The 107,916-nt window shown below is 70.1% G+C and carries 109 protein-coding genes, 3 tRNA genes and 1 pseudogene (1 of these 113 only partly in view); 27 read left to right on the plus strand and 86 right to left on the minus strand.

What is annotated here, in order from left to right; translation table 11 throughout:
- The 10 genes from ACIBZJ_RS29425 to rplM form a co-directional block, all read right to left on the minus strand.
- Nucleotides 1–686, minus strand: partial view of a glycosyltransferase gene (locus ACIBZJ_RS29425; RefSeq protein WP_395935251.1) — the 5' portion only. Its footprint begins 565 nt before the window's first position; the window shows 686 of its 1,251 coding nt (coding positions 1–686); its start codon is at nucleotides 684–686; its stop codon lies off the left edge, out of view.
- Entirely contained in the window at nucleotides 683–1,564 is an 882-nt protein-coding gene (locus ACIBZJ_RS29430) for an ATP-grasp domain-containing protein (RefSeq protein ID WP_395935253.1), read from the minus strand. Before ACIBZJ_RS29430 ends, ACIBZJ_RS29425 begins: the two co-directional genes overlap by 4 nt.
- Complete coding sequence (locus tag ACIBZJ_RS29435) at nucleotides 1,561–2,397, minus strand: PIG-L deacetylase family protein (RefSeq protein ID WP_395935255.1); 837 nt, start codon at nucleotides 2,395–2,397, stop codon at nucleotides 1,561–1,563. The genes ACIBZJ_RS29430 and ACIBZJ_RS29435 overlap by 4 nt, the downstream gene beginning before the upstream one ends.
- A 242-nt stretch (nucleotides 2,398–2,639) precedes the next feature.
- The gene (locus tag ACIBZJ_RS29440; protein WP_395935584.1) at nucleotides 2,640–4,085 is read right to left on the minus strand and encodes an NAD(P)H-hydrate dehydratase; all 1,446 of its coding nucleotides are present in this window, start codon (nucleotides 4,083–4,085) and stop codon (nucleotides 2,640–2,642) included.
- Nucleotides 4,086–4,099: 14 nt separating this feature from the next.
- Entirely contained in the window at nucleotides 4,100–4,471 is a 372-nt protein-coding gene (locus tag ACIBZJ_RS29445) for a holo-ACP synthase (protein ID WP_395935257.1), read from the minus strand.
- Nucleotides 4,472–4,635: 164 nt separating this feature from the next.
- Nucleotides 4,636–6,537: a glutamine--fructose-6-phosphate transaminase (isomerizing) gene (gene glmS / locus ACIBZJ_RS29450; protein ID WP_395935259.1), complete on the minus strand. Its 1,902-nt coding sequence runs from the start codon at nucleotides 6,535–6,537 to the stop codon at nucleotides 4,636–4,638.
- A 55-nt stretch (nucleotides 6,538–6,592) separates the two neighbouring features.
- On the minus strand, nucleotides 6,593–7,957 hold the full coding sequence (locus ACIBZJ_RS29455) for a phosphatase PAP2 family protein (RefSeq protein WP_395935261.1): 1,365 nt from the start codon (nucleotides 7,955–7,957) through the stop codon (nucleotides 6,593–6,595).
- A 46-nt stretch (nucleotides 7,958–8,003) separates the two neighbouring features.
- Nucleotides 8,004–9,347: a phosphoglucosamine mutase gene (gene glmM, locus ACIBZJ_RS29460; RefSeq protein ID WP_395935263.1), complete on the minus strand. Its 1,344-nt coding sequence runs from the start codon at nucleotides 9,345–9,347 to the stop codon at nucleotides 8,004–8,006.
- Between the two features lie 121 nt (nucleotides 9,348–9,468).
- Nucleotides 9,469–9,876: a 30S ribosomal protein S9 gene (gene rpsI / locus ACIBZJ_RS29465; protein ID WP_395935265.1), complete on the minus strand. Its 408-nt coding sequence runs from the start codon at nucleotides 9,874–9,876 to the stop codon at nucleotides 9,469–9,471.
- A gap of 38 nt (nucleotides 9,877–9,914) precedes the next feature.
- On the minus strand, nucleotides 9,915–10,358 hold the full coding sequence (gene rplM, locus ACIBZJ_RS29470; RefSeq protein WP_395935267.1) for a 50S ribosomal protein L13: 444 nt from the start codon (nucleotides 10,356–10,358) through the stop codon (nucleotides 9,915–9,917).
- A 241-nt stretch (nucleotides 10,359–10,599) separates the two neighbouring features.
- Here rplM and ACIBZJ_RS29475 point away from each other — a divergent pair, with 241 nt between their 5' ends.
- Nucleotides 10,600–12,705 (plus strand): hypothetical protein, encoded by a 2,106-nt coding sequence (locus ACIBZJ_RS29475; protein ID WP_395935269.1) that lies wholly within the window; start codon nucleotides 10,600–10,602, stop codon nucleotides 12,703–12,705.
- Here the strand turns inward: ACIBZJ_RS29475 and ACIBZJ_RS29480 are convergent.
- Nucleotides 12,674–13,330 carry a response regulator gene (locus ACIBZJ_RS29480; RefSeq protein WP_395935586.1) on the minus strand — a complete coding sequence of 219 codons (657 nt, stop codon included), beginning with the start codon at nucleotides 13,328–13,330 and terminating at the stop codon, nucleotides 12,674–12,676. The genes ACIBZJ_RS29475 and ACIBZJ_RS29480 overlap by 32 nt on opposite strands.
- Before the next feature lie 5 nt (nucleotides 13,331–13,335).
- Nucleotides 13,336–14,538: a sensor histidine kinase gene (locus tag ACIBZJ_RS29485; RefSeq protein WP_395935271.1), complete on the minus strand. Its 1,203-nt coding sequence runs from the start codon at nucleotides 14,536–14,538 to the stop codon at nucleotides 13,336–13,338.
- A 101-nt stretch (nucleotides 14,539–14,639) separates the two neighbouring features.
- Here ACIBZJ_RS29485 and ACIBZJ_RS29490 point away from each other — a divergent pair, with 101 nt between their 5' ends.
- Nucleotides 14,640–15,332, plus strand: coding sequence for an ABC transporter ATP-binding protein (locus ACIBZJ_RS29490; protein WP_395935273.1), 693 nt, complete (start codon nucleotides 14,640–14,642; stop codon nucleotides 15,330–15,332).
- Complete coding sequence (locus ACIBZJ_RS29495; RefSeq protein WP_395935275.1) at nucleotides 15,329–16,060, plus strand: ABC transporter permease; 732 nt, start codon at nucleotides 15,329–15,331, stop codon at nucleotides 16,058–16,060. Before ACIBZJ_RS29490 ends, ACIBZJ_RS29495 begins: the two co-directional genes overlap by 4 nt.
- 14 nt (nucleotides 16,061–16,074) lie before the next feature.
- Here the strand turns inward: ACIBZJ_RS29495 and ACIBZJ_RS29500 are convergent, their stop codons facing one another.
- Nucleotides 16,075–17,694: an ABC-F family ATP-binding cassette domain-containing protein gene (locus ACIBZJ_RS29500; RefSeq protein WP_395935276.1), complete on the minus strand. Its 1,620-nt coding sequence runs from the start codon at nucleotides 17,692–17,694 to the stop codon at nucleotides 16,075–16,077.
- A 62-nt stretch (nucleotides 17,695–17,756) separates the two neighbouring features.
- Here ACIBZJ_RS29500 and pgm point away from each other — a divergent pair, with 62 nt between their 5' ends.
- Nucleotides 17,757–19,400, plus strand: coding sequence for a phosphoglucomutase (alpha-D-glucose-1,6-bisphosphate-dependent) (gene pgm / locus ACIBZJ_RS29505; protein ID WP_395935278.1), 1,644 nt, complete (start codon nucleotides 17,757–17,759; stop codon nucleotides 19,398–19,400).
- 9 nt (nucleotides 19,401–19,409) lie between these two features.
- Here pgm and ACIBZJ_RS29510 read toward each other — a convergent pair whose 3' ends face one another.
- From ACIBZJ_RS29510 to ACIBZJ_RS29715, 42 genes are all read right to left on the minus strand, one after another.
- Complete coding sequence (locus tag ACIBZJ_RS29510; protein ID WP_395935280.1) at nucleotides 19,410–20,744, minus strand: hypothetical protein; 1,335 nt, start codon at nucleotides 20,742–20,744, stop codon at nucleotides 19,410–19,412.
- The gene (gene truA / locus ACIBZJ_RS29515; protein WP_395935282.1) at nucleotides 20,741–21,610 is read right to left on the minus strand and encodes a tRNA pseudouridine(38-40) synthase TruA; all 870 of its coding nucleotides are present in this window, start codon (nucleotides 21,608–21,610) and stop codon (nucleotides 20,741–20,743) included. The genes ACIBZJ_RS29510 and truA overlap by 4 nt, the downstream gene beginning before the upstream one ends.
- 15 nt (nucleotides 21,611–21,625) lie before the next feature.
- Nucleotides 21,626–22,249: a 50S ribosomal protein L17 gene (gene rplQ / locus ACIBZJ_RS29520; protein ID WP_395935284.1), complete on the minus strand. Its 624-nt coding sequence runs from the start codon at nucleotides 22,247–22,249 to the stop codon at nucleotides 21,626–21,628.
- A 66-nt stretch (nucleotides 22,250–22,315) separates the two neighbouring features.
- Nucleotides 22,316–23,338, minus strand: coding sequence for a DNA-directed RNA polymerase subunit alpha (locus tag ACIBZJ_RS29525; RefSeq protein ID WP_395935286.1), 1,023 nt, complete (start codon nucleotides 23,336–23,338; stop codon nucleotides 22,316–22,318).
- A 113-nt stretch (nucleotides 23,339–23,451) separates the two neighbouring features.
- A complete protein-coding gene (gene rpsD / locus ACIBZJ_RS29530) occupies nucleotides 23,452–24,078 on the minus strand; it encodes a 30S ribosomal protein S4 (RefSeq protein ID WP_395935288.1) in 627 nt (208 codons plus the stop codon).
- A 32-nt stretch (nucleotides 24,079–24,110) separates the two neighbouring features.
- Nucleotides 24,111–24,515: a 30S ribosomal protein S11 gene (rpsK, locus tag ACIBZJ_RS29535; RefSeq protein ID WP_035857800.1), complete on the minus strand. Its 405-nt coding sequence runs from the start codon at nucleotides 24,513–24,515 to the stop codon at nucleotides 24,111–24,113.
- Nucleotides 24,516–24,566: 51 nt separating this feature from the next.
- Complete coding sequence (gene rpsM / locus ACIBZJ_RS29540) at nucleotides 24,567–24,947, minus strand: 30S ribosomal protein S13 (RefSeq protein ID WP_395935291.1); 381 nt, start codon at nucleotides 24,945–24,947, stop codon at nucleotides 24,567–24,569.
- A 172-nt stretch (nucleotides 24,948–25,119) separates the two neighbouring features.
- The gene (rpmJ, locus tag ACIBZJ_RS29545) at nucleotides 25,120–25,233 is read right to left on the minus strand and encodes a 50S ribosomal protein L36 (protein WP_035857802.1); all 114 of its coding nucleotides are present in this window, start codon (nucleotides 25,231–25,233) and stop codon (nucleotides 25,120–25,122) included.
- Between the two features lie 61 nt (nucleotides 25,234–25,294).
- Complete coding sequence (infA, locus tag ACIBZJ_RS29550; RefSeq protein ID WP_035857803.1) at nucleotides 25,295–25,516, minus strand: translation initiation factor IF-1; 222 nt, start codon at nucleotides 25,514–25,516, stop codon at nucleotides 25,295–25,297.
- 200 nt (nucleotides 25,517–25,716) lie between these two features.
- Nucleotides 25,717–26,178 (minus strand): DUF1707 domain-containing protein, encoded by a 462-nt coding sequence (locus tag ACIBZJ_RS29555; protein WP_395935293.1) that lies wholly within the window; start codon nucleotides 26,176–26,178, stop codon nucleotides 25,717–25,719.
- Between the two features lie 37 nt (nucleotides 26,179–26,215).
- A complete protein-coding gene (gene map, locus ACIBZJ_RS29560) occupies nucleotides 26,216–27,037 on the minus strand; it encodes a type I methionyl aminopeptidase (protein ID WP_395935295.1) in 822 nt (273 codons plus the stop codon).
- 119 nt (nucleotides 27,038–27,156) lie between these two features.
- Nucleotides 27,157–27,807, minus strand: a complete 651-nt coding sequence (locus ACIBZJ_RS29565) for an adenylate kinase (RefSeq protein WP_395935297.1) — start codon at nucleotides 27,805–27,807, stop codon at nucleotides 27,157–27,159.
- Nucleotides 27,807–29,138 (minus strand): preprotein translocase subunit SecY, encoded by a 1,332-nt coding sequence (gene secY / locus ACIBZJ_RS29570; protein ID WP_395935299.1) that lies wholly within the window; start codon nucleotides 29,136–29,138, stop codon nucleotides 27,807–27,809. The genes ACIBZJ_RS29565 and secY overlap by 1 nt, the downstream gene beginning before the upstream one ends.
- 288 nt (nucleotides 29,139–29,426) lie before the next feature.
- Nucleotides 29,427–29,897, minus strand: coding sequence for a 50S ribosomal protein L15 (gene rplO / locus ACIBZJ_RS29575; protein WP_395935301.1), 471 nt, complete (start codon nucleotides 29,895–29,897; stop codon nucleotides 29,427–29,429).
- A 4-nt stretch (nucleotides 29,898–29,901) separates the two neighbouring features.
- Complete coding sequence (gene rpmD, locus ACIBZJ_RS29580) at nucleotides 29,902–30,084, minus strand: 50S ribosomal protein L30 (RefSeq protein ID WP_395935303.1); 183 nt, start codon at nucleotides 30,082–30,084, stop codon at nucleotides 29,902–29,904.
- A 1-nt stretch (nucleotide 30,085) separates the two neighbouring features.
- Nucleotides 30,086–30,685, minus strand: coding sequence for a 30S ribosomal protein S5 (gene rpsE, locus ACIBZJ_RS29585; protein WP_395935305.1), 600 nt, complete (start codon nucleotides 30,683–30,685; stop codon nucleotides 30,086–30,088).
- 40 nt (nucleotides 30,686–30,725) lie between these two features.
- Nucleotides 30,726–31,121 carry a 50S ribosomal protein L18 gene (gene rplR, locus ACIBZJ_RS29590; protein WP_395935307.1) on the minus strand — a complete coding sequence of 132 codons (396 nt, stop codon included), beginning with the start codon at nucleotides 31,119–31,121 and terminating at the stop codon, nucleotides 30,726–30,728.
- Nucleotides 31,121–31,660 (minus strand): 50S ribosomal protein L6, encoded by a 540-nt coding sequence (gene rplF / locus ACIBZJ_RS29595; RefSeq protein WP_395935309.1) that lies wholly within the window; start codon nucleotides 31,658–31,660, stop codon nucleotides 31,121–31,123. The genes rplR and rplF overlap by 1 nt, the downstream gene beginning before the upstream one ends.
- 8 nt (nucleotides 31,661–31,668) lie before the next feature.
- Nucleotides 31,669–32,076, minus strand: a complete 408-nt coding sequence (rpsH, locus tag ACIBZJ_RS29600) for a 30S ribosomal protein S8 (protein WP_395935311.1) — start codon at nucleotides 32,074–32,076, stop codon at nucleotides 31,669–31,671.
- A gap of 91 nt (nucleotides 32,077–32,167) precedes the next feature.
- The gene (locus tag ACIBZJ_RS29605) at nucleotides 32,168–32,353 is read right to left on the minus strand and encodes a type Z 30S ribosomal protein S14 (RefSeq protein WP_073259052.1); all 186 of its coding nucleotides are present in this window, start codon (nucleotides 32,351–32,353) and stop codon (nucleotides 32,168–32,170) included.
- Between the two features lie 2 nt (nucleotides 32,354–32,355).
- Complete coding sequence (gene rplE / locus ACIBZJ_RS29610; protein ID WP_395935313.1) at nucleotides 32,356–32,925, minus strand: 50S ribosomal protein L5; 570 nt, start codon at nucleotides 32,923–32,925, stop codon at nucleotides 32,356–32,358.
- Entirely contained in the window at nucleotides 32,925–33,272 is a 348-nt protein-coding gene (rplX, locus tag ACIBZJ_RS29615; RefSeq protein ID WP_395935315.1) for a 50S ribosomal protein L24, read from the minus strand. Before rplX ends, rplE begins: the two co-directional genes overlap by 1 nt.
- 1 nt (nucleotide 33,273) lies before the next feature.
- Nucleotides 33,274–33,642 carry a 50S ribosomal protein L14 gene (rplN, locus tag ACIBZJ_RS29620; RefSeq protein WP_035857817.1) on the minus strand — a complete coding sequence of 123 codons (369 nt, stop codon included), beginning with the start codon at nucleotides 33,640–33,642 and terminating at the stop codon, nucleotides 33,274–33,276.
- A 104-nt stretch (nucleotides 33,643–33,746) separates the two neighbouring features.
- On the minus strand, nucleotides 33,747–34,037 hold the full coding sequence (gene rpsQ, locus ACIBZJ_RS29625; RefSeq protein ID WP_395935318.1) for a 30S ribosomal protein S17: 291 nt from the start codon (nucleotides 34,035–34,037) through the stop codon (nucleotides 33,747–33,749).
- Nucleotides 34,038–34,103: 66 nt separating this feature from the next.
- The gene (gene rpmC / locus ACIBZJ_RS29630; protein WP_073259056.1) at nucleotides 34,104–34,343 is read right to left on the minus strand and encodes a 50S ribosomal protein L29; all 240 of its coding nucleotides are present in this window, start codon (nucleotides 34,341–34,343) and stop codon (nucleotides 34,104–34,106) included.
- On the minus strand, nucleotides 34,340–34,762 hold the full coding sequence (rplP, locus tag ACIBZJ_RS29635; protein ID WP_395935320.1) for a 50S ribosomal protein L16: 423 nt from the start codon (nucleotides 34,760–34,762) through the stop codon (nucleotides 34,340–34,342). The genes rpmC and rplP overlap by 4 nt, the downstream gene beginning before the upstream one ends.
- A 3-nt stretch (nucleotides 34,763–34,765) precedes the next feature.
- Complete coding sequence (rpsC, locus tag ACIBZJ_RS29640; protein ID WP_395935322.1) at nucleotides 34,766–35,707, minus strand: 30S ribosomal protein S3; 942 nt, start codon at nucleotides 35,705–35,707, stop codon at nucleotides 34,766–34,768.
- On the minus strand, nucleotides 35,707–36,177 hold the full coding sequence (rplV, locus tag ACIBZJ_RS29645; protein ID WP_395935324.1) for a 50S ribosomal protein L22: 471 nt from the start codon (nucleotides 36,175–36,177) through the stop codon (nucleotides 35,707–35,709). The genes rpsC and rplV overlap by 1 nt, the downstream gene beginning before the upstream one ends.
- Before the next feature lie 69 nt (nucleotides 36,178–36,246).
- Complete coding sequence (gene rpsS, locus ACIBZJ_RS29650) at nucleotides 36,247–36,528, minus strand: 30S ribosomal protein S19 (protein ID WP_035857823.1); 282 nt, start codon at nucleotides 36,526–36,528, stop codon at nucleotides 36,247–36,249.
- A gap of 12 nt (nucleotides 36,529–36,540) precedes the next feature.
- On the minus strand, nucleotides 36,541–37,377 hold the full coding sequence (gene rplB, locus ACIBZJ_RS29655; protein WP_395935327.1) for a 50S ribosomal protein L2: 837 nt from the start codon (nucleotides 37,375–37,377) through the stop codon (nucleotides 36,541–36,543).
- Nucleotides 37,378–37,420: 43 nt separating this feature from the next.
- Nucleotides 37,421–37,717, minus strand: a complete 297-nt coding sequence (gene rplW, locus ACIBZJ_RS29660) for a 50S ribosomal protein L23 (protein ID WP_395935329.1) — start codon at nucleotides 37,715–37,717, stop codon at nucleotides 37,421–37,423.
- A complete protein-coding gene (gene rplD, locus ACIBZJ_RS29665) occupies nucleotides 37,714–38,400 on the minus strand; it encodes a 50S ribosomal protein L4 (protein WP_395935331.1) in 687 nt (228 codons plus the stop codon). Before rplD ends, rplW begins: the two co-directional genes overlap by 4 nt.
- Entirely contained in the window at nucleotides 38,397–39,065 is a 669-nt protein-coding gene (gene rplC / locus ACIBZJ_RS29670; RefSeq protein WP_395935333.1) for a 50S ribosomal protein L3, read from the minus strand. Before rplC ends, rplD begins: the two co-directional genes overlap by 4 nt.
- 126 nt (nucleotides 39,066–39,191) lie before the next feature.
- Entirely contained in the window at nucleotides 39,192–39,500 is a 309-nt protein-coding gene (gene rpsJ / locus ACIBZJ_RS29675; protein ID WP_035857828.1) for a 30S ribosomal protein S10, read from the minus strand.
- A 130-nt stretch (nucleotides 39,501–39,630) separates the two neighbouring features.
- Complete coding sequence (gene tuf, locus ACIBZJ_RS29680) at nucleotides 39,631–40,824, minus strand: elongation factor Tu (protein WP_395935335.1); 1,194 nt, start codon at nucleotides 40,822–40,824, stop codon at nucleotides 39,631–39,633.
- Between the two features lie 82 nt (nucleotides 40,825–40,906).
- Nucleotides 40,907–43,006, minus strand: a complete 2,100-nt coding sequence (gene fusA / locus ACIBZJ_RS29685; protein ID WP_395935337.1) for an elongation factor G — start codon at nucleotides 43,004–43,006, stop codon at nucleotides 40,907–40,909.
- 36 nt (nucleotides 43,007–43,042) lie between these two features.
- Nucleotides 43,043–43,513 (minus strand): 30S ribosomal protein S7, encoded by a 471-nt coding sequence (gene rpsG, locus ACIBZJ_RS29690; RefSeq protein WP_395935339.1) that lies wholly within the window; start codon nucleotides 43,511–43,513, stop codon nucleotides 43,043–43,045.
- A 1-nt stretch (nucleotide 43,514) separates the two neighbouring features.
- Nucleotides 43,515–43,889 (minus strand): 30S ribosomal protein S12, encoded by a 375-nt coding sequence (gene rpsL, locus ACIBZJ_RS29695; protein ID WP_035857832.1) that lies wholly within the window; start codon nucleotides 43,887–43,889, stop codon nucleotides 43,515–43,517.
- Nucleotides 43,890–44,341: 452 nt separating this feature from the next.
- Nucleotides 44,342–45,502 (minus strand): hypothetical protein, encoded by a 1,161-nt coding sequence (locus ACIBZJ_RS29700; protein WP_395935342.1) that lies wholly within the window; start codon nucleotides 45,500–45,502, stop codon nucleotides 44,342–44,344.
- Nucleotides 45,503–45,578: 76 nt separating this feature from the next.
- Nucleotides 45,579–46,076 carry a hypothetical protein gene (locus tag ACIBZJ_RS29705; protein ID WP_395935344.1) on the minus strand — a complete coding sequence of 166 codons (498 nt, stop codon included), beginning with the start codon at nucleotides 46,074–46,076 and terminating at the stop codon, nucleotides 45,579–45,581.
- Between the two features lie 112 nt (nucleotides 46,077–46,188).
- Nucleotides 46,189–50,085 (minus strand): DNA-directed RNA polymerase subunit beta', encoded by a 3,897-nt coding sequence (locus tag ACIBZJ_RS29710; RefSeq protein ID WP_395935346.1) that lies wholly within the window; start codon nucleotides 50,083–50,085, stop codon nucleotides 46,189–46,191.
- A gap of 99 nt (nucleotides 50,086–50,184) precedes the next feature.
- Nucleotides 50,185–53,616 carry a DNA-directed RNA polymerase subunit beta gene (locus tag ACIBZJ_RS29715; RefSeq protein ID WP_395935348.1) on the minus strand — a complete coding sequence of 1,144 codons (3,432 nt, stop codon included), beginning with the start codon at nucleotides 53,614–53,616 and terminating at the stop codon, nucleotides 50,185–50,187.
- Between the two features lie 785 nt (nucleotides 53,617–54,401).
- Here ACIBZJ_RS29715 and ACIBZJ_RS29720 point away from each other — a divergent pair.
- The 5 genes from ACIBZJ_RS29720 to gmd all read left to right on the plus strand — a co-directional run bounded on the left by ACIBZJ_RS29720 (nucleotide 54,402) and on the right by gmd (nucleotide 61,852).
- Nucleotides 54,402–57,545: a PRC-barrel domain-containing protein gene (locus tag ACIBZJ_RS29720; RefSeq protein WP_395935588.1), complete on the plus strand. Its 3,144-nt coding sequence runs from the start codon at nucleotides 54,402–54,404 to the stop codon at nucleotides 57,543–57,545.
- Nucleotides 57,546–57,934: 389 nt separating this feature from the next.
- Nucleotides 57,935–58,642 (plus strand): NTP transferase domain-containing protein, encoded by a 708-nt coding sequence (locus ACIBZJ_RS29725; protein ID WP_395935350.1) that lies wholly within the window; start codon nucleotides 57,935–57,937, stop codon nucleotides 58,640–58,642.
- Complete coding sequence (locus ACIBZJ_RS29730; RefSeq protein WP_395935352.1) at nucleotides 58,639–59,409, plus strand: CDP-alcohol phosphatidyltransferase family protein; 771 nt, start codon at nucleotides 58,639–58,641, stop codon at nucleotides 59,407–59,409. The genes ACIBZJ_RS29725 and ACIBZJ_RS29730 overlap by 4 nt, the downstream gene beginning before the upstream one ends.
- A gap of 1 nt (nucleotide 59,410) precedes the next feature.
- A complete protein-coding gene (locus tag ACIBZJ_RS29735) occupies nucleotides 59,411–60,775 on the plus strand; it encodes a hypothetical protein (protein WP_395935354.1) in 1,365 nt (454 codons plus the stop codon).
- A gap of 33 nt (nucleotides 60,776–60,808) precedes the next feature.
- A complete protein-coding gene (gmd, locus tag ACIBZJ_RS29740; RefSeq protein ID WP_395935356.1) occupies nucleotides 60,809–61,852 on the plus strand; it encodes a GDP-mannose 4,6-dehydratase in 1,044 nt (347 codons plus the stop codon).
- A gap of 39 nt (nucleotides 61,853–61,891) precedes the next feature.
- On the opposite strand, the gene ACIBZJ_RS29745 is transcribed toward gmd, so the two are convergent.
- Together ACIBZJ_RS29745 and ACIBZJ_RS29750 are read right to left on the minus strand one after the other, a co-directional pair.
- A complete protein-coding gene (locus ACIBZJ_RS29745) occupies nucleotides 61,892–63,553 on the minus strand; it encodes an O-antigen ligase family protein (protein ID WP_395935358.1) in 1,662 nt (553 codons plus the stop codon).
- Nucleotides 63,554–63,655: 102 nt separating this feature from the next.
- Complete coding sequence (locus ACIBZJ_RS29750; RefSeq protein ID WP_395935360.1) at nucleotides 63,656–64,876, minus strand: glycosyltransferase family 4 protein; 1,221 nt, start codon at nucleotides 64,874–64,876, stop codon at nucleotides 63,656–63,658.
- 63 nt (nucleotides 64,877–64,939) lie between these two features.
- Between ACIBZJ_RS29750 and ACIBZJ_RS29755 the strand changes: the two genes are divergently transcribed.
- Together ACIBZJ_RS29755 and ACIBZJ_RS29760 are read left to right on the plus strand one after the other, a co-directional pair.
- Nucleotides 64,940–65,896: a GDP-L-fucose synthase family protein gene (locus ACIBZJ_RS29755; RefSeq protein ID WP_395935362.1), complete on the plus strand. Its 957-nt coding sequence runs from the start codon at nucleotides 64,940–64,942 to the stop codon at nucleotides 65,894–65,896.
- Between the two features lie 62 nt (nucleotides 65,897–65,958).
- Nucleotides 65,959–66,723, plus strand: a complete 765-nt coding sequence (locus tag ACIBZJ_RS29760; protein ID WP_395935364.1) for a WecB/TagA/CpsF family glycosyltransferase — start codon at nucleotides 65,959–65,961, stop codon at nucleotides 66,721–66,723.
- 168 nt (nucleotides 66,724–66,891) lie between these two features.
- On the opposite strand, the gene rplL is transcribed toward ACIBZJ_RS29760, so the two are convergent.
- The 7 genes from rplL to ACIBZJ_RS29795 form a co-directional block, all read right to left on the minus strand.
- Nucleotides 66,892–67,281, minus strand: a complete 390-nt coding sequence (rplL, locus tag ACIBZJ_RS29765; protein ID WP_395935366.1) for a 50S ribosomal protein L7/L12 — start codon at nucleotides 67,279–67,281, stop codon at nucleotides 66,892–66,894.
- A gap of 90 nt (nucleotides 67,282–67,371) precedes the next feature.
- Nucleotides 67,372–67,995, minus strand: coding sequence for a 50S ribosomal protein L10 (gene rplJ, locus ACIBZJ_RS29770; RefSeq protein ID WP_395935368.1), 624 nt, complete (start codon nucleotides 67,993–67,995; stop codon nucleotides 67,372–67,374).
- A 436-nt stretch (nucleotides 67,996–68,431) separates the two neighbouring features.
- Nucleotides 68,432–69,148 carry a 50S ribosomal protein L1 gene (gene rplA / locus ACIBZJ_RS29775; protein WP_395935370.1) on the minus strand — a complete coding sequence of 239 codons (717 nt, stop codon included), beginning with the start codon at nucleotides 69,146–69,148 and terminating at the stop codon, nucleotides 68,432–68,434.
- Nucleotides 69,149–69,283: 135 nt separating this feature from the next.
- Entirely contained in the window at nucleotides 69,284–69,718 is a 435-nt protein-coding gene (gene rplK, locus ACIBZJ_RS29780) for a 50S ribosomal protein L11 (protein ID WP_035857847.1), read from the minus strand.
- 87 nt (nucleotides 69,719–69,805) lie between these two features.
- Nucleotides 69,806–70,525: a transcription termination/antitermination protein NusG gene (gene nusG / locus ACIBZJ_RS29785; RefSeq protein WP_395935372.1), complete on the minus strand. Its 720-nt coding sequence runs from the start codon at nucleotides 70,523–70,525 to the stop codon at nucleotides 69,806–69,808.
- 94 nt (nucleotides 70,526–70,619) lie between these two features.
- Entirely contained in the window at nucleotides 70,620–70,967 is a 348-nt protein-coding gene (gene secE, locus ACIBZJ_RS29790; RefSeq protein WP_395935374.1) for a preprotein translocase subunit SecE, read from the minus strand.
- 99 nt (nucleotides 70,968–71,066) lie between these two features.
- Nucleotides 71,067–71,139 (minus strand) — tRNA-Trp (locus tag ACIBZJ_RS29795).
- 187 nt (nucleotides 71,140–71,326) lie between these two features.
- Between ACIBZJ_RS29795 and ACIBZJ_RS29800 the strand changes: the two genes are divergently transcribed.
- Nucleotides 71,327–72,550, plus strand: a complete 1,224-nt coding sequence (locus ACIBZJ_RS29800) for a pyridoxal phosphate-dependent aminotransferase (RefSeq protein ID WP_395935376.1) — start codon at nucleotides 71,327–71,329, stop codon at nucleotides 72,548–72,550.
- Between the two features lie 107 nt (nucleotides 72,551–72,657).
- Here ACIBZJ_RS29800 and ACIBZJ_RS29805 read toward each other — a convergent pair whose 3' ends face one another.
- Together ACIBZJ_RS29805 and ACIBZJ_RS29810 are read right to left on the minus strand one after the other, a co-directional pair.
- Nucleotides 72,658–74,115 carry a DHA2 family efflux MFS transporter permease subunit gene (locus tag ACIBZJ_RS29805; protein ID WP_395935378.1) on the minus strand — a complete coding sequence of 486 codons (1,458 nt, stop codon included), beginning with the start codon at nucleotides 74,113–74,115 and terminating at the stop codon, nucleotides 72,658–72,660.
- Nucleotides 74,116–74,191: 76 nt separating this feature from the next.
- The gene (locus tag ACIBZJ_RS29810; RefSeq protein ID WP_395935380.1) at nucleotides 74,192–74,755 is read right to left on the minus strand and encodes a TetR/AcrR family transcriptional regulator; all 564 of its coding nucleotides are present in this window, start codon (nucleotides 74,753–74,755) and stop codon (nucleotides 74,192–74,194) included.
- 102 nt (nucleotides 74,756–74,857) lie between these two features.
- On the opposite strand from ACIBZJ_RS29810, the gene ACIBZJ_RS29815 reads away from it, so the two are divergent.
- Nucleotides 74,858–75,397, plus strand: coding sequence for a hypothetical protein (locus ACIBZJ_RS29815; RefSeq protein WP_395935382.1), 540 nt, complete (start codon nucleotides 74,858–74,860; stop codon nucleotides 75,395–75,397).
- Between the two features lie 79 nt (nucleotides 75,398–75,476).
- On the opposite strand, the gene ACIBZJ_RS29820 is transcribed toward ACIBZJ_RS29815, so the two are convergent.
- The 7 genes from ACIBZJ_RS29820 to ACIBZJ_RS29850 form a co-directional block, all read right to left on the minus strand.
- Nucleotides 75,477–75,905, minus strand: coding sequence for a MaoC family dehydratase (locus ACIBZJ_RS29820; RefSeq protein WP_395935384.1), 429 nt, complete (start codon nucleotides 75,903–75,905; stop codon nucleotides 75,477–75,479).
- A complete protein-coding gene (locus ACIBZJ_RS29825; protein ID WP_395935386.1) occupies nucleotides 75,905–76,360 on the minus strand; it encodes a MaoC family dehydratase N-terminal domain-containing protein in 456 nt (151 codons plus the stop codon). Before ACIBZJ_RS29825 ends, ACIBZJ_RS29820 begins: the two co-directional genes overlap by 1 nt.
- 236 nt (nucleotides 76,361–76,596) lie before the next feature.
- Nucleotides 76,597–76,761, minus strand: coding sequence for a 50S ribosomal protein L33 (rpmG, locus tag ACIBZJ_RS29830; protein WP_035857853.1), 165 nt, complete (start codon nucleotides 76,759–76,761; stop codon nucleotides 76,597–76,599).
- 61 nt (nucleotides 76,762–76,822) lie between these two features.
- Nucleotides 76,823–76,895: transfer RNA gene (locus ACIBZJ_RS29835), tRNA-Met, on the minus strand.
- Nucleotides 76,896–76,921: 26 nt separating this feature from the next.
- Nucleotides 76,922–76,994 (minus strand) — tRNA-Thr (locus ACIBZJ_RS29840).
- Between the two features lie 89 nt (nucleotides 76,995–77,083).
- Complete coding sequence (locus ACIBZJ_RS29845; RefSeq protein WP_395935388.1) at nucleotides 77,084–79,645, minus strand: putative bifunctional diguanylate cyclase/phosphodiesterase; 2,562 nt, start codon at nucleotides 79,643–79,645, stop codon at nucleotides 77,084–77,086.
- Nucleotides 79,646–79,774: 129 nt separating this feature from the next.
- Nucleotides 79,775–80,131 carry a hypothetical protein gene (locus ACIBZJ_RS29850; RefSeq protein ID WP_395935390.1) on the minus strand — a complete coding sequence of 119 codons (357 nt, stop codon included), beginning with the start codon at nucleotides 80,129–80,131 and terminating at the stop codon, nucleotides 79,775–79,777.
- Between the two features lie 172 nt (nucleotides 80,132–80,303).
- Between ACIBZJ_RS29850 and ACIBZJ_RS29855 the strand changes: the two genes are divergently transcribed.
- Together ACIBZJ_RS29855 and ACIBZJ_RS29860 are read left to right on the plus strand one after the other, a co-directional pair.
- Nucleotides 80,304–81,014, plus strand: coding sequence for a M50 family metallopeptidase (locus ACIBZJ_RS29855; protein ID WP_395935392.1), 711 nt, complete (start codon nucleotides 80,304–80,306; stop codon nucleotides 81,012–81,014).
- Between the two features lie 180 nt (nucleotides 81,015–81,194).
- Nucleotides 81,195–81,818, plus strand: a complete 624-nt coding sequence (locus ACIBZJ_RS29860) for an ANTAR domain-containing protein (protein WP_395935394.1) — start codon at nucleotides 81,195–81,197, stop codon at nucleotides 81,816–81,818.
- On the opposite strand, the gene ACIBZJ_RS29865 is transcribed toward ACIBZJ_RS29860, so the two are convergent.
- Nucleotides 81,815–84,097 (minus strand): putative bifunctional diguanylate cyclase/phosphodiesterase, encoded by a 2,283-nt coding sequence (locus ACIBZJ_RS29865; protein WP_395935396.1) that lies wholly within the window; start codon nucleotides 84,095–84,097, stop codon nucleotides 81,815–81,817. The genes ACIBZJ_RS29860 and ACIBZJ_RS29865 overlap by 4 nt on opposite strands.
- 309 nt (nucleotides 84,098–84,406) lie before the next feature.
- On the opposite strand from ACIBZJ_RS29865, the gene ACIBZJ_RS29870 reads away from it, so the two are divergent.
- From ACIBZJ_RS29870 to ACIBZJ_RS29885, 4 genes are read left to right on the plus strand one after another with little or no spacing between them, the layout of a single operon-like run.
- Complete coding sequence (locus tag ACIBZJ_RS29870) at nucleotides 84,407–84,751, plus strand: hypothetical protein (RefSeq protein WP_395935398.1); 345 nt, start codon at nucleotides 84,407–84,409, stop codon at nucleotides 84,749–84,751.
- Entirely contained in the window at nucleotides 84,751–85,872 is a 1,122-nt protein-coding gene (locus tag ACIBZJ_RS29875) for a DUF4388 domain-containing protein (protein ID WP_395935400.1), read from the plus strand. Before ACIBZJ_RS29870 ends, ACIBZJ_RS29875 begins: the two co-directional genes overlap by 1 nt.
- Nucleotides 85,869–86,408, plus strand: coding sequence for a roadblock/LC7 domain-containing protein (locus tag ACIBZJ_RS29880; protein WP_395935402.1), 540 nt, complete (start codon nucleotides 85,869–85,871; stop codon nucleotides 86,406–86,408). The genes ACIBZJ_RS29875 and ACIBZJ_RS29880 overlap by 4 nt, the downstream gene beginning before the upstream one ends.
- A 14-nt stretch (nucleotides 86,409–86,422) precedes the next feature.
- On the plus strand, nucleotides 86,423–86,794 hold the full coding sequence (locus ACIBZJ_RS29885) for a hypothetical protein (RefSeq protein WP_395935404.1): 372 nt from the start codon (nucleotides 86,423–86,425) through the stop codon (nucleotides 86,792–86,794).
- A 35-nt stretch (nucleotides 86,795–86,829) separates the two neighbouring features.
- On the opposite strand, the gene ACIBZJ_RS29890 is transcribed toward ACIBZJ_RS29885, so the two are convergent.
- Complete coding sequence (locus ACIBZJ_RS29890) at nucleotides 86,830–87,375, minus strand: TetR/AcrR family transcriptional regulator (RefSeq protein ID WP_395935406.1); 546 nt, start codon at nucleotides 87,373–87,375, stop codon at nucleotides 86,830–86,832.
- 188 nt (nucleotides 87,376–87,563) lie between these two features.
- On the opposite strand from ACIBZJ_RS29890, the gene ACIBZJ_RS29895 reads away from it, so the two are divergent.
- Nucleotides 87,564–88,442, plus strand: a complete 879-nt coding sequence (locus tag ACIBZJ_RS29895) for an SDR family oxidoreductase (protein WP_395935408.1) — start codon at nucleotides 87,564–87,566, stop codon at nucleotides 88,440–88,442.
- Nucleotides 88,443–88,456: 14 nt separating this feature from the next.
- Nucleotides 88,457–89,416 (plus strand): alpha/beta hydrolase, encoded by a 960-nt coding sequence (locus ACIBZJ_RS29900; RefSeq protein ID WP_395935410.1) that lies wholly within the window; start codon nucleotides 88,457–88,459, stop codon nucleotides 89,414–89,416.
- Here the strand turns inward: ACIBZJ_RS29900 and ACIBZJ_RS29905 are convergent.
- Both ACIBZJ_RS29905 and ACIBZJ_RS29910 read right to left on the minus strand, forming a co-directional pair.
- Nucleotides 89,376–90,155 (minus strand): carbon-nitrogen hydrolase family protein, encoded by a 780-nt coding sequence (locus ACIBZJ_RS29905; protein ID WP_395935412.1) that lies wholly within the window; start codon nucleotides 90,153–90,155, stop codon nucleotides 89,376–89,378. The two genes, ACIBZJ_RS29900 and ACIBZJ_RS29905, sit on opposite strands and share 41 nt — an antisense overlap.
- A 44-nt stretch (nucleotides 90,156–90,199) precedes the next feature.
- On the minus strand, nucleotides 90,200–90,784 hold the full coding sequence (locus ACIBZJ_RS29910) for a hypothetical protein (protein WP_395935414.1): 585 nt from the start codon (nucleotides 90,782–90,784) through the stop codon (nucleotides 90,200–90,202).
- Between the two features lie 392 nt (nucleotides 90,785–91,176).
- Here ACIBZJ_RS29910 and ACIBZJ_RS29915 point away from each other — a divergent pair, with 392 nt between their 5' ends.
- Nucleotides 91,177–91,797 (plus strand): TetR/AcrR family transcriptional regulator, encoded by a 621-nt coding sequence (locus ACIBZJ_RS29915; protein ID WP_395935416.1) that lies wholly within the window; start codon nucleotides 91,177–91,179, stop codon nucleotides 91,795–91,797.
- A 2-nt stretch (nucleotides 91,798–91,799) separates the two neighbouring features.
- Here the strand turns inward: ACIBZJ_RS29915 and ACIBZJ_RS29920 are convergent, their stop codons facing one another.
- From ACIBZJ_RS29920 to ACIBZJ_RS29960, 9 genes and pseudogenes are all read right to left on the minus strand, one after another.
- The gene (locus ACIBZJ_RS29920) at nucleotides 91,800–92,333 is read right to left on the minus strand and encodes a PaaI family thioesterase (RefSeq protein WP_395935418.1); all 534 of its coding nucleotides are present in this window, start codon (nucleotides 92,331–92,333) and stop codon (nucleotides 91,800–91,802) included.
- Nucleotides 92,330–93,613, minus strand: coding sequence for a PucR family transcriptional regulator (locus ACIBZJ_RS29925; RefSeq protein ID WP_395935420.1), 1,284 nt, complete (start codon nucleotides 93,611–93,613; stop codon nucleotides 92,330–92,332). The genes ACIBZJ_RS29920 and ACIBZJ_RS29925 overlap by 4 nt, the downstream gene beginning before the upstream one ends.
- Before the next feature lie 11 nt (nucleotides 93,614–93,624).
- Nucleotides 93,625–94,062: a hypothetical protein gene (locus ACIBZJ_RS29930; protein ID WP_395935422.1), complete on the minus strand. Its 438-nt coding sequence runs from the start codon at nucleotides 94,060–94,062 to the stop codon at nucleotides 93,625–93,627.
- A gap of 112 nt (nucleotides 94,063–94,174) precedes the next feature.
- Nucleotides 94,175–94,480 (minus strand): antibiotic biosynthesis monooxygenase family protein, encoded by a 306-nt coding sequence (locus ACIBZJ_RS29935; RefSeq protein ID WP_395935590.1) that lies wholly within the window; start codon nucleotides 94,478–94,480, stop codon nucleotides 94,175–94,177.
- Between the two features lie 24 nt (nucleotides 94,481–94,504).
- Nucleotides 94,505–94,861, minus strand: a pseudogene (locus tag ACIBZJ_RS29940) (AtzH-like domain-containing protein); the annotation flags it as partial.
- On the minus strand, nucleotides 94,861–96,549 hold the full coding sequence (locus tag ACIBZJ_RS29945; RefSeq protein WP_395935424.1) for a regulator: 1,689 nt from the start codon (nucleotides 96,547–96,549) through the stop codon (nucleotides 94,861–94,863). The gene ACIBZJ_RS29945 and the pseudogene ACIBZJ_RS29940, both read right to left, overlap by 1 nt.
- 3 nt (nucleotides 96,550–96,552) lie before the next feature.
- On the minus strand, nucleotides 96,553–97,224 hold the full coding sequence (locus ACIBZJ_RS29950; RefSeq protein WP_395935426.1) for a cysteine hydrolase family protein: 672 nt from the start codon (nucleotides 97,222–97,224) through the stop codon (nucleotides 96,553–96,555).
- Between the two features lie 15 nt (nucleotides 97,225–97,239).
- Nucleotides 97,240–97,974 carry a cysteine hydrolase family protein gene (locus ACIBZJ_RS29955; protein WP_395935428.1) on the minus strand — a complete coding sequence of 245 codons (735 nt, stop codon included), beginning with the start codon at nucleotides 97,972–97,974 and terminating at the stop codon, nucleotides 97,240–97,242.
- A 67-nt stretch (nucleotides 97,975–98,041) separates the two neighbouring features.
- On the minus strand, nucleotides 98,042–98,707 hold the full coding sequence (locus ACIBZJ_RS29960; RefSeq protein ID WP_395935430.1) for a GntR family transcriptional regulator: 666 nt from the start codon (nucleotides 98,705–98,707) through the stop codon (nucleotides 98,042–98,044).
- A 571-nt stretch (nucleotides 98,708–99,278) separates the two neighbouring features.
- Between ACIBZJ_RS29960 and ACIBZJ_RS29965 the strand changes: the two genes are divergently transcribed.
- The 5 genes from ACIBZJ_RS29965 to ACIBZJ_RS29985 all read left to right on the plus strand — a co-directional run.
- Entirely contained in the window at nucleotides 99,279–101,054 is a 1,776-nt protein-coding gene (locus ACIBZJ_RS29965; RefSeq protein ID WP_395935432.1) for a hypothetical protein, read from the plus strand.
- Nucleotides 101,055–101,082: 28 nt separating this feature from the next.
- Complete coding sequence (locus tag ACIBZJ_RS29970) at nucleotides 101,083–103,152, plus strand: protein kinase (RefSeq protein ID WP_395935434.1); 2,070 nt, start codon at nucleotides 101,083–101,085, stop codon at nucleotides 103,150–103,152.
- Nucleotides 103,153–103,168: 16 nt separating this feature from the next.
- The gene (locus ACIBZJ_RS29975) at nucleotides 103,169–103,834 is read left to right on the plus strand and encodes a Crp/Fnr family transcriptional regulator (protein WP_395935436.1); all 666 of its coding nucleotides are present in this window, start codon (nucleotides 103,169–103,171) and stop codon (nucleotides 103,832–103,834) included.
- A gap of 119 nt (nucleotides 103,835–103,953) precedes the next feature.
- Complete coding sequence (locus ACIBZJ_RS29980) at nucleotides 103,954–107,205, plus strand: AAA family ATPase (RefSeq protein WP_395935438.1); 3,252 nt, start codon at nucleotides 103,954–103,956, stop codon at nucleotides 107,203–107,205.
- A 4-nt stretch (nucleotides 107,206–107,209) separates the two neighbouring features.
- Nucleotides 107,210–107,916: FHA domain-containing protein (locus ACIBZJ_RS29985; RefSeq protein ID WP_395935441.1), on the plus strand; the 707-nt coding region annotated here is incomplete at its 3' end.

A 107,916-nucleotide genomic window follows, 5' to 3' on the forward strand; every position in this document is an offset into this window, starting at 1 on the left:
GTGAGCTCGAGGTCCTCACCGATGCAGTCCTCCCGGAACCCGCCGACCCGCTCGATGACGTACCGGCGGAATGCGCCGAGGTTCCCCGAGACGATCGGCAGGCAGTTCATCAGCGCCAGCCCGCGACGGCAGAACCCGGTGCCGACGTGTGTCATCAGCGCGCCCATGCGGGGCAGCAGCCGGTCGAGGTTCACCGGCTCGTCGTTACCGCAGACGCCCCCGACGCTGGCCCGGTCGAAACCGGTGAGCATCTGCTGGATCGTCCGTGGGGTGAACACGCCGTCGGCGTCGACGAAGAACAGGATTTCCCCGCTCGACCGGGCGATACCGGCATTCAACGCCGACGCTTTCCCGCCGTTTTCCTTGGCGACGATGATCACGGACGGGTCGTCCGCATACCTCTGCATTATCTGTAAAGTCTCGTCGGTGGATCCGTCGTCCACCAGAATGATCTCTTTCGCCGGATAATCGTCGGCGAGGATCGAATCGACACAATTGGTCAGCACCACCCCCTCGTTGTAGGCCGGAACGATGATCGAGACGAACGGCTCGGAGTGCGTGAAGATCGGTTCGGCCTTGCGTCGCATTTCGAATAGCAGCGCGGCCGGGTAGTAGACGATCTTGAACGAACCCAGGACGAAAATCGGCAGGCTCAGCGCGGCGAACAGTGCGGTCAGCACGATCACACCGGCACCGCCACGGCCGCGAGGTACTCGGCCAGCAACGCCCGGACGATCTCCGGAGCCGCGGCGCTGTGCGCACCGAATCGGGCGTTGACTTCCAGCACCACCGGCGTCCCGTCGGCACGGCGCCGCACGTCGACGTCGGCCGGGCCGTAGAGCTGCAGTGCCCTGGCGGCGCACAGGGCGACCTCGGCGACGTCCTGCTCGTCCGCCCGCTCGACCGTGACCGCGTTGCCGACCTCGCCGTGCGTCCGGCTCGTCTTGCGCAGTACGACCACCGGATCGGCGCCGGCCGCGTCCCGGGAGCGGTAGAGGTCCACCGCGTACTCCTCGCCGGGCGCGAACTCCTGGGCGATCATCCGCGGCACGTCGGGCAGCGGACGGTCCCAGTTCGCGCCCGGGCGGTGCACGGTGACGCCGCGTCCACCCCGCCCGGCCCGCGGCTTCGTGACGAACGGGGCTCCGAGCAGGTCGACCAGCTTGGCCGGGGTGCAGCCGCCCTCGACGACGAGACAGTGCGGCACCGGTACCCCGGCGGCGTCCAGGGCCCGGGCGGTCCACCACTTGTCGTGCGCGAGCGCGGTGGCGGTCACCGAACCGACGACGATCGGCGTGGGCGTGTCCGCGTAGGGCGCCAGCGCCGGCAGTTCCTCGCTGACGGTCGGGATGATCAGCGCGGCGCCGTGCCGCGCGGCCAGTTCGGTCAGCACCGAGGGCAGCGCCGGATCGCCGGCCGCCGGCACGGCCAGCACGTCCGGGTCGTCGGGCGGCGGCACCAGGTCGACTCCGAGCGCCCGGACGCCGTAGGCCCGTAACTGGGTGCACAGGCTCCGCCCGGCGGGCCCGGCGGCCCCGGTCACCACCACCAGCGGCGCCGTCACAGGTCACCGACCGAGGAGCAGAGCAGCCGCACCGGCTCGAAGCCCTCGGCGTGCGCGATCTTCGCCTGCGAGCCGCGGAAGCTGGCGATGCCCCGGATCCGGTCGCCGGTCATGTAAGGCTTGCCCGCCTGGTCCCGGTGCGCGCTGACCGCACTGACCTTGACGTCCACGTAGTCGCCGATGTCGACGAAGACCTGCGGGCTGAAGTCCGAGGTCACCGACGGGCTCTCGTAGCAGAGGATCGCCGGGTGCTGGCGCCCGGCGCGCAGCGTCGCCAGGTGCACGGCGTGGTGGTCCTGGTGCTGGTCGTTCCCGGAGTGGGTCAGCACGATGTCCGCGTTGTACCGGCGGATCGCCGCCTCGATGACCTGCGTCATCTCCAGTTCGACGTCGCGCAGCCGGGTGTCCGGGAAGTCGTGGACGGTGACGCTCGTGGTGCCCAGCAGCTTCCCGCCCGACACCGCCTCGCCGGGGCGCCGGCTCGCGTCACCGCCGACCTCGCCTCCGGACATCACGAGCGCGTGCACCTCGTGGCCGGAGTCGTGGAGCTTCGCGATCGTGCCGCCACAGGCCAGCTCGAGGTCGTCCGGGTGCGCTCCGATCGCGACGATCCGCCGCGGCTGACCGGCCGGTCGCGGGTCGATCCAGCGCTGGTGGACGACCAGCAGGAGCAGCCCGACCGCGAGGGCGTCCACCGAGAACAGCCCGATCGCACACACCCGGTCGGTGGTCAGCGGCCAGTCACCGTGGAACAGCGCCACCGCGAAATTCGCCGGTACGAGTGACCCGGAAAGTAAATAGGTGAGGAGGCGAACCTTCTCGGGCTCGCGCAAACGCCGGTCGATCCGATTGCCCGGCCACGTCGAAACAATTGGCGGGATACAGAGAACCAGGGTCAGGAAAGTGAACAGAGAAATCGACACGGCCCCTCCGGGTGCGGAATTCCGATCAAGCGCCGCGAGCATCATCTTTACTCGCGGCAAAAGATTATCGGATCGCCGAAACCCGCTCCTCCGCTGAATTCCCGACCGATATTCATACGGTCGAAAGCGTTACTCGCCCGGTCGGTCAGCGTTTAATCGCGCAATACGCGGCGCACCGCGTCGGGGAGTCGGGCCAGCACCCTTGACGCGACGACCGGCCCGGCTTCCGCGGCCAGCCGGCCCGCCGTGCCGTGAACGAAGGCACCGGCCGCGGCCGCCTCGGCCGGGGGCAGCCCACCCGCCAGCAACGACCCGATGACGCCGGACAGCACGTCGCCGGTGCCCGCGGTGGCCAGTTCCGGCACTCCGGCCGCCACCACGAACGCCGGAGCGTCGTCCGGACCGGCGATGACCGTGCGGTTGCCCTTGAGCAGGACGGTCGCGCCGAGATCGCGGGCGGCCCGGCGGGCGGCGGCCAGCCGGTCGGGACCGACCTCACCGGCCAGCCGGGCGAACTCGCGGTCGTGCGGGGTGACGACGGTCGGCCCCTCGCGCTCACGCAGCCAATCCATGCGCTGCGAGACGATCGTGAGCCCGTCGGCGTCCAGCACCACGGGCAGGTCGGTGGCGAGGATGCGACGCACGGCCTCGACCGCGTCGTCGTCCGTACCGAGACCGGAACCCACGACCCAGGCCTGCACCCGGCCGGCGTCGGCCACCGTCGGCGAGCAGACGACCTCCGGATGGGCGAACCGGACCGCCTCGCGGGCCGCCCCGGCGTAGCGGACGTAGCCGGCCGGGCCGGAGAGCGCACCACCGGTGGACAGGATCGCCGCGCCCGGGTACTGCTCCGACCCGGACGCGAGACCGACCACGCCGCGGGTGTACTTGTCGTCGTTCGGCCCCGGATGGGGCCACCAGCCGCGTACCGCCTCGGCGGTGACCAGCCGCAGCGCAGGCGGCTCGGCGAAGTTCAGCCCGATGTCGACGAGCTCGACCAGCCCGGCGCGCTGAGCACCCTCACCGACCAGCAGGCCGACCTTGTAGCTGCCGAACGCGACGGTCAGGTCGGCGGTGACGGCCACACCGGTGACCTCACCGGTGTCGGACTCGACGCCGCTGGGCAGGTCGACGGCGACGACCAGGCTGCCCTCGGCACGCCAGGATTCGGCGGCGTCGGCCAGCCGGGCGCCGTCCGGACGGAGACCGCCGCGCCCGCCGATGCCGAGCAGCCCGTCGACGATCAGCGCGGGCCGGGTGCGGACGTCGCAGAGCTCCACCAGGCGGCCACCAGCCGCGGTCAGCGCGGCGAGCCCGGCGCGGTGCACCCGTTCGTCCTGCACCCCGGCCACCGCGCGGACGACCGCACCGCGGCGGGCCAGCGTCGCGCCCGCGTAGAGCGCGTCGCCACCGTTGTCACCGCCACCGACCAGGAGGACGACCGGCGCACCGTAAACGCCACCGGAGCCGGCCAGCAGCGACGCGCACCGCCGGGCCAGCCCGGCCGCGGCCCGGCGCATCAGCCCGCCCGGCGGCAACCCGGCCATCGCCTCGTGCTCGGTGGCCCGGATCGTCTTCACCGGCCAGGCGCCCGTCATTGCGTCCTCAGCACTCATGCGGCCTCCGCCACCACCATTGCCGATGCGATCCCGCCGTCGTGGGAGAGCGAGAGGTGCCAGCGGGTGATGCCGAGTTTCGCCGCGGCCTCGGCCACCGTGCCGCTCACCGTGAGCCACGGCCGGCCGGCCTCGTCCGCGACGATCTCGCAGTCGTGCCACAACAGACCGCCGGGCGCGCCCAGCGCCTTCGCCACGGCCTCCTTCGCGGCGAACCGCGCGGCCAGCGAATCCGCTGGCCGGGGGTGGCCGGCGGAGGTGAGCCGCTCCTCCACCGTGAACAGCCGCTCGGCGAAGTGCGGGGTACGGGCCACCGCCGCCGCGAACCGTTCGACGAGCACCACGTCGATGCCGACACTGACGATCACGCCCACCACCCTGGCACGCCGGACCGGCCGGGTGGCACGGTGGGTTCCGTGACCACTCGAGTTGCTCTCTGATCGCCTGGCTGGCCGGGCCCGAGGGGGCCTGGGTGACCGGCCAGGTGATCAGCTCCGACGGCGGCCGGGGTCGGCGAGGCTGACTCAGCCTGCTACTCGACCGTGACCGACTTGGCCAGGTTCCGCGGCTGGTCGACGTCGTTGCCGCGGGCGGCGGCGATCTCGCAGGCCAGCACCTGCAGCGGCACGACCGTGGTGAGCGGCGCGAGCAGCGTCGTCGTCTTCGGCACCCGGATGATGTGGTCGGCGTACGGCTCGACCGCGGTGTCGCCCTCTTCCGCGATCACGACCGTCCGTGCGCCCCGGGCCCGCACTTCCTGGATGTTCGACACGATCTTGTCGTGCAGGATGCTGCGCCCGCGCGGGGACGGCACCGTGATGATCACCGGCACCCCGTCGTCGATCAGCGAGATCGGGCCGTGCTTGAGCTCACCGGCGGCGAAGCCCTCGGCGTGCATGTACGCGAGCTCCTTGAGCTTCAGCGCACCTTCCAGCGCGACCGGGAAGCCGACGTGCCGGCCCAGGAACAGCACCTGCTGCGACCCGGACAGGTCCCGGGCCAGCTTGCGCACCGGCTCCATCGTCCGGAGCACCTCGGCGACCGCGTCCGGCGTCGCCTTGAGCTGGTCGACGATCGCCGCGACCTCGTCCGCGTACTTGATGCCGCGGATCTGGGCGAGGTGCAGGCCGACCAGGTACACCGCGATGATCTGGGTGACGAACGCCTTGGTCGACGCGACCGCGATCTCCGGGCCGGCGTGCGTGTAGAGCACCCCGTCGGACTCGCGCGGAATCGTCGAACCGTTCGTGTTGCAGACCGCCAGGACGCGCGCCTTCTGCTCCTTGGCGTGGCGCAGCGCCATGATCGTGTCCATCGTCTCGCCGGACTGGCTGATCGCGATGACCAGCGTCGACCGGTCGAGCACCGGGTCGCGGTAGCGGAACTCGCTGGCCAGCTCGACCTCGACCGGGATACGGGTCCAGTGTTCGATCGCGTACTTGCCGACCAGACCGGCGTTGTAGCTGGTGCCGCAGCCGATCACGAAGATCTTGTCGATGTCGCGGAGGTCCTGGTCGGTGAGGCGGACCTCGTCCAGCGTGATCTCGCCGTGCTCGGTCAGGCGGCCGCGCAGCGTGTCGGCGATCGCCTGGGGCTGCTCGGCGATCTCCTTGAGCATGAAGTAGTCGTAGCCGCCCTTCTCGGCGGCCGACACGTCCCAGTCGACGTGGTAGTCGCGTACCTGGGCGGCCCCGCCGGCGAAGTCGGTGACGACGATGCCGTCCGCGGTGACCTCGACGACCTGGTCCTGGCCGAGCTCGACGGCCTCGCGGGTGTACTCGATGAACGCCGACACGTCGGACGCCAGGAAGTTCTCGCCCTGACCGCGGCCGGCGACCATCGGCGAGTTCCGGCGCGCACCGACGACGACGCCCGGCACGTCCCGGTGCACGACGAGCAGCGTGAACGCGCCCTCCAGCCGGCGGCAGACGATGCGCATCGCCTCGGCCAACCGGCCCGAGCCGGCGTCGGTGCTGGTGTGGCCGTAGTTCTGGCCGTCGAGCGACCAGTAGGCCTCGGCGATCAGGTGCGCGGCGACCTCGGTGTCGGTGTCGGAGCGGAACTCCACGCCCCGGTCTTCGAGCTCGTTGCGCAGGGCCGCGAAGTTCTCGATGATGCCGTTGTGGATCACGGCGATGCTGCCGTCGGCCGACAGGTGCGGGTGCGCGTTGCGGTCGGTCGGGCCACCGTGCGTCGCCCAGCGGGTGTGGCCGATCGCCGTCGACGCGTCCGTGTTGCCGACCGGGCTGTGGGCATCGGCCAGCGCGTTCGTCAGGTTGGCCAGCTTGCCGGCCTTCTTCTCCAAACCGATCCGGCCGTTGTCGATCACGGCGACACCGGCGGAGTCGTATCCCCGGTACTCGAGCCGGCGGAGACCTTCCACCACGATGTCGACCGCCCGACGCGGGCCGGTGTACCCAACGATTCCACACATGGAGCCGAGGTTACCCAAGTGACTACCCGGCTCCCTACGCCGGGATGACAGAGAGCTACTTTCGGCGAGGACTCCTGACCTTTCGGACAGCAAATCGATCGGGTCCCGGTGATCTGTGCAACAGGATCACCACCACGATCGTGAGCCACACCGCTCCGTAGGCGGCTCCGGCCAGCACGTCCGACGGGTGGTGCATCCCGCGGTAGACCCGCGAGAGGCCGACGACCGCGGCGAGCACAGCGACCCCACCGAGATACCAGGCCCGCCGCCCGCCCCCGACCAGCACCGCCAGCGCCCCGTAGCAGCACACCGTCGCCGCGGTGTGCCCGGACGGGAAACTGCTGGTCGGAGGCGCGAGATCAAGATGGGGCACCGGCGGCCGGGGACGATCGACCAGCGCGGTCACCAGCACGAATCCCCAGACCTCGCCGAGCACCGCGAACAGCAGCACGGTCGGCTCCAGCCAGCGCCGGTACATCAGCCGGGCGGCGAGCCAGCTCGCGACCGTGATCACGGTGATCGTGCCGGTCTCGCCGATCAGCGAGCCGAACGCGGTGAGGTCGTCGAACAGCGGGGCGCGGTGGTCGGCGAACCAGCGGTTCAGGCCGGTGTCGTCCGGAACGAACCGGACCAGCAGCTCGCCGATACCGGCAGTGACGGCCACGAGACCGATCCAGAACGGCACGATCCTCGGCAGCAGCCGGCCGGCTTCGGTGAGACTCCCCCACCACTGCGGCAAAGGGCGCGGGTCGTCGTCCGGCTCGGCGCGCTCGGGTTCGAGGCCGGTGCTGACCACGTCGACGGGCGCCAGCCCGGCGTCGCGTCGCCAGAGTTGGAACACGATCGTCGTGGCCGCGGTCCAGCCCAGGCCGACCAGGCATCCGCCGACGACGTCGCTCAGGTAGTGGACGCCGAGGCCGATCCGCGAGAAGCACACGATCGCGGTGACGAGACCGGCCGCCGCCCAGCCGAACGCCTTCCGATCCGGCCGGGCCAGGTCGAGCCAGAGCAACAGCAGCACCGCGCTGCCCACGCACGCACCGAGCGCATGGCCGGAGGGAAACGAGTATCCGTCCGCGTGTGCCACCGCGTCCGGCAGCACCGGTCTGGCGCGGGTGACCACCACTTTGAGAACGACGCCGAGCAGCGCGCCGCCCCAGGTGGTGACGAGGGTCCAGAGCGCGAGCCGTGGACGGTCGACCGCGAGCAGCCAGAGCGCGGCCACGGTGGCCCCGAGCCGGAACGTCGCCGGGTGGCCGACGGTGGAGATCACGTCGAGCGCGTCGACGAACCCTCGGTGGTCGACCGCGAACCGGTTGAGACCGTCGGCGACCGCGAGATCGAGCCGGGCCACCGGGCCGTCGACGTGTTTGACCACGATCGCCAGCAGCGCGACCGGCACGGCGGCGGCACAGGCCACCGCCAGCGCCAGTGCGAAGCGCCGGACGAGTCCCTGGTCGGCCGTTCTAGCCGACGTCAGCTACTACCTTCGCGATGCGCTGAGCGACGGCCTCGGCGTACTCCTGGCTCTTCGCCTCCACCATCACGCGGATCAGCCGCTCGGTGCCCGAGGGGCGGAGCAGCACCCGTCCGGTGCCGCCCAGCTCGCGCTCGGCCTCGGCGACCGCGGTCGCGACCGACTCGGCCTCGGCGACGGCCGCCTTGTCGGCCACCCGGACGTTGATCAGCACCTGCGGGAGGCGGGTCACGGCTCCGGCGAGCTCGGCGATCGTCTTGCCGGTGGACGCCATCCGGGCCATCAGGTGCAGCGCGGTCAGCAGGCCGTCGCCGGTGGTGGCGTGCGCGGGCATCACCACGTGCCCGCTCTGCTCGCCGCCCAGCGCCAGGTTCTGCGCCCGCAGCGCCTCGAGCACGTACCGGTCGCCGACACCGGTCGTGACCAGCGAGATGCCGGCGTCCTTCATCGCGATCGTCAGGCCCAGGTTGCTCATCACGGTGACCACGAGCGTGTCGTCGATCAGCGTTCCGGCGTCCCTCATCGCGAGCGCGAGGACCGCCATGATCTGGTCGCCGTCGATCGTGTTGCCGTCGGCGTCCACCGCGAGGCACCGGTCGGCGTCGCCGTCGTGCGCGACGCCGATGTCGGCGCCGTGTTCGAGCACCGCGGCCCGCACGACGTCGAGGTGCGTCGAACCGACGCCCTCGTTGATGTTGAGCCCGTCGGGCTCCGCGGCGATCGCGATGACCGTCGCCCCGGCCCGCCGGTACAGCTCGGGCGCCACGGCGGACGCCGCGCCGTTCGCGCAGTCGACGACGACCGTGATGCCCTCGAGCCGGTGCGGCAGCGTGGTGAGCAGGTGCTCGACGTAACGCTCGCCGCCGTCGGTGAGGTCACCGATGCGTCCGACCCCGGCACCGGCCGGGCGCGTCCACTCGCGGGCCGCGTTGTGCCGGATCGCTTCCTCGATCGCGTCCTCGATCTCGTCGGGCAGTTTGTGCCCGCCGCGCGCGAAGAGCTTGATGCCGTTGTCGGGCATCGGGTTGTGGCTCGCCGAGAGCATGACCCCGAGGTCGGCGCTGAGTTCGGCGGTGAGGTGGGCGACGGCGGGGGTCGGCAGCGAGCCGACTCTGGTCACGTCCGCGCCCGCGCTGGCGAGGCCGGCGCAGACCGCCGCCTCGAGCATTTCGCCGCTGACGCGCGGGTCACGACCCACGACTGCCCTCGGACGCGGCCCTTCGACTCCGGCAAGCACGTGCGCCGCAGCGACGGCAACCGCCATCGCGAGTTCCGGCGTGAGGTCGCCGTTGGCGAGGCCTCGTACTCCGTCGGTACCGAACAGACGACCCATCAGATCCGTCACTCCGCCGGGTTGGGAAACACACCGGCCGGTGGCAAGACAGCCACCGGCCGGGACAACATACCGAGCTGAAAAATCAGCGCTTCGAGTACTAGCGCTTGCTGTACTGGTACTAGCGCTTGCTGTACTGGGGCGCCTTGCGGGCCTTCTTGAGGCCGTACTTCTTCCGCTCCTTGACCCGGGGGTCACGAGTGAGGAAGCCGGCCTTCTTCAGCGCCGGACGGTCGTCGGGCTCGAGGATGATCAGCGCACGCGCGATCGCCAGCCGGAGCGCACCGGCCTGGCCGGTGATGCCACCGCCGCGCAGGCTCGCGACGATGTCGAACTGCTCGTTCTTCTCGAGGGTGACGAACGGCTCACGGATGAGCTGCTGGTGCACCTTGTTCGGGAAGTACTCCTCGAGGGTGCGGCCGTTGAGCTTGAACTGGCCGGAGCCCGGGATGATGCGAACCCGGACGATGGCCTCCTTGCGGCGGCCGACCGTCTGGACCGGCTTCTCCGCGACGACAGGGATGGTCACGCTAAAAATCTCCTACAGCTGGTCAGCGATGTCGCGGATTACTGGGCGACCTGGTTGATCTCGAACGGCGTCGGCTTCTGGGCGCTGTGCGGGTGCTCGGGGCCGGCGTAGACCTTGAGCTTGCTCAGCATCTGGCGACCGAGCTTGTTCTTCGGGAGCATGCCCCGGACGGCGAGCTCGATGGCCCGCTCCGGACGCGTCTCCAACAGCTCGGCGTAGCCGACTCGCTTCAGGCCGCCCGGGTAGCCGGAGTGGCGGTAGGCGACCTTCGTCTCGCGCTTGTTACCGGTCAGGGCGACCTTGGACGCGTTCACGACGACGACGAAGTCACCGGTGTCGACGTGGGGCGCGAAGATCGGCTTGTGCTTACCGCGCAGCAGCTGGGCTACGTGGGTAGCGAGCCGTCCGAGGACGACATCGTTCGCGTCGATGACGTGCCACTGACGCTGGACGTCTCCGGCCTTCGGGCTAAACGTACGCACGGGTCTACCTTGTCTCGTCAGTACTCTCGGATCCGCTGGCCGCTCACCGGCGGTGGAGCGCGCCGCAACCGGGTGGTTCACCCACGGAACGCGCAACAGCAGCCAAGGATACCCGGCAGATTCGAGCATGGTCAAAATCGGCGTGCCGAGGCGGGCCCGGGCACGACGTAGCTTCTTAAGAGTAGTCCGGTGCCCGTGGATGCGACGCACAGTTGCTGCGCAGGGTAGCTAGGCTCGCGTCATGAGCACGCCGCCGCCTCCGAGCCAACCGGGTTGGGACAGCCCCCCAGCGCGTCGGCCCGGTGCCGACGAGCGCAACGCCGACGAGCCCGGGCCCGACGGTACCTCCCAGCCTCCGTACCCGGGCTACCCGCAACCGGGGGGCTACCCCCAGCAGGGGTACCCCGACCAGCACGCTTACGGCGCGGACTCCGAGCAGAGCTGGTTCGAACCGTCGCGCACGCAGCAGTCCCAGCAGGGGTACCAGGAGACGCCGTCGGGCCAGCACGCGGCGCCGGGCGGGCCTGCGGGCCGCCCGGCTGACCAGCAGGGCTACCAGGGGCAGCCGGGCTATCCCGACCAGGGGTACGGCGGCGACCAGCAGGGGTACGGCAACCAGCAGGGTTACAGCGAGCAACCGCCGTACGCCGGTCAGCAGGGGCCGCAGGGGTACGCCGATCAGGGTTACGGCACACCGCAGGGCTACCAGGCCGACCCGCAGGGCTATCCGGCCGAACAGGGCTATGCGCCCGAGTCCCAGGGCTACCCGGCCGGGCCGCAGGGGTACCCGGCCGAATCCCAGGGCTACCCGGCCGGGCCGCAGGGCTACCCAGCCGGGTCGCAGGGCTATCCGGCCGAGCAGGGTTACGGCGGCCAGCAGCCGGGCTACCCGGGCGAACAGCAGGGCTACCCGGGCGCGCAGCAGGGTTACTCCGGCGCGCAGCAGCAGGACTACGCCGACCAGCAGGGGTACCAAGGCGGTCAGCCGGGCTACGGCGATCAGCCGGGATACCCCCAGGGGTACGGCAACCAGCCGGGTTACCCCGCCGACCAGCAGGGATATGCCGCCGACCCGCAGCAGCAGGGATACCCCGACCAGGGCCACGGCTCCCAGCCGGGCTACCCGGGCGGCTACCCGACCGGCCCGGCCGGGTACCGCGAGACCCCGTCGGGCAGCTACCCGACCGGCTACCAGGAGGCCCCGTCCGGCGGCTACCCGGAGGCCGGCTACCCCGGCACCGGATACCAGGACGCCGGGCGCCAGGACGGCGGGCGCCAGGACGGCGGGCGCCAGGACGGCGGCTACCCCGACGGTGGTTATCAGGCGCAGGGCTACCAGGAGGGGCCTTCGGGCTACCAGCGGCAGCCCGAGCGCTACGGCCCGCCGCCCGGCGCCCCCTCGAGCGGCATCCCCGCCAGCGGCATGCCCACGAGCGGCATGCCGGCCAGCGGAATACCGTCCAGCGGTGCCCCCGCGGCGTACCCGCCGCTCGAAGGCCCGAGCGGTGACCCGTACGGCCAGAACTACGGCTACGGCGGCAGCGGTTTACCGGTCCGGGCCGAGAACGACCGCACCGCGGTCACCCCGACCCGCCGTCCGCTCAACCAGCCCCCGCCGGACGAGCCCGGCGGCCGCGGCAAGCTGATCGCGATCATCGCCGGCGTGGTCGTGCTGGTGCTGATCCTGGCAGCCCTCGGCGGTTGGTACTTCCTGCGCGACGACGGCTCGACCGACAAGGCGGCCGCCCCGAAGCCGTCCGCCACGACCGGCGCTCCCAGCCCGAGTACCGCGCCCTCCAGCGCGGCCCCGACCTCGTCGTCCGGCGCGTCCGACAAGCTCGCGTCCCGGACGACCGACCCGGCCCCGCTCGAGCTCACCGCGCTCAGCCAGCCCAAATACACGATCCCGACGAGCGGCAGCTACACGCGCACCGGCCAAGACAAGGTCGCCAACTGCGGCACCTCTGTCGACGGTGCCGCGGTCGCGTTGGTGAAGAAGCTCAAGTGCTCCGAAGTGACGAGTGTCACCGCGGTGAACACCACGACGAGCTGCGCGGTGACGTTCGGCGCGCTGAACTTCCCCGACGCCGCCACCGCCGCCCAGGCCGAGACCGCGATCAAGGGCAGCACCGCGGGCAGCTTCGTCCCGCGCCGGCACAACGTCGCGGCCGAGGGGCAGTCGGGCAAGAAGGACTGGTGGTTCTACCGCAAGGCGTACGGGCACTGGCTGGTGTTCTCCAGCGGCGCCTACACGTCCGGCAAGAAGGCGGAGAAAGACCAGGTCATCGACGGTTGCGCCCAGGATTTCCTGTACTTCACGATCGACGCTCTGGACAAGCGGAAGTAACCAGCAACGCGATCTGCACCCGGTTCTCGCAGCCGAGCTTCGTCAGGATGCGGCTGACGTAGGTCTTGATCGTCGCCTCGGTCATCTGCAGGCGGGTGCCGATCGCGGCGTTCGAGAGGCCCTCGGCGACCAGGTCGGCCACGTCCCGCTCGCGGCCGGCCAGCGTCGCCAGCCGGGTGCGAGCGGCCCGGCGGCGCTCCGCGTCGCCGGGCTCGACCATTCCGAGAACGATCCGGGCGACGGCCGGTGACAAGTAGGCCTCCCCCGCGTGCGCGGCACGCACCGCCGCGATCAGTTCGGCCGGCCGTGCGTTCTTGAGCAGGAACCCGGCGGACCGGTGCCGCACCGCCCGCACGACGTTCGGCTCGCCTCCGAACGAGGTCAGGACGACGACCGGCAGCGCGGGCTTGCGCCGCCGCAGTTCTTCGACGACGCCCAGCCCGTCGAGCAGCGGCATCCGAATGTCCACGAGCACCACGTCCACCCCCGGCGCGGCAGCCCGCTCGACGGCGGCACGCCCGTCCGCGACCTCGGCGACCACCGAGAGCCCCGGATCCGACTCCAGCACCGCCCGGATCCCGGCCCGGATCAACGGTTCGTCGTCGGCGATCAGCACCCGGATCACGGTGTTCACCGCACCCCGAGCATCATCGCCGCGGGCAGAGCCCCGAACAGGATCGCCGCGGTGGCCGCCCCGAGCACGAACGAACGCACCCGATCGATCGCACCCTCCCGCCCGTCGAGTCCCTCGTCCCCGAATCCGCCGGGCCCGGCGGTCGGCGCCACGACCGGCGCGGCGGTCGGTGCCACGACCGGCGCGGCGGTGGATGGGGCGGTGGGTGCCGCGGTCGGAAGCATCGCGGTCAGGCGGAAGCGGCCGCCCTCCCACCGATGCGCGAAGGCGCCGCCGAGCGGCCGGAGGCGCTCGTCGAGGCCTCGGAGGCCGTACCCCTCACCCGCCGGCACGCGCGGCGCCGGGTTTTCCACGCTCAAGAGCAACGTGTCGTCCTCCCACTCGAGCGTGACGCTCACCGGCGCGCCGGGCGCGTGCTTGCTCGCGTTGGTCAGCCCTTCCTCGATCACCCGATAAGCCGCCCGTTCGACCGAGCCCGACAGCAACCCCACCGGGCCGCTCCCGCGCAGCGCGATCGATCCCCCCGCCCGCCGATACCGCTCCACCAGCCCGTCGATCCCCCGAACCCCCGACGCACCCGGCTCCCGATCCCCCTCCGCGGGCCATCCCTCGGCCTCCTGCGCCTCCGAGCTCACCGATTCCCGCCGCTCCCGGGCCACCGCGTCACGCGGGCCGGAGCTCGGGGTGCCGGGCGGGGACGGGGGGTCGGCGCGGAGATCGCCGACCACGGTGTGGAGCTCCGTCGCCACCTCGCGGACCTGGGTGGCCAGCTCGGCCACCGCGGCCCGGTGCTCCGGCGGGGCGTCACCGACCTCGATCGCGGCCGCCCGCATCGAGACCAGACCCAGACGGTGGCCCAGTGCGTCGTGCATGTCCCGGGCGATCCGCAGGCGTTCGCGCAGGCGTTCCTGCTCGGCCAGCAGCGCGTGCGACCTCCGCAGCTCGGCGTTGCGCTGGCGCAGCGCGGTCAGCAGCCGGACGTGCTGCCTGCGGTAAGCGCCCGCGGCCAGCGGCAGCACCACGAACACCAGGTAGGTGACCGCGAGTTGCGGTGCCATCGCGGGCTCGGCGACGGCACCGGTCACCGGCACCCCGGCGGCCCCGGCGGCGACTCCACCCACGAGCCAGCGGGCCCGCACCCACCGCCCGGCGGCGAACGCCGTGCCCAGCATCAGCACGTACAGGATGAGCGCACCCATGCCCAGCAGGCTAAGGGCTCCGGGCACCCGTCAACGTTCGTCGCGAAGTCCGCCAACTTTCGCCGGCTGTCCGGCGGCGGCGCGCGGCCTAGCGTCAAGAAATGCTCGAACTGCGGGAACTGTCCAAACGCTACCGTCGTACGACGGCGGTGGACGCTCTGACCTGCACCATCCGACCCGGTCAGGTGACCGGGTTCCTCGGCCCGAACGGCGCCGGGAAGTCGACCACGCTGCGGCTGATCCTCGGCCTCGACCGTCCGACGGCCGGCGCGGTGACGATCGACGGCCACCGGTACGCGGACCTGCGCCACCCCCTGCGCCACGTGGGTGCGCTGCTCGACGGGCCGGCCGCGCACCGCGGACGGTCGGGCTACGCGCACCTGCTCTGGCTGGCGCAGTCCAACCGGATCCCGGCCGCCCGGATCGACGAGGTGCTCACGCTGGTCGGGCTCGACGACGTGGCGCGACGCCGGACCGGCACGTACTCGCTCGGCATGAGCCGGCGGCTCGGGATCGCGGCCGCGCTGCTCGGCGATCCGCCGATCCTGCTGTTCGACGAGCCGACGAACGGGCTCGACCCGGAGGCGATCCGCTGGTTCCGGACGATGGCCAGGAACGCCGCCGCCGAGGGCCGGACCGTGCTGGTTTCCAGCCACCTGATGAGCGAGATGGCACTGACCGCCGACCACCTGTTGGTGCTGGCCCGCGGGCGGCTCCTCGCCGACTCCTCGCTGGACGACTTCGTCGGCGACGCCGGCTCGCTCGAGGACGCGTTCCTGAGGCTGGTCTCGTGATCCGCGCTGAGCTGACGAAGCTGTTCTCGTTGCGGTCGGCGGCGGTCCTGCTCGGGCTGGCCGTGGTATCGGCGGCCGGGCTCGGTGCGCTGCTCGGTTCGGCGATGCGCGACGTGCCCGACGACCGGTTCGAGCCGGTGTTCACCGCGTTCTACGGACTGACGCTGGCCCAGCTCGCGCTCGTGGTGTTCGCGGTGCAGGCGGTCGGTTCCGAATACCGCTCGGGGACGATCCGGCTGTCGCTGGTGGCCGTGCCACGCCGGGGGGCGTTCTTCGTCGCGAAGGGTCTGGCCGTCACGGGCTCGCTCGGGGTGGCCGCGGCCCTCGCCGTGCCGGCTGCGTTCTTCCCGGCCCGGGCCGTGCTCGGCGAGCGGGGAGTCGGTCCGGGAGACGCCCCCCTCGTCGGCGCGTGGATCTACCTGGTGCTGATCGGGATGTTCGCCTTCGGCGTCGCGACCGCGCTGCGCAACCCGGTGGCGTCGCTGGGAGTGCTGCTTCCGCTGCTGCTGCTCGGCTCCCAGGGGCTGGGCAACGTGCCGCACCTGAACACCGTCACCCAGTACCTGCCGGACCAGCTCGGCTGGGTGATGCTGCACCTGGCGGGCCCTCAGGACGACCCGCGCTGGGCCCGCGACTACGGCCCGTGGACCGGCCTGGGCCTGCTCGGGGTCTGGGCCGCCGCGGCGCTCACGGCCGGCTACGTCGTGCTGCGCCGCCGCGACGCCTGATCCGCACTGTGCGGCTAGCGGGCTCTCACCACCCGCCCGCTGTCCCACACCGGTTCGGTGGTCTCGCGGACCTCGCCGTCGGCGGCGAACGACAGGTACCGGTCGAAGCTTCGCGCGAACCAGCGGTCGTGCGTCACCGCCAGCACCGTGCCGTCGAACGCGGCCAGTCCTTCCTCCAGCGCCTCGGCCGACTGCACGTCGAGGTTGTCGGTCGGTTCGTCGAGCAGCAGCAACGTGCAGCCGGCCAGCTCCAGCAGCAGCACCTGGAACCGGGCCTGCTGCCCGCCGGAGAGCGTCGCGAAGTCCTGGTCGGCCTGGGACTGCAGCCCGTACCGGCGCAGCGCCGAGATCGCCTTCCCCCGGTCGACGCCCCGGCGGGTGCCCGACCCCCGGTTGAGGATCTCGACCAGCGGCTTCCCGACCCATTCGGGGTGCTCGTGGGTCTGCGCGAACAGGCCGGCGACGACCCGGGCCCCGAGCCGCCACGAGCCCGTGTGGGCCACCTGGTCGCCACCGAGCAGGCGCAGGAAGTGGCTCTTGCCGCTGCCGTTCGCGCCCAGCACCGCGACCCGCTCGCCGTAGTAGACCTCCAGGTCGAACGGCTTCATCAGGCCGCTGAGCTCGAGCTTCTCGCAGATCACGGCCCGGACGCCGGTGCGGCCGCCGCCGAGACGCATCTTCACCTGCTCGGAAACCGGTCGTTCCGGCGGTGGCCCGGCCTCTTCGAACTTGCGCAGGCGGGTCTGCATCGCGTGGTACTTCGCCGCCATCGCCTCGCTGTTCTTGGCCTGCTGCTGCAGCGTCCGGACCAGATCTTTGAGGCGGGTGTGCTCCTCGTTCCAGCGCCGGTGCAGCTCGTCGAGCCGGTCGAGGCGCGCGCCGCGCGCCGCGTGGTAGCTCTCGAACCCGCCGCCGTGCACCCAGGCCGAGTGCGCTTCGAGCGTGACGACGTGGGTGGCGGTGCGGGCCAGCAGCTCGCGGTCGTGGCTGACGAACAGGACGGTCTTCGGCGTCTCGACCAGCCGCTCCTCCAGCCAGCGCTTGCCCGGGACGTCGAGGTAGTTGTCGGGCTCGTCGAGCAGCAGCACCTCCTCGGGGCCACGGAGCAGCGCCTCCAGCGCGAGGCGCTTCTGCTCACCACCGGAGAGCGTGCGGACCATCCGGTGCTGAGCCCGGTCGAACGGGACGCCGAGCGCGGCGACGGTGACCGTGTCCCAGAGCACCTCGGCGTCGTACCCGCCGGCGTCACCCCAGCCGGACAGCGCCTCGGCGTAGCGCAGCTGGGTCGGCTCGTCCTCGCGTTCCATCATCGCGAGCTCGGCTCTCTCGAGCTGTTCACCGGCGGTGCGGATCGCGGCCGGGGCCAGGCTGACGAGGAGGTCCCGCACGCTGGTTTGATCCCGCACCGAGCCGATGAACTGGCGCATCACGCCGAGCCCGCCGACCGTGGTGACCGATCCCTGCTGCGGCGTCGCGTCGCCGGAGATCATTCGCAGCAGCGTCGTCTTGCCCGCGCCGTTCGCGCCGACGAGCGCAACGGTTGCGCCTTCCCCCACCCGGAAAGACACCTCGCGGAACAGTTCACGACCGTCGGGCAGTGTCTGCCCCAGCCCAGATACTTCGACGTAGCCCACGGGGGGATGATTCTCCCTGAACCCCGCCCGCTGGTCATCCCAGTTTTCGTGAGGAGCTCACCATGTCGACCAATCCGCGCGCCGGGCAGCCGGCCGAGCCGTCCGATCTCGTCGACATCGCCCACCTCATCACCGCGTACTACGCCGAGCACCCCGATCCGGCCACGATCGAACAGCGGGTCGCGTTCGGCACCTCCGGGCACCGCGGATCGAGCCTGAAGCGCGCGTTCAACGACGACCACATCGCCGCGACCAGCCAGGCGATCGTCGAGTACCGCGCCGCGCAGGGCACCGACGGCCCGCTCTACCTGGGCCGCGACACGCACGCGCTGAGCGAGCCGGCCTGGACGACCGCGCTCGAGGTGTTCGCCGCGAACGGCGTCACCACGCTGGTCGACTCGCGGAACGGCTACACGCCGACCCCGGCGCTGTCGCACGCGATCCTGGCCTGGAACCGCGGCCGCACGCAGCACCTGGCCGACGGCGTGGTGGTCACCCCGTCGCACAACCCGCCGGACGAGGGCGGTTTCAAGTACAACCCCACCCACGGCGGCCCGGCCGACACCGACGCCACGAAGTGGATCCAGGAGCGCGCGAACGACCTGATCGCCGACGGTCTGCGGGGAATCAAGCGGGTGCCGTTCGAGCGCGCCCGCCGGGCCGACACCACGTCGACGTACGACTACCTCGACAAGTACGTCGGCGACCTGCCGAACGTCGTCGACCTGGACGCGATCGCGGCCTCCGGCCTGCGGATCGGGGCGGACCCGCTGGGCGGGGCCTCGGTCGCCTACTGGGGCGAGATCGCCGACCGCTACAAGCTCGCGATGACCGTGGTGAACCCGCTGGTCGAGGCCGACTTCCGGTTCATGACGCTGGACTGGGACGGCAAGATCCGGATGGACTGCTCCTCGCCTTCGGCGATGGCGTCGCTGATCACCCGCCGGTCCGAGTTCGACCTCGCCACCGGCAACGACGCGGACGCCGACCGGCACGGCATCGTGACGCCGGACGCCGGGCTGATGAACCCGAACCACTACCTGGCCGTCGCGATCCAGTACCTCTACGCGCACCGCGAGGGCTGGCCGGCCCACGCCGCGATCGGCAAGACGCTGGTCTCGTCGTCGATGATCGACCGGGTCGCGTCGTCGCTGGGACGTCGGCTGGTCGAGGTGCCGGTCGGGTTCAAGTGGTTCGTTCCCGGGCTGCTCGACGGCTCGGTGGCGTTCGGGGGCGAAGAGAGCGCCGGGGCGTCGTTCCTGCGCCGGGACGGGCGGGTCTGGACCACCGACAAGGACGGGCTCATCCTCGACCTGCTCGCGGCCGAGATCACCGCGGTGACCGGCAAGACCCCCAGCGTCCACTACGCGGCGTTGACGGAGCAGTTCGGTGCCCCGGCCTACGCCCGGGTGGACGCGCCCGCCACGCGCGAGCAGAAGGCCCTGCTGGGCAAGCTCTCGCCGTCGCAGGTGACCGCCGAGTCGCTGGCGGGCGAGCCGATCGTCGCGAAGCTGACCTCGGCGCCCGGCAACGACGCGCCGATCGGCGGGCTGAAGGTCGTCACCGAGACGGGCTGGTTCGCGGCCCGGCCCTCGGGCACCGAGGACGTCTACAAGATCTACGCCGAGTCGTTCAAGGGCGCCGACGACCTCGCGCGCATCCAGGAGGAAGCCCGCGAGGTCGTCGGAGCGGCCCTGAAGGGCTGACTTACTAGGCTAAAAAGGGCTCACGTACTGGCGCATCGCGTCGTGGGAGTCGGGAAAGCCGTACTCGCCGAGCAGCATCGCGAAGTTGCCGAAGGGGAGCTCGTCGTAGAGCCACGTACGTGGCGACGCGGCGAGCACCTGGGCCAGCCGCTGCTGGCGACCTTCCAGAGCGGTGAACGGCGTGTTCGCGAACACCGGGCCGTGCGGGCAGGCCAGCCGGAGCGCCTCCCCGGCGACCGTCAGCGCGGGTGACGCCTGCACCTGCGGCAGACGGGCGAGGAACGCGTTGAACGCGTCCGCGTCCACGGCCGGGCCGAGCTGACGCAGCGCGAGCGCCGCGTAGCCGGCCAGGTCGCCGTTCAGGTAGGGCATCCGGACGTCCGGCGCGCTGCCGCCGCCGGCCCAGTGCAGCAGCTCGGCGGCCACGTCCGGCCCGGCCGCGGGGCCGCGCAGTTTCGCGAGCGCGATCGCACCGGCCCAGCGGACGACCGGCCGCGCCTCGGTCAGAGCCCGGAGTGCCATCGACTCGCTACCGGACGCACCCAGCAGCCCGGCCGCGACGACGGCCACCGCGGTCTCGGCCTCGTCGCCGACGGCTGCGAGCGCGTCGAGTGTCACCAGCGAGGCGTCCGGGTCGGCGTCCGGGAACCAGCCGATCGTGTAGGCCGCGACCAACGCGACGCCGTCGTCGTCCGGTAGTGCCCCCATCGGCGTGGACCCGGCCGGCGGGAGCGCGGCCGCCGTGATGCCGGTGCTCCCGGTGGCTCCCTCGGCCACGGCGGCGGCGGACGCGGCGGCGGCCGAGGCGTCCGCACCGAGGGCCGCCGCCGCGGCTTCGGCCTTTCCGGCGGCGACGGCGACCGCGGCGGGCCTGGTGGCCAGACGGCGCAGCAGCGGTAACCCGGCGGCCACGGCGTCGTAGGCCCGCTCCTCGGCCAGCGCGTCGACCTTGGCCTGGTCGTCGATCGACAGACCGTCCCAGCCGCTGCGCAGCACCCGGGCCATCGCGTCCTCGCCGCCGATCGACTGCAGCCGCAGCTCGTCGACCGGCAGGGTCTCGGGCAGCCAGGCCTCGTCGCCGCCGATCGCGATCATCGCCAGCAGCTGCCCGATGAACGCGCGGTCGGGCACGGTCGGGTCGCCCATCAGGTCGAGCAGCAACGGCACCGCGTACGCGCTGGCCGGATAGCGGGTGCCCTGGTGGACGACGCTGCTGAACAGGGCACCGAGCGCCTCGTCCCGGACGTCCGCGTCGTCCGACCGGAGCGCGGCCACGTGACGCGGAACGTCCTCGGCGCTGCCGTAGGCATGGGTCAGGCGGGACCAGTCGACAGAGTGGGTCACGTGCCCATCTTGGTATCGAGCGTCCGGACGCGCCGGGTGAGGTCGATACGGGCGGAGAGCTCGTCGTCGGCCGGGTACTCGACCGCGACCAGCGTCAGTCCGTGCGGAGGCGCCACCGTGACGTTGTTCGCCCGCTCGGAGCGGGTGAGCAGACCGGCCGGCCACTCGGCCGGATGGCGTCCTTCGCCGACGGCCAGCAGCGCGCCGATCAGGCTCCGGACCATCGAGTGGCAGAACGCGTCGGCGGCCAGGTGCGCCTGCAGCACGCGGCCGGGGCCCTCGCCGGCGATCTCCCAGCGGAACTCCTGCAGGCCCCGGACCGTGGTGGCCCCCTCGCGGCGGCGGCAGAACGCGGCGAAGTCGTGCTCACCGAGCAAGTGGCGCGCGGCCTCCCGCATCGCCTCGAGATCCAGGCGCCGCGGCCAGGCCAGCGTGTCGTGGCGGCGCAGCGGTTCGGCTCCCCACGGGGCGTCGGTGATGCGGTACACGTACCGCCGCCGGAGCGCGCCGAAACGGGCGTCGAAGTCCGGGTGCGCGCGCGAAACCGCCCGCAGCCGGACGTCCCCCGGAAGGACACCGGAAAGACGGCGGACCAGGGACGCCTCGAGGGTGTCCCAGACCTCGGCCGGGAGGTCGAGGTGGGCGACCTGCCCGGAGGCGTGGACGCCGGCGTCGGTCCGGCCGGCCACGGTCAGCGAGACGTCGGTGCGGGTGACGCGGGCCAGCGCCTCGGTGAGGACGCCCTGGACCGTGCGCTGGTCCTGCTGGAACGCCCAGCCGGCAAAGCCGGTGCCGTCGTACGCGATGTCGAGCCGCACACGAACGAGCCCGCCGGTGTGGTCACCGGCGGGCCCGTCGTCAGGCATTGGATCCAGCGGGGATCAGGCCTTCTCGTCGCCTTCGGCGGCGTCGGCCTTCGCCTCGGCTGCCTCGGCCTTGGCCTCAGCGGCTTCCGCCTTGGCCTCAGCGGCCTCGGCCTTCGCCTCGGCGGCCTCAGCCTTGGCCTCGGCCACCGTGGTGTCGTCGGCGTCGGTGTCAGCGTCGGTGTCGGTGTCGCCGGACAGGGCCGCGGCCTTGTCGTCCTTGGCGTTGGCGAACCGGGTGCCGCGAGCGCGCTCGGCCTCGCCGACGGCCGCCTGTGCCACGGTCAGCGCCTCGACGAGCTCGATGATCGCCATCGGAGCGTTGTCACCCTTGCGGGGCTCGGTCTTGACGATCCGGGTGTAACCGCCGGGGCGGTTGACGTACCGCGGGCCGATCTCGGCGAACAGGTGACCGACCACGTCCTTGTCCCGCACCAGGCTGAGCACCTGGCGACGGGCGTGCAGGTCTCCGCGCTTGGCGAAGGTGATCAGCCGCTCGGCGTACGGGCGTAGCCGCTTCGCCTTGGCTTCGGTGGTGGTGATCCGGCCGTGCTCGAACAGCGCCCGTGCCAGGTTCGACAGCAGGTGCTTCTCGTGCGCCGGGCTACCGCCGAGGCGGGGACCCTTGGTGGGCGTGGGCATCTTGCTTGCTCCTCGGTTGGCCGCTCCGTGGTCGGACCTGACTCAGGTCCGACCACGGACAGCGGGTTACAGCTGCTCGGTCTCGGCGTAGTCGGCGCCGTCGTAGTCGGCGTCGGAGAAGGTGTCCACGACGTTCGCCGGGTCGAACCCGGGCGGGGAGTCCTTGAGCGCGAGACCCATCGTGGCCAGCTTCATCTTGACCTCGTCGATCGACTTCGCACCGAAGTTGCGGATGTCGAGGAGGTCGGCCTCGCTGCGGGAGATGAGCTCACCCACGGAATGGATGCCCTCACGCTTGAGGCAGTTGTAGGAACGGACCGTCAGGTCGAGCTCCTCGATCGGCAGCGCCAGGTCGGCCGCGAGAGCGGCGTCCTGCGGCGACGGACCGATGTCGATGCCCTCGGCGGTCTCGTCGAGCTCACGGGCGAGCCCGAACAACTCGACCAGGGTCGAGCCGGCCGAGGCCAGCGCCGTCCGCGGGGTGATCGAGTTCTTCGTCTCGACGTCGATGATCAGCTTGTCGAAGTCGGTCCGCTGCTCGACACGGGTCGCCTCGACGGCGTACTTCACCTTCAGCACCGGCGAGTAGATCGAGTCGACCGGAATACGGCCGATCTCCTGCCCGGGCTGCTTGTTCTGGACCGCCGAGACGTAACCACGGCCACGCTCGACGGTCAGCTCCATTTCGAGCCGGCCCTTCGCGTTGATCGTGGCGATGTGCAGGTCGGTGTTGTGCACGGTGACGCCCGCCGGCGGCGCGATGTCGGCGGCGGTGACCGTGCCGGGGCCCTGCTTGCGCAGGTACATCGTGACCGGCTCGTCGTTCTCGGAGCTGATCACGAGCTGCTTGATGTTCAGGATCAGCTCGGTGACGTCCTCTTTCACCCCCGGAACGGTGGTGAACTCGTGCAGGACGCCGTCGATCTTGATGCTGGTGACCGCGGCACCGGGGATCGAGGACAGCAGCGTGCGCCGGAGCGAGTTGCCCAGCGTGTAGCCGAATCCGGGCTCCAGCGGCTCGATCGCGAACCGCGAGCGGTACTCGTTGACGGACTCTTCAGTCAGCGTAGGACGCTGGGTGATGAGCACTTCTTACTCCTGTCGGTCCGGGCATCCGCTATTTGACGCCCGCCTTACCGCGCAGAAGACCTGCGCGGCACTGACAATCGTACGGGGCGGTGCTCATCGCACCGCCCCACCGATTACTTCGAGTAGAGCTCGACGATCAGCTGCTCCTGGACCGGCGTGTCGATGACCTGCCGGGCCGGGAGGGCGTGCACCAGGATCCGCATCTGGCTGGTGAGAACCTCGAGCCAGGCCGGGATCCCGCGCGAACCGGCCTCGGCGCGGGCGACGACGAACGGCGTGAGCTCGCGGGACTTCTCCCGGATCTCGACGATGTCGTTCTCGCTCACGCGGTAGGACGGGATGTCGACCTTGACGCCGTTGACCAGGACGTGGCCGTGGCGGACGACCTGGCGCGCCATGTCACGCGACTTCGCGAAGCCGGCGCGGTACACGACGTTGTCCAGGCGGGACTCCAGGATCTGGAGCAGGATGTCGCCGGTCTTGCCCTGCTTGCGGTTCGCCTCGACGTAGTAGCCGCCGAACTGCTTCTCCAGAACGCCGTAAATGCGCTTGGCCTTCTGCTTCTCACGCAGCTGCAGCAGGTACTCGCTGTCCTTCGTGCGACCGCGGCCGTGCTGGCCCGGCGGGTAGGGCCGGACCTCGATCGGGCACTTCGGCGAGTCGCACTTGCTCCCCTTGAGGAACAACTTCATCTTCTCGCGCCGGCAACGGCGGCAATCAGCACCGGTGTAACGGGCCATTTCTCCTCAGTCTCCTCGTACGTGGGTGCTGATCAGACGCGGCGGCGCTTGGGCGGGCGGCAGCCGTTGTGCGGCATCGGGGTGACGTCGGAAATCGACCCCACCTCGAGACCGGTGGCCTGCAGCGACCGGATGGCGGTCTCGCGACCGGAGCCCGGGCCCTTCACGAAGACGTCGACCTTGCGCATGCCGTGCTCCTGCGCCTTGCGGGCAGCGTTCTCGGCAGCCATCTGGGCAGCGAACGGCGTCGACTTACGCGAGCCCTTGAAGCCCACGTGGCCGGCGGACGCCCAGCTGATCACGTTGCCCTGCGGGTCCGTGATCGACACGATCGTGTTGTTGAACGTGCTCTTGATGTGCGCGTGGCCGTGCGCGACGTTCTTCTTTTCCTTGCGCCGGACCTTCTTGACCCCGGCGCCACGGCTCTTCGGTGGCATTGCTAAAAGTCTCCTCGAGAAATGCGGTAGCTAAGGCTGGGCAGCGGGCGGTTACTTCTTGCCCGGCTTCTTCTTGCCGGCCACGGTCTTGCGCGGGCCCTTACGGGTGCGCGCGTTGGTGTGCGTGCGCTGACCGCGCACAGGAAGGCCGCGCCGGTGCCGGATGCCCTGGTAGCAACCGATCTCGATCTTGCGCCGGATGTCAGCGGCGACCTCGCGGCGAAGGTCACCTTCGACCCGGAACGAAGCCTCGATGTAGTCACGAAGTCGAACCAGGTCTTCGTCCGACAGGTCGCGAACGCGGACGTTCGGGTCGAGCCCGGTCGCCGCGATCGTCTCCAGAGAACGGGTCCGGCCGATGCCGAAGATGTACGTGAGCGCGATCTCCAGCCGCTTTTCGCGGGGGAGGTCTACGCCGACGAGACGTGCCATGGGTGGGCGTACTCCTTCGTCTGCGGAGGTCTGAGCGTCTTCGAGTTCCCGTCTGCCCAGACGGGCCCCGGCCTCCGACCGGGGGTGGGACGCTCGCTTCTCAGCTCACGCCTCGGACGCTTGAATTCGGTTCCCTGCTTCGCACCGCCCTGAGGAGAGGGCGACGGTGCGGTCAGCCCTGGCGCTGCTTGTGGCGCAGGTTCTCGCAGATCACCATGACCCGGCCGTGACGGCGGATCACCTTGCACTTGTCACAGATCGGCTTGACGCTCGGGTTGACCTTCACGGCTGTTCGCCATCTCCTAGAAAACGCCGCCAGCCGTGAGGGACCAGCGCGCTGCTGTCGATTACTTGTAGCGGTAGACGATGCGCCCACGGGACAGGTCGTAGGGCGAAAGCTCCACGACGACCCGGTCCTCGGGCAGGATGCGGATGTAGTGCTGCCGCATCTTGCCGGAAATGTGAGCCAGGACGAGGTGTCCGTTTTGCAGCTCCACGCGGAACATCGCGTTCGGCAGCGCTTCGACCACTCGGCCTTCGATTTCGATGGCCCCGTCTTTCTTGGGCATGTCCTCCGCAATCGTGACGTCGTTCCGGGCCCGGAGGCACCGGCGGTAAAACTCGGTGAGGCGCATCAGGTCTTCAGCCGCGTCCCTCGCTAGACATAGCGAGAGAACAGACGCAAGGCGCCAGCAACTAAGTCTACGTTGTCGGCGCCTGACCCGCCAAACCGGCCCGCTCGGCCGTACTCGTCGCGCCCTCGGGTGGGCTAGTCGCGCTTCCCGGTCAGCCGGTTGGCCAGGAGCACCGCACCCCAGATCCCGATCGGGAAGATCGGCCAGTAGAACGACGGTTCGCCGCGCGCGACGCTGGTGACGGCCCAGATCACCGAGAGGATCAACGCGATCCGCACCCAGCTGCGCTCGGAACCGGTGAGCCCCGCTCGCCTCGGTACCGCGACCTCGGTCGCCCGTTCGCCACCCCCGGCGACCGGAGGCCGAGGGGTGTTGCCGGGCTGCGCGGGAAGGTCAGCGGTGAGCGGCACCAGGTCGGCGTCGGTTTTGGCGGCGTAGGCCGCGGCCGCTCGCTCGTCGAACTCGTGCAGGTCGAGCCGACCCTCGTCCAGGGCCTTCTGCAGCCTGGCGACGACGGTCTGACGCTCCGCGTCCCCGACCCTGAGGGCCGGCGGGGACTGCGGAGGCTCGGGTTTCTCCGGTAACGGCGACGCCATGGGTCCAGTGTCTCTCCCCCGGGCCACCCACGGCGAGTCAGTCTCGCGACTGCTGCCGGGTCACCGCGTCGCCGAGCCGGGCCAGACCGCCGTCGAGGGCGGTCAGCACCCACGGGCCGTCTTCGGTGAGCACGAACGTGTGTTCGGTGTGGGCGGCGCGCGAGCCGTCGATGGTCACGACCGTCCAGCCGTCTTCGAGTTCGACCGTGTCGGGGTCGGCGAACGTGATCATGGGCTCGATCGCCAGCGCCATGCCCACCCGCAGCTTCGGCCCGCGGCCCGGCTTGCCGTAGTTGAGCACGTGCGGGTCCTGGTGCATCTCGGTGCCGATGCCGTGGCCGCCGTAGTGCTTGACGATGCCGTATCCGCCGCCGGCCCGGACCGTGGTTTCCACCGCGTAGCTGATGTCGGTGAGGCGCCCGCCGACCCTCGCCGCGGCGAAGCCGGCCCACATCGCGTCTTCGCAGACCTGGGCCATCGTCAAGTACTTCTCTTCGACCGTGCCCACGCCGACGGTGATCGCCGAGTCGCCGTGCCAGCCGTCGACGATCGCGCCGCAGTCGATCGAGATCAGGTCGCCGTCGTGCAGGACCTGGCCCCGGCTCGGGATGCCGTGGACGACCTGGTCGTTCACCGACGCACAGATCGACGCCGGGAAGCCGTGGTAGCCCTTGAACGACGGAACGCCGCCCATCGACCGGATCGATTCCTCGGCGATCGCGTCGAGTTCTCCGGTGGAGATGCCCGGTGCGACCGCGGCGCGCAGGCGCTCCAGCGTCTTCCCGACGACCAGGCCGGCCTCGCGCATCAGCAGGATGTCGGCGGGTGACTTGAGCTGGATTTCCTGCGTCCTGAACACGTTCCGACAGTACTTCGGGAAGGAACGTGTTTGGAAACCCGGCAGATGGTCATCCCACGCCTTGTGGGGTGGAGACAGGTTGAAGGGCCGGGCGAAAGCCCGGCCCTTCAACCTTCGGTCTATTCGAACGGCCCCAGCGCGTCGATGGCGCGATCGGTGACGTCCTCCACCGGACCGGTGGCGTCGATCCCGACCAGCTTGCCCTGGGCGCTGTAGAAGTCGACCAGCGGCTCGGTCTGCTCGTGGTAGACCTCGAGGCGCTTGGCGATCGTCTCCGGCTTGTCGTCGTCACGCTGGAACAGCTGGCCGTCGCAGCGGTCGCAGACCCCGTCGACGGTGGTCGGATCGAACTCGACGTGCCAGATCTTCCCGCAACCACGGCACGTACGGCGCCCGGAGAGCCGCCGGATCACCTCGTCGTCCTCGACCACCAGTTCGAGCACGACGTCGATCTTGACGCCGAGCTCCTTCAGCATGTCGTCGAGCACCTCGGCCTGCGGGACGTTCCGCGGGAACCCGTCGAGCAGGAAACCGTCGCCTGCGTCCGGCTCGGCGAGACGCTGACGGACCATGTTGATCGTGATCTCGTCCGGCACGAGCTGACCGGCGTCCATGTACTTCTTCGCTTCGACGCCCAGCGGGGTGCCCTGCCCCACGTTGAAGCGGAACAGGTCACCGGTGGAGATCTTGGGCGCGCAGAGGTGAGCTGCGATGAACTCGGCCTGAGTCCCCTTGCCCGCACCCGGGGGGCCGACCAGTACCAGCCGCACTAGCGGAGGAAGCCTTCGTAGTTGCGCTGCATAAGCTGGCTCTCGATCTGTTTAACGGTCTCGAGACCGACACCGACGATGATCAGTACCGCCGTACCCCCGAAGGGGAAGTTCTGCGTGCTGTTGCCGCCGTTGTCGAGTAGTGAGATGAACAAGTTCGGAAGAACCGCGATGATACCCAGGTAGATCGACCCCGGAAGAGTGATCCTGCTGAGAATGTAGCCGAGATACTCCGCGGTCGGCCGACCGGGCCGGATGCCGGGGACGAACCCGCCGTACTTTCGCATGTTGTCCGCGACCTCGGTCGGGTTGAACGTGATCGCCACGTAGAAGTACGTAAAGAAGACGATCAGTGCGAAATACAGCGCGATGTGCACCCAGGAGTCGGCCGGGGTGATCCACTTGTCGACGAACCGCTGCACCGAACCGGGGTTGTTCGGGTCGCCGAGCTGGCTGAACAACTGGGGCAGGTAAAGCAGCGATGAGGCGAAGATCACCGGGATGACACCGGCCTGGTTGACCTTCAACGGGATGTAGGTGGACGTGCCGCCGTACATCCGCCGGCCGATCATCCGCTTCGCGTACTGGACCGGAATCCGCCGCTGCGCCTGCTCGATGAAGACCACCAGGCCGATGACGACCAGGACGACCACGAGCACGATGCCGAAGACGAGACCACCCTTGGTTTCGAGGATGTTCTGGCCCTCGTAGGGGATCCGCGCCGCGATCGACGTGAAGATCAGCACCGACATGCCGTTGCCGACGCCGCGGTCGGTGATCAGCTCACCGAGCCACATGACGACGGCGGTGCCCGCGGTCATCGTCAGCACGAGCGTCGTCAGCGTCAGCCACTCGGGCTGGGCGGTGTTGCTCGGGATGACCGAGAGCGTGCAGCCCTGGAAGAGGTTGCCACTCCGGGCCAGGGCGATGTAGCCGGTCGACTGCAGGATCGCCAGGCCGATCGTCAGATAACGCGTGTACTGCGTGATCTTCGATTGCCCCGCCTGGCCCTCCTTGCGGAGCTGCTCGAGCCGCGGAATGACCACGACGAGCAGCTGCAGGATGATGCTGGCGGTGATGTAAGGCATGATGCCCAGCGCGAACACCGAGAGCTGCAGCAGCGCACCGCCACTGAACAAGTTCAGCAGCGTGAGTACGTCGCTGCCACCACCCGTGTTCAGCTGGTCGATGCACGCGTTGATGTTCGTGACCGACACGCCTGGCGACGGCAGCGTGGCGCCGACCCGGTAGATCGCGATGATGAAGAGCGTGAAGAAGATCTTCTTGCGCAGGTCGGGCGTACGAAACGCCCTACCGAAGGCGGCGAGCACAAGTCCTCCTGCGCACGGACCCCACTGTCGTACAGACGTGGCCCGCTGATCGGTAAGGCCGCGAGTTCCGCACTCGAGGAACTAGCGGCCAAGTCATGGTCGGGGCTGCCCGCTCCGCCGTCAGGCGCGGGCCTGTGTTGCGAACTCTAACAGTCAGTCGGTCTCCCGTGCCCCACGCCGAATCTCGACGGGAGCACAACACCCTGAGAAGGCGCTGAGGAAGCCATAGGGACCAACGACGTCCGGCCCGGGCGAGTTCCGCCCGGGCCGGATACCGGTTGCTGTACTTCAGTCCTCGGACGGCGCAGCCGCGCCGCTGAGCTCGTTGACCGAGCCACCGGCGGCCAGGATCTTCTCCTTGGCGCTGGCCGAGAACTTGTGCGCGGTCGCGGTGAGCGTGACGCCGCCGAGGTCCCCGTCTCCGAGGATCTTCACCGGGCGTCCCGGCCGGACGGCACCGGCCAGGGCGAGCTCTTCCGGACCGATCTCGCCGCCGTCCGGGAACAGCTGCGCGAGCCGCTCCAGGTTGACGACCTGGTACTCCACCCGGAACCGGTTCTTGAAGCCCTTGAGCTTCGGCAGTCGCATGTGGATGGGCATCTGCCCACCCTCGAAGCGAGCCGGAACCTGGTAACGGGCCTTGGTTCCCTTGGTACCGCGACCGGCCGTCTTACCCTTGGAGCCCTCACCACGACCCACGCGGGTCTTGGGGGTGTGAGCGCCAGGGGCCGGCTTCAGGTGATGGACCTTGAGGGCCATGGCGTTACTCGACCTCCTCGACCGTCACGAGGTGGCGCACGGTGTGAACCATGCCGCGCATCTCGGGGCGGTCTTCCTTCACGACGACGTCGTTGATCCGCTTCAAGCCGAGCGACCGCAGCGTGTGGCGGTGGTTCTGCTTGGTGCCGATCGACGACCGGATCTGGGTGACCTTGAGCCGAGCCACGTCACTCCCCTCCCGCCGCACGAGCCCGCAGCAGGGCGCGGGGCGCGACGTCCTCGAGCGGGAGACCGCGGCGAGCCGCGATGGCCTCCGGGCGCTCGATCATCTTCAGCGCCGCGATCGTGGCGTGCACGATGTTGATCGCGTTCGACGAGCCGAGGCTCTTGCTCAGGATGTCGTGGATACCGGCGCACTCCAGCACCGCGCGCACCGGGCCACCGGCGATGACACCGGTACCGGGGCTGGCGGGCTTCAGCAGGACGACGCCAGCGGCGTCCTCGCCCTGCACGGGGTGCGCGATGGTGGAGCCGATCCGAGGCACCTTGAAGAAGTGCTTCTTGGCCTCCTCGACACCCTTCGCGATGGCGGCCGGCACCTCCTTCGCCTTGCCGTAGCCGACACCCACGGTGCCGTCGCCGTCGCCCACCACGACCAGCGCGGTGAAGCTGAACCGACGACCACCCTTGACGACCTTCGCCACACGGTTGATCGCGACTACGCGCTCGATGTGCGGCGACTTCTCCGGGGCCGATCCGCCCCGCCCGCCGTCGCGGCGGTCCCGGCGCTCGCCGCCTCCACCGCCTCGGCGCTGCTGACCAGGCATCAGACGTTCCCCTCGTAGCTGATTACGGTGCTGTTGTTCATCAGAACTCCAGCCCACCCTCGCGGGCGGCGTCGGCCAGAGCCGCGATCCGCCCGTGGTACTTGTTGCCGCCGCGGTCGAAGACGACCGCGTCGATCCCGGCCGCCTTGGCGCGCTCGGCGACGAGCTGGCCGACCTTCTTGGCCTGGGCCGACTTGTCTCCGTCGCCACCCCGGATCGAGGTGTCGAGGGTCGAGGCCGACGCCAGCGTGCGGCCGGCGGTGTCGTCGATGACCTGGGCGTAGATGTGCCGGGTCGACCGGGTGACGACGAGACGCGGACGCGTCTCGGTGCCCGCGACCTTCTTCCGGAGGCGGAAGTGACGGCGTGCCTTGCCCACCCGGCGGACGGCGGAGACGCCGGCCCCGGACTTGCGGTGAAGCAGCTGAGCACCCATCACTTACCTGCCTTTCCGGCCTTACGCCGGACGTTCTCGCCCTGGTAACGAACGCCCTTGCCCTTGTAGGGCTCCGGCGGACGAATCTTGCGGATGTTGGCGGCGACCTCGCCGACCAGCTGCTTGTCGATGCCCTCGACCACGAACGTGGTCGGCTTCTCGACCCGGAAGGTGATGCCCTCCGGCGGCCGGACGGTGACCGGGTGGCTGAACCCGAGCGCGAACTCGAGGTCGGAACCCTTGGCCTGGACGCGGTAACCGGTGCCCTGGATCTCCAGGGTCTTGCTGTACCCGGTGGTGACGCCGGCGATCATGTTGGCCACCAGCGTGCGGGTCAGCCCGTGACGTTCCTTGGACCGACGCTCGTCGTTCGGGCGCGAGACCTCGATCGTCCCGTCGTCCGCCCGGCCGACCGTGATCGGCTCGACGACCTGGTGGGTGAGCGTCCCCTTCGGGCCCTTCACGGTGACGTTCGTGCCGTCGATCGCGACGTCGACGCCGGAAGGGACCGGGATCGGCAGTTTACCGATGCGTGACATGCTCTCCCCTACCAGACGTAGGCGAGGACTTCCCCGCCCACTCCGCGCTTCGTGGCCTGCCGGTCGGTGAGCAGCCCGGATGACGTGGAGATGATCGCCACGCCGAGGCCGCCCAGCACGCGGGGCAGACTGTTGGACTTCGCGTACACCCGCAGGCCGGGCTTCGAGACACGCCGCAGGCCGGCGATGCTCCGCTCCCGGTTGGGGCCGTACTTCAGGTCAACGGTGAGGACCTTGCCAACGGCACCCTCGGCCGGGTCGGCGACGGTCCAGCCGGAGATGTAGCCCTCCTGCTGGAGGATCTCGGCGACGTGGGCCTTGAGCTTCGAGTGCGGCATCGACACGCGATCGTGGTACGCCGAATTGGCGTTGCGCAGACGCGTGAGCATGTCTGCGATCGGGTCGGTCATCGTCATGGGTTCATGCCTTTCTCGCCGCGGTTCCCGAAGGCCTTCGGCGAAGCAGCGGACCTCCGGAGAGGTCCTTCGTTCTTAGTGATGACGAGAGTCACCACGAGGACTTGGTGACTCCGGGAAGCTCGCCGCGGTGCGCCATCTCACGAACGCAGATGCGGCACAGACCGAACGACCTGTACACGGCGCGCGGACGGCCACAGCGCTGGCAGCGAGTGTAGGCGCGCACCTTGAACTTCTGCTTGCCCGACGCCTTCTGGATCAGGGCCTTCTTCGCCATGCTCAGTTCTCCTTGAACGGAAAGCCGAGGAGCTTGAGCAGCGCCCGACCCTCCTCGTCCGTCGTCGCGGTGGTCACGACCGTGATGTCCATGCCCCGCGGGCGGTCGATCCTGTCCACGTCGATCTCGTGGAACATCGACTGCTCGTTCAGGCCGAACGTGTAGTTGCCGTGACCGTCGAACTGCTTGCCCGACAGCCCGCGGAAGTCGCGGATACGGGGCAGCGCGATCGACAGCAGGCGGTCCAGGAACTCCCACATCCGGTCGTTGCGCAGGGTGACCTTCGCGCCGATCGGCTGGCCCTCACGCAGCTTGAACTGCGCGATGGACTTGCGGGCCTTCTGGATCTGCGGACGCTGACCGGTGATCGCGGTGAGGTCACGGACCGCACCGTCGATCAGCTTCGAGTCGCGAGCCGCGTCGCCGACACCCATGTTCACGACGACCTTGACGACGCCGGGAACCTGCATGACGTTCGCGTACTTGAACTGGTCACGCAGCGCGGGGAGGATCTCCTCGCGGTACCGCAGCTTCTGCCGCGGCTGGATCTTCTCAGTGGCCGGGGCAGTCATCAGATGTCCTCACCATTCCGCCGCGAGACCCGGATCCGCTTGCGCTGGATCGAACCGTCCTCACGGGTGACCTCTTCGGTCCGGTAACCCACGCGGGTCGGCTTGTTGTCCGAGCCGATCACCATCACGTTGCTGACGTGGATGGCGGCTTCCTGCGTCACGATCCCGCCCGACTTGGCGCCGCGCTGGGTCGTGGAGACCTTCGTGTGCTTCTTGATCCGGTTGACGCCCTCGACCAGCACGCGCTGGGTGTCGGGATAGGCCTGGATCACTTTGCCCTTGGCGCCCTTGTCCTTGCCGGCGATGACCAGGACGGTGTCGCCCTTTTTGATCTTGAGCTTCGCCATGTCAGAGCACCTCCGGGGCCAGCGAGATGATCTTCATGAACCGCTTGTCCCGCAGCTCACGCCCGACCGGGCCGAAGATGCGGGTCCCGCGCGGGTCGCCACCGTCCTTGATCAGGACCGCGGCGTTCTCGTCGAAACGGATGTAGGAGCCGTCCGGCCGCCGCTTCTCCTTCACGGTGCGGACGACGACGGCCTTCACGACGTCACCGCGCTTCACGCCCGCGCCGGGGATGGCGTCCTTGACGGTGCCCACGATGATGTCGCCGATACCCGCGTACCGCCGTCCGGAGCCACCGAGGACCCTGATGCACAGGATCTCCTTGGCCCCAGTGTTGTCGGCGACACGCAGTCGCGACTCCTGCTGGATCACGTCAACTCCATTGATGTCGCGCCGGTTCTCTCAGTGAGAGCCTGGCGGAACGGAACAATCTCAAGTGTGCCGGAGGGTTCTCCCGAACCCTCCGGCCCAGCGGACTACTTGGCGCGCTCGAGGATCTCGACGACGCGCCACCGCTTGGTGGCCGACAGCGGCCGGGTCTCCATCAGCCGGACCCGGTCGCCGACGCCGCAGTCGTTCTGCTCGTCGTGCGCCTTCAGCCGGTTGGTCCGACGGATGACCTTGCCGTACAGACGGTGCTTGACGCGGTCTTCGACCTCGACGACCACAGTCTTGTCCATCTTGTCACTGACCACGTAACCCTCACGGGTCTTGCGGTCGTTCCGGGAAATCCCGGCAGTGGCCTCGCTCACAGCTTCCTCACTCATGACGTCACCTCGCTGGCGCTCGGCGCCGCCACGAGCTCGGGCCTCACCATGTCATTGAACTTCATGTCAGGCCGTCACCTCACTCGGCGCCTGCTCGATGCCGAGCTCACGCGACCGCATGATCGTGTAGATCCGGGCGATGTCCCGGCGGACGACCTGGAGCCGGCGGTTGTTGTCCAGCTGACCGGTCGCGCTCTGGAAGCGGAGGTTGAAGAGCTCCTCCTTGGCCTCCCGCAACCGGGTGACGAGCTGCTCGTCGTCGAGCTCGCGCAGCTCGGCAGCCTTGTCGTTCGGGCCGCTGCTCACGCCGCCTCACTCCCTTCGCGCATCACGATCCGGCACTTCATGGGGAGCTTGTGGATCGCGCGACGCATGGCCTCGCGGGCGATCTGCTCGTTCGGGTACTGCAGCTCGAAGAGCACCCGACCCGGCTTGACGTTGGCGATCCACCACTCCGGCGAACCCTTACCGGAACCCATGCGGGTCTCGGCCGGCTTCTTCGTGAGCGGGCGGTCCGGGTAGATGTTGATCCAGACCTTGCCACCACGCTTGATGTGGCGGGTGATCGCGATACGGGCCGACTCGATCTGCCGGTTCGTCACGTAGGCGGGCTCCAGAGCCTGGATGCCGTACTCGCCGAAGGTGACCGCCGTACCGCCCTTGGACGCGCCGCGACGCGTCGGGTGGTGCTGCTTACGGTGCTTGACCCTGCGGGGAATCAGCATGGGTCAGCCCTCCTGACCTGCGTTGTCCTGCGTCGCGGCGGCCTCGGGCGCCTCGACGGCCGGCGTGGCGGCCGGCTCAGTTGCCACCGGGGTCTCCGTCGCCGGAGTCTCGACCGCCGCCGGAGCCTCGGTCACTACCGGGGTCTCGGTCGCTACCGGAGCCTCGGCCTCGGTGCGCTCGGCACCACGGCCGCCGCCCTGGCGGTCGCCGCGGCTACGGCCGCCGCCACCGCCACCGCCGGCGTTACGACGACGCTCGGGACGGTTGCCACGGTGCTGACGCAGCGCGGCCTCAGCGGCCTCGCGCTCGGCCCGGCTCTGGACGACGTCGCCCTTGTAGATCCAGACCTTGACGCCGATGCGGCCGAACGTGGTGCGGGCCTCGTAGATGCCGTAGTCGATGTTCGCGCGGAGCGTGTGCAGCGGCACCCGGCCCTCGCGGTAGAACTCCGACCGCGACATCTCGGCGCCACCCAGGCGACCGGCGCACTGCACCCGGATGCCCTTGACGCCCGGCGACTTCATCGCCGACTGCATCGCCTTGCGCATCGCGCGCCGGAAGCTGACCCGGCTCGAGAGCTGCTCGGCAACGCCCTGGGCGACCAGCTGAGCGTCGGCCTCGGGGTTCTTGACCTCGAGGATGTTCAGCTGGACCTGCTTGCTGGTGAGCTTCTCGAGCTGGCCGCGGATCCGATCGGCCTCCGCACCACGACGGCCGATGACGATGCCCGGCCGGGCGGTGTGGATGTCGACGCGGACCCGGTCACGGGTGCGCTCGATCTCGACCCGTGAGATGCCGGCGCGCTCCATACCGCGCGACATCATCTTCCGGATCGCCACGTCTTCTCCGACGTAGTCCTTGTACAGCTTGTCTGCGTACCAGCGGGACTTCCACTCGGTCGTGATGCCGAGCCGGAAGCCGTGCGGGTTGACCTTCTGACCCATTACTCGGCGCTTCCCTTCGTGGCTGCCGCTCGGCCGCCGCTCGCCTTCTTCGGCGCCCGCTTCGGCTTCGCCGTCGGGGCCACGCTCTCCACCACGACAGTGATGTGGCAGGTGCGCTTCCGGATCCGGTAGGCACGCCCCTGGGCGCGCGGCCGGAACCGCTTCATCGTCGGGCCCTCGTCCACGAAGGCCTTCGTCACGAGCAGCGAATCGGGGTCCAGCCGCTCGTTGTGCTCGGCGTTCGCGATCGCGCTCTCCACCACCCGGTAGACCTGCTCGCTGGCGGCCTGGGGGGCGAACTTGAGCGCGGTCAGCGCCTCCTTCGCGGGCATCCCCCGGATGAGGTCGACCACGCGCCGGGTCTTCATCGCCGTCGTCCGGACATACCGCGCCTCGGCGAATGCGCCCGGGGCGTCCCCGAGCAGCGCCACGCGTCGCGGATTCACGCGCTTGCCGTCGATCACTGCCATCTGTCTGCTCTCTCGTGTCTTCCGCGCCCGGGCTACCGAACGCACTGATCACCGGGTACGGGATCCGCGTCAGCGGCGGCGGCTCTTGCGGTCGTCCTTCTCGTGACCCTTGAACGTGCGGGTCGGCGAGAACTCGCCCAGCTTGTGGCCGACCATCGCCTCGGTGACGAACACCGGCACGTGCTTGCGTCCGTCGTGGACGCCCAGCGTGTGACCGATCATCTCCGGCGTGACGGTCGAGCGACGCGACCAGGTCTTGATGACGTTCTTGGTTCCGCGGGCGTTCTGCGCGTCCACCTTCTTGATCAGGTGGTCGTCGACGAAGTAGCCCTTCTTCAAGCTGCGGGGCATGGCCTACAAACCTCAGCGCTTCTTGTTGGTCTTGCGGCGGCGGACGATGAACTTGTCGCTGGCCTTGTTGGCCTGGCGAGTGCGACCCTCGGGCTTACCCTTCGGGTTGACCGGGTGACGACCACCAGAGGTCTTGCCCTCACCACCACCGTGCGGGTGGTCGATCGGGTTCATCGCCACACCACGGACGGTCGGGCGCTTGCCCTTCCACCGCATGCGGCCGGCCTTACCCCAGTTGATGTTGGACTGCTCGGCGTTGCCGACCTCGCCGACCGTGGCACGGCAGCGGGCGTCGACGTTGCGGATCTCGCCGGACGGCATACGCAGCTGGGCGTAGGGGCCGTCCTTCGCGACGAGCTGGACGCTCGCCCCGGCGGACCGGGCGATCTTCGCGCCGCCACCGGGCCGGAGCTCGATCGCGTGCACGACCGTACCGACCGGGATGTTGCGCAGCGGCAGGTTGTTGCCCGGCTTGATGTCGGCGCCGGGGCCGCACTCGATGCGGTCGCCCTGCTTCAGCTTGTTCGGCGCGACGATGTAACGCTTCTCGCCGTCGACGAAGTGCAGCAGCGCGATGCGGGCGGTGCGGTTCGGGTCGTACTCGATGTGAGCGACCTTGGCCGGCACGCCGTCCTTGTCGGCCCGGCGGAAGTCGATCAGCCGGTAGGCGCGTTTGTGTCCACCGCCCTGGTGGCGGGTGGTGATCCGACCGTGCGCGTTCCGGCCGCCCTTGCTGTGCAGGGGGCGGACCAGCGACTTTTCCGGGTGGTCACGGGTGATCTCGGCGAAGTCGGCGACGCTCGAACCACGCCGGCCCGGCGTAGTCGGCTTGTATTTGCGGATGCCCATCTGTATCCCTCAGCTCTCGATCCTCAGAGTGGTCCGGCCCCCGTCAGGAGACCGGCCCCCCGAAGATCTCGATGCGGTCGCCGGGCGCGAGACTCACGATCGCGCGCTTGGTGTCTTTCCGCTTACCCGTGCCGAACTTGGTCCGCTTGCGCTTCCCCTGCCGGTTCAGCGTGTTGACCGCCGTGACCTTGACGTTGAACACCTGCTCGACCGCGATCTTGATCTGCGTCTTGTTCGCGTCGGGCCGCACGAAGAACGTGTACTTGTTCTCGTCCAGGAGCCCGTAGCTCTTCTCCGAGACGACCGGAGAAAGCAGGATGTCCCGCGGGTCGTAAATCACTTCGACTCCTCGGTATCGGGCAGCTCGCGGGAGCTGGCCTTGGCGGTCGCGCCACCGGCAACGGAGCCGGACACGAACTCGTCGAAGGCGTCCTTCAGGAACACCACGTCGTCGCTGATCAGCACGTCGTAGGTATTGAGCTGGTCCGGCGTCAGGACGTGGACCTCAGCGATGTTCCGCACCGACAGCCAGGCCGTACGGTCCCCGCGGGGTACGACGACCAGGACGTGCCGCGAGCTGGACAGGTTCGCCAGTGCCTTGACGGCGTCCTTGGTGTTGGGCACGTCGCCCTCGACCAGCGAGGTGATGACGTGCACCCGGCCACCGCGGGCCCGGTCGGAGAGCGCGCCCCGGAGGGCAGCAGCCTTCATCTTCTTGGGCGTCCGCTGCGAGTAGTCGCGCGGCTGCGGGCCGTGGACGACGCCACCGCCGGTGAACTGCGGTGCGCGGGTCGAGCCCTGGCGGGCGCGGCCGGTGCCCTTCTGCTTGTAGGGCTTGGCCCCACCGCCGGACACCTCCGCACGGGTCTTGGTCTTGTGCGTGCCCTGACGGGCCGCCGCCTGCTGAGCCACCACGACCTGGTGGATCAGCGGAATGTTCGTCGTCACGTCGAAGATCTCGGCGGGCAGGTCAGCCGTGCCGGTCTTTGCTCCGCCGGCGTCGACGATGTCAATCGTGGTCACTTCGGCACACCGCCCTTACCAAGCTGGGTCTTGGCGGCGGTGCGAATGAGCACCAGCCCGCCCTTGGGCCCGGGCACAGCGCCCTTGACCAGGATCAGGCCCTTCTCAGCGTCGATACGGTGCACGCTGAGGTTCATCGTGGTCGTACGGACGCCACCCATCCGGCCGGCCATCCGCACGCCCTTGAAAACACGACCCGGGGTCGCGCAGCCGCCGATCGAGCCCGGCGCGCGGTGCTTGCGCTGGACACCGTGGCCGGCGCCGAGGCCCTTGAAGCCGTGCCGCTTCATGACACCCGCGTAGCCCTTGCCCTTGCTGGTGCCGACGACGTCGACCCTGATGCCCTGCTCGAAGATCTCCGCGGAGATCTCCTGCCCGATCTCGTACTCGGCCGCGTCCGTCGTGCGGATCTCGACCAGGTGCCGCCGCGGGGTGACGCCGGCGCCCTTGAAGTGGCCACTCTCCGGCTTGTTCACCTTCCGCGGGTCGATGGCGCCGAAAGCGACCTGGACCGCGGAGTAGCCGTCACGTTCGGGGGTGCGCACCTGGGTCACGACATTCGGCCCGGCCTGAACGACGGTCACCGGAATCATCCGGTTGTTCTCGTCGAAGACCTGGGTCATTCCGAGCTTCTCGCCCAGGATCCCCTTGATCTGCCTGTCCATAACTTCTTTCCGACTCTCTTGGGTCCGGATCCTCTCCCGGCCTGTGGTGCTGACCGGGCGTGTCCTTCAAATGGCGTCGTAATGCGTTGTCGGGTCCTGAGTCCGGACCCGAGCGCGATTACGTCCTTAGAGCTTGATCTCGATGTCGACGCCGGCGGGGAGGTCGAGACGCATGAGCGAGTCGACGGTCTTCGGCGTCGGGTCGAGGATGTCGATCAGCCGCTTGTGGGTCCGCATCTCGAAGTGCTCGCGGGAGTCCTTGTACTTGTGCGGCGAGCGGATCACGCAGTAGATGTTCTTCTCCGTCGGCAGCGGCACCGGGCCCGCGACCGACGCGCCGGTGCGGATCACCGTGTCAACGATCTTCCGCGCCGAACTGTCGATGACCTCGTGGTCATAGGCCTTGAGCCGGATGCGGATCTTCTGTCCCGCCATGGAAACTTCAGTCCTGTCTCTAACGCCGGGGGTCTGGTGGGCTGCCGGATAGTGGTCCGCGTGGCGCGGCGGCCGAGTCTTGCGACCCGACCGCCGCGCCACGCCGGGGCCTGACGGCCCCCGTGGACTACTACTTGTTGATCTTGCTGATGCGGCCGGCGCCGACGGTCCGACCACCCTCGCGGATCGAGAACCGCAGGTTGTTCTCCATGGCCACCGGCTGGATGAGCTTCACCGACATGTCGGTGTTGTCACCCGGCATGACCATCTCCGTGCCCTCGGGGAGGGTCACGACGCCGGTCACGTCGGTGGTACGGAAGTAGAACTGCGGCCGGTAGTTGTTGAAGAACGGCGTGTGGCGCCCACCCTCGTCCTTGCTGAGGATGTAGACCGTCGCCTCGAACTCCGTGTGCGGAGTCGTGGTGCCCGGCTTGATGACGACCTGGCCGCGCTCGACGTCTTCCCGCTTGATGCCGCGGAGGAGCAGACCGACGTTCTCGCCGGCACGCGCCTCGTCGAGCAGCTTGCGGAACATCTCGACGCCGGTGACCGTGGTGGTCTGCTTGGTCTCCTTGATGCCGACGATGTCGACCGTCTCGTTGACCTTCAGCACACCGCGCTCGACACGACCGGTGACGACCGTACCGCGACCGGTGATCGTGAAGACGTCCTCGATCGGCATGAGGAACGGCTTGTCGAGGTCGCGCTCCGGCTCCGGGATCGTCGTGTCGACAGCGTTCATCAACTCGATGATCTTCTCGCCCCACTCGGCGTCGCCCTCGAGCGCCTTCAGCGCCGAGACACGCACGATCGGAGCGTCGTCACCCGGGAACTCGTACTGGTTGAGCAGCTCGCGCACCTCGAGCTCGACCAGCTCGAGGATCTCCTCGTCGTCCACGACGTCGGCCTTGTTCAGGGCGACGACGATGTACGGAACACCGACCTGGCGGGCCAGGAGCACGTGCTCCTTGGTCTGCGGCATCGGGCCGTCCGTCGCGGACACGACCAGGATCGCGCCGTCCATCTGGGCGGCACCCGTGATCATGTTCTTGATGTAGTCAGCGTGACCCGGGCAGTCGACGTGCGCGTAGTGACGCGACTCCGTCTGGTACTCGACGTGCGCGATCGAAATCGTGATACCGCGCTGCCGCTCCTCCGGCGCCTTATCGATCTGGTCGAACGGCGTGAAGGGGTTGATGTCCGGGTACTTGTCGTGCAGAACCTTGGTAATCGCCGCAGTCAGCGTCGTCTTACCGTGGTCGATGTGACCGATGGTTCCGATGTTGACGTGCGGCTTGGTCCGCTCGAACTTCGCCTTCGCCACTGGTCTTTCCTCCTGTGGACTAAAACTCTGAACGCCGTGCGTCCGGGTCTGTTTCGGGTCGGGTATCGCCTGAGCTCGGGGCTTATTCGCCCGTTGCCTTGGCGATGATCTCCTTCGCGACGTTCTGAGGAACCTCGGCGTAGGAGTCGAACTGCATGGAGTAGCTCGCCCGGCCCTGGGTCTTCGACCGGAGGTCTCCGACGTAGCCGAACATCTCGGAGAGCGGAACCAGGGCCCGGACAACGCGGGCACCGCCACGCTCTTCCATCGCCTGGATCTGACCGCGCCGCGAGTTGAGGTCGCCGATCACGTCACCCATGTTCTCTTCGGGCGTCGTGACCTCTACGGCCATCATCGGCTCGAGAAGCGCGGGGTCGGCCTTGCGGGCCGCTTCCTTGAGTGACATCGAGCCGGCGATCTTGAAGGCCATCTCCGAAGAGTCGACCTCGTGGTACTGACCGTCGACCAGCGTGAACTTGATGCCGACGAGCGGGTAACCGGCCAGCACGCCGTACTGCATGGCGTCCTGGGCGCCGGCGTCGACCGACGGGATGTACTCCCGCGGCACCCGGCCACCGGTGACCTTGTTCTCGAACTCGTAGCTCGGCGCATCCCCGTCCTGCGGGATGGGCTCGAGGTTGATCTTCACCTTCGCGAACTGACCCGAACCACCGGTCTGCTTCTTGTGGGTGAAGTCGTAACCCTCGACCGAGCGACGGATCGTCTCACGGTAGGCCACCTGCGGCTTACCGACGTTGGCCTCGACGTTGAACTCGCGCCGCATGCGGTCGACCAGCACCTCGAGGTGCAGCTCGCCCATGCCGCCGATGACCGTCTGACCGGTCTCTTCGTCGTTGTGGACCTTGAACGTCGGGTCTTCCTGCGCGAGCTTCTGGATCGCGGTGCCCAGCTTTTCCTGGTCAGCCTTGGTCTTCGGCTCGATCGCGACCTCGATGACCGGGTCCGGGAACGTCATCGACTCGAGGATGATCGGGTTCGACGGGTCGCTCAGGGTGTCACCGGTCGTGGTCTGCTTCAGCCCCTGCACCGCGACGATGTCGCCGGCGCCGACGCTGGGCAGTTCCTCACGCTTGATCGCGTGCATCTGGTAGATCTTCCCGACCCGCTCCTTGCGGTCCTTGGTCGAGTTGATCACCTGGGTGCCCGCGTCCAGCCGCCCGGAGTAGATCCGGAGGTAGGTGAGCGTGCCGAGGTGCTTGTCGGACTGGATCTTGAACGCCAGCGCGCTGAAGGGCTCCTGGTCGTCCGAGTGCCGGGCCGCCGGGGTCTCGCCGTCCATCTTCGTGCCGTCGATCGACGGCAGGTCGAGCGGGCTCGGCAGGAAGTCGACGACCGCGTCGAGCATGGGCTGGACGCCCTTGTTCTTGAACGCGGAGCCGCAGACGACCGGGTTGACCTTGTCGGCCAGCGTGGCCCGACGGATCGCGGCCTTCAGCGTCTCGACCGAGATCTCTTCGCCCTCGAGGTACGCCTCGGCGATCGAGTCGTCGACGTCGGACATCGTCTCGAGGAGCTTCTCGCGCCACTCGTTGGCCTCGTCGAGCAGATCCGCGGGGATCTCCTCGACCGCGTAGTCCTCGCCCTTCTGGGTCTCGCCGCGCCAGGTCAGCGCGCGCATACCCACCAGGTCGACGACGCCGATGTGGTCGCCCTCGAGCCCGATCGGGATCTGCAGGACGGCCGGCGTGGAGTTCAGCCGGTCGATCATCATCTGGACGCAACGGAAGAAGTCCGCGCCGGTGCGGTCGAGCTTGTTGACGAAGCACATCCGCGGGACGTGGTACTTGTCGGCCTGGCGCCAGACGTTCTCGGTCTGCGGCTCAACACCGGCAACACCGTCGTAGACCGCGACCGCACCGTCGAGCACCCGCAGCGACCGCTCCACCTCGACCGTGAAGTCGACGTGACCCGGAGTGTCGATGATGTTGATCCGGTGGTCGTGCCAGTAGCAGGTCGTCGCGGCCGACGTGATCGTGATGCCGCGCTCCTGCTCCTGCTCCATCCAGTCCATGGTGGCTGCGCCATCGTGGACTTCACCGATCTTGTAGTTGATACCGGTGTAGAACAGGATCCGCTCGGTCGTCGTGGTCTTGCCCGCGTCGATGTGGGCCATGATCCCGATGTTGCGGACCTTGGCCAGGGCGGCGTTGTTGCCAGCCATCTGCCTTGCCTTTCAGCTTCGAGTGCAGGACGCGGATTACCAGCGGTAGTGCGCGAAGGCCTTGTTGGACTCGGCCATCTTGTGCGTGTCTTCGCGGCGCTTCACGCTTGCGCCGAGACCGTTGCTCGCGTCCATAAGTTCGTTCATCAGTCGCTCGGTCATGGTCTTCTCACGACGCGCGCGGCTGTACTGGATCAGCCAGCGCAGCGCGAGCGTGGTGCTGCGACCGGGCCGAACCTCGACCGGGACCTGGTAGGTGGCGCCACCGACACGGCGGCTGCGCACCTCGAGGGCCGGCTTCACGTTGTCGAGCGCGCGCTTCAGCGTCACGACCGGGTCGTTGCCCGACTTCTCACGGGCGCCCTCGAGCGCGCCGTAGACGATGCGCTCCGCCACGGACCGCTTGCCGCTCATCAGCACCTTGTTGATCAGCTGAGTTACGAGCGGCGAGTTGTACACGGGGTCGATGACCACCGCGTGCTTCGGAGCGGGACCCTTGCGGGGCATATCAGCTCTTCTCCTTCTTCGCGCCGTAGCGGCTGCGGGCCTGCTTGCGGTTGCGGACACCCTGCGTGTCCAGCGAGCCGCGGATGATCTTGTAGCGCACGCCGGGCAGGTCCTTCACACGACCGCCACGGACGAGCACGATCGAGTGCTCCTGGAGGTTGTGACCAACGCCCGGGATGTACGCGGTGACCTCGACGCCACTGCTCAACTTGACACGCGCCACCTTCCGCAGAGCCGAGTTCGGCTTCTTGGGCGTGGTGGTGTAGACGCGCGTGCAAACGCCACGGCGCTGCGGGCTGCCCTTGAGCGCAGGAGTCTTGGTCTTCTCGACCTTGTCCTGCCGGCCCTTGCGGACCAACTGCTGGATCGTGGGCACGGGGTCTCCGCTTTCTTCTCGGCTGTTGCCCTGCTAAACGCTCTGTCCTCGTGTTGTGCCAGATGTCCGGCTCCTCCGACCCCCGCGGTCGGGCGTGTCGCGCCAGCCGCAGGCCAAGAGTCTGCAAGCAGACCCCTGGGGAGGCCGTGCACCCGGCAGAGGGCGCACGTGCGTACCTGAGCAGCACCCAGGCACGAAAGCCAAGACTACCTACGGCTCGACCACAGGTCAAAACGACTACCCCAGCCCTCTTGCCGAGCCTCGGTAGCGCGTGTTACTGCCGGTCTTGACCTGGTCACCGCTCGCAGCTCACACCACGAGTAGGCACCGCGTGTAACGGTACCTCGGGGTTCCCCAGACTGCCACAACCCTGCCGTCGGCGGCTGGCATTCCCAGGAGCGCGCGCCGGCCCGGCAACCCCGTCTCCGAGGTGCCGGGCCGGCGTCACGATTTCAGTTGCTGGCGATGAACGCGATGTTCACGATGATGAAGATGATCGACAGGCCGACGCCGACGCCACCGGCGATCATGCCGGTCAGCGCCTGCTGGCGTCCCTGGAGCACGCCGCCGGACTCGTTGATCTTCTTCTGGCTCATGTAGCCGAGGACGACCGCCACGATGCCGGCGATGATCGGCAGGAACCCGATGAAGAACGTGCAGCAGCTCGCGAGCGAGAGCACCGCGGACACGATGCCCGCGATCATCGAGACGAGCGCCAGCTGCTCCTTCTGCGGCCCGGGGCTCCCGTAGCCGCCGCCGGGCGCCCCGTAGGCACCGGACGTCGGGTAGCCCGGCTGCGCGCCGACGCCGTAACCCGAGGTGGGCGGTGCGCCGTACCCGGACGTGGGAGCGGCCGGGTTGTTCGGGTCGTACCCGTACGGAGCCCCGGCCCCGTAGCCCGACGTGGGGGCCGCACCGTAGCCCGAGGTCGGCGCGGCGCCGTACCCGGACGTCGGCGCGGCGGGCCCGGCACCGTACCCGGAGGTCGGGTCAGCCGGCGTCGCGCCGTAACCCGAGCCGTACCCGGACGTCGGCGCGGCGCCGTAGGCGGACGTCGGGGCGGCGGGGTTGTTCGGGTCGTAGCCCGGGGTCTGGTCGGCACCACCGCCCCAGGGCGAGCCGTAGCCGGACGTCGGCGCGGACGACGGCGGCTGCTGCTGCCCGTAGGGCGGCGGGTCGTACGACGGCGGGTTGCTGCTGCCGTACTGGTTACCCCCGGAGCCGTACTGGTTGTCCGCGGAGCCGTACTGGTTGCCCCCCGAGCCGTACTGGGTGCCCCCGGAGCCGTACTGGTTGCCGCTCGAGCCGTACTGGTTGCCGCCGCTGCCGTACTGACCGCCGCCGCCGTACTGACCGCCGCCGTACTGCTGCTGGTTCGGGTCGCCGTAGGACGGCGGGGGCGTCGCCGGCTGGCCGTACGGGCTGTCCGGGGACTGGCCGTAGTCGGGGACGCTGAAGTTGGGGGCCTGCGGAGCAGGCGGCGCGGAGGGGTTGTTGTAGTCGGGGAAGCTGAATCCGCTCGGCGGCTGCGACTCCTCCCCAGGGCGCCCCTGACTGCGCGGATCCCGCGGGTCGTAAGGCTGGTTCGGCTCAGAGCCAGGTCGGTCGGTCATCTCTCTCCTCGTCGAACGCGGCGACCGCCGCGCTCCTTGCCACGGTCCGCCGACTGCGGCGGGACGTTCACCGCCATCAGTTGACGTTCTCGTCGTACTGCGGCCCGCTGCCCACGGACCCGATCAACAGACCGATCACCACGGCCACGATGACGACCGCACTCACCGCGACCGCCACCCAGCTCAGGATCTCCCCCGCCCGCAACGCGCGACCGCCGGTCAGGAAACCCGCCGCGGCGGCGATCTCGGTGCGGGTGGTGCGCACCATCAGCAGGCCGGCCACCCCGGGGACGAGCCCGCCGCCGCAGAACATCAGCAGGACGCCGACGATGCCCAGCGCGAGCACCGCGGTCGCCTTGCTCGACGTCGTCTCGTCCGGATCCTGCGGGTGACGCTCCCCGGTCCCCGCCACCCGGGGAGCCGGCACGACGGGACGGGCCCCGACCACCGGCGCGGGCGCGGGCGCCGACGGTGACTCCAGGATCTCGGGCGGCCCCGGCACCGTGAGGGCGATCTCGGCCGGAGCCTGGCCCGGCCGGGGGCGGGCCCACGGCGAGGGGCGAACCTCGGTCATCAACACCCCCCTGCCTGAGCTAACACCGGACACTGCATGGTGCCATGATCCCTGCTTCAACGAGCGCGGGCCGCCCGGGATCTCCCGAGCGGCCCGCGGCCCTGACTTCAGATCAGCGGTTGAAGCTTCCGTAGTCGAAGTCGTCCAGCGGAACGGCCTGGCCGGAGCCGGTGCCGAAACCGCCGTACTCGACGTCGTCGTACGGCGTCATCGAGTAGACCTGAGCCCGCGCCTCCTCGGTCGGCTCCACCCGGATGTTGCGGTACCGGGCGATGCCGGTACCAGCCGGGATCAGCTTTCCGATGATCACGTTCTCCTTCAGACCGATGAGCGAGTCGCTGCGCGCGTTGATCGCCGCATCGGTGAGCACCCGGGTGGTCTCCTGGAAGGAGGCCGCCGAGAGCCACGACTCGGTCGCCAGCGACGCCTTGGTGATACCCATCAGGATCGGACGACCCGAAGCCGGCTCGCCGCCCTCGGCCACCACCCGACGGTTCTCGTTCTCGAACATCGGCCGCTCGATCGGAGCTCCGGGCAGGAACTCCGTCGCGCCCGAGTCGATGATGATCACCCGGCGGAGCATCTGCCGGACGATGATCTCGACGTGCTTGTCGTGGATCGGCTGACCCTGCGACCGGTACACGTTCTGCACCTCGTTGACCAGGTGCAGCTGCACGGCCCGCGGGCCCATGATGCGGAGCACCTCGTGCGGGTCGACCACACCGTCGGTCAGCTGCTGGCCCACCGTGACGCTCTCGCCGTCGGCCACGCGCATGCGCACGCGACGCGACAGCTTGTCGTAGGCAACCTCCTCCGACCCGTCGTCCGGGACGATGACGATCTTCCGCGACTTCTCGGTCTCCTCGATCCGGATCCGACCGGCCATCTCGGCGATCGGAGCCTTGCCCTTGGGGACCCGGGCCTCGAACAGCTCGACCACACGCGGCAGACCCTGCGTGATGTCGTCACCGGCCACACCACCGGTGTGGAAGGTACGCATCGTCAGCTGGGTGCCGGGCTCACCGATCGACTGGGCGGCGATGATGCCGACCGCCTCGCCGACGTCGACCAGCTTGCCGGTCGCGAGCGAACGTCCGTAGCAGTACGCGCAGACGCCCATCGCCGACTCGCAGGTCAGCACCGAGCGAACCTTGACGTCCTGGACGCCGGCCTTGACCAGCGCGTCGATCAGGACGTCGCCGAGGTCGGACCCGGCCGGGGCCACCACGACGCCGTCCGGGCTCTTCGCGTCGGTCGCGAGCGTCCGGGCGTAGGAGTTCGTCTCGACGTGCTGGTGCTTGACCAGCGAGCCGTCCGCGCTCTCGGTCGCGATCGGAACCGAAACACCACGCTCGGTGCCGCAGTTCTCCTCGCGGATGATGACGTCCTGCGAGACGTCCACCAGACGACGGGTCAGGTAACCCGAGTCGGCGGTACGCAGGGCGGTGTCGGCCAGACCCTTACGGGCACCGTGGGTGGAGATGAAGTACTCCAGCACCGACAGGCCCTCGCGGAACGAGGACTTGATCGGACGCGGGATCGTCTCACCCTTGGGGTTGGCGACCAGACCACGGATACCGGCGATCTGCCGGACCTGGATCATGTTTCCGCGAGCACCCGAGTTGACCATCATCCAGATGGGGTTGGTCTCCGGGAAGTTCGCTTCCATGGCCTTGGCGACCTCGTTCGTCGCCTTGGTCCAGATCTCGATGAGCTCCTGACGGCGCTCCTCGCCGGTGATCACACCGCGCTGGTACTGCTTCTCGATCTTGTCGGCGTCCTTCTCGTACCGGTCGAGGATCTCCGGCTTGCTCGGCGGCGTCACGACGTCGTCGATGGAGATCGTGACACCGGCCCGGGTGGCCCACCGGAAGCCGTACGCCTTGAGGGCGTCCAGCGTCGCGGCGACCTGCACCTTCGGGTACCGCTCGGCGAGGTCGTTGACGATCGCCGAGAGCTGCGGCTTGCGCACCTCGTAGTTGACGAACCGGTAGTCGGTCGGGAGCGTCTCGTTGAAGAACACCCGGCCGAGCGTGGTGTCGACGAGCAGCGTCGAACCCGGCTCCCAGTCTTCCGGCGCGACCCACGGCTCCTTGCCGGGGCCGTTGTCGACCCGCGGCGCACCGTCGATCCGGATCTTGACCGGGGTCTGCAGGTTGAGCTCGCCCAGGTCGTACGCCATCACGGCCTCGGCGTCGGAACCGAAGACCCGGCCCTCGCCGACACGACCCTCGCGGACCGCGGTCAGGTGGTAGAGCCCGAGCACCATGTCCTGGGTCGGCGAGGTGATCGGACGACCCGACGCCGGCGACAGGATGTTGTTGCTCGACAGCATCAGCACCCGGGCCTCGGCCTGAGCCTCGGCCGACAGCGGCAGGTGCACCGCCATCTGGTCACCGTCGAAGTCCGCGTTGAACGCGGTGCAGACGAGCGGGTGGATCTGGATCGCCTTGCCCTCGACCAGCTGGGGCTCGAAGGCCTGGATGCCCAGACGGTGCAGGGTCGGCGCGCGGTTGAGCAGCACCGGGTGCTCGGAGATGACCTCTTCGAGCACGTCCCAGACGACCGGGCGCGCACGCTCGACCATTCGCTTGGCCGACTTGATGTTCTGCGCGTGGTTCAGGTCGACCAGACGCTTCATGACGAACGGCTTGAACAGCTCGAGCGCCATGTAGCGCGGCAGGCCGCACTGGTGCAGCTTGAGCTGCGGGCCGACGACGATGACCGAACGGCCGGAGTAGTCGACGCGCTTGCCGAGCAGGTTCTGACGGAACCGGCCCTGCTTGCCCTTGAGCATGTCGGACAGCGACTTCAGCGGACGGTTACCCGGGCCGGTGACCGGCCGGCCGCGGCGGCCGTTGTCGAACAGTGCGTCGACGGCCTCCTGCAGCATCCGCTTCTCGTTGTTGACGATGATCTCCGGCGCGCCCAGGTCGAGCAGGCGCTTGAGCCGGTTGTTCCGGTTGATCACCCGGCGGTACAGGTCGTTCAGGTCGCTGGTGGCGAACCGGCCACCGTCGAGCTGAACCATCGGCCGCAGGTCCGGCGGGATGACCGGGACACAGTCGAGCACCATGCCCATGGGCGAGTTGCGGGTGTTCAGGAACGCGGCGACGACCTTGAGCCGCTTGAGGGCACGGATCTTCTTCTGACCCTTGCCCGAGCGGATGGTCTCGCGGAGGCTCTCGGCCTCGTTGTCCAGGTCGAAGTGCTCCAGCAGCTTCTGCAGCGCCTCGGCGCCCATGCCACCGGTGAAGTACTCACCGAACCGGTCGCGCAGCTCGCGGAAGAGGAGCTCGTCCGGGATCAGCTGCTTGACGTCGAGCTTGCGGAACGTGTCGAGGACCTCGTCGAGGCGGTCGATCTCCCGCTGCGCACGGTCGCGCAGCTGGCGCATCTCGCGCTCGCCGCCCTCCTTCACCTTCCGGCGGACGTCGCTCTTCGCGCCCTCGGCCTCGAGCTCGGCCAGGTCGGCCTCGAGCTTCTTGGCGCGGACGTCGATGTCGGCGTCCCGGCGCTCCTCCACGCGACGACGCTCGACCGCGATCTCGGCCTCGATCGTCGACATGTCGCGGTGGCGAGCCTCGGTGTCGACGCTCGTGATCAGGTACGCCGCGAAGTAGATGATCTTCTCGAGGTCCTTGGGAGCCAGGTCGAGCAGATAGCCCAGCCGGCTCGGGACGCCCTTGAAGTACCAGATGTGCGTGACCGGTGCGGCCAGCTCGATGTGGCCCATCCGCTCACGGCGGACCTTGGCCCGGGTCACCTCGACGCCGCAGCGCTCACAGATGATGCCCTTGAAGCGGACGCGCTTGTACTTACCGCAGTAGCACTCCCAGTCCCGGGTGGGACCGAAGATCTTCTCGCAGAAGAGCCCGTCCTTTTCCGGCTTGAGCGTGCGGTAGTTGATGGTCTCCGGCTTCTTCACCTCGCCGTGCGACCACTGACGGATGTCGTCGGCCGTCGCGAGGCCAATTCGCAGCTCGTCAAAGAAGTTGACGTCAAGCACGTGTTTCAGTCCCTCGTCTAGAGGTTTGGTACTGCCTTGGTGTAGCTCTGACCCTCGTTACGGGCCGACGGCGGCTGCTGTCGCCGCCGGCCCGGAACCTCACACCTCTTCGACGCTGCTCGGCTCGCGGCGAGACAGGTCGATGCCCAGCTCCTCCGCGGCCCGGAAGACCTCGTCGTCCGAGTCGCGCATCTCCAGAGCCACGCCGTCCGACGAGAGAACCTCGACGTTCAGGCAGAGCGACTGGAGTTCCTTGAGCAGAACCTTGAACGACTCCGGAATGCCCGGCTCCGGAATGTTCTCGCCCTTGACGATGGCCTCGTAGACCTTCACGCGGCCGAGCACGTCGTCGGACTTGATCGTGAGCAGTTCCTGCAGGGCGTAAGCGGCGCCGTAGGCCTGCATGGCCCAGCACTCCATCTCACCGAAGCGCTGGCCACCGAACTGCGCCTTACCACCCAGCGGCTGCTGCGTGATCATCGAGTACGGACCGGTCGACCGGGCGTGGATCTTGTCGTCGACCAGGTGGAGCAGCTTCAGGATGTAGACGTAACCGACGCTGACCGGCTCCGGGAACGGGTCGCCGGAGCGGCCGTCGAACAGACGCGCCTTACCGGTCGAGCCGACCATCCGGTCGCCGTCGCGGTTCGGGATCGTCGAGCCCAGCAGCCCGGTGATCTCTTCCTCGCGCGCACCGTCGAACACCGGGGTCGCGGTGTTGACGTTCGGCTCGGCCTCGTCGGCGCCGATCCGCTTCAGCTCCTTCGACCAGGCCTCGTCTCCCTCGACCTTCCAGCCTTGGGAGGCGATCCAGCCGAGGTGGGTCTCCAGGACCTGACCGATGTTCATCCGGCCCGGGACACCGAGCGGGTTGAGCACGATGTCGACCGGCGTGCCGTCCTCGAGGAACGGCATGTCCTCGGCCGGGAGGATCTTGGAGATGACGCCCTTGTTGCCGTGACGGCCGGCGAGCTTGTCACCGTCCTGGATTTTCCGCTTCTGGGCGACGTACACCCGGACCAGCTCGTTCACGCCCGGCGAGAGCTCGGCGCCCTCGTCCCGGCTGAACACGCTGACGCCGATGACCTTGCCGGACTCGCCGTGCGGCACCTTCAGCGACGTGTCGCGGACCTCGCGCGCCTTCTCACCGAAGATCGCGCGGAGCAGCCGCTCTTCCGGGGTCAGCTCGGTCTCACCCTTCGGGGTGACCTTGCCGACCAGGATGTCGCCGGTGGTGACGTCGGCACCGATCCGGACGATGCCGCGCTCGTCGAGGTCGGCCAGGACCTCCTCGGAGACGTTCGGGATGTCCCGGGTGATCTCCTCGGCGCCCAGCTTGGTGTCGCGGGCGTCGACCTCGTGCTCCTCGATGTGGATCGAGGTGAGGACGTCGTCCTGAACCAGACGCTGGCTCAGGATGATCGCGTCCTCGTAGTTGTGGCCCTCCCACGGCATGAACGCGACGAGCAGGTTCTTGCCGAGCGCCATCTCGCCTTCGTCGGTGCAGGGACCGTCGGCGATGACGCCGCCCTTTTCGATCCGCTGCCCCTCCTCGACCAGCGGGCGCTGGTTGATCGCGGTGCCCTGGTTCGAGCGGCGGAACTTGTGCAGTAGGTAGGTGCGGCGGGTTCCGTCGTCGTGCATCAGCGTGACGTAGTCGGCACAGACGTCTTCGACCACACCGGCCTGCTCGGCCAGCACGACGTCACCGGCGTCCTGAGCGGCGCGCGCCTCCATGCCCGTGCCGACCAGCGGCGACTCGCTGCGGAGCAGCGGCACCGCCTGGCGCTGCATGTTGGCACCCATCAGGGCGCGGTTGGCGTCGTCGTGCTCGAGGAACGGGATCATCGCGGTCGCGACCGAGACCATCTGGCGCGGCGACACGTCCATGTAGTCGACCTCGGTGCCCGGCACGTAGTCGACCTCACCGCCCTTACGGCGGACCAGGACGCGGTCTTCGGTGAAGCGGCCGGTCGAGTCCAGGATCGCGTTCGCCTGGGCCTTGACGTACCGGTCTTCCTCGTCCGCGGTCAGGTAGTCGATCTGCGACGTCACGACGCCGTTGTCGACCTTGCGGTACGGCGTCTCGATGAAGCCGAACGGGTTCACCCGCGCGAACGTCGAGAGCGCACCGATCAGACCGATGTTCGGGCCTTCCGGGGTCTCGATCGGGCACATCCGGCCGTAGTGGCTGGGGTGCACGTCGCGGACCTCGAAGCCGGCCCGCTCGCGGGACAGACCACCGGGGCCGAGCGCCGACAGGCGGCGCCGGTGGGTGAGGCCACCCAGCGGGTTCGTCTGGTCCATGAACTGGGACAGCTGGCTGGTGCCGAAGAACTCCTTGATGGAGGCGACGACCGGCCGGATGTTGATCAGCGTCTGCGGCGTGATCGCCTCGACGTCCTGCGTCGTCATCCGCTCGCGGACGACGCGCTCCATGCGGGAGAGGCCGACGCGGACCTGGTTCTGGATCAGCTCGCCGACCGTGCGCAGGCGCCGGTTGCCGAAGTGGTCGATGTCGTCCGACTCGTAGTCGGCGTCGCCCACGTGCAGCTTCACCAGGTAGTCGATCGTCGCGACGATGTCGTCCTCGGTGAGGACACCGGTCGTGATCGGCATCCCGACTTCCAGCTTCTTGTTCACCTTGTAGCGACCGACCTTGGCCAGGTCGTACCGCTTCGGGTTGAAGAAGAGGTTGTCGAGCAGCGTCTGGGCGTTCTCGCGCGTCGGCGGCTCGCCCGGACGCAGCTTGCGGTAGATGTCGAGCAGCGCCTCGTCCTGGGTCTGGACGTGGTCCTTCTCCAGCGTCGCGAGGACGATCTCCGAGTGCGCGAAGCGCTCCCGGATCCGCTCCGGGGTCCAGCCGAGAGCCTTCAGCAGGACCGTGACGGCCTGCCGACGCTTCCGGTCGATCCGGACGCCGATCGTGTCGCGCTTGTCGACGTCGAACTCCAGCCAAGCGCCCCGGCTCGGGATCACCTTGACGCTGGTGACGTCCTTGTCGGAGGTCTTGTCGGGCTGCCGGTCGAAGTACACGCCCGGCGAACGCACGAGCTGGGAGACGACGACGCGCTCGGTGCCGTTGATGATGAACGTGCCCTTGGGCGTCATCATCGGGAAGTCGCCCATGAAGACGGTCTGGCTCTTGATCTCGCCAGTGGTGTTGTTCGTGAACTCCGCCGTCACGAACAGCGGAGCGCAGTAGGTGAGGTCTTTCTCCTTGCACTCTTCGATCGAGGCCTTGACCTCTTCGAAGCGGGGGTTGGAGAAGGACAGGGACATCGACCCCGAGAAGTCCTCGATCGGGGAGATCTCCGTCAAAATTTCATCGAGACCGGCAACCGACGACGGGTCGCCAGTAACCCGGGACCGCCAGGCGTCGTTGCCGACCAGCCAGTCGAACGAGTCCGTCTGGAGTGCCAGCAGGTTCGGCACCTCGAGCTGTTCGGCGATCTTCCCGAACGAGATGCGTTGCGGCTTGCCGGCGGCGGTGCGGGGAGGAGTGTTTGTGCCGGGGCGGGAGACTGCCAAGATGCGTCCTTCCGAGGACCTGCGGATCCGAACGGTCGTCGTGCGCGCACTCCTATCGACCCCCAACAAATGGAGGTGCGAAAGGCAGAAGGCAGCGCAAACTAGCAGTGTAGCCGCAAGGCACACTACTGTCGAATCCCCAGGCAGGCGGCATGACACCCCGTTTGCCAGCCGCTCGAACCACTCCCCCGGTTGATCCGTGTTCCTCGCGGAGCCCGGTCTCCCACAGGCAGCCGCTGAAACATCGGGGGGACGACGGGAGTCGGCCCGAACCTCGCCCCACCGTGCACCTCGGCGAAACGAAACTACCGAGCCGAAATTACAGGCTCGTACTTCTACCGCTCGTCACGCTCAGCCACCAAGCATGTGCATTAGCTGCGCGCTACGAGAAGAGCGTGCCTGTGCCGGTCCGCCACGTCAAGAGGCGCGCCCCAGGTGGGGGGATACCGCACCGGATGAGAGGCCACCTGGCCACCCGGATGATGTGCTGGAGGGACGCCGGCTGATTGCCGCGCGTCATGCGCTCGAAGTGCCTGATGTACCAGTTCGACACGGTTGTGACCGGCGTGATGCCAGTCAACTGCTGACGCGTTGCGACGGCGTTCGGGGGCATATCGGCGCAAGGCCGAACCGTGCGCCCTCCGTAAGCGTTTCACCTCACACCTGGCAACGAGTTAGGCCTTTCCGGGGATGGGTACCTTGTCCGGTTGGTCGACGAAGACGGTCGGCCGACGAAGACCGCGGAGGCAACAACCGTGTTGACACAGGAGCATGCGCAGGCACTCGTGCATGCGACCGCGTACGACGGGACAGGCAGCAAGCTCGGCAAGATCGGCCAGGTTTACCTCGACAACCGGACTCAGGCGCCCCAGTGGGTGACCGTGCACACGGGTCTGTTCGGTAACCGGGAGAGCTTCGTTCCGGTCGCGGACGCTTCGCTCGACGGCGAACGTCTGCAGCTGCCGTTCGACAAGACGCTGGTGAAGAACGCGCCGGAGCTCGAGCCGGAGGGACCGTTCGGGGGGCTCACCCCCGAGCAGGAGCTCGCGCTCTACCACCACTACGGGGTGGAGGCGCCCGCGGCTCCGCCGGTCGTGGCCGAGGAGGACCCGGAGACGACCGGGCGGATCAGCGCGTTCGGCGGGGCCACGGCTCTCGACGGGCTGGCGGACGACGTTCCGCACGGTGAGGAGAGCTGGGCGCCGGACGGGTTGCGTCCGGGGCGGGCGGAGTTGCCCGAGGACGACCCGTTCACCGGGGGCTTCGCGATCCTGGATCTGCCGGACGAGCCGGCCGGGTCCCGCGAGGAGTCGTCGTCCTCGGGGCGGGGAGGCCAGGTCTCTCGGGACGAGTCGCCGTACCGGGACGAGTCGGGCGGGGGCGAGTTCGCGCGTCGGGAGGAGATTCCGGGGCAGGCGGAGCCGGCGCGCTGGGACGAGGCGCGGTACGGCGGCGAGCCAACGCGGCCGGGCGAGCCGGGCTACGGCGGCGGACCGACGCGCCGGGACGAGCCGGGTTACGGCGGCGAGCCGGGTTACGGCGGCGAGCCGGGTTACGGCGGCGAGCCGGGTTACGGCGGCGAGCCGTCGGGCCGGGGCGAGCCTCAGTTCGGCGCGGAGGCCGCGCGGAGGGAAGAGCGGCCAAGGCCCGAGGACCCCTCGCGCAGGAGCGAACCGCCGTTTGCCGCGAAACCGGCGTACCGGAACGAGGCTCGGCACGGCGGCGAACCGTCGCGGTTCGGCGCGGAGGCCGCGCGGAGGGAAGAGCGACCGAGGCCCGACGAGCCCTCACGCAGGGGCGAGCCGCCGTTCGGCGCGGACGCCACGCGGCGAGAGGAGCCGCCGCGCAGGGATGAACCTCCGTTCGGCGCGGAACCGCCGCACGGGGACCAGTCGCTGCACGGGGACCAAGCGCTACACGGGGACCAGGCGCTGCACCGGGACGAGGCGCGGTACGGCGGCGGGCCGTCACGCCCGGGCGAGTCACGGCGCAGGGACGACCCTTCGTTCGGCGCTGGGCCGGCTCGGCGAGAGGAGCCATCTCGTCGGAACGAGTCGCCGAGGCGCGAGGAGTCGCCGTATCGGCCGGCGCCCGCCCGGCGGCCGGCGCCGCGCCCCCGGGACGGGAATCCTGCCGACGACGAGCGCACCCGCCCGGAGGAGCGCCCCCATCGCGACGGGCCCTCGGACCGGGACGACAACCCGTTCCGGCTCGACCCGCCGAGCTGGAACGACGCCCCCCGCGGGGACGACTCCTCGCCGCGGAGCCCCGCCCGTGACCAGAACGACAACCCGTTCCGGGCCGACCCGCCCACGTGGAACAACACGCGCCGCGAGGACGACTTCCCGCCGCGGAACGACGCCCCCTCCCAGGACGGCGGTCCGCGCCGGGAGGCTGGCGGATCGGAGCTGGGGTCGTGGAATGCCTTCGCTCCGACGGAGCCGACGTCACAGGCGCACGCACCCCTGGCCAGCGCCCCACCACTTGGCGCACCGCCCGTCGGCGCACCGCCCGTCGGCGCACCGCCCGTGGGTGCACCGCCTGTCGGTGCACCGCCCGTGGGTGCACCGCCCGGCGGGGCACCGCCCGCCGGTGCTCCTCGGGTCAGTGGCCGGCTGGTCGCCACTCCGGCGACCGGCGCACCGCAGGTCGGTAGTCCGCTCGTCAGCGGGCGATCGGGCGGGACATCAGAGGTCAGCGCCCCGCACCCCAGCACCCCGCGAGTCAGTGGCCGACCGGTCAGCGGCCCTCCGAACAGCGGCCCCACGGTCGGCAACCGGCAGGACAGCGGCCGGCCGGGCGGTGGTCCGGAGGGCAGCGCCCCGCACTCCGGCGCCCGGCGAGTCGGTGGTCGACCGATCAGTGCGCCACCAAGCAGCAACCCGGCGATCAGCGCACAGCGGCTCGGTGACTCGGAGGTCAGTGGCCGGCCGGGCGGCGCTCCGGAGTTCCGCTCCCCAGAGTTCAGCTCCCCGCAGTTCGGGGCCACTCGTGTCGGTGGCCGACCGGTCAGCGGCCCACCCAACAGCGGCCCGGAGGTCCGCGCACCGCAGGTCAGCGGTCGGCCGGGCGGTACCCCAGAGGGCAGCGCCCTGCGGTTCGGCGCCCCGCGAGTCAATGATCGACCGGTCGACGGCCGGCCGGGCGGTGGTCCGGCGGTCGGCGGTGCGATCGAGTCGCCTTCCGTCGATGCGCCTTCAATCGGCGCACCGCAGCGCGGCGCATCCGCAGCGGCCCCGCGGCCGGTCAGTCCGGCTTCGGCCGGCCCGGCGCCCGTTGGCCCAGCTCCCGTGAGCCCGATCCGCTTGAGTTCGGCTCCCGTACGCCCGGCCGCGGGTGGCCCCGCCGCGGGTAGCCGGACCGCTGGGAACCCCGCTGCCGTGAGACCCACGTCGGGAAACCCCACCGCCGCGAGCTCCACTGCCGGGCGATCCACTTCAGGGAACCCCACCGCCGGGAACGCCACCGCTGGGAACCCCGCTCCGGGGAACCCAACCGCCGGGAGCCCCACTTCGGGGAGCCCTTCCGCCGGGAGCTCCGCTGCCGGGCGGTCCACTTCGGGGAGCTCTCCCAAGAGCGGGCGGCCGTTTGGGCCGGGACCGGTTTCGCTCGACTTCCGGCCGTCGACGCTCAAACCCGCCCCCGGCACCCCGGTCACCCCCGCGGAGCCCGCCACCCAGGCGAATCCCACCCCGGCAAGCGCCGCCCCGACAAGCCCCTCCCAGCCGAGCCCCGCTCCGGCCAGCGAAACCCGCGCGAGCACCACCCCGCCGGCGGCTCCGACGGCACCCCCGGCCCCTGCCCCGCCCCCCGCCCCGACGGCCCCGGCGCCGACGGCCCCGACCTCGGTGCCCACCCCCGACCCCGACCCCGGCCCCGACCCCGGCCCCTCCGGCCACGTCGGCCGACACCGCTCACCCCGCCGCTGACACCCCGCCGCCGACACCCCACCCTTGAGAACCCCCGCTGACACCCCGCCGCCGACACCCCACCCTTGAGAACCCCCGCTGACACCCCGCCCCTGAGAACCTCCACCGACAACCCGCCGCTGAGAACCCGCCTCCGAGAACCCGCCTCCGGCAGTCCTCCGCCCCCGTCACAAGAAAACCCCACCGACGAGCAAGCGGCTCAGCCCTACCGGAGGATCACCGACCCGGTGATCCTCCGGACGGCCATCGTTTCGCCCACTCTCGGGAACATCGGATGTCCACGACCGGAAGTCGGGATGATCGACAACTGTCAGTGGGGTGACCGCCCAGGAAACACGGGCCGCTATCCTCCCCGCGGGACGGCCGGACGATGAGGAGCTGATGAATTCATGGCGCCGCAGGTGGTGATCCTCGCGGCCGGGCTCGGCACGCGACTCGGACGTCCGCACCCCAAGACGTTGACGCCGCTGCGTGACGGCAAGAGCATCCTGCGCCACCAGCTCGACCGCATCGACGCGGCGTTCGGCGGCCAGGCCCTCGTCACGATCGTGGTCGGCTTCAAGATGGACCTGATCATGGAGGCCGCGCCCGACGTCAAGTTCGTCTACAACGAGGTCTACGACCAGACGAACACGTCCAAGAGCCTGCTCAAGGCGCTCCGGCTGTCGTCGCCGGGTGGCGTCCTCTGGCTCAACGGCGACGTGGTGTTCGTCGACGGGCTGCTCGAAGACGTCGCCGGGAAGGTCGAGGACGGCGAGAGCTTCATCTGCGTCAACACCGACTCGGTCGCCGAGGAGGAGGTCAAGTACACCCTCGACGGGGACGGGTACGTGAAAGACCTCTCCAAGCAGGTCCGCGAGGGTGCGCTCGGCGAGGCCGTCGGCATCAACTACGTGTCCGGGGCCGACAAGTCGACGCTCGTGACCCACCTCGAATCCTGCGACGATCAGGACTACTTCGAGCGTGGTGTGGAAACCGCGATCGCCGACGCCGGCAGCCGGTACCGCGCGGTGGACATCTCCCGCTTCGGCGTCGTCGAGGTCGACTTCGACGCCGACCTGGCCCGAGCCAACGAACTGGAAGTCGAGACCCGATGACGTCGCAGGCCACCCCGCAGTCGGTGTCCGGCCAGGCGGAGACACCGCGCCGGCCGACGGCAGCCGACTTCCTGGCCCGCAACCGCGGCGGCGGCCTGTTCACCGAGACGATCAACCAGCGCATCGGTGCCGTGCTCGCCGTCGCCGCGTACCGGATGCGGCTGGCTCCGTCCGCGCTGACGCTGATCAACCTGGCGCTCGGCCTGGGCGCGTCGGCCGCGGTGGTCAGCCTGGCTCCGGCCGCCGCCCGGGGAGACGTCCCGCCCTGGATCCTGGGCGTCGGCGCGCTGCTGGCCTGGCACCTCGCCTACAGCCTCGACTGCTCCGACGGTCAGCTGGCCCGCGTCACCGGAAGGGCCGGTCCGGCCGGGGCCCGGGTCGACATCCTGTGCGACGTCGCGGTGCAGATCTCGCTGGTCGCGGCGATCTCGGCGACCGCGGTCGCCCACACGCCCGACGTGCCGGCGTGGCTGGTCGCGGTGTTCGCCGGTACCTGGATGATCAACCTGGTGACCTCGGTGCTGGCCTCGACCGACACCGCGTCGGCCAGCCTGATGACGTCGAAGTCCCTGGCCGTCCGCATCGTCAAACTCGTGCGGGACTACGGTGCGGTGGTGACCGTGTGCGGTGTGGTGATCGCGTTCCTGCCGGGCTGGACGCCTTGGCTGATGGCCGCGTTCGCCGTCGTGAACGGACTCTTCCTCCTCGCCAGCATCGGGCAGTCCGCGCGCAAGGCCGGTCTGGTCGCGAACGACCCCCAGTCCTGAAGTGAAGGTCCTGCAGAGGCTCCGCGGAAACACCACCGCCGGGCTCGCTGATCAGCTGGTCAGCGCCGGGGCGAACGCCGCGACCGGTCTGCTCGTCCTCCCGTTCCTGCCGCCGTCGCACGCCGGCGCGGTGTTGTTCGCGATCGGCGTCGGCTACTTCGCGATCGGCATCGCGCGGGCGCTGGTCGGCGACGTGTTACTGACGTACTCGGCGCGCTACGGCGACACCGAACGCGCCCGCCAGGCCACCGACGCGACGAAGACCGCCGCGGCGTTCGGGCTGATCGCCTCGGTGCTCGCGGTCCTCGCCTGGGCCACCGGGCCGGGTTTCCTCTCCGAGCTGATCTGGCTCGCGCCGTTCCTGCCGTTCGTCCTCGTGCACGACGCCGGACGCTATGCGTTCCTGGCCGCCCGGCGTCCGGCGCGGGCGTTGATCTCCGACCTGACGTACATCGGGGTCCAGGCCGTGCTGCTGGCCGTCCTGCTCGGTGCCGGGTACCGGGACGGCGCGGTGTTCCTGTGCGCCTGGGGCGCGGGCGGCGTCGCCGGTGCGTTCTCGTTCCTGATCCGGTCGCGGATCAACGTCTTCAACATCTTCGGCGGCGACCTGCGCGGCTGGATCCGGGAGACCCGGCACCTCTCCAGCTGGATGACCGCGACCGCGCTGCTCGGCCAGGCCCAGGTGCAGCTCGTCTACACGCTCGTCACCGGCCTGCTGGCCCCGGCCGCACTGGCGATGCTGCGCGCGGCCCAGTACGGGCTGCTGATGCCCGCTCAGAACCTCCAGATGGCCGTCTCCAGCCTTCTGGTACCCCGGATGTCCCGGCTCGCCGCTGAGGGCGACGTCGCCGGGATGAGCCGCCTGGTCCGCAAGGCGCTGAGCGCGACCGTGCTCTGCGGCCTCCTGCCGGTCGCGCTGTCGCCGCTGGCCGGTCCGCTGCTGGACGCGATCCTGCCGAAGTACGCCGAGGCCGGGACGATCGCGTTCCCGGTGGCGCTGCAGGCGCTGATCTATCTCGTCCAGGTGCCGTTCACGGCCGCGCTGCGCGGGATGCAGCGTGTCCGCAGCCTGTTCGTGCAGTACGCGATGTTCTGCCTGGCTCAGTGCGCCGGCCTGGTGCTCGGCACGCTGTGGTTCGACCTCCGCGGTGCCGCCTCGGGCATGGCGTTCGGCTCCGCGGTCGGCCTGGTCGTGATGGTCGTCCTGTACCGCAAGGCCCTGCACCGGCTCGCGCAGACCGGCGGGACCGACCCGGACGACACTCCAGAGCCGGACGACGCCCCGAAGCCGGACGACGCCTCGGGGCCGGCCGTACCTCCCACGACGGTCGCCGACGAGACGGCGGGCCCCGCGCCCGTACGATGACCCGCGATCGCCCATCAACGGTAAGGATTCGCAGTGACCGACCCGACCCCTCCTGCCGCCTCGCCACGAGTGGCATTCGTGACCGGCATCACCGGGCAGGACGGCTCCTACCTGGCTGAGCTGCTCCTCGCGAAGGGGTACGAGGTCCACGGCATCATCCGGCGGGCATCGATGTTCAACACCGAGCGGCTGGACGCGATCTACCAGGACCCGCACGAGGCCCACCGGCGGCTGTTCCTGCACTACGGCGACGTCACCGACGCCAGCGGGCTGGTCAACGCGATCCGCGACATCCAGCCCGGCGAGGTCTACCACCTGGCCGCGCAGAGCCACGTGCGGGTCAGCTTCGACATCCCGGAGTACACCGGCGACACGACCGGCCTGGGCACGGTCCGCCTGCTCGAGGCGATCCGGGCGGCCAAGATCGAGACCCGGTACTACCAGGCCTCGACATCCGAGCTGTTCGGGGCGACGCCGCCGCCGCAGAGCGAGACGACGCCGTTCCACCCGCGGAGCCCGTACGGCGTCGCGAAGATGTACTCGTACTGGATGACCGTGAACTACCGCGAGTCGTACGGGCTGCACGCGTCGAACGGCATCCTGTTCAACCACGAGTCCCCGCGCCGCGGCGAGACGTTCGTGACCCGCAAGATCACCAGGGCCGTGGCCCGGATCGCGGCCGGCCTGCAGGAAGACCTGTTCCTCGGCAACCTGGACGCGGTCCGCGACTGGGGCTACGCGCCGGAGTTCGTCGAGGGCATGTGGCGGATCCTGCAACAGGACGAGCCCGACGACTACGTGCTGGCGACCGGCCACCCGGCGACGGTCCGGGACTTCGTGTCGGCGGCGTTCAGCCACGCCGGGCTCGACTGGGAGAAGTACGTCCGGCACGACTCGCGCTACGAGCGTCCGGCCGAGGTCGACGCGCTGATCGGCGATCCGGGCAAGGCCGAGCGGCAGCTGGGGTGGAAGACCGCCACCGACTGGCGGCGGCTGGCGCAGATCATGGTCGACGCCGACATCCAGCAGCTCGACGACCAGCTGAGTGGCCGGAGCATTCGCCTCGACGACCGCTGACCCACCGCGCGGCCCGGGTCGGGACGGACGCCGCCGTCCTCACCGGGGCAGCGACGTGCTCACCGGCCCGGGGTTCGAGGCCCCGTGACCCGCGGGCCGGGCCGCCGCGCCGTCGCCGAGCGCCCCCGTACGATCGCTCACCCGGTCTTCCCGCCCCAGACCACCCTCCACCGCTCCCGGGGGCACCTCGGCCCGCTCAGCGGGCCGGAAGACCACCCAGGCCTCCGCGGCCAGCAAGAAGATCCAGAACGTGCCGCCGAGACCCCCGAGCAACCAGTCCGCCCACGGGATCGTCGCGATCGAGGAGATCGCCGCGATCGTGAACCAGGCCGGCGCTCCCCGCCGCAGCGAGCGCCAGATCATCAGCCCGAGGCCGAGCAGGAACGCGACGCACCCCAGGATCCCGGCGCGGCGCAGTGCGCCGATCGCCGAGTTGTCGGTCGTGAGCTCCGGGCGTTCGCCGGCCTTGCCGGTCGACTCCCGCACCACGGCGCCGCGCGGATCGTCGTTGTTGCCGAAGACCTTCGCGACCACTGCGTCGGCCGAGAAGTCGTCGAACACCTGACGCCAGGTGTCGAGCCGTCCGCTGGTGACGTCGAGCGTGTCGCTCTGATCGGTGACCGGCGTCGTCACGGTGTTCTGGTAGCGGCTCTGGAACAGCGAGGACATCCCGCCCATGCCGACGAACACCGCGCCGAAGACGAGGAACGGGATGATCGCCGCCACCGCAGCCCGGCGCCAGTCGGGGTACGACGGCAGCCCGTCGTCGGGCACCGGACGCCCGCCCCGGGCCCACCACTGGCGACGGGCCAGCACCAGCAGGTGCACGACCGCGGCGCAGACGAGGAAGCCCCACGCCGTCCGCGAGTTCGTCAGCAGGATGACGAGGCTGGTGAGCCCGAGCGCCGACATGCGCTGCCAGGGCTTGAAAGAGCGGTCGGGCGCGATCCGCAGCGTGACCAGCACACCGATCAGCGCCAGCGAGTTCGGGTGGTACAGCAGCCCGGGGCCGCCCCAGAAACGCCCGGTCATGCTCCGGCCCCAGGGCCCGTCGGGCACCGCGTGGACGTCGTCCAGGATGTTGCCCGAGCCGACCAGGAACAGCGCCGAGATCGCCAGCAGGAACGCGGCCACGACGCCGATCGACGGGTCGCGGCCGGTGCGCCGGAGCGCGACCAGCATGCCCAGCGCCGCCAGCGCGGAGACGCCGAAGTACGCGATCCGCTGCGCGCCGACGTCCCAGTGCGCGGTCAGCACCGCGGAGATGATGCCCAGCGGCCAGTACGCCAGCCCCAGCCACGCCGCGCCCAGCCGCGGCAGCCGCACCGCGTCACGGACCCAGGGGAACGTCCAGGCCAGCAGCAGGATCCCGCCGATCGCGTAGACCGACCAGGTCACGGCGCGAGTGGTCGTCCAGGTCCAGGACATGATTCCGCAGAACACGACGAACCCGCCGACGCCCAGGCCCGACCAGGTCACGCCGCGCAGCGAGAGCGCGAATCCGGCGACCGCGACGGCGAGCGCCGCACCGACCGCGGCCCGGGTGCCGTTGGCGGCGGTCTGCTGAGCCGCCTCCACCAGCCAGGCGACCGCGACGATGACCGCACCGACGATCAGGAACTGCCGGTGCCGGGGTGTCCACCGGCCGGGGTCGAGCAGCGGGAAGACGCCGAATCGCTGGGTCAGTTTGTTCTTCGCCACGGCTGTGCTGAGTCCTCCGGTCGCGGTCCGGCCCCTGATTCTCGCATTCATACCTAAGAGAGCTGGACGGTACTCACCCGCTACCCGCTGTCTATCCGCGATTCACTGGACCAAACGGCCCGCGGCCACTTCCTCGTACACGTTGAGCAGGGCAGCCGTGGTCACCGTGGTCGAGAACATCTGCTCGTAGCGTCGCCGCGCCCCGGCGGCCAGCCCCGGCGCCTCCGCGACGGCCCGCGGCAGGATCGCCGCCAGCGCGTCCACGTCCGCCGGCACGGTCCACCCGGCTTCCGCGGCCACCCCTTCCCCGGCCATCCCTTTCCCGGCCGGCTCGCTCGGAGAGGCACCCACCAGGAACGGCAGGCCCCCGAGCGCGGTGGCCAGCACCGGGCGCCCGTTCGCGAGCGCCTCGACGACGACCATCGGGCACACCTCGTCCCACGTCGACGGCGTCACCAGCGCGGCCGACGCCCGCATCGCCACCTGCACGTCGGCGTGCGGCAAGCGTCCGAGCAGCTCGATGTCGGTGCGCCCGGCGGCCGCGGCGGCCACCTCGGAAGCCAGCGGTCCGTCCCCGATCAGGCGCAGGGTTCCCACTGTCCCATCGGGGTGCCGCCGCCAGGCGTCGAGAAGAAGACCGAGACCCTTCTCGGCCGAGAACCGGCCCACGAAGAGCAACCCCGAGCCGACCTGGTCGTGAGGGCCAGGGTCGGGGACGCCGTTCGGCTTCACCGTGATCTGCGGGTCGGTGATGCCGAACGACCGGAGGTGGTCGGCGATCGCGGGCGTGAGCGCGAGGTAGCGGTCGACCGACCGCCAGGTGCCGCGGTGGGCGGCGAGCGTGGTCGCCATCAGGACGCTCTGCGCCTTCGACCCGCGGTAGCAGGAATGCTGGACGGCCGGGTACGGGAACGTCTTGCCGAGACAGTCGTGACAGGAGTGTCCGTCGCGGAAGTAGAGCCCGTTCGCGCAGACCTGCCGGAAGTTGTGCACGGTATGGACGACCGGAACGCCGTGTTGATGAGCGGTACGCACCACCCAGGGCGAGAGGAGCGGGTACGGGTTGTGGAGGTGCAGCACGTCCGGTTTTTCGGCGGCGAGCAGCGCCGAGAGCTCCCGCTGGGCGGGCGCCGCGTAGATCGGCGAGATCGGCAGGAGCGCTTTCTGCACGGCCGAGAACCCCGCGATCTCGTCCGAGCTGCGCTGGAACGGCAGCACGGTGACGCCGGCCTCGCTGAGCAGCCGGGACTCCAGATCGACGACCGTGTTCTCCCCCGACGGATTCGCCGAGACGTAGCGGTTGTGCGCTATCACGATCTTCACGACGGGGTTCTCCAGAGGGTGGTTACGCTGGCGGCAGACGTTACTACCCGGAGAGGACACGCCTTGTTCCACCACCCGGTCCCCCGCGACGCACGGGTTTACATCGCCGGGCACGGCGGCCTCGTCGGATCCGCGATTTGGCGGTACTTCGAATCGATGGGGTTCACGAACCTGGTCGGGCGCCGGTCGAAGGAGCTCGACCTGCGTGATCGCGAGCCGGTACGGGCGTTCTTCGACGAGGCTCGCCCGCAGTACGTCATCGACTCCGCGGCCAAGGTCGGTGGGATCTTCGCGAACTCCGCCTATCCGGCCGAGTTCCTCTCCGACAACCTGCGGATCCAGACCAACCTGCTCGACGCCGCCCACGAGTTCGGCGTCGAGCGGTTCCTGTTCCTCGGGTCGTCCTGCATCTACCCGAAGTTCGCGCCGCAGCCGATCCGGGAGGATTCGCTGCTGACCGGTCCGCTGGAGGAGACGAACGACGCGTACGCGATCGCGAAGATCGCCGGCGTGCTGCAGGTGCAGGCGATCCGGCGGCAGTACGGCCGGAGCTACATCTCCGCGATGCCGACGAACCTGTACGGGCCGGGTGACAACTTCGAGATCCCGGGCGCGCACGTGATGCCGATGGTGATGCGAAGGCTGCACTCCGCGATGGAGGCCGGCGACGAGACGTTCACGATCTACGGCTCCGGCACCCCGAAGCGGGAGTTCCTGCACACCGACGACGTCGCCCGCGCCTGCCTGGTGCTGCTCGAGCGCTACGACGACCCGGCGCCGATCAACATCGGCGTCGGCGAAGACGTCACGATCGACGAACTGGTGCAGATGATCGCCGACGTCGTCGGCTACGAGGGCGAGTTCACCCACGACACCTCGAAGCCCGACGGCACGCCGCGCAAGGTGCTCGACGTCGACCGGATCAAGGCCCTCGGCTGGGAACCGACCGTCGGTCTGCGGGACGGTATCCGCGGCGTCTACGAGTGGTTCCTCGAGCACCAGGCGTCTTTCCGTCGCTGAGGCGGCCGGGGGTGCGCAGCGCTTTTCGTGGCTGGGGCCCGGGCAACTAGGCTCCCAGGGTTATGACGACGTCTACGCGCCCGGGCACGTTCGTGTGTTGCGGCGTCCATATCGAAGCAGTCACCCGGCAGCCGGCCGCCGAGCTGGTCATCGCCGCGCAATACGGGCAGCCGCGCAGCACGCACCTGTGCAACGCGTACACGTTGTCGCTCGCGGTCCGCGACCCCGAGTTCCGCGCGCTGCTCAACGACGCCGACGTCAACTTCGCTGACGGCCACTACGTGGCGATGGTCGGCCGCCGGCGCGGTTACCCGGACATGTCCGCCCGGACGTACGGCCCCGATCTGATGGCCGACGCGATCGACCAGGGGCGCGCGCGCGGCCTGAAGCACTACCTGTACGGCGCGTCGCCGTCGACCGTGGCTCAGCTCGCCGACAAGCTGCGCGAGCGCTTCCCGGGAGCGGAGTTCGTCGGGGTCGAGTCCCCGCCGTTCCGGCCGCTGTCGTCCGACGAGGCCGACGAGTTGGTGGCCCGCGTCGCCGAGGCCAAGCCCGATGTCTTCTGGGTGGGGCTCGGGACGCCACGCCAGGACGAGTTCGTGGCCGCCTACACGTCCCGGCTGAACTGCACGGTCGTGCCGGTGGGGGCGGCGTTCGACTTCCACGCCGGCAACAAGCCGTCGGCGCCGGAGTTCCTGCAGCGGCACGGGCTGGAGTGGGCCTACCGCCTGGCCACCGAACCCCGCCGCCTCTGGAAGCGCTACCTGGTGGGCAACCCCGTCTTCGTCTACGGAGCCCTAACCGACCGCTGGCGCAAAACCCCCTGAGCAAGCAATAAGAACGCCCGCCCCTTTCCCGGGGCGGGCGTTCTTTTGTAGTTCGAAACCTGGAGCCCGCTGAGGGCGACGCTCCCTAGCGTGCGCGATGACGCCGCGTATACCAAATACTCAAGTCGTCGCGCACGCTTGGGAGCGTCGTCCTCAGCGGGCCGCCCACTACTTGACGGAGACGGTGGCGCCGGCGGCTTCTAGCTGAGCCTTGGCCTTCTCGGCGGTCTCCTTGTTGGCCTTCTCCAGGACGGGCTTCGGCGCGCCGTCGACCAGGTCCTTGGCCTCCTTCAGGCCGAGGCTGGTGAGGGCACGCACCTCCTTGATGACCTGGATCTTCTTCTCGCCCGCGGCCTCGAGGACGACGTCGAACTCGTCCTGCTCCTCGGGAGCCTCAGCGGCGGCACCCGGGCCGGCCGGGCCGGCGACGGCGACGGCGGCCGGGGCGGCAGCCTTCACGTCGAAGGTGTCCTCGAAGAGCTTCACGAACTCGGAGAGCTCGATCAGCGTCATTTCCTTGAAGGCCTCGAGCAGGTCTTCGGTAGCGATCTTCGCCATCTCAGGCGGTTCCTTTCGATCGGGGTGCCGGGGGGTCACCCCAGCGACTTGTGTGGTGCGGCGAGGCGATCAAGCCCCTACGCGGGACGATCAGGCCTCGGCCGGAGCCTCGGCAGCTTCGGACGCCGGAGCGTCGGCAGCATCGGCAGCAGCCGCCGGAGCGTCGGCTGCGCTTGCGGCCGGAGCCTCGGCAGCCTTCTTCTCCTGCAGCGCCTGGGCGAGCCGGGCGAGCTGGGTCGGCAGCGCGTTGAACGTCGCCGCAGCCTGCGCCATCTTCGCCTTCATGCCGCCGGCGAGCTTCGCGAGCAGAACCTCGCGCGACTCGAGGTCGGCCAGCTTCTTGATGTCGTCGGCGGTCAGCTTCTTACCGTCGAGCACACCACCCTTGACGACCAGCAGCGGGTGCGCCTTGGCGAAGTCCCGCAGGCCCTTGGCGGCCTCAACCGGGTCGCCCTGGACGAACGCGATCGCGGTCGGACCGGCGAGCAGCTCGTCGAGGTCGGCGATGCCGGCGTCACGCGCGGCGATCTTCGCCAGCGTGTTCTTGGTCACCGCGTAGGTCGTCTCGCGACCGAGCGAGCGACGCAGCTCGGTGAGCTGGGCCATCGTCAATCCGCGGTACTCGGTGAGCACCGCCGCGGACGAGTTGCGGAATCCGCCGGTGAGCTCAGCCACCGCAGCGGCCTTGTCGGGGCGAGGCTGGGTGTCAGCCATGGGCCTCCTCTCTCGTAACTCAGGCTGGTTCGTGATCCGGCCCGGAAACGAGAGACGCCCCGGCGCAGGGCGCACGGGGCAGCACAGCAGGAAATTCCTTCTGGCGACCGTCCGGCCTGCGCGGGCCGTCCGCGTCAGCGGACCTTCGGCTGGGTTGCCCCAGCGACCAGCGGTCTTCGGTGGATGTCAACGGGAAGTCTACGTCACGACCGACACGATCGACGAATTGGGCGGAGAGGGGGCGCCGCACGGAGCGGAGCCCCCTCCGGCTCGGCCCACCCTGCATCAAAAAAGTTAGCAGCGCACCGCCAGCGAAGGGCATCCCTGCGGACGAGATGCCCCCATTCGTCGGCCATACAGACACGAACCGTACGGTAAGTGGACACACGACAGAGGCGGCCCCCATTCGGGAGCCGCCTCTGTCTGCTGACGAGTGTCAGACCGCGGGGTCTTCCTCGGTCAGGTTGCGCGCACGGTTCGGGTCGACCGGGATGCCCGGGCCCATCGTCGTCGTGAACGTGATCTTCTTCAGGAACTTGCCCTTGGAGGCACTCGGCTTCGCCCGGTTGATCTCGTCGAGCGCGGCCGCGTAGTTCTCGACCAGCTTCGTGTCGTCGAAGCTCGCCTTGCCGATCACGAGGTGCAGGTTGGCCTGCTTGTCGACGCGGAAGTTGATCTTTCCGCCCTTGATCTCGTTCACGGCCTTGGTCACGTCCGGGGTGACCGTACCGGTCTTCGGGTTCGGCATGAGGCCGCGCGGGCCCAGGATCCGCGCGATCTTGCCGACCTTGGACATCTGGTCCGGGGTCGCGATGGCGGCGTCGAAGTCGAGCCACCCGCCCTGGATCCGCTCGATCAGGTCGTCCGAGCCCACCGCGTCCGCGCCGGCCGCCTCGGCCTGCGCGGCCTTGTCGCCGACCGCGAACACGATCACGCGGGCGGTCTTGCCCGTGCCGTGCGGCAGGTTGACGGTGCCGCGCACCATCTGGTCGGCCTTGCGCGGGTCGACACCGAGCCGGATCGCGACCTCGACGGTCGCGTCGTACTTGGTGGTACTGGTGGTCTTGGCCAGCCGAGCCGCCTCGAGGGGGCTGTAGAGCTTGGTCTTGTCAATCGTGTCCGCGGCTGCGCGGTACGCCTTGCTGCGCTGCATTTCGCTTCTCCCAAAGCTGTGGAGTCCGTGGTGTTACGAGCCGCGCTCGGCTCTCCCACGACTTCTCGTCTGGCGCCCGCCGAAGCGGGGTGTTTCCGAGGATCACCGCCCGGGGGCGATGCGGCCCGGTTGCACTCAGTCCTGGACCGTGATGCCCATGCTGCGGGCCGTACCGGCGATGATCTTCGCGGCCTGGTCGATGTCGATCGCGTTCAGGTCGACCATCTTGGTCTCGGCGATCTGACGGACCTGCTCCTGCGTCACGGTCGCGACCTTGGTCTTGTGCGGCTCGCCCGACCCCTTCGGCACACCCGCGGCCTTGAGCAGCAGACGCGCGGCCGGCGGAGTCTTGGTGACGAACGTGAACGACCGGTCTTCGTAGACCGAGATCTCGACCGGAACGATGTCACCCCGCTGCGACTCGGTCGCCGCGTTGTAGGCCTTGCAGAACTCCATGATGTTCACGCCGTGCTGACCCAGCGCGGGCCCGACCGGCGGCGCCGGCGTCGCGGCGCCGGCCTTGATCTGGAGCTTGATGATCGCTGAGAGCTTCTTCTTCTTTGGAGGCATCTTCCTGGGCTTCCTGGGCTACTGCAGATCCCCGGTCTCTCCGGGGAAATCCATGGTGGTCAACAACCGGGCCGGGCGGTAAATGCCCTAGATCTTCGAGACCTGGTTGAAGTTGAGCTCCACCGGCGTCTCGCGGCCGAAGATCGACACGAGCACCTTCAGCTTCTGGGCGTCCGGGTTGATCTCGCTGATCGACGCCGGCAGCGTCGCGAACGCGCCCTCGGTCACGGTCACCGAATCGCCGACCTCGAAGTCGACGACCTTCACCGGCGCCTTGACCTCCTTCTGGACGGTCGGCGCGAGGATCTTCACGACCTCTTCGAGGCTCAGCGGGCTCGGCCGGTCGGCGCGCGAGGTGGCACCGACGAACCCGGTGACACCCGGGGTGTTCCGCACGGCGGACCAGGACTCGGGCGTGAGCTCCATGCGGACCAGCAGGTAGCCGGGGAACACCTTCGACTGGACCTGCTGCCGCTTGCCGTTCTTGACCTCGGTGACTTCCTGCGTCGGCACTTCGATCTGGAAGATGAAGTCTTCGACGTTCAGGGAGTTGATGCGGCTCTCGAGGTTGGTCTTCACCTTGTTCTCGTAGCCGGCGTAGGAGTGCACGACGTACCACTCGCCGGGAGCCATCCGCAGGGCGCGGCGCAGCTCCTCGACCGGGTCTTCCTCGACCTCGGGGGCCTCGGGGGCAACGGCCGGAACCTCGTCGAGCGCCGCGACGTCGGCCGTCGCCTCGTCGTCATCGGTCAGGGCGGCGGTCTCGCCTCCCTCGGGAAGGCGGATTTCCTCGTCGTACTCGGGCACGCGATGGCTCTTCTCTGTCTGTGGGTTTACTTCATTGTCCCGCATGCGGAACGCAACGCGAGGCCAACCCGCTCAGCGGGTCGGCCTCAGCGGTTCAGGAGTCGGCTTTTGCCCCGAACGCCCACATCACCAGCTTCGCGACGCCGGCGTCGAGCCCCCACACGATCGCGACCATGATCGTCACGAAGACGATCACCACGGACGTGTAGGTGATGAGCTCCTTGCGCGTGGGCCAGATCACCTTGCGGAGCTCGGCGACGACCTCGCGGATGAATCGGATCAACCGGGAGATCGGGTTCGGCCGACGCTCCTTGGTGCCCTTGCGGGGTCCCTTGTCGACCGGGCCCTTGCCCGAGCCCTTCGACTTGGGTGCGTCGTCGTCTTCGTCGGCCACCGTGGAGGCAGACCGCTCTGCGGCTTCGGCGCTCTTGCTCTCAGCCACCGGTCCAGCCTTCTTCCCTCGTCGGTCCGTAGTCCTCAGGTTCAACGACGATGCGGCCCGTGGAGTTTCGTGGACCGCCCCGTCAGTTTCAGGTCGGCGCAGGGGTGACAGGACTTGAACCTGCAGCCTGCGGTTTTGGAGACCGCTGCTCTGCCAATTGAGCTACACCCCTTTGCGCCACCGAGGCGGCGCAAGTACATCCTTCCCTGAGGGCGAGCGCGACGACAACCCGCCTTCCAACCAGGGAGTGGCGGGTCGGGCATCGGGACGCCCCAGAGCGATGAGTGTACGTGGTGCGCCGGTAATAACCCAAACCGGTGCCCCACAACCGGGATGACACGTCTGCCAGCATGGAGACCATGACCGCAGCAGAGACCACCCCCGCTCGCCGCATCTCGGCCAAGGTGGGCGCCATCGCCGAATCCGCCACCCTCGCCGTCGACGCCAAGGCCAAGGCCCTGAAGGCCGCCGGGCGTCCGGTGATCGGCTTCGGCGCGGGCGAGCCCGATTTCCCGACCCCCGACTACGTCGTCCAGGCCGCGATCGCGGCCTGCAGTGACCCGGCGAACCACCGCTACACCCCGGCGGCCGGGCTGCCCGACCTCAAGAAGGCGATCGCCGCCAAGACGCTGCGCGACACCGGCGTCGAGGTCGCGGCCGGCCAGGTGCTGGTGACGAACGGTGGCAAGCAGGCCGTCTACGAGGCGTTCGCGACGCTGATCGACGACGGTGACGAGGTCATCCTCCCGGCGCCGTACTGGACCACCTACCCAGAGGCGATCCGCCTGGCCGGCGGAGTCCCGGTCGACGTGATCGCCGACGAGACCCAGGACTACCTGGTCACGGTCGAGCAGCTCGAGGCCGCGCGCACGTCGCGCACGAAGGCACTTCTGTTCTGCTCGCCGTCCAACCCGACCGGCGCGGTCTACAGCGCGGATGCCGTCGAGGCGATCGGACGCTGGGCGCTCGAGCACGGCGTCTGGGTGATCACCGACGAGATCTACGAGCACCTCGTCTACGGCGGCACCGAGTTCGTCTCGATCGTGAAGGCCGTCCCGGAGCTCGCGAACCAGACCGTCATCCTCAACGGCGTCGCGAAGACCTACGCGATGACCGGCTGGCGGGTCGGCTGGCTGATCGGCCCGGCCGACGTCGTCAAGGCCGCCTCGAACCTGCAGTCGCACGCGACGTCGAACGTCTGCAACGTCGCACAGCGCGCCGCGCTCGCCGCCGTCTCCGGCGACCTGTCCGCGGTCGAAGAGATGAAGACCGCGTTCGACCGGCGCCGCCAGACGATCGTCCGGATGCTCAACGAGATCGACGGCGTCTTCTGCCCGGAGCCCAAGGGCGCGTTCTACGCCTACCCGTCGGTGAAGGGCCTGCTCGGCAAGGAGCTGCGCGGCGTCACGATCGAGTCCTCGGCGCAGCTCGCGTCGGTCGTCCTCGACGAGGCCGAGGTCGCGGTAGTGCCCGGCGAAGCCTTCGGCACGCCCGGCTACCTGCGGCTCTCGTACGCCCTCTCCGACGAGGACATCGTCGAGGGCGTCGGCCGTCTCCAGAAGCTTCTCGCCGAGGCTCACTGACCTTTCTTTTTTACGCTGAGCCGCGTGCCACCGCCGGACGGTGGCCACCGCACACGCACGCGTGGCCCCGCCCGGTTTCGCCCGGGCGGGGCCACGTGCTGCCGGGATCAGGCCGGGACCGGTTCCGGAACCGCGCCGGCCACCGCCGGCGAGGGGTCGGCAGCCTGCGCGGGGTCCGCAGCCGGCGCGGGGTCGGCAGCCTGGCGCTTCAGACCCGGGACGAACAGGGCGGCGATCGCACCGGCCAGCACCACCCCGGCGCCGACCCAGGTGGCGATGCTGGTGCCGTCGGCGTAGTCCTGCGGCGAGGCGTAGCTGCCGGTGTGGGAGAAGACCGCGGCCAGCACCGCCACCCCGAACACCCCGCCGATCTCCCGGATCGCGTTGTTCGCACCGGACGCGACGCCGGTGTCGCTCTGCGGCACCGAGCCGAGCACCACGTTCGCGATCGGGACGAAGAACAGCGCCATGCCGATGCCGGAGATCACGAACGCCGGCCACTGCGTGGAGTACGGGGTGTCGGCCGACATGTTGCCCGCCAGCCACGCGAGACCGGCCGCCTGCAGCAGCAACCCGACGACCAGCAGCGGACGTCCCCCGATGCGGTCGGAGAGCGGACCGGCCAGCGGCGCCACGATCATCGGCATCGCCGTCCAGGGCAGCATCTTCAGGCCGGCTTCGAACGGTCCGGAGCCCTGCACGGTCTGCAGGAACTGCGCCAGCAGGAAGATCGAGCCGAACATCCCGAAGCTGAACAGCATCGCGGTCACGTTGCTGGCGGCGAAGCCACGGCTGCGGAACAGGCGCAGCGGGAGCATCGGGTGCTCGGACCGCATCTCCCAGACGACGAACAGCGTGGTCACGATGGCCCCCGCGACCAGCGAGCCGACGACCTCGAGGCTGCCCCAACCCGCGGTGTTGCCGCGCACCAGGCCCCAGACGACGCCGAACAGTCCGGCGGTGACCAGGCCGAGCCCGGGCAGGTCGAGCCGCTGGGCTTTACCGCGCTCGGGCGAGAGACGGGTGAGGGCCAGCGGAGCCAGCAGGATGCCGACCGGGACGTTGATCCAGAAGATCCACTGCCAGGCCCAGCCGTCGACGACCGCGCCGCCGATCAGCGGCCCGAACGCGACGCCGAGCCCGGAGACCGCACCCCAGATGCCCAGCGCGGCACCGCGGCGCTCGGGGGCGACCGCGTTGGACAGCAGCGTCAGCGTGAGCGGCAGGATCATCGCGCCGCCGACACCCTGCACCGCGCGGGCCGTGATCAGCGTCTCGATGTTCGGGGCCAGCGCGGCCAGCGCGGACGACACCGTGAACAGCGCGATGCCGATTCCGAGGATGCGCCGGCGTCCGAACCGTTCGCCCAGTGCGGCGCCGGTGAGCAACAGGACGCCGAACGTCAGCGTGTAGGCGTTGACGGTCCATTCCAGGTCGGAGATGCCCGCGCCGAGCGAGGTGCGGATCTCCGGGAGCGCGGTGGTGACGACGAGGTTGTCGAGCGACACCATGAACGCCGCCAGCGTGGTGACGAAGAACGTCCACCTGGTGGTCGATGCGGACATGACGGTTCTCCTTAAGTAGTGATTGGTCACTACCTTCGTGGGGCGTGAAAAAGCCCGGCTCTCGGCCGGGCTCGGATCAGTCTTGGGGTGCGAAGTTCTTGCGCATGTCGTCCGGCAGGCACATCTGCGCCCACGGAGCGTCGTAGTCGGTGAGGTTCATCGCCGCGATGACGTTGGCGAGCATGCCGTAGGCGAAGAAGTTGCGCACGGCGTCGTCGTCGACGCCGCTGACCCGCTGCACGAGCTGCCAGAGGCGCCCGAACCCGTCGCGGGTGGCGTCCCGGACGTCGGCGTCGTCACAGGACGCGTACGCCTGCATCTGGTGCATGAGCAGATCGCGATCGGTGATCAGCTTGTTGTACGTCTTGGCCATGGCCACCAGGGCGTCCGGACCCGCGAGGCCGTCGGAGGCCTCCTCGAACGCGTCGACGACCATCTGGAAACTGAGGTGGACGGACGCGACGAACAGGGCCTTCTTGTTGGGGAAGAGGCGGAACAGGTAGGGCTGGCTGATACCGGCCCGCTGGGCGATCGTCTCGGTGCTGGTGCCGTCGAAACCGCCCCGGGCGAACTCGACCAGCGCGGCCCGAAGGACCATACGGCGGCGTTCGTCGGCGCTGAGGCGGGTTGCTGGGCTCACGGCGCCTAAGTTATTGACCAATCACTACCTTGTCAAGGCCGCCCGTGTCGCGGAGGGGATCTGAGCGTTGGATCAGGACAAGTCCGACAAACGGGGAGTGACATGCGAGTTCGACGCCTGATCTCGACCTGCGCACTGGCGTCAGCCAGCGCGCTAGCAACCGCCGCAGCGACCGCACCCGCCGCAGCGCAGACTGCCGCAGCCCAACCCGCCACGGCGCAGACCGCGCGGGCAGCACAGGCGGGGGCCCAGCCCGCGGCGCAGGAGACGGCAGCCACGGCGGTCACCGCGATCCGGCCGGCCGCCACCGCCGGCCAGCCCGCCGCCACCGCGATCCAGCCCGCGACCACGGCGGCCCGGCCCGCGGCGGCGGCTCGGGGTGGGGTGGTGCGGGCGGGGGGTGACACGGACTGGGACGCGCTCTGCGGTCCGAACGCCGTGTGGGACGGCCGGTACTACTTCCGGGACCCGTGCGACGACCCCGCCAACCCGTACCGCAACGGGACGTCCGCCGGGACCACGCCGTCCGATCCCCCGGCCGGAACCTCGACCACGGACAACCCGGCGAGCGACGGGTACCCGTCCGGGTGGGAACTGTCCGCCCACGGGCAGCGCCGCCACTCCGCGCGAGGACGTACCTGATCGTTCGCCGGCGCGGCCCCGCCCGACAGCCGGCCACGGCCCCGCCCGACAGCGGGCCATGGCCGCGCCGGCGAACGGATCAGGTGAGCTGCAGCACGGCCTTCGCCCGGCCGAGGACCTTGTCGTCCCCGGACCGGGCGGTGAGCTCCACCGCGACCCGGCGGTCGTCCAGCTTCTCGGTCACCTTGCCGGTGACCTCCAGGTTCGCGCCCCGGTCGTCGTCCGGCACCACGACCGGCTTCGTGAACCGGACGCCGTACTCGACGACCGCCCCCGGGTCTCCGACCCACTCGGTGAGCACACGACTGGCCTCGGCCATCGTGAACATGCCGTGCGCGATCACGTTCGGCAGCCCGACCGCCGTCGCGACCCGCTCGTTCCAGTGGATGACGTTGAAATCGCCGGACGCGCCCGCGTACCGCACGAGGTCCGCGCGCTGGATCGGGAACGTCTTCGCCGGCAACTCGGTGCCGACCTCGACGTCGTCGTACGAGACGGTGGCGGCCATCAGCTCTCCTTCTCGGCGGCGCGCGACACGATCAGCGCGTACGCGGCGAGCACCGGCTCGCCGTCCTCGGTCGTGACGTCCGTGCGCATCGACAGGAAGATGCTGCCGGCCCGGATCTTCACGTCCTCGATCACGGTCTCGCAGACCAGGCGGTCACCGACGCGGACCGGGCGCTGGTACACGAAGCGCTGTTCGCCGTGGACGACCCGGCTGTAGTCCATCTGCAGGTCGGGGTCGAACGTCGCGGCACCGGTGGAGCGCATCGTGAAGATGATCGGGAACGTCGGCGGCGCGATGACGTCGGGGTGGCCGAGCTTCTGCGCGGCGGCCGCGTCGAGGTAGGCCGGGTTCGTGTCGCCGATCGCCTCGGCGAACTCCCGGATCTTCTCGCGTCCGACCTCGTAGGGAGCGGTCTTCGGGTACGTGCGCCCGATCGCATCCGCGGGGCTGGGCACCGGCGCCTCCTCAGTTGGATTTCTCCGCAACTTACCGGTAACGAAGCCCCCCAACCCGGCCGCCGAGCAACGTCACACCCCACCCGGTACCGGCGAGTTTCCGCCCGCCCCGCCACGGCTCCCCGCCCCGCCACGCGAGCTCACCAACGACCGCACCACCGGGTAAAACAAACGGCGCCACCCCCCGAAGGGGCGACGCCGTTCACGGTCCCACAGCGGGGACCTCCGCTAAGACGTCAGCGCGTCTCGCGGTGGGGCTGGTGCTTGCCGCAGTTGGGGCAGAACTTCTTCACTTCGAGCCGGTCGGGGTCGTTCCGACGGTTCTTCTTCGTGATGTAGTTCCGGTTCTTGCACTCCACGCAAGCCATCGTGATCTTCGGTCGGACGTCGGTGGCGGCCACGGGAGTGCCTCTTTCTACGTAATCGGGGTTGGTCCTCGACCAACTAGCTTACCTGGCACGGTAGCGGTGGCCGGACTTGAACCGGCGACACAGCGATTATGAGCCGCTTGCTCTGCCATCTGAGCTACACCGCCATCGGCACCGGCCGGGGCCGGTTCGGAGCCCCCTTACGGAATCGAACCGTAGACCTTCTCCTTACCATGGAGACGCTCTGCCGACTGAGCTAAGGGGGCCTTGCGAGCCGCTGCAAAGGTTACACGGCCCGCCCACCCAATGCGAAATCGGTACCCGGGCCGCGCCGACCCCCGAAGGCCCGCCTCACCTACCCGTGCTGCCCCACCACTCGCAGCCGTCGGGTGGCCTCGTCCGAAGGCTCGTCCGACTCGGACGACGACGTCCGTGCGGTCACCCAGGCCTCGAGCCGCTCCATCGGCAGTGGACGCGCGAACAGGAAGCCCTGAGCGACGTCGCAGCCCATCTCCTCCAGATGCGCCAGCGCCCGCTCGCTCTCGACGCCCTCGGCCACTACGGACAGGCCCAGGTGCTGCGCGAGGCCGACGATCGAGCGCACGATGCCGAGATCAGCCGCGTCGGTGTTCATCCCGAGCACGAACGACCGGTCGATCTTGATCTCGTGCACCGGGATCGTCCGCAGGTAGCTGAAGGCCGACGTGCCGACCCCGAAGTCGTCGAGGGACAGCCGCACACCGCGCTCGGCCAGCGCCTGCAGCGTCGCCAGCGGACGCTCGGCGTCGGTCAGTGCCCCGCCCTCGATGATCTCCAGCGTCAGCATCTCGGCCGGGACACCGGCCTCGGCCACCAGGGCGTCCAGCTCGGCGGGGAAGTCCGGATCCTGCAGCGTCCGGGCCGAGAGGTTGACCGACACTCCCAGCGGCCGTCCCCGGTCTTGCCAGCGCCGGGCCTCGGCCAGCGACTCACGCAGCACCCAGCGCGTCAGCGGGCCGATCAGGCCGGTGTGCTCGGCGACCGGCACGAACTCGCCCGGCATCAGCAGGCCCTGCTCCGGGTGCTCCCACCGCACCAGCGCCTCGACGCCGATCAGCCGCCGGTCGGCCAGCGAGACCTTGGGCTGGTAGTGCACGGTCAGCTCGCCCTGCTCGATCGCGCGGCGCAGCTCGGGCACGAGCCCGAGCCGGTGGACGCTGTGCGACTCCATCGACGGGCTGTAGACGGCGACGCCCCGGGGCTGTGCCTTCGCGGCGTCGGTGGCCGCGTCGACCCGGCGGAACAACGCCTCGCTGTCGTTCGCGTGATCCGGGAACAGCGCCACGCCCACCGCGGCGCCGACCTCGATCGTGAAGTTCTCCAGCGGGAACGGCTCGATCGCCGCCCGCCGCAGGTCGGCCGCCAGAGCCACCACGCAGTCGACGCCGGACGCCCGCAGCAGCACCGCGAACTCGTCTCCGCCGAGCCGGGCGACCAGCGCGCCGTCGGGGGCGTACTCGCGCAGCCGGCGGCCCACCTCGGCCAGCAACTGATCGCCCGCCTTGTGGCCCAGCGTCTCGTTGACGCCCCGCAACGCGTCGATGTCGAACTCGAGCAGCGCGACGACTTCGTCGGGGACCGGGTCGACCGCGATCGCGGCCTCCACCGCCTCGACCATCCGCCGCCGGTTGGGCAGCCCGGTCGTCGTGTCGTGGTAGGCGTCGTAACGCAACCGCTCGACCAGCCGGGAGTTCTCCACGGCCACCGCGGCGTGCGCGGCGAGCGTCTCCAGCAGCCGGACGTCCGCGGACCCGAACGTCGCCAGGTCGTGCAGGCGGTCGGCCACCTCGAGGCAGCCGACGACGGCGGTGCCCGACCGCAGCGGGACGACGATCAGATCCTTGACCTCGCGGCCACGCAGCGCGCGGCGCAGCCGCAGGTCGGCGTTGGCACCGCGGGGACCGAGGTGCACGGTGACGCCGGTGTCGAGCACCCGGCGGCGGATCGGGTCTTCGCCGAGCTGCTCGTCGATCAGGCCGGCCTGATCGACCCGCGCGACCAGCGCGGTCTCCGGATGACGTCCCAGAGCGGGCATCCACAGCGTGGCCGACTCGGCCGACAGCAGCTCGCGGACCCGCGTGAGCATCGTGTCGGCCAGGCTGTTCTCCTGCCTGGCCGTCGAAACCGCCCGGGTGAACGCGTACAGCTCGCCCAGGCTCTTGTGCTGGGCCAGGAACTGCGCGTACGCGCGGTACCCGGCCACCAGCACCACGGCCAGCACGAGCAGCAACGCCAGCGCCAGCATGTTGACCTTGAGGACGATCAGCACGACCAGCCCGACGGTCGTGTTCAGCACGCCGACCGAGATCGACGCGATGACCAGGCGGGTGACCGCGACCGGCGCCGGGCGTCCCTCGTACAGCGTGATCGCGAACAGGATGCCGGTGAAGCTGACCAGGTCGGCCAGGCCGACCGCGAGCAGCACCGAGACCCACAGCAGCGGCTTCGACGGGTCGAGCGGGCCCATGTAGGCGAAGACCGCGGCGGCGACCCCGGTCTCGGCCGCGGCGACCGTGGTGTTCGTCACGAACTTGTGCGGGGTGGTCCGCCGGACGGCGTTCACCAGGATGACGGCCGTCAGCCGGCTGATGACCAGCGCCAGCGGCGAGAGCCAGAACAGGCCCAGCACGAGCGGGATCTCGGAGATCGAGAACGAGTGCGTTTCCCGCCGGAGCTGGACGTGGAGCTGGGTGGCCTCGCCGACCATGAACAGCCCGACGAACACCGGGATGAGCCAGGCCGGTTTCAGCGTCGCGCCGGTGACCGTGATCGCGGCCTCGGTGCCGGCGACGCCGACGGCGGCCGTGACGAGGACGAGTGGCCAGAGCCGGGTGGGAACCCCGGCGATGCGCCGCCTCATCACGTCGGCCACGCGCACCTCCCCGACGGTATCCGGCACGGCTCCACGAACGGCCCTGCTGCGGCGATCAGCCCAGCTACGGCGATCACATCATGCAGGACCAGCGCGGCGGCCTCCCGGGAAAGGTGCACAGTTTCAGCGCAACGGTCAGTTCCCGCTGGACCCAGGGAGGAGGCCGGTGTCACCCGTTCCGGACATGGGATCGGCGCCGGTTGCAACTTCCATGTTCACGGCGACCTTTCCCGTCCCGTTCAGGACGGCACTCGGGACGGAAGGCACGCCAGGGAACTCCGTCCAGCTGCTGCCCGCGGGCCGGCCGGACGACCCCGGCGCCGAGCCTCCGGTGCCCCCGCTCAGCACCGCGACCTCCGCTCCGCCGTCGTCGGCGACGAAGACGCTCCCCGCCGTGCCCGGAACGCCGAACACTCCGCCGGCCAGGGCGAAGGCCAGCCCGACGGCGGCAACCACACCGCCCGCCGCACTACCGGCAGATCGTCCCCGCATCGCTTCCTCCAAAAACCGACACTTGCCTCTTCAGGTCAAAATCCCCCCGATAATGGAGTATCTCACGCCCCGGTCCCCCCTGTACCACCGTGAGCGCTCACCTGTACCACCGAGAGCGGCGGTGGAACGCGTGTGCGACCCTGCCCGCGGCCACTACAAACAAAGGAACCGGGTGGACGAGCGGAGCCTGAGCGACGTCTGGACCAACGTTCTGGGCACGCAGCCCGATCCACCGCCCTGGCTGATCCTCACGGCCGCGGCCGTCGCGCTGGTGGTGATCGTGCCGCACGGGCTCTGGCGGATCTCCCGGAACGTCGTGACGATCGCCCACGAAGGCGGCCACGCGGCCGCGGCCGTCCTCAGCGGCCGGCGCCTGACCGGCATCCGCCTGCACTCCGACACCTCCGGCGTCACGGTCTCCAAGGGCAAGCCGTACGGGCCGGGCATGGTCGCGACCGGCGTCGCCGGCTACATCACCCCGTCGTTGCTCGGCCTGCTCGGCGCCGCCCTGCTGACCGCCGGACGGATCACCGCGATGCTCTGGCTCGCGATCGTCGGGCTGGCCGCGCTGCTGGTGATGATCCGCAATTTCTACGGCGTGTTGTCGGTGGCCGTCACCGGCGGTGCGGTCTTCGTCGTCTCCTGGTTCGGCACCCCGACCCTCCAGGCCGGGTTCGCCTACGCGTTCACCTGGTTCCTGCTGGTCGGCGGCGCCCGGCCGGTGATCGAGCTGCAGCGTCTCCGCCGTCGTGGTCAAGCTCCTCATTCGGACGCGGATCAGCTCGCGAAGTTGACCGGCCTCCACCCCTTGCTTTGGGTAGCTTTGTTCGCGTTTGTAGCGATCGCCTGCCTGTTGCTGGGTGTTCGCTGGCTCCTGGCCTGAGGTTCGTTCGACACGGTCAGTACCGAGGGGGGAGCCTTGCGCAGCAAGGCTCGCAGTCGATCGGCATAATGGCACCCGCACATCTTCGGGAACACGGTTGAGCAGCCAGCCGCCCTATTTGGGAGGGGTGGCTGGGTAGTGGTTGCAGCGGGTGGCGCCGCGTTCCCTAGCGACGTCGCGTTGCTTCGCGACGAGTTGCTGTCGGCGAGGACGGAACTCGACGGCCTGCGCGAGGCGATGGGCCGGAGAGCCGTGATCGAACAGGCCAAAGGCGTGTTCATGGAGCGCTACGGCGTCGACGAAGAGGGCGCGTTCGCGCGGCTGGTCGCGCTGTCGCAGAGCACGAACGTCAAGCTCGTCCAGATCGCCACCGACGTGGTGGCCCGGTCGGGCGGGACCGGCGGCGACAACGGCCGGATCAACTGGATCGACCGCGCGCTCGACGCGTTCTGCGAGCCCGCGGTCGTGCTCAGCCCGATCCCGACCGAGCGCGGCGCGGTCTCCGACTTCCAGGTCGACCACGCCAACCGGGCCGCGGTCCGGTGGATCGGGCGTCCGCGGGAGCGGGTCCTGCGTGCGACGGCCGCGTCGCTCTATCCGTCGGCCACGGCGACCGTGCTGATCAACGCGTGCCGTCGGGCGCTCGCGACCGGCGCGCTGGTCGGTGCACCGTGGCCGGTGGCCGACGACGAGCCCCATGCGGACGCCGAGCACCGACGGCCGGTGCGGGTGCACGCCGCCAGGGTCAGCACCGTGGTGCTGGTGACCTGGCAGGTCCTGAACAGCGCGGCGCGCGAGGGCTAGGAGCCGCGTAGCGAGGCGGCGAACTCGTCCGGGGGCATCGGGCTGGCGAAATACCAGCCCTGCCCGGCGTCGCAGCCCAGCTCGCGCAGCCGGTCGGCCTGGCCGGCGGTCTCCACGCCCTCGGCGGTGACGCTGAGCCCGAGCGTGTGCGCGAGCCCGACCAGCGCACCGACGACGTCCATGTCGGCGCCGGGCACCCGCTCGGGCGGACGCCGCTCCATCGTGGTGCCCGGCCCGGAGTCGGCCACCGGCACCGGAACCGGGCTCTTCACCGGCTCCGGGCCGGCCTCGATCACGGCCGGATCGGCGACGCCCTGCAGGAACGGGCCGGCCAGCTTCAGCTCGCGGATCGGCAGGTGCCGCAGCGTCGAAAGGTTCGAATAACCGGTGCCGAAGTCGTCGATGACGATCCGGATGCCCTCGCCGGCCAGCGCCTGCAGCACCTCGGTCGGCGCCTCGGCGCTGCCGACGATCGCGCTCTCGGTGATCTCCAGTTGCAGCCCGTCGGGCGGCAGGCCGGTGCGGTCGAGCACCACCGCGACGTCGTTCAGCAGCGAAGGATCGCTGACCTGCCGGGCCGCGATGTTGACGCTGACCAGCGGCGGCCGCGCGCCGAGCGTCTGCCAGCGGGCGGCCTGACGGCAGGCCTCGGCCAGCACCCAGCGCCCCAGCGGGACGATGAAGCCGGTCTCCTCGGCCAGCGGGATGAACTGCGCCGGGCCGAGGACGCCGAAGCGGGGGTGGTTCCAGCGGACCAGCGCCTCGGCCGCGTACACCGCGCCGTCGGCGAGCCCGACGATCGGCTGGAAATCGAGCTGGAACGCACCGCTCTCCAGCGCGGCGGGCATCGCGGCGGCCAGCCGGCGCCGGGCGGCCTCGCGCTCGCCGCGGCCGGACTCGAACACCGCCCAGGACCGGGCCGGGTCGGCCTTCGCCCACTCCAGCGCGGTCTGCGCGGCCCGCAGCAGCCCGGACGCATCGGTTCCGGCCGCGTCGACCTCGGCCACGCCGATCGTCACGGTCACCGGAATCGCGTGCGCGCCGACGCCGAACGGGCGGCCCAGCACCGCCAGCACCCGCCGGGCGAGCGCCTCGGCCGCACCGCGGTACCCACCGGGGCCGACCAGGATCGCGAAGTCGTCGCCGTCGATCCGGGCGACCAGGTGACCGGCGCGGGAGATCTCCTCGGTCAGCCGGTCGGCCACCGAAGCGAGGATCTGGTCGCCGGCCTCGTGCCCGAGGCTGTCGTTGACCGCGGCCAGCCCGTCGACGTCGATCACCAGGATGCCGACCGGATCGCGCGGCCCGGTGCGGACCAGCACCTCGCGCAGCCGGTCGAAGAACAGCGCCCGGTTGGGCAGGCTGGTGAGCGGGTCGTGCAGCGCCTGGTGGACCAGCCGCGCGCGCATCCGCCGCCGGTCGGTGACGTCCTCGACCACGGTCAGCTGGTAGCGCGCGTCGGCTGCGGCGAGCTCCGTTCCCGGCGACTCCCCGAACGACGCCTCCCCCGGCGTGATCACCGACGTGGTGAGCTGCGTCCAGATCACCCCGCCACCGTTGACGACGAGCGGGCGCTCCCCGGAGATCGGCCCGGGGCTGTCGCTGCGCAGCCCGATCTCGGTGGGACCGGCGAACGCGCCGTCCCGGTGCACCAGGTCGTCGAGGCGGCGTTCGCGGAGCTGTTTGAGCGTGTAGCCGAGCATCCGGCGCAGTGCCGGGTTGGCTTCGAGGATCGAGCCGTCCCACTCGCTGATCGCGATGCCGACCGCCGCGTTCTCGAACACGGCCCGGAACCGGGCGGCGTGCGCGCGCGACACCGCCTCCGACTCGGACCGCGCGGCCAGGTCGGCCCGGCGCAGTTCCTCCTGCTGGGAGAGCGTCTGCTCGCGGATCGCCTCGGTGTAGCCGGTCACCAGCGCCGCCCGCAGCTCGGCCAGCCGGCCGGCCCCGGTCGGCACCCCCAGCGGGGCCAGCACCACGTCGTCGAGGAGCGCGATCGTGCGTCCGATGAAGTCGGGCGCCGAGAAACGGCGCGCCACCAGCGCGGCTCCGACCTCGCGGCCGGGTGCGCTCGAGAACGGGTCGGCGGACATCGCCCGGAGCAGGCGGGCGGTGTGCGTACGGAGCTCGGCCTCGATCTCGGCCGAGCTCATCGCGACGAAACACGTGTCGCGTGCGATCTCCCACCAGCGGTGGGCCACCGCGTCGACGACCGCCGAAGCCACGACGACCCCGGTGCTCCCGGCGTGGACCGCCACGCGCACGCCTCCGCTGAGCATTGTCGGACAACCTTGACGACCGCCGAGCATACGGCCGACACCAACACGTCGGTACCGGACGACCCGTCCGACCTCTCCTACCGGTCGGTCAGGCGCGCAGGCAAATCGATACATCAAGGTATGAACCTGAGCCTCATAGAATACGCACCGCGCTCACCTCAGCGCTCGCTGTAGCCGTAGGATCCCTGCTGGGGCGCACGACCGATCGGCCCCGCTCGGCACTGGCTGCTCACCAGTAACGCGCGGACCGGTCGCACCGGCTTGGAGAGGTGACGTGTGCCCGGGATCGACGAGAGCCTCCGTAGCGCCATGTCCATTCCCGGCGTGCTGGGCGCCGGGCTGGTCGACTACGCCTCCGGGCTCGCCGTCGGCAGCGCCGGAGACTGGCCCTGCGGCGAGGAGCCGGCCGCGGCCGGTGCCACCGAGGTCGCGCGCGCCGCGCTGGAGAACGCCACGTTCGCGGTGTCGGCCGAGGGCGACATCGTCGAAGACATCGTGGTGGCCTCCGTGGCCCGCTACCACGTGCTGCGGTTCCTGAACGCGAGATTGGACAGCCGGCTCTTCCTGTACCTCTGGCTCGACCGCGAGCACGCCAACCTGGCGATGGCCCGCCACCGGCTGGCCGGTCTGGCGTCCGATCTGGTGCTCGGCTGATGTCCGGGGCCGCGGCCGAGGTGACCACCCGCCGTTGGGGTGGCGTCCCCGAGGCTCTGGACGAGTTGACCGCGGGTCGTGCCACCGGCGCGCTCCACGTCGAGGGGGTCGTCGGCGGCACGATCTACCTGCTCGACGGCGAGATCTACTACGTCCAGACCGCGGCCGCTCCCGGGGTCGACTGCCTGTTACAGGCCTCCGGCACCGTGCCGCCGTCGGTGTTCCAGACCGCCTGGACGGCCGGTGCCGCAGCCGGCCAGGTCGGCGAGGTGCTGGTCAAGTCCGGCGCGCTCAGCCGGGGCGAGGCCGAACTGTGCACCGCGGCGGCGATCACCGACGGCGCCTTCGCGCTGTTCACGGCGTCACCGGCGGAAATGGGGCCGGTGCGGTTCGCACCCGGCGAGGGCCACTGGTGGGGTGCGCTCCGCCGGGTGGGAGCCGCGGCGCTGGAGGTGCAGATCCGCAAGCGCCGCCGATTACTGGAGCGGACGCCGCCCGGGGACGCCGACGACCAGCCCGTGATCGCCGCGGCCCGGCTCGGACGCCACCACGTCGTCCTCACCGACTTGCAGTGGGAACTGGTCGTCCACGCCGACGGGCGCCGGACCCCCCGGGAACTGGCCCGCCTACTCGGACGCTCGGCGTTCACCGCCGTGCTCGAGACCCGCCGCCTGATGACCGCGGGCCTGGTCCGGGTGGCCACCGCTCCCCCGCTGAACCTGCCGCCGGCCACCCCGCCCGGCCCGCCGCCGGGCCTGCCGCCGGGCCAGGCGCCACCGCCACCGCCGCCGTCGCCCCGGCCGCCGGCCGCATCCACCACCCCCTCGCTCCCGCCCTACGCCGCGGCGCTCCCGGCCGATCCGGAGCACCCGGGCGCGCGGCACGCGTCCGAGACGCCGGCTCCGGTCCCCGTGCTCGCGCGCCGGACGCCGGACGGGGCTCCGCTCCCCCGGCGCCAGCCCGCGCACGCGCTGCCCCGGCGGCAGCCCGGGGCAGCGCTGCGCGGGGTCGTGCCGGTCGGGCCGCAGCCGGACGTGCCGTCCGGCTCGGTCCTCGACGTGCCGGAGCCCGACTCCGGCCTGCTCTCCCGGGTCCGGAACGCCCTGGAGGGGCTCCGGTGAGTGCGCGCTGGCCACTCGGATCCTGGCGGGCCGTCGCGCTGCCCACCCAACGCGTCGGCCCGGTGCTGCCGCGGCGCCCGGCGCGACTGATCGGCAAGAAGGCGCTCGGAACCGACGAAGGGAGTGTGGTGGAGCGCGAGATCGAGGCGGACGTGCTGGCGGAGATCCGAGGGCTGCGCGACCGGGTCCGCCACGTGGCCGGGAGCCTGGTCGCGACCGTGGACGGGCGGCTGGTCGCGCACGACACCCACGGCATCGAGCCGGACGGAATGGCCGCACTGTCCGCCGCCGTGCTCGGACTCAGCCAGCGGCTGATCGAAAACGTCGGTCCCGGCCAGTTCGCCGAGACCGTCACCCGCGGCACTCACGGCTACGTGGCGACCTACGCCGCCGGCCCCCGCGCGGTCCTCACCGTCGTCACCGGTGAGGAAACGAACATCGGCCGGCTCCACCTGGAGGCACGGCAGGTCGCCCATCGCCTGGCGGCCCTCCTGGACGACCTCGGCGCCCGAGTGCGTACGGGAAACAACCCCTGAGAAGGAGAGAGAACATGGCAAACGTCGACACCGCTCTGAAAGAGGCCATGACGATCGAAGGATCGATCGGCGTGGCGCTCGTGGACTACAACAGCGGAATGGCGCTGGGTACGCTCGGCGGCACCAAGGACTTCGACCTGAACGTGGCCGCGGCCGGCAACACCGACGTCGTCCGGGCGAAGATGCGCACGATGGAGATGCTCAACCTGGGCGCCGACATCGACGACATCCTGATCACGCTGCGGCACCAGTACCACCTGATCCGGCCGGTGCAGTCACGGTCGGGGAAGGGCTTGTTCATCTACCTCGCGCTGGACCGCTCGCGGGCGAACCTCGCGATGGCCCGTCACCAGCTGTCCCGGGTCGAGAGCGACCTCGAGGTCTGAGCCGGGGTCCCGCGTCGGTCACCCGGCGCGGGACCTCACTCCTCGGAGGCGACCAGCACCGCGCGGACGAATTCGGTCGCGACCGCGTCGAGGTCGGTGAGCCGATCGGCGCGCCCGTCCTCCACCGCTTCCATCACCAGCTCGTTCAGCCCGCCGATCACCGCGGTGGCCATCGCGGGCGAGATCGGCCGGGCGCCCGGCACCGTCCGCGCGCCCTCTTCGACCCGCTCCAGCAGCAGCGCGGCGAACCGTTGCTGCCCCCGCCGCCGCAGGCGCAGCGCCTCCGGCCCGGCCGACTGGATCTCGAGCAGCACGGTGCGGGTCAGCGCCGGTTCGGTCTGCAGCGCCGCGAGGTAGGCGTGCACCGCCGCGCGCACCTGCTCGACCCAGTCCAGATCGGGCTGAGCGGCCTCGTCCACCAGCCGCAGCAGCCGATCGCTCGCCGCCGCGTAGACCGCGAGGAAGCACTCCTGCTTGTCGGCGAAGTGCTCGTAGAACGTTCGCTTGGAGACGCGGGCGTGCCGGGCGATGTCGGCGATCGTCACCGCGCCGTAGCCCTTCTCGACCAGAGCGGTGGCCATGCCCGCGAGCAACCGCCCGCGATGGCCGTTCGCGCGCGCGGTCGCGGCCGAGCGCTCATCCTCGTGAGCAGGCTCGGAATGTCGCGTCGCGGCCGATGTCACCTCTGTACCCCTCCTCGCCCGGAATGGTACCGTCACCCGCAGTCTGGTACTGCGTAGTACCAGACTGCTGACACCGGAGAGATGCCATGTCGCCAAGGAAATTTCCTCGTGGAAAAACCGTGCTGATCACCGGCGCGGCCCGCGGAATCGGTGCCGAACTGGCCCGGCAGGCGGTGGCCGCCGGGGCCCGGGTGGCGCTGGTCGGCCTCGAACCCGACCGGCTCGCGGCACTCGCCGCCGAGCTGGGGCAGTCCGCGAGCTGGGCCGAGTGCGACGTGACCGATCAGGCGGCGCTGACGGCCGCGGTCGAGAGCACGCTGGCCGCGCACGGCGCGATCGACGTCGTCGTGGCGAACGCCGGCATCGCCAACCACGGCACGATCGCGGTCACCCCGCCCGAGGCGGTAGCGAAGGTGATCGAGGTGAACCTGCTCGGCGTCGTCCGCACGGTCACCTCGACGCTGCCCGCGGTGACCGCGGCGCGAGGTCACTACCTGCTGATCTCGTCCGCGGCCGCGTTCACGATCCTGCCCGGCATGACCGCGTACAGCGCGGCCAAGGCCGGCGTCGAGCAGTTCGCGAACGGCCTGCGGCTGGAGCTCGCGCACAAGGGCGTGACGGTCGGGTCCGCGCATCCGATCTGGATCGACACCGACATGGTCCGCGACCTGCGCGAGGACCTCGGTTCGGCCCGGGAGAGCCAGCGTCGGCTGCCCGGCCCGCTCGGCGCGACGGTCTCGGTGGAGGACTGCGCCGCCACGCTGCTCGACAGCATCGCGCGGCGCGCGCGGAAGGTCTACGTCCCCCGCTCGGTGGCCGTCCTGTCGGCGATGCGGTCGATAATCCTGGGGCCGCTGGTCGAACGCGCGATGATCGCCCAGGCGAAGAACCACGTGCCGCGGTTCGAGGCCGAGGTGCTCGCTACCGGCCGGTTCTTCGGCCGCAACAGCACGGCGAAGTTCTAGTTCCGGAGGCAACGATGCCGATCGACGAGTCCCTCGTCCCATTACTCGCCCTGATCAACTCGCCGCAGGTCCCGAAACTCGGCACGGGTGAGCCCGTGCAGGCCAGGGCCAACTTCCGGGGGCTCACCGTCGACTTGCGCGACCCGTCGACGCTCCCAGCGGTCGCCGCCGTCGAGGACGTGACGATCGACGGCCCGGGCTCCACGCCGCTGCCCGGCCGGATCTACCGGCCCGAGGCCGGCGGCCCGGTACCCACGATCGTGTTCTTCCACGGCGGCGGGTTCGTGCTCGGCGACGTCGAGACGCACGACGACCACGGCCGGTGGCTGTGCCGGGAGGTGGGCGCGGTCGTCGTCAGCGTCGGGTACCGGCTCGCGCCGGAGTCCCCGTTCCCCGGGCCGGTCGACGACGCGCTGGTGGCGGTCCGGTGGGCGGCGGCACGCATCTCCGATCTGGGCGGTGACCCGGATCGGCTCGCGGTCGCCGGAGACAGCGCCGGCGGCAACCTGGCCGCGGTCGTCGCGCAGGACTGCCGGGACGCCGGTGGCCCGGCGCTCGCCGCCCAGCTGCTGTTGTACCCGGCGACCGACTTCGCCGGGGACTACCCGTCGATGGCCGAGAACGCCGACGGGTACTTCCTCACCGAATCCGACATGATCTGGTTCACCACGCACTACGTTCCGAGCGGTGCCGACCCGGGCGACCCGCGGCTCTCGCCACTGCGCGGGCGGCTCGAGGGGCTGCCGCCCGCGGTGGTGGCCACCGCGGGGTTCGACCCGTTGCGCGACGCCGGTGACGCCTACGCCTCGGCGCTGGGCGATGCGGGCGTCCGGACGATCACGCACCGGTTCGACGGGCTGATCCACGGTTTCTTCGGCCTGGGACCGGTCTCCCCGGCGTCCGAAGAAGCCGTTCGAACGGTCTGTGCGTCGCTCAAACAGCTGCTGCGGCCAGCGGGGTCAGCCGACCGCTGAGCGCCCGGCGGGCGAGGCCGACGGCCTCCTCCACGTCGACGTCGGCAATCGCCGCACCGGCCGCGACGCCGGTCGTCGCCAGCACGTCACCACCCGGGTCGACGACCTTGGCGCTGGCGACGAACCGCAGGTCGCCCAGCCGTCCGGACTGGTTCGCCGACAGCCAGAGCAGCTGGTTCTCCACCGCCCGGGCCTGGTCGAACAGGTCGAACCGGCGGGTCCACCGGTCGCGGCCGAGGTCGGGGGACGCATTGGCGCGGGTGGCCGCCCAGGCCGAGAGGCAGACGCCGATCGCCGCGCCGTCGGCCGCGAGCGCACGGGCCGACTCCGGGAACGCCTTCTCGTAGCTGATCATCATGCCGATCCGGCCGACCGGCGTGTCGAAGGCGCCGAACGCGTCCCGGGCCGAGCGGTGCCGGCCGAGCACGCCGTCGCCGGTCACACAGACCGCGCTGCTCTGCCCGGACCCGGTGTCGGACCTCTCGCAGTAGCCGGCGCACAGCACCAGGTCTCCGGCGATCGCGGCCAGCCGCCGGATCTCCGGACCGTCCGGGTCCAGCGCCGGCGGCGCGTCCGGCGCGTCGTCGCCCAGGTACCCGCCGAGGCTCGCCTCCGGCAGCGCCAGCAACTGGACGCCCCGCGCCCGGGCGAGCGCGACCACCCGCTCGATCCGGGCGAAACACTCGTCGAGATCGCGTCCGAACGGCGCAGCGACCGCCGCAACCCGTGTCGTCCTCATCAGTTCCCCCAGGGAGTCGGTCGGAGGTCTATTGGCGCAGAGGTTCAGGTGATGCCGGGGTGCGATGGGGTTGCGGGAGGGGAGTGCGGGCCGACGGCCCGGAGCATGTCGGCGATCGCCTGGCCCATCCAGCGGACGAGCGCGTCGGTACCGGCCTGGTACGGGACGACGACCGGGTGCACGCCGCGGGCGATCAGCCGCGCCGCACCGGCCACCAGCTCGCCGGGGTGCTCACCGGCACCGACGACCAGGCAGGTCGTCACCCGGTAGCGGCCGAACACCCGGACCGCCTCGTCCCAGGCGCGTTCGTAGCCCGACAGCGGCACACCCGGTACCTCGTCGGCGTCGCGGGCACGGACGTCGTCGTCCAGCGAGCCGATGTGGATACCGACGTCGGTGACGCCGGCCGCCGCGAGGGTGCCGAGCGCGCACGCGTCGGTGGGGCTGCAGTCCACCGCGACGCGGATCCCGGGGACGCCGGCCCGGACCGCACGGACGTACGCCGGGACATCGGCCGGGGCCTCGGCGGTCAGCCAGAGACGGGACACGCCGTCGTCCCAGGCGTCGGTCGCGAGCAAGACCAGCTGCGCGGGGCTGCGGACCGGCAACGGGAGTGTTCCGTGGGACATTCCGGTCGACGGGCAGAAGCGACACTCAGGCGCTTTCGAGCCGGCCGGGGCCGGTCTATTCGCCGGACGCGCAATACGGACGCGGAGTACGGCTCCGCTTTTCTTCTCACCGTTCCGGGGCACGGTGTCCTCCCGAGAGTCGTCAGCGGATCGTGCGGTTCCATGAACCGATTCAGCGGCAGCCCGGTATGCCGCGGTGCTCAATCAGGTCCCTGGATCGATCCGCTTGCGTAGGTCTAGTCCAGACGGCGCGGATTAACTGACGATGACAACCGGAATAAACTCATGTCGCAGTCCGAATTGCTTGCCACGAACTGCACCATTTAGGTTCAGTCCCTGCGTTGGCCACCCCGGCCTTCGAGCCACGACCCCAAAGCTGTGGGGGACAGCCTGTGACCACCACCTCGCCCACCCGGACGCCCGCGCCCCGAGGAAGACCCCGAGACCCCGCGCTGGAAGACCGAGTGTTCCGCGCCGCGATCGAGCTGTTCGGCCAGAAAGGCTGGGCCGGTTTCACGATCGACGGCGTTGCGAAGGCCGCCGGCGTCGGCAAGGCCTCGCTCTACCTGCGCTGGAACAGCAAGCAGCAACTCCTGTTCGACGCGCTGGCCGCCCGCGCCTCGATCGACGCGTCGATCGACACCGGCGACATCCGGTCCGACCTGCGTCACCTCGGCGCCCAGTTGCTCGGCATGTTCTGGGCCGACGGCGGCGTGACGTACATGCGTCTGGTCGTCGAAGGCGCGGTGCACACCGAGTTCGCCGAGCACCGCGACCGGCTCACCCACCCGACGATCGCGGCCGCGCGTCAGATCGTGCGGCGTGCGACCGCCCGCGGCGAACTGCCAGCGGGCACGTCACCCGCGGTGGTGCTCGACGCGATCCTCGGAGCGACGATCATGCACGTCGCGGTGACACCGGTCGAGCTGCGCGAGGCCGCCCGGGAGCGGAGCGACGAGTACCTCGACGAGCTCGTCGACCTGCTCCTGGCCGGCGTCCGCCGAACTGCTTGAGGTCAGCCGCGGGCATCCTTCGGCGGGCCGCCGTCGGTCTCCGGAGGGCCGTAGCGGCCGGCGTGCCCGTCGGCGGGCAGCACGACCTGGGTGCACCGGCTGCTGGCCAGCTGGGCACCGTCGGCGTCGTACAGATCGGCGGTGCAGAACACCACGCGGCGGGTCCGCCGGATCACCTCACCGGTCGCCCGCAGCAACCCGGGACGCGCGCTCCGGAGGAACTCGACCCGCAGGTCGGCGGTGAGGAACGCCTGGCCGTGGTCGAGCACGGTCCAGCAGGCGCCGCCCATCGCCGCGTCCAGCAGCGCGGTGACCAGCCCGCCCTGCACGATCGGGCCACCGGCCGAGGGAAAGCAGTAGTCGGCGGTCGCGTCCCACTCCACCGCGGTCGCGCCGGGCGACCAGCCCGCCCGCCGGTACCCGAGCGTCCGCCAGAGGTGCGGGCCGTCGCCGTGGCGGTCCTCCCACTCGTCGACGTCGGCGTAGCGCTCGCCGGCCGGGATGCCCCGCTCCGAGACAAGTCGTTCGTCGGTCATCTGGCTCCTTCGTCGATCGCCCGGATACCCGGCGGCGTGGCCGCGATCCGCGAGCCCAGGTCGAGTACGAAACGGTCCCAGCTCCGGCGCGGGTCGCGGCCGGTCAGCTCGCGCACCCGCCGTAGCCGGTACCGCAGGCTCTGCGGGTGCAGGCCGAGCCGGGCCGCCGCGGTGGTGGCCGACCCGGTCACCAGGAACGCTTCCAGACCCTCGCGCACGTGTTCCTGCCCGGGGTCGACCAGCGCGCCGAGCAGGTGGCGGGCCACGGCCTCCGGCCCGGTCTGCGGACGCCCGGCCAGCAGCGCGAGCGCGTGGGCGTCCGATTCACCGAGCAGCGGGCCGCCCTCGTAGGCATCGGCGGGTGCGAGGTCGAGTGCGAGCGTGGCCAGGCGGTGCGCGTCGACGAGCGTGTCGGCGCGCGGCGGCCGGATCGCGCAGCCGTGGGCGCCGAGTTGCTGGAGTGCGGTGCGCAGATCGCCCGCGTCGCAGAGCGGCAGGAGCAGCACGGCCCGGTCGGCACGGGCGGCCCGGTCGGCAAGGGCGGCCCGGTCGGTCTGGTCGGCGGGGGCGGGCCGGGCGGTGACCAGTGGCCGGGGATCGCCCGCCGGAAGCGCCGCGGCCAGCTCGTGCCCGAGGCGGAGGCCCGGATCGGAACTCGAGCCCGGCTCGCGGTTCAGCGGTTGGGCGACCAGCAGCAGGGCGGGGTTCGGGAGCGTGATGCCGAGGGCCCGGGACCGGTCGGCGGCGGCGCCGGGGTGCGCCTGACGTCCGGCGAGCAGGTCGTCGAGGAAGTCGCGCAGCGCCCGGTCCCGATCGGTGACCAGGCGCTCGGCGGACGCGCTGTACCCCTCGTAGATCGCCTCGGTGAGCTGGTCGAACGTCGTCAGCCAGAGGCGCGAGAGCCCGATCGCGCCGGCGACCGTGAGCATCGGCTCGACCCGCTCGACGATCTGGTCGATCGCGGTGGTGGCCGCCACCCGGTAGGCCCGCAGGACGCTCGGCAGCGGGCGCCCGTCGGCACCGCGGGCGGCACCGATGCCGCGCACCCGGGCCAGGTCGGACGGGCTGAGCTCGGCGTCGTCGACCCAGAGGTCGACGACGCGGCCCAGCACCCAGAGCGCGATCGCCCGCACCTCGGCCAGCTGCCGGACGTCGAGCGCGCGGTAGGCCGGGATCTCGGCGAGGATCCGCTCGACGATCAGATCGCCGATCGTGTTCTCGGCGGCCCGGATCGTCCGGCGCATGCTGTCCCGGTCGGCGTCGGCCTGCTGCGGGGACATGCCGCCACACCTTAGGCGGCCGCGGCGTGCACCAGTACGTCGAGATCCTCGATCAGCGTGGTGCACTCGGCGAGCAGGGTCCGGGGGACGCGGATCGTGTGCTGGGGCCCGGGACGGGCGCCGGCCTGGACGCCCAGGTGCACCGTGACCCACTCGACCGTGGCGACGAGGTGGTCGCGCAGGTCGGCGAGCAGCAGGTCGAGCTCGTTCAGCTCGGCGACGAGCACCGGGCGGTTCGTCCAGCGGCCGGGATTGGTGGAACAGCCGGCGAGCCAGGCGCCGGCCCGCTGACCGGCGTCGGCGGCGCCGCCGATCGGGCGGTTGTCCGGCGGCACCGCGGCGGCGATGCGGAGCAGGCTGTACGAGGCGCGGGCAGCCAGCGCCTGACGCACCTCGTGGAGCCGCAACAGCTCGTGGAGGTCGTCCGGAAATGAGGGAGTAATCGGCACAAACCAGACGTCGGCCGACATCGGAGCCCGCTGCGTCGACCGGGCGACACGCTCCCCAGCCGCAACCTCGCCGGCGATGGCCCTGACCTGCGGCCCTGGGCGGGCCGCCTACTCAGCGGGGATCGGCCGACTGGATGACCTCGAATTCGAGGAGCGACGAGCCGGAGGCGACCGGGCGGGCGCGTTCGCCGGAGTGTGCCTCCATGGCCGGGCCGTTCACCCAGGCCTGGAAGTGCTCCTCGCTCTCCCAGCGGGTGTAGACGAAGTAGCGGGTCTCGCCCTTCACCGGACGCAGCAGCTCGAACCCGAGAAAGCCCGGCGAGCCCTCGACCGCACCGTGCCGGGCGCCGAAGCGCTTCTCCAGCTCCGGGCCCGCGCCCTCCGGAACCTCGATCGCGTTGATCTTCACGACAGCCATGGACGGCAGCCTAATCTCCGAGACGTGCGCGCTCACGATCCGCCACCCGGCCGGTAGGCGCACCCACGTCTGCGACTGCCGCCCCAGAGCCGGTACGGACGGATACGTGAACAGCGTCGTGACGACCCCGGAGTCGGTGCCGAACGTGGTCACCCGGGTCTCGGCCAGCCGGCGCCCGGTCGGCACCGGCGGCTGTTCCGCCCGCCAGGCCCGCAGTTCGTCGATCCCGTTCTGCCGATCGGCGATCCCGAACCGCACCGTCCGGGCCGAGTCGTGGAACCAGCCGAGGATCGCGGCCCGATCGTCGCGCACCAGTGCGTCCTCGTAGGAGGAGAACGCCGCACGAACCTCGGCCACGATCTCCGGCCGGTCCACCTCCATCAGATCTTTTCCTCGGCGGGCACCGCTTCCTCGGCGGGCACCGCCCGGGGCGCGGGTACGACGTCGGCGGCCGGGACGATCGAACCGGCCGGTTCCTCGCCCGGCTGGACGACCGCGCCACCGCCGTGCAGGCGGTCGAGTTCGATCTCCTCGGCGTCGCGAACCCGCGGTGCCGGACGCGTCGCCGCGAACGCGGCGCAGACGACCGCGACGAACAGGTAGCCGAGCGCCACCTGGCCGTTCATGTTCCAGCCGACCTCGGGTGCGTGGATCAGCCCGACGAACGAGAGCACCGAGCCGACCGCGGCCACCACCGTCGCCCCGATGAACTTCTTGTCGATCAGGAACACGACCAGCGCGCCGAGCACCATTCCGGCGAGCACCGCGCCCTGCCCGAGCGTGTTCAGCCCGCCGTAGACCACACCGGCGTTGTTCAGCGCGTCCTCGCCGACCGCGCTCGCGGTGGTGCCGGCGGCGGCGAGGGCGTTGTCCATCTGCCCGGCGGCCCAGGACGCGATGTTCGGAATCAGCGCCGCGACCACCGCCGCCGCGTGCGCCCGGGGCGTCGCCTGGAACGCCTGCGCACCGATCAGCAGACCGATGTAGAGCAGGATCGGAACGATCGCCGCGGTGGGTAACAAGGCCCCGAGGACGCTGAACATCCCCAGGAAACAGAGGACCGCGATCACCACACCGGTGGCCAGCGAGTACCCGGCCCGGCCACCGGCCGCCTTCCAGCCCGGGTGGCCGACGTAGACCGCGGGCGGGAACGGCGAGCCGAGTGCGGCACCGATCACCGCGCCGGCCCCGTCGGCCAGCAAGATGCTGCGCAGGTTGTAGTTGTCACCGGCGGTGGCCGCGCTCTCGACGTTCGTCATGCCCTCGGTGAAGTTGTAGACGCCGAGCGGGATCGCGGTCGCGAGCAGTGGCCCGACTTCCTTGAGCCCGTCGAACAGGTCGCCGAAGTGGAAGTTCGGGAACGAGAACGCGATGTCTTTGGCCGCCGCGGATACGTCGGGGACGGACATCGCGCCGCCGATCCAGCCGATCGCGGTGCCGACCAGCAGCGCGGCCAGGCCGATCGGGATGTTGCCCGGCAGCTTGAGGTCGGTGAACAGCCCGATCAGCAACAGCGCGAACACCGGCAGGGCGATCCAGGCCTGCGCCCACATCTGCCCGGCCGGACGCATCGAGATGAACGTGATCGAGATGCCCGCCAGCGTGCCCAGCATGGCCGCGCGCGGCGTCCACTTCCGGATGTACGGACCGACGAACGCCCCGATCAGCACGATGATGCCGATGATGAACGCCCAGGCCAGACCGGCCTGCCAGGCGCGCACGGCGTTGTTGGTCTTCAGGTAGATCGGCAGCATGATCAGGAAAACCACGATGAACATGTGCGGGACGCTCGGCCCGTACGGCATCGCGGTGACGTCGGTGCGGTTCTCCCGCGCGGCCAGACGGCGGGCCAGATACGTGTAGTAGGCGTTGCCGACCACCAGCGCGATGCCCAGCGCCGGAAGGATCGAGCCGAAGACGTCGTCTTTCGGGATGTGCACCACGAACAGGCACAGGCCGGACAGCGTCAGCACGTTGACCAGGACGTTGATGCCCAGGCCGAAGAACGCGTTCGTGTCACCCCGGACCCAGAACGGGAGCGTGCTCGAACGCGACGAAAGCTTGATCATCGGTCATCTCTCCAGTACGTCGAGCACGGCCGCCGACGGGGCGACCCAGCCGAAGATGCCGCCCTGGGCGGCGATCATGTCCAGGGCGACGCGGTGGAACTCCGGGAAGTACGAACCGACGCAGTCGGCGAGAACCAGGCACTCGTAGCCCCGGTCGTTGGCCTCGCGCACGGTGGTGTGAACACAGACCTCGGTGGTCACGCCGGCGACGATCAGGCTCTTGATCCCGGCTTCGGCCAGGAGCGAGCCGAACGACGTGGCGTAGAACGCGCCCTTGCCGGGCTTGTCGACGATCGCCTCGCCGGGCAGCGGCTTGAGTTCGTCGACGATGTCCTGACCCTCTTCGCCGACGATCAGGATCCGGCCCTTGGGGCCTTCGTCACCGATCTTCAGCGTCGGGTTGCCGCGGTGGAGCTTGGCGTCGGGGAGGTCGGAGAGGTCGGGCTGGTGCCCTTCCCGGGTGTGGATGATCGGAATGCCCGCGGCCCGGAACGCGGTGAGGATCGCGGCGGTCGGCTCGATCGTCGATCTCAGCAGGCTGACGTCGTTGCCGAGCGTCTCGCCGAAGCCACCGGGCTCCATGAAGTCGCGTTGCATGTCGATCACGACCAGCGCGGTCGTCGCCGGGTCGAAGGTGTACGAGTAGGGACGCGCGTCCACGGACAGTGCTGTCATCGGCATACGCCTTCCTCAGGCCGAAACTGCTGCTTGGGCGGAAGCAGGGATGGAGGTGGCCGCGATGATGTCGGCGGACGTGCTGACGCAGCCGAAGACGCCGCCCTGCATCGTCACCATGTGCAGCGCGGCGGCGTGGTTGCCGGGATCGGTCGCGCCGGTGCAGTCGGACAGGATCACGCACTCGTAGCCGCGGTCGTTGGCCTCACGCATCGTCGTGTGGACGCACACGTCGGTCGTGATGCCGGTGAGGATGAGGTGCGTGATGCCCTTCGTGCGCAGCACCAGGTCGAGGTTCGTGGCGTAGAACGCCCCTTTGCCGGGCTTGTCGATCACGACCTCGCCGGCCACCGGGGCGACCTCGGGGACGATCTCCCAGCCGGGCTCGCCCCGGACCAGGATCCGGCCGCACGGGCCCGGGGCCCCGATCTCGGCCCCGATCTGCGCCGACCGCCACCGTTTGTTCGGGGGCAGGTCGGAGAGCTCGGCGTCGTGCCCCTCCCGGGTGTGGACGACGAGCATGCCGATCTCGCGGGCGTGTTCGAGCAACCGCGCGGTCGCGGGCAGTCCCGCACGGGTGAGTGCGATGTCGTAGCCCATCGAGTCGACGTAACCGCCGGGGCCACAGAAGTCGGTTTGCCAGTCGATGCAGATCAGTGCGGCGTTGTCCGCGGAGACGGAGCCGTCGTACGGCCAGGCGTAAGGCTGGGCGTTCACCGGCCCGATCCGGGCCGCTTCTCTGGATTGCATACAGTCGATTGTCGAGCGTCTCTTTTCAGAAACCGCTCCTCAGTGTTACGTCTCGATGACGCAGCGACTAGGTGAGGTACTGGCGGGCGCCGTGAACCGACAGTTCGGTCAGAACGACGTCCGGATCCGAGCCGGAGACCGCGTCGTAGAGGCGCTGGTGGCGTGCGACGTTGTCGGCCCCGTGGCCGGTGGCCGCCTCGCGCCGCAAGTTGATCGCCATGTACAGCTGCGTCTTCACGACCACCGATTCGTGCACCCAGGCCAGCTGGCGGTTGTTCGCCAGCCCCACCAGCGCGATGTGGAACCGCCGGTGCGCCTCGGCCATCGCGAACCGGTCTCCGACCTCGTCGGCCACCCGCATCGCGTCGAGTTCGGCGTGCAGCGCGACCAGCCGGCGCGGATCGTCGATCGGGAAGGCCTGCTCGACCGCGTACCGCTCCAGGACGTCCCGCACCCCGTACAGCTGCTGCAGGTCGGCGTCGGTCAGCGTGGCGACGCGGGCTCCGCGCCGGGGGAAGTGGTCGATCAGGCCCTGCTGGGCCAGCAGCCGGAGCGCCTCGCGGAGCGGGGCGCGGCTGATCCCGAATCGCCGGGTGAGCTGTTCCTCGATGAGTCTTTCGCCGGGTTCCGTGCCGCCGCTCAAGATGTCCGCCCGCAGCCGGGCGACCGCGAGGTCGACCAGACTCGGGGTCTCCAGCGCATCCGGCCCGGCGGCCGCGACGACATTTTCCACGATCTTGAGTCTGCCAGCCGGTCCACACCCCCGAACTGACCCTCCGAACGGCGGATCTTGTACAAACCGGACGGACAGTTCACACCGGCCGGAGCGGCAGACCACTACCGGGTCAGCACGGGACCTCCGCGCGTTCGCGTGACGTGACGCCGTCTCGGCCGTCATAAAGGTCTGGAGAAGTGTTCCGGCGCGAACGTTCCGGGCGTTCCCGCCACGATCTCGGAGTCACCGGACGGCCTGCACCCTGTTCGCAGGCCGCGCCGCTGCGTGCGCCGAGAACGAGGACGCTTCTGACGAATCGGAGAGGACCGAAACGATGACCACTACGCCGGAATAACAGCAGCCACACTCGCGCGCACGAGCGACCGTCGCGAAGCGACGGTGCTGCTCCTACCGTGGCCGGCCGGGCATTGTCGGGGTTCCGACTGCCGTGCCCGTACCAGCCACATGTCCGGTTACGCCGCCCTTAGGCCCGTGATAACTTTCACCGGATTCATGGTCCAGCTACAGGCGCCGGCCAACCGCCGATGATCGACGCTCCTCTCCATCCCTCCGAGTGGAGGAACTCCCCATGCGTCTGCCTCGTCTCCGGCTGATCGCAGCAGTAATGGCTGTATGCGTCTCGGCCCTCGTACTCGGCACCGCCCAGCCGGCCCAAGCACACAAGCACCCGACGCCCGTGCAGCTCATCTCGCCTGCCGTAGTCCGGATCATGACGTACGGCAAGGTCAGCATCTCGCTGATCGAACACAACTTCCGCGGCTCCACCGGCAACGACATCTCGCTGGTCCAGCGCTCCTACCAGCCGTTGCTCGCGACCGGCAGCGGCGCTGTCGTCAACCCCACCGGCACGATCGTGACGTCACCGACGGTCACCGGGGTCGACCTCAACCGCGCCGCGATCTACGCGGTCAACAAGGTCTTCAACGAGCGCTACGGCGACGGCGCACCCATGCCCGCCGACCCGTACAGCAAGGCGAAGCCGTCCGGCAACACCAGCGACGTGGTCAGCCGCCGGCTGCAGCGCTGCTACAGCGGCAACACCACCGACGAGACCGGCGGCTGCGTGATCTTCACCCAGGCCGTCGTCGTCGTGCAGCCGTTCGTGGCCGACCAGAAGCAGTTCGGCAACCTGCCCGCCGAGGTCGTGTACCCGACCGGCGGCAAGAAGGCGGACGTGTCGGTACTGAAGGTCGGCGCGAGCAGCATGCCGTCCGTCGTGCTCGGCACCTCGGCGGCCGAGGTCGAGGCGATCTCCGAGCTCGGCTTCACGAACACGCCGTCCGACGAGAAGTCGCTGAAGCTCGTCCAGGCGCACTTCGACAAAAAGGGCAGCGGCGTCGAGCGGAAGAACGACGACTACCAGGCCGAGGTCAACGCGGGCTTCACCAACGGCATGGACGGGGCCCCGGTCGTCTCCGAGAAGGGCCAGGTCGTCGGCTTCCTGAAGAAGGACGGCGGCCAGGTCAAGCTCGTCGGCCCGGACGCGGTCGCCGACGCGCTGTCCGCGGTCGGGGTCAAGCCCGAGCGGGGCCCGACCGACCTGGTGTACGAGAACGCGCTGCACAACTACAACAACGCGCTCTACACCGCGGCCGCACCCAACCTGGCCCAGGTGCTGAAGCTCTACCCGGGCCACGCGCTCGCGACCGAGAAGCTGGCGGTCGCCAACCAGCGCAAGGGCACGTCCGCCGACAAGGGCAGCGAGGGCGCGACCGACACGTCCGGCTTCGGCTCGAACGACAACGGCGGCTCCAGCAGTTCCGATTCGTCGCCGAACATCCTGCTCTGGGGTGGCTTGGCCGCGGTCGCCGTCCTCGCGCTGCTGCTCGGCTTCGTGCTGCTGCGCGGCCGTGGCGACAAGAACAAGATGGTCAACGGCCCGACGCCGGACCCGAACATGATGCCCGGCTACGGACAGCCCTACCCCGGTGGCGCGATGCCGCCGCCCGGCTGGGTCGATCCGCGGCAGCCGGGCGGCCCGTACGGAGCGCCGTACCCGTACCCGGGTGTGCCCGCGTACACCGAGCCGCCCGCGGGTGCGCCGCAGTCCGGTGTGCCGTACGTCGACCCGAACGGCCAGACCGTGATGCACTACGCGCCCGGTATACCGGGCAATGCACCGGCAATGCCCGGTATGTCGCACGGTGGCCCGGGGTCGTCCGGTGCGGGTTCGCCGAGCGGCGCTACCGTGGTCGCCGCCGAGGGCTCGGACGCACCCACCAGCCTGCTGGCCGTCCGCCCTGGTGACGCTCCGGCCGACGCGGCCGGAAACTGTGACCATTGTGGGCAGCCGCTCCAGTCGGGGCAGCAGTTCTGCGGTTACTGCGGTAGCCGGGTGCACTGAGACGTGTCGAACGAACCGGTGGTCAGGGATGAGTGATTCGATCGAGTCCGCGCGCCTCGAGGGGCTTCGCGCTGCGGGCTACGAGATGCAGTCGCTCATCGGGCGCGGGGGCATGGCGTATGTCTACCGCGCGGAAGACACCCGTCTCGGTCGCATCGTCGCGGTGAAGGTGCTCGCTCCGGAACTCGCCCAGAACGAGGAGTTCCGGCAGCGGTTCCTGCGGGAGTCGCGCCTGGCGGCCTCCCTCGACCACCCGAACATCATCCCGATCTACGAGGCCGGCGAGGTCGACGGTCACCTCTACCTGGCCATGCGCTTCGTCGAGGGCGCCGACCTCAAGGTCGTGCTCAAGCGCCGGGGGACGCTCACCGTCGACGAGGCGATGGGCGTCTTCGGCCAGGTCGGTGCGGCCCTCGACGCCGCGCACAAGGCCGGCCTCGTCCACCGTGACGTCAAGCCGGCGAACATCCTGGTCTCGGCGGCCACCGCACCCGGCGGCCGTGACCACGTGTACCTGAGCGACTTCGGCCTCACCAAGCGGGCGTCGTCGCTGACCGGCGTCACGGCGACCGGCATCGTCGTCGGGACGATGGACTACGTCGCGCCCGAGCAGATCGGCGGCAAGGCGGTCGACGCCCGGACCGACGTGTACGCGCTGGGGTGCGTGGTCTACCAGGCGCTGACCGGCAAGGTGCCGTTCATCCGGACGGACGACGCGGCGCTGCTCTGGGCACACCTGATGGAGATGCCGACGCCGATCAGCCAGGTGCGGCAAGACGTCCCGGCAGCCGTCGACAAGGTCGTGGAGACCGCGATGGCGAAGGGGCCGGAGGGGCGGTTCGCGTCCTGCGGGGAGTTCATCAGCGCGCTGGGCGCCGCGTTCAACGGCAACCAGGTCAACCTGCCGACGAGTGCGACCGGCGGCACGGCGGTCAGCCCGAGCAGCGCGCCGCCGTCGGCGTACCCGGGCGGTCCGTACACGCCGCCGTCGGGCGCGGGCCAGACCGGGGCCCAAACCGGTGCACAGCCCCAGGGGACTCCGACCACGCAGGTGCCGGGGGGCGAATACTCGCCGCAGACCCCGTATCCGCACCAGTACTCACCCACGCAGTTCCCGCCCGGCGCGTACCCGCAGTCGGCACCGCCGCACTCGGCGCCGCCCCACTCGGCACCCCCGCAGTCGGCACCGCCCCACTCGGCTCCGCCGCAGTACTCGTCACCTCCGCAGTACTCGGCTCCGCCGCAGTACTCGACGCCGCCCCAGTACTCGACGCCGCCGCAGGCGATGACGCCCTACTCGGCCCCGCCGAGCCAGCACACCGGTGCGCCTTACCCGTACTCGGCCCCGCCGCACCCCGGTTCGGCGCCGCCGTACCCGTACTCGGCCCCGCCCGCCGGCTCCGCACCGCCCTACCCGTACTCCGCGCCGCCGCAGGGCGTCAGCGGGCCGCCCGCCAACGGGCAGACGCCGTCGTCCGGCTCGGGGCGGCGCAAGCTGCTGATCGGCGGCCTCGCCGGTGCGCTGGTCCTCGTCATCGCGTTGGTGGCCTTCCTCGTCCTCAAGCCGTTCCAGGAGGGCACGAAGCACTTCACCGCCACGACGACGGTGCCGATCTCGTTCGACTATCCAGACAGCTGGAAGATGGCCGGTCCGGGCACGAACGTGGTGTTCTCGCCGCACTCGAGCGAGGCGTTGTCGCTGTTCGGTACTCCGGGCGCGGCCACGAGCTGGAACGACATCGACCGGCCGCTGAAGAACGACTCGGACTCGGTTGTCGGCGTCTACACGTTGCTGGCCACGACGGACTTCCCGGCGACCGCGGACGAACGCAAAGCCACGCTGGCCAACTACCTGCCGGCCACGGTCTCGCTCAACACTCAGCAAACGGCAGTCGTGGACGGGCGGGACGCGACTCGGCACGACGGTTCTCTCCAGGAATCGGGCGGCGACGGCGATCTGCGGATCCGCTGCTTCGTCGTCAAGGACGCGACGTCGAACCAGACCGTCCTGCTGGTGTTCTTCGCCTCGGAAAGCGCCTGGGACAAGAACGAGAGCAAGTTCAAGACCTTGCTCGATTCGGTGAAGTTCAAGGCCTGAGGGAGAGCCGCGGTCGATGGAGTGGTCAACGCTGTCCATGCTCAACGAGAAGGAGCGGCGCGAGCTGCTGACGGTCGCCCGGAGGCGGAAGTTCCGCCGGAACGAGGTCCTGTTCCACGAGGGTGACCCGGCCAACTCCCTGCACCTGATCGAGTCCGGTCACGTGAGCGTGCGTGTGACGACCGACGCCGGAGACAGCGTGACGCTGGCCATCGCCGGACCGGGCGAGACCGTCGGCGAGCTGGCGCTGCTGGAGGCCGACCCGAGCAAGGCGGTACGGTCGGCGACCGTGACCGCGCTCGAGGGCTGCGAGACGCTGTCACTGCAGCGTGACCGGTTCGACGCACTGCGTCAGCAGTACCCGCCGATGGACCGGGTGCTGGCCCAGTTACTGGCGAACCAGGTACGGCGGCTCAACGGCCGGCTGCTGGAGTTCCTGTACCTGCCCGCCGACAAGCGGGTGCTGCGCCGGCTGGCGAACCTGGCCCGGGCCTACGACGACGGCCAGACCCGGCCGGTCGCGGTACCGCTGACCCAGGAGGTCATCGCGAGCCTCGCCGGGACGTCGCGCCCGACGACCAACCAGGCACTGCGCGCGGTCGAGGAGGCGGGCATCATCGCGATCGGACGCTCGAAGATCGAGATCCTCAACCCGGCGGCTCTCGTTCGTAAGGCCCGGTGACTTCTTCCCCACCTACCCCGAGTACTGATCCGCCAGGTCGGGGGCGTGAGCTAGACCACGAAGTCAGGTCTCCGTCAGTCCGGGTGGGCTCGGAAGCGCGGGGCGCCTACGCTACCCCCGTGCCACCCGAGATCCGGTGCTCGAACTGCGGCGAGGAAAACAACCCGCCGCAGGCTAGGTTCTGCTTTTCCTGCGGAAACGCACTGACCTCCGAGGACACCAGAGAGCTACGCAAGACGATCACGGTCGTCTTCACCGACGTCGTCGGTTCCAGTGCGCTGGGCGAACGGCTCGACCCCGAAGTGCTGCGCCGGATGATGACCCGTTACTACGAGCACGCGACCGCGATCCACGTACGGCACGGCGGCCGGGTGCAGAAATTCATCGGCGACGCGGTGATGGCGGTGTTCGGGCTCCCGAACTCCCGCGAAGACGACGCCCTGCGGGCGGTGCGGGCGGCGGCCGAGCTGCACGCGTCGCTGGAGGGGCTGAACGAGACGCTCCGGCGCGACTGGGGCGTCACGCTGAACCTGCGGACCGGCGTCAATACCGGTGAGGTCGTGATCGGGCAGGCGTACCTGGGGCAAGACATCACGCTCGGGGACGTCGTCAACGTGGCCGCCCGGCTGGAAACCGCGGCCGAGCCCGGAACCGTCCTGATCGGAGACTCGACCTACCGCCTGTCCCGGGACGCGGTGACCGCGGAGATGCTGCCGCCGATGACCGTCCGGGGCCGGGGCGTCCCGGTCGACGCCTGGCGGCTGCTGGCCGTCAAACCCGGAGCTTCCGGACATGCGCGCCGGCTGGACGCGCCGATCGTCGGCCGGACCCGAGAGCTCCAGCTGCTGCGGCAGTTGTTCGACCGGGCGGTGACCGAGCGCGCGGCGCGGACCGTCACCGTGCTCGGGTCCGGCGGCGCCGGGAAGTCGCGGTTGCTGCACGAGCTCCTGGCGCAGGTCCAAGACCGGGCGACGGTGCTGCACGGCGAGTGTCTGAGCTACGGAGACGGTCTCACCTACCTGCCGCTGGCCGAGGTGGTCCGGCAGGCCGCCGGTGCGGGGCCGGAGGAGGACACCGCGGCCGTCCGGGCCAAGCTGTCCGCGCTGCTGCCCGGCGACAACCACACGGTGGCCGCGCTGGCCGGTCTGCTCGGCGACCCGACGGCTCCGGCCGCGGCCGGAGGCAACCAGAACCCGTCGGCGATCCCGGCCGGCAGCGTCGAAGATCTGCCTCAGGCGATGTACCGGTTCGCCCACACGCTCGCCTCGCGGCGTCCGCTCGTCCTGGTTCTGGACGATCTGCACTGGGCGGAACCGGCGCTGCTCGACCTGATCGTCCAGATCTCCGACTGGCTGCGCGACAGCCCGGTGCTGATCTGCTGCCTGTCCCGCCCGGAGCTGCTGGAAGCCCGGCCGGAGTGGGGCCGGGGCGGCACGAACACCTGGATGCTGACGCTCGAGCCACTCGGGTCCAACGACTCGGCCGCGCTGCTCGACAACCTGCTGGACGGCGCCGACGGGGCCGAGGAGGTCCGGGCCCGGATCGTCGAGGCGGCCGAGGGCAACCCGCTCTACATCGAGGAACTCGTCGGCATGCTGCTCGACGACGGTCTGCTCGACCGGGTCGACGGCAAATGGACGCTGACCTCGGAGATCAACCGGCTGGCCGTGCCGCCGAGCGTCGGCGCGCTGCTGGCCGCCCGTCTCGACGGACTGCCGAAGGACGAGCGCGGCGTGCTCGAGCGGGCCGGGGTCATCGGTGACGTGTTCTACCGCAACGGGGTCATCGCGCTGACGCCGCCGGAGCAGCAGCGCGACGTGACCGGGGCACTGCTCTCGCTGGTCCGCAAGGAACTGCTGCGGCCGGAGGGTTCGGTACTGCACGGCGAGAGCGCGCTGCGGTTCCGGCACCAGCTGGTTCGTGACGCCGCGTACAACTCGCTCTCGAAGCGTGAACGCGCGCATCTGCACGAGATGGCCGGGCGCTGGATGGAGGAGAAGCTCGCCGGGCGGTTGCCCGAGCTGGAGGAGATCGTCGGTTTCCACCTGGAGCAGGCGGCCCGGTTCCGCACCGGTATCGGGCCGGTCGACGCGGACACGCTCGAGCTGTCCCGCCGCGCCGCGGAGCACCTCGGCCGCGCCGGGCGTCGAGCGTTCGCCCGCCGGGACATGCCGGCCGCGATCACGTTGCTGGGCCGCGCCACCGCGCTGCTGCCCGCTGAGCACGCCGCCCGGGTCGGGCTGCTGCCCCAGTTCGCGGCCGCACTGGTCGAGCGCGGTGAGTTCAACCGGGCGTCCGAATTGCTCGACGAGGCGGCCACCGCCTCGGAGCGGACCGGAGACACCGAGCTCCGCTCCGAGACCGAGAAGGTCCGCTCGGTGCTGCGCCTGCTGTCCGGGCCGGCCACCGGCGACAACGCGTCCGCGGCAGACGAGCGCCCGCCGTTGCCGGATCTGACGACGACGGTCGAGCTGGGCGCCGGAGGCGGGTCGGCCGCGGCGAACTGGACGCTGCTGCGGGACGTCCGCTGGCTGCCGCGGGCGGTGCACAACACCGACCGGGGCCAGACCGACGAGGAGCATCCCAGCGGCGCCGGGCCGGGCGCGGACTCGCGCCGGCAGGCGATCTCCAAGGCGTTCGCACTGGCCGCGGTTCTCGGCGACGCGGCGGTGGAGCCGACGATCGCCCAGTACCGGGCCGAACTGGCCAGTAAGGCGACCAACCGCACGGCGGAGGTCCGGCTGCGCGGCGCGCTGGCCGGTCTGACCGCGATGGCGGGCAACTTCGACGACGCCCGCGAGCACCTGGTCGCGGCGCAGGCGATCACCGATCGGCTGGGGCTGCGGGTGCGTGCGGTGTCGCTGGCGTACCTCGGTGGCTACGTCGAGATGCTGGCGGGCGACCCGTCAGCGGCGGCCGAGAGACTTCATGCCGGCGCCGAGGAATGCGCCCAGATGGGTGAGAGGTACGTGTTGTCGAACCTGCTCGCGCTGCTGGCGCAGGCCCGGTATGCGCAGGGTGTGCTGGCCGAGTCGGCCCAGCTGGCCAGCGACGCCGAGCGCGCCGCCCCGAGCGACGAGATCGTCGCGCAGGCGACGGCCCGGGCCGCCCGGGGTAAGGCACTGGCCCGGCTGGGCCGGGTGGAGCAGGCGGTGAACGCCGCCCGGTCGGCGGTCGATACGGTTCGCGGCACCGGATTGTCGACCGTCGAGGCGGATGTACAGATGGACCTCGCGGAGGTGCTGGAACTGCTACGCGACCCGATCGGCGCCCGCATCACGGCGACCGACGCGCTCGAGAAGTACGAACGTAAGGGCAACGTCATCTCCGCCGCGCGCGCCCGCGGGGTCGTGCTGCGGTTGGGTGGGTGACCGGATGACTCAGCTCGTCGAAGTCCGCGAACCGGGCTTGCCGTCGCGGTCGGCGGTGATCGAAGGGGTCGTGGAGGTCGGTCGCGACGCGTCCGGGATCCTGCTGTCCGATCCGGAGACCTCGCGGCGGCATGCGGCGCTGACCAGCGTCGAAGATTTCCTGACCGTGCGGGATCTCGGGAGCACGAACGGGACGTCCGTCAACGGTGCGCCGATCCAGGCCGAGACGTTGCTCAATCCGGGCGACGTCGTGGGGCTCGGAGACGTCCGCATCGTCGTTCTCGGCTCGCGCGAGGAAGCGACCACACCTGGCAACGCCCCGGCCCCGTACGCCGCGGAGGGATCCGCGGGAGACACGGCCGATCTGCCGGTCGGGCCGATGGATCCGCCCGACGGCGGTGCGGCGGGACGGGCTTCGGCGCTCGGGAGCGCGCGCGTGGCCGGCTCGGCGACGCCGCCGGGAACCGGTCCGCAACCGCTGCCGGCCGAGGCCGGCCCGGCCGGGCGCGCATCGGTCCCGGTGCCGCCACCACGCCCGACCGGCCCCGCGGGTGTACCTGCGGGCTCAGCACCCGCCGTCGGCTCCGCCCACGTCGGCTCCGCGCAGGTGGGGTCCGCGCAGGTGGGGTCCGCGCAGGTGGGGTCCGCGCAGGTGGGGTCCGCGCAGGTGGGGTCCGCGCAGGTGGGGTCCGCGCAGGTGGGGTCCGCGCA

The sequence above is a fragment of the Cryptosporangium sp. NPDC051539 genome (assembly GCF_044454545.1).
GTDB lineage: Bacteria > Actinomycetota > Actinomycetes > Mycobacteriales > Cryptosporangiaceae > Cryptosporangium.

Bases quoted from the DNA above. Each gene is read 5' to 3' on its own strand.
- ACIBZJ_RS29440 (WP_395935584.1), bottom strand. From the start codon at position 4,085: ATGACGGGCGCCTGGCCGGTGAAGACGATCCGGGCCACCGAGCACGAG.
- glmS (WP_395935259.1), bottom strand. From the start codon at position 6,537: ATGTGTGGAATCGTTGGGTACACCGGCCCGCGTCGGGCGGTCGACATC.
- glmM (WP_395935263.1), bottom strand. From the start codon at position 9,347: ATGGGTCGTCTGTTCGGTACCGACGGAGTACGAGGCCTCGCCAACGGC.
- ACIBZJ_RS29475 (WP_395935269.1), top strand. From the start codon at position 10,600: ATGAGCACGCCGCCGCCTCCGAGCCAACCGGGTTGGGACAGCCCCCCA.
- ACIBZJ_RS29485 (WP_395935271.1), bottom strand. From the start codon at position 14,538: ATGGGTGCGCTCATCCTGTACGTGCTGATGCTGGGCACGGCGTTCGCC.
- ACIBZJ_RS29490 (WP_395935273.1), top strand. From the start codon at position 14,640: ATGCTCGAACTGCGGGAACTGTCCAAACGCTACCGTCGTACGACGGCG.
- pgm (WP_395935278.1), top strand. From the start codon at position 17,757: ATGTCGACCAATCCGCGCGCCGGGCAGCCGGCCGAGCCGTCCGATCTC.
- truA (WP_395935282.1), bottom strand. From the start codon at position 21,610: ATGCCTGACGACGGGCCCGCCGGTGACCACACCGGCGGGCTCGTTCGT.
- rplQ (WP_395935284.1), bottom strand. From the start codon at position 22,249: ATGCCCACGCCCACCAAGGGTCCCCGCCTCGGCGGTAGCCCGGCGCAC.
- rpsD (WP_395935288.1), bottom strand. From the start codon at position 24,078: ATGGCCCGTTACACCGGTGCTGATTGCCGCCGTTGCCGGCGCGAGAAG.
- rpsK (WP_035857800.1), bottom strand. From the start codon at position 24,515: ATGCCACCGAAGAGCCGTGGCGCCGGGGTCAAGAAGGTCCGGCGCAAG.
- rpsM (WP_395935291.1), bottom strand. From the start codon at position 24,947: ATGGCACGTCTCGTCGGCGTAGACCTCCCCCGCGAAAAGCGGCTGGAG.
- infA (WP_035857803.1), bottom strand. From the start codon at position 25,516: ATGCCCAAGAAAGACGGGGCCATCGAAATCGAAGGCCGAGTGGTCGAA.
- ACIBZJ_RS29555 (WP_395935293.1), bottom strand. From the start codon at position 26,178: ATGGCGTCGCCGTTACCGGAGAAACCCGAGCCTCCGCAGTCCCCGCCG.
- rplO (WP_395935301.1), bottom strand. From the start codon at position 29,897: ATGGCCCTCAAGGTCCATCACCTGAAGCCGGCCCCTGGCGCTCACACC.
- rpsE (WP_395935305.1), bottom strand. From the start codon at position 30,685: ATGCCTGGTCAGCAGCGCCGAGGCGGTGGAGGCGGCGAGCGCCGGGAC.
- rplR (WP_395935307.1), bottom strand. From the start codon at position 31,121: ATGGGTGCTCAGCTGCTTCACCGCAAGTCCGGGGCCGGCGTCTCCGCC.
- rplF (WP_395935309.1), bottom strand. From the start codon at position 31,660: ATGTCACGCATCGGTAAACTGCCGATCCCGGTCCCTTCCGGCGTCGAC.
- rpsH (WP_395935311.1), bottom strand. From the start codon at position 32,076: ATGACGATGACCGACCCGATCGCAGACATGCTCACGCGTCTGCGCAAC.
- ACIBZJ_RS29605 (WP_073259052.1), bottom strand. From the start codon at position 32,353: ATGGCGAAGAAGGCCCTGATCCAGAAGGCGTCGGGCAAGCAGAAGTTC.
- rplE (WP_395935313.1), bottom strand. From the start codon at position 32,925: ATGACTGCCCCGGCCACTGAGAAGATCCAGCCGCGGCAGAAGCTGCGG.
- rplX (WP_395935315.1), bottom strand. From the start codon at position 33,272: ATGGCGAAGCTCAAGATCAAAAAGGGCGACACCGTCCTGGTCATCGCC.
- rpsQ (WP_395935318.1), bottom strand. From the start codon at position 34,037: ATGAGTGAGGAAGCTGTGAGCGAGGCCACTGCCGGGATTTCCCGGAAC.
- rplP (WP_395935320.1), bottom strand. From the start codon at position 34,762: ATGCTGATTCCCCGCAGGGTCAAGCACCGTAAGCAGCACCACCCGACG.
- rpsC (WP_395935322.1), bottom strand. From the start codon at position 35,707: ATGGGTCAGAAGGTCAACCCGCACGGCTTCCGGCTCGGCATCACGACC.
- rplV (WP_395935324.1), bottom strand. From the start codon at position 36,177: ATGGCAGTGATCGACGGCAAGCGCGTGAATCCGCGACGCGTGGCGCTG.
- rpsS (WP_035857823.1), bottom strand. From the start codon at position 36,528: ATGCCCCGCAGCTTGAAGAAGGGCTACTTCGTCGACGACCACCTGATC.
- rplB (WP_395935327.1), bottom strand. From the start codon at position 37,377: ATGGGCATCCGCAAATACAAGCCGACTACGCCGGGCCGGCGTGGTTCG.
- rplC (WP_395935333.1), bottom strand. From the start codon at position 39,065: ATGGACAGGCAGATCAAGGGGATCCTGGGCGAGAAGCTCGGAATGACC.
- rpsJ (WP_035857828.1), bottom strand. From the start codon at position 39,500: ATGGCGGGACAGAAGATCCGCATCCGGCTCAAGGCCTATGACCACGAG.
- fusA (WP_395935337.1), bottom strand. From the start codon at position 43,006: ATGGCTGGCAACAACGCCGCCCTGGCCAAGGTCCGCAACATCGGGATC.
- rpsG (WP_395935339.1), bottom strand. From the start codon at position 43,513: ATGCCCCGCAAGGGTCCCGCTCCGAAGCACGCGGTGGTCATCGACCCC.
- ACIBZJ_RS29700 (WP_395935342.1), bottom strand. From the start codon at position 45,502: ATGACCGACCGACCTGGCTCTGAGCCGAACCAGCCTTACGACCCGCGG.
- ACIBZJ_RS29705 (WP_395935344.1), bottom strand. From the start codon at position 46,076: ATGACCGAGGTTCGCCCCTCGCCGTGGGCCCGCCCCCGGCCGGGCCAG.
- ACIBZJ_RS29725 (WP_395935350.1), top strand. From the start codon at position 57,935: ATGGCGCCGCAGGTGGTGATCCTCGCGGCCGGGCTCGGCACGCGACTC.
- ACIBZJ_RS29730 (WP_395935352.1), top strand. From the start codon at position 58,639: ATGACGTCGCAGGCCACCCCGCAGTCGGTGTCCGGCCAGGCGGAGACA.
- ACIBZJ_RS29760 (WP_395935364.1), top strand. From the start codon at position 65,959: ATGACGACGTCTACGCGCCCGGGCACGTTCGTGTGTTGCGGCGTCCAT.
- rplL (WP_395935366.1), bottom strand. From the start codon at position 67,281: ATGGCGAAGATCGCTACCGAAGACCTGCTCGAGGCCTTCAAGGAAATG.
- rplJ (WP_395935368.1), bottom strand. From the start codon at position 67,995: ATGGCTGACACCCAGCCTCGCCCCGACAAGGCCGCTGCGGTGGCTGAG.
- rplA (WP_395935370.1), bottom strand. From the start codon at position 69,148: ATGCAGCGCAGCAAGGCGTACCGCGCAGCCGCGGACACGATTGACAAG.
- rplK (WP_035857847.1), bottom strand. From the start codon at position 69,718: ATGCCTCCAAAGAAGAAGAAGCTCTCAGCGATCATCAAGCTCCAGATC.
- ACIBZJ_RS29800 (WP_395935376.1), top strand. From the start codon at position 71,327: ATGACCGCAGCAGAGACCACCCCCGCTCGCCGCATCTCGGCCAAGGTG.
- ACIBZJ_RS29805 (WP_395935378.1), bottom strand. From the start codon at position 74,115: ATGTCCGCATCGACCACCAGGTGGACGTTCTTCGTCACCACGCTGGCG.
- ACIBZJ_RS29815 (WP_395935382.1), top strand. From the start codon at position 74,858: ATGCGAGTTCGACGCCTGATCTCGACCTGCGCACTGGCGTCAGCCAGC.
- ACIBZJ_RS29820 (WP_395935384.1), bottom strand. From the start codon at position 75,905: ATGGCCGCCACCGTCTCGTACGACGACGTCGAGGTCGGCACCGAGTTG.
- ACIBZJ_RS29850 (WP_395935390.1), bottom strand. From the start codon at position 80,131: ATGCGGGGACGATCTGCCGGTAGTGCGGCGGGCGGTGTGGTTGCCGCC.
- ACIBZJ_RS29865 (WP_395935396.1), bottom strand. From the start codon at position 84,097: ATGCTCAGCGGAGGCGTGCGCGTGGCGGTCCACGCCGGGAGCACCGGG.
- ACIBZJ_RS29870 (WP_395935398.1), top strand. From the start codon at position 84,407: ATGTCCATTCCCGGCGTGCTGGGCGCCGGGCTGGTCGACTACGCCTCC.
- ACIBZJ_RS29875 (WP_395935400.1), top strand. From the start codon at position 84,751: ATGTCCGGGGCCGCGGCCGAGGTGACCACCCGCCGTTGGGGTGGCGTC.
- ACIBZJ_RS29885 (WP_395935404.1), top strand. From the start codon at position 86,423: ATGGCAAACGTCGACACCGCTCTGAAAGAGGCCATGACGATCGAAGGA.
- ACIBZJ_RS29890 (WP_395935406.1), bottom strand. From the start codon at position 87,375: ATGGCCACCGCTCTGGTCGAGAAGGGCTACGGCGCGGTGACGATCGCC.
- ACIBZJ_RS29895 (WP_395935408.1), top strand. From the start codon at position 87,564: ATGTCGCCAAGGAAATTTCCTCGTGGAAAAACCGTGCTGATCACCGGC.
- ACIBZJ_RS29900 (WP_395935410.1), top strand. From the start codon at position 88,457: ATGCCGATCGACGAGTCCCTCGTCCCATTACTCGCCCTGATCAACTCG.
- ACIBZJ_RS29905 (WP_395935412.1), bottom strand. From the start codon at position 90,155: ATGAGGACGACACGGGTTGCGGCGGTCGCTGCGCCGTTCGGACGCGAT.
- ACIBZJ_RS29910 (WP_395935414.1), bottom strand. From the start codon at position 90,784: ATGTCCCACGGAACACTCCCGTTGCCGGTCCGCAGCCCCGCGCAGCTG.
- ACIBZJ_RS29920 (WP_395935418.1), bottom strand. From the start codon at position 92,333: ATGACCGACGAACGACTTGTCTCGGAGCGGGGCATCCCGGCCGGCGAG.
- ACIBZJ_RS29925 (WP_395935420.1), bottom strand. From the start codon at position 93,613: ATGTCCCCGCAGCAGGCCGACGCCGACCGGGACAGCATGCGCCGGACG.
- ACIBZJ_RS29935 (WP_395935590.1), bottom strand. From the start codon at position 94,480: ATGGCTGTCGTGAAGATCAACGCGATCGAGGTTCCGGAGGGCGCGGGC.
- ACIBZJ_RS29945 (WP_395935424.1), bottom strand. From the start codon at position 96,549: ATGATCAAGCTTTCGTCGCGTTCGAGCACGCTCCCGTTCTGGGTCCGG.
- ACIBZJ_RS29950 (WP_395935426.1), bottom strand. From the start codon at position 97,224: ATGACAGCACTGTCCGTGGACGCGCGTCCCTACTCGTACACCTTCGAC.
- ACIBZJ_RS29955 (WP_395935428.1), bottom strand. From the start codon at position 97,974: ATGCAATCCAGAGAAGCGGCCCGGATCGGGCCGGTGAACGCCCAGCCT.
- ACIBZJ_RS29965 (WP_395935432.1), top strand. From the start codon at position 99,279: ATGCGTCTGCCTCGTCTCCGGCTGATCGCAGCAGTAATGGCTGTATGC.
- ACIBZJ_RS29970 (WP_395935434.1), top strand. From the start codon at position 101,083: ATGAGTGATTCGATCGAGTCCGCGCGCCTCGAGGGGCTTCGCGCTGCG.
- ACIBZJ_RS29975 (WP_395935436.1), top strand. From the start codon at position 103,169: ATGGAGTGGTCAACGCTGTCCATGCTCAACGAGAAGGAGCGGCGCGAG.